General features: G+C 71.6%; 98 protein-coding genes, 1 tRNA gene and 2 pseudogenes (2 of these 101 only partly in view). 63 read left to right on the top strand and 38 right to left on the bottom strand.

Annotated features, from left to right (window positions below; all coding sequences use genetic code 11):
- The 21 genes from mqnC to ABGB16_RS04490 form a co-directional block, all read left to right on the top strand.
- Positions 1 to 480, top strand: partial view of a cyclic dehypoxanthinyl futalosine synthase gene (mqnC, locus tag ABGB16_RS04390; RefSeq protein ID WP_347666647.1) — the 3' portion only. The gene continues 711 nt to the left of window position 1, outside the view; 480 of the gene's 1,191 nt are visible here — the last part of the coding sequence; its start codon lies off the left edge, out of view; it ends in the stop codon at positions 478 to 480.
- A 151-nt stretch (positions 481 to 631) separates the two neighbouring features.
- A complete protein-coding gene (locus ABGB16_RS04395; RefSeq protein ID WP_347666648.1) occupies positions 632 to 1,846 on the top strand; it encodes a hypothetical protein in 1,215 nt (404 codons plus the stop codon).
- 267 nt (positions 1,847 to 2,113) lie between these two features.
- The gene (locus tag ABGB16_RS04400) at positions 2,114 to 3,325 is read left to right on the top strand and encodes a cell wall anchor protein (RefSeq protein ID WP_347666649.1); all 1,212 of its coding nucleotides are present in this window, start codon (positions 2,114 to 2,116) and stop codon (positions 3,323 to 3,325) included.
- A 129-nt stretch (positions 3,326 to 3,454) separates the two neighbouring features.
- The gene (locus tag ABGB16_RS04405) at positions 3,455 to 4,165 is read left to right on the top strand and encodes a demethylmenaquinone methyltransferase (protein ID WP_347666650.1); all 711 of its coding nucleotides are present in this window, start codon (positions 3,455 to 3,457) and stop codon (positions 4,163 to 4,165) included.
- A 131-nt stretch (positions 4,166 to 4,296) separates the two neighbouring features.
- Positions 4,297 to 4,524, top strand: a complete 228-nt coding sequence (locus ABGB16_RS04410; RefSeq protein ID WP_347666651.1) for a hypothetical protein — start codon at positions 4,297 to 4,299, stop codon at positions 4,522 to 4,524.
- A 134-nt stretch (positions 4,525 to 4,658) separates the two neighbouring features.
- A complete protein-coding gene (locus ABGB16_RS04415; protein WP_347666652.1) occupies positions 4,659 to 5,933 on the top strand; it encodes a geranylgeranyl reductase family protein in 1,275 nt (424 codons plus the stop codon).
- Positions 5,934 to 6,068: 135 nt separating this feature from the next.
- Entirely contained in the window at positions 6,069 to 6,434 is a 366-nt protein-coding gene (locus ABGB16_RS04420; protein WP_347666653.1) for an NADH-quinone oxidoreductase subunit A, read from the top strand.
- 14 nt (positions 6,435 to 6,448) lie between these two features.
- The gene (locus ABGB16_RS04425) at positions 6,449 to 7,126 is read left to right on the top strand and encodes an NADH-quinone oxidoreductase subunit B family protein (RefSeq protein ID WP_347666654.1); all 678 of its coding nucleotides are present in this window, start codon (positions 6,449 to 6,451) and stop codon (positions 7,124 to 7,126) included.
- Positions 7,123 to 7,860, top strand: coding sequence for an NADH-quinone oxidoreductase subunit C (locus ABGB16_RS04430; RefSeq protein ID WP_347666655.1), 738 nt, complete (start codon positions 7,123 to 7,125; stop codon positions 7,858 to 7,860). Before ABGB16_RS04425 ends, ABGB16_RS04430 begins: the two co-directional genes overlap by 4 nt.
- Positions 7,857 to 9,185, top strand: a complete 1,329-nt coding sequence (locus ABGB16_RS04435) for an NADH-quinone oxidoreductase subunit D (RefSeq protein WP_347666656.1) — start codon at positions 7,857 to 7,859, stop codon at positions 9,183 to 9,185. The genes ABGB16_RS04430 and ABGB16_RS04435 overlap by 4 nt, the downstream gene beginning before the upstream one ends.
- Complete coding sequence (gene nuoE, locus ABGB16_RS04440) at positions 9,182 to 10,108, top strand: NADH-quinone oxidoreductase subunit NuoE (RefSeq protein WP_347666657.1); 927 nt, start codon at positions 9,182 to 9,184, stop codon at positions 10,106 to 10,108. The genes ABGB16_RS04435 and nuoE overlap by 4 nt, the downstream gene beginning before the upstream one ends.
- Positions 10,105 to 11,421 carry an NADH-quinone oxidoreductase subunit NuoF gene (gene nuoF, locus ABGB16_RS04445; RefSeq protein ID WP_347666658.1) on the top strand — a complete coding sequence of 439 codons (1,317 nt, stop codon included), beginning with the start codon at positions 10,105 to 10,107 and terminating at the stop codon, positions 11,419 to 11,421. Before nuoE ends, nuoF begins: the two co-directional genes overlap by 4 nt.
- The gene (locus ABGB16_RS04450; protein ID WP_347666659.1) at positions 11,421 to 13,916 is read left to right on the top strand and encodes an NADH-quinone oxidoreductase subunit G; all 2,496 of its coding nucleotides are present in this window, start codon (positions 11,421 to 11,423) and stop codon (positions 13,914 to 13,916) included. The genes nuoF and ABGB16_RS04450 overlap by 1 nt, the downstream gene beginning before the upstream one ends.
- A complete protein-coding gene (gene nuoH / locus ABGB16_RS04455; RefSeq protein WP_347666660.1) occupies positions 13,913 to 15,265 on the top strand; it encodes an NADH-quinone oxidoreductase subunit NuoH in 1,353 nt (450 codons plus the stop codon). Before ABGB16_RS04450 ends, nuoH begins: the two co-directional genes overlap by 4 nt.
- 1 nt (position 15,266) lies before the next feature.
- Positions 15,267 to 15,908, top strand: a complete 642-nt coding sequence (nuoI, locus tag ABGB16_RS04460) for an NADH-quinone oxidoreductase subunit NuoI (protein WP_347666661.1) — start codon at positions 15,267 to 15,269, stop codon at positions 15,906 to 15,908.
- Positions 15,905 to 16,675 (top strand): NADH-quinone oxidoreductase subunit J, encoded by a 771-nt coding sequence (locus ABGB16_RS04465; protein ID WP_347666662.1) that lies wholly within the window; start codon positions 15,905 to 15,907, stop codon positions 16,673 to 16,675. The genes nuoI and ABGB16_RS04465 overlap by 4 nt, the downstream gene beginning before the upstream one ends.
- A complete protein-coding gene (gene nuoK / locus ABGB16_RS04470; protein WP_145774797.1) occupies positions 16,672 to 16,971 on the top strand; it encodes an NADH-quinone oxidoreductase subunit NuoK in 300 nt (99 codons plus the stop codon). The genes ABGB16_RS04465 and nuoK overlap by 4 nt, the downstream gene beginning before the upstream one ends.
- A 12-nt stretch (positions 16,972 to 16,983) precedes the next feature.
- Positions 16,984 to 18,909, top strand: a complete 1,926-nt coding sequence (gene nuoL / locus ABGB16_RS04475; protein WP_347666663.1) for an NADH-quinone oxidoreductase subunit L — start codon at positions 16,984 to 16,986, stop codon at positions 18,907 to 18,909.
- A 64-nt stretch (positions 18,910 to 18,973) separates the two neighbouring features.
- A complete protein-coding gene (locus ABGB16_RS04480; protein WP_347666664.1) occupies positions 18,974 to 20,506 on the top strand; it encodes an NADH-quinone oxidoreductase subunit M in 1,533 nt (510 codons plus the stop codon).
- A gap of 118 nt (positions 20,507 to 20,624) precedes the next feature.
- Positions 20,625 to 22,178, top strand: a complete 1,554-nt coding sequence (nuoN, locus tag ABGB16_RS04485) for an NADH-quinone oxidoreductase subunit NuoN (protein ID WP_347666665.1) — start codon at positions 20,625 to 20,627, stop codon at positions 22,176 to 22,178.
- Positions 22,179 to 22,268: 90 nt separating this feature from the next.
- Positions 22,269 to 23,348 carry a polyprenyl synthetase family protein gene (locus tag ABGB16_RS04490; protein ID WP_347666666.1) on the top strand — a complete coding sequence of 360 codons (1,080 nt, stop codon included), beginning with the start codon at positions 22,269 to 22,271 and terminating at the stop codon, positions 23,346 to 23,348.
- Between the two features lie 129 nt (positions 23,349 to 23,477).
- On the opposite strand, the gene ABGB16_RS04495 is transcribed toward ABGB16_RS04490, so the two are convergent.
- A complete protein-coding gene (locus ABGB16_RS04495) occupies positions 23,478 to 24,701 on the bottom strand; it encodes an MFS transporter (RefSeq protein ID WP_347666667.1) in 1,224 nt (407 codons plus the stop codon).
- Positions 24,702 to 24,855: 154 nt separating this feature from the next.
- On the opposite strand from ABGB16_RS04495, the gene ABGB16_RS04500 reads away from it, so the two are divergent.
- Positions 24,856 to 25,641 carry an IclR family transcriptional regulator C-terminal domain-containing protein gene (locus ABGB16_RS04500; protein ID WP_347666668.1) on the top strand — a complete coding sequence of 262 codons (786 nt, stop codon included), beginning with the start codon at positions 24,856 to 24,858 and terminating at the stop codon, positions 25,639 to 25,641.
- Between the two features lie 333 nt (positions 25,642 to 25,974).
- On the opposite strand, the gene ABGB16_RS04505 is transcribed toward ABGB16_RS04500, so the two are convergent.
- Positions 25,975 to 28,101 carry a PhoX family phosphatase gene (locus ABGB16_RS04505; RefSeq protein ID WP_347666669.1) on the bottom strand — a complete coding sequence of 709 codons (2,127 nt, stop codon included), beginning with the start codon at positions 28,099 to 28,101 and terminating at the stop codon, positions 25,975 to 25,977.
- 248 nt (positions 28,102 to 28,349) lie between these two features.
- Here ABGB16_RS04505 and ABGB16_RS04510 point away from each other — a divergent pair, with 248 nt between their 5' ends.
- A complete protein-coding gene (locus tag ABGB16_RS04510; RefSeq protein WP_347666743.1) occupies positions 28,350 to 28,844 on the top strand; it encodes a sigma-70 family RNA polymerase sigma factor in 495 nt (164 codons plus the stop codon).
- Complete coding sequence (locus ABGB16_RS04515; protein ID WP_347666670.1) at positions 28,841 to 29,542, top strand: zf-HC2 domain-containing protein; 702 nt, start codon at positions 28,841 to 28,843, stop codon at positions 29,540 to 29,542. The genes ABGB16_RS04510 and ABGB16_RS04515 overlap by 4 nt, the downstream gene beginning before the upstream one ends.
- A gap of 33 nt (positions 29,543 to 29,575) precedes the next feature.
- Here ABGB16_RS04515 and rarD read toward each other — a convergent pair whose 3' ends face one another.
- The 4 genes from rarD to eccE form a co-directional block, all read right to left on the bottom strand.
- Complete coding sequence (gene rarD, locus ABGB16_RS04520; protein WP_347666671.1) at positions 29,576 to 30,526, bottom strand: EamA family transporter RarD; 951 nt, start codon at positions 30,524 to 30,526, stop codon at positions 29,576 to 29,578.
- Positions 30,523 to 31,011, bottom strand: coding sequence for a GNAT family N-acetyltransferase (locus tag ABGB16_RS04525; protein ID WP_347666672.1), 489 nt, complete (start codon positions 31,009 to 31,011; stop codon positions 30,523 to 30,525). The genes rarD and ABGB16_RS04525 overlap by 4 nt, the downstream gene beginning before the upstream one ends.
- Positions 31,012 to 31,244: 233 nt before the next feature.
- Complete coding sequence (locus tag ABGB16_RS04530) at positions 31,245 to 31,631, bottom strand: phage holin family protein (protein ID WP_347666673.1); 387 nt, start codon at positions 31,629 to 31,631, stop codon at positions 31,245 to 31,247.
- A 208-nt stretch (positions 31,632 to 31,839) separates the two neighbouring features.
- Positions 31,840 to 33,669 carry a type VII secretion protein EccE gene (gene eccE / locus ABGB16_RS04535; RefSeq protein WP_347666674.1) on the bottom strand — a complete coding sequence of 610 codons (1,830 nt, stop codon included), beginning with the start codon at positions 33,667 to 33,669 and terminating at the stop codon, positions 31,840 to 31,842.
- 286 nt (positions 33,670 to 33,955) lie between these two features.
- On the opposite strand from eccE, the gene ABGB16_RS04540 reads away from it, so the two are divergent.
- Together ABGB16_RS04540 and ABGB16_RS04545 are read left to right on the top strand one after the other, a co-directional pair.
- Positions 33,956 to 34,273 (top strand): WXG100 family type VII secretion target, encoded by a 318-nt coding sequence (locus ABGB16_RS04540; protein ID WP_347666744.1) that lies wholly within the window; start codon positions 33,956 to 33,958, stop codon positions 34,271 to 34,273.
- Between the two features lie 27 nt (positions 34,274 to 34,300).
- Entirely contained in the window at positions 34,301 to 34,594 is a 294-nt protein-coding gene (locus ABGB16_RS04545) for a WXG100 family type VII secretion target (protein WP_347666675.1), read from the top strand.
- Positions 34,595 to 34,742: 148 nt separating this feature from the next.
- Here ABGB16_RS04545 and mycP read toward each other — a convergent pair whose 3' ends face one another.
- A complete protein-coding gene (gene mycP, locus ABGB16_RS04550) occupies positions 34,743 to 35,981 on the bottom strand; it encodes a type VII secretion-associated serine protease mycosin (RefSeq protein ID WP_347666676.1) in 1,239 nt (412 codons plus the stop codon).
- A 152-nt stretch (positions 35,982 to 36,133) separates the two neighbouring features.
- Between mycP and ABGB16_RS04555 the strand changes: the two genes are divergently transcribed.
- Both ABGB16_RS04555 and ABGB16_RS04560 read left to right on the top strand, forming a co-directional pair.
- Positions 36,134 to 39,334, top strand: coding sequence for an SseB family protein (locus ABGB16_RS04555; protein ID WP_347666677.1), 3,201 nt, complete (start codon positions 36,134 to 36,136; stop codon positions 39,332 to 39,334).
- A complete protein-coding gene (locus tag ABGB16_RS04560) occupies positions 39,331 to 39,696 on the top strand; it encodes a hypothetical protein (RefSeq protein WP_347666678.1) in 366 nt (121 codons plus the stop codon). The genes ABGB16_RS04555 and ABGB16_RS04560 overlap by 4 nt, the downstream gene beginning before the upstream one ends.
- A gap of 13 nt (positions 39,697 to 39,709) precedes the next feature.
- Here ABGB16_RS04560 and ABGB16_RS04565 read toward each other — a convergent pair whose 3' ends face one another.
- The 5 genes from ABGB16_RS04565 to acs form a co-directional block, all read right to left on the bottom strand.
- Positions 39,710 to 40,642, bottom strand: a complete 933-nt coding sequence (locus ABGB16_RS04565; RefSeq protein ID WP_347666679.1) for an alpha/beta hydrolase — start codon at positions 40,640 to 40,642, stop codon at positions 39,710 to 39,712.
- Between the two features lie 109 nt (positions 40,643 to 40,751).
- On the bottom strand, positions 40,752 to 43,139 hold the full coding sequence (locus ABGB16_RS04570) for an immune inhibitor A domain-containing protein (protein WP_347666745.1): 2,388 nt from the start codon (positions 43,137 to 43,139) through the stop codon (positions 40,752 to 40,754).
- 306 nt (positions 43,140 to 43,445) lie between these two features.
- Positions 43,446 to 45,752: an immune inhibitor A domain-containing protein gene (locus tag ABGB16_RS04575; protein ID WP_347666680.1), complete on the bottom strand. Its 2,307-nt coding sequence runs from the start codon at positions 45,750 to 45,752 to the stop codon at positions 43,446 to 43,448.
- A 377-nt stretch (positions 45,753 to 46,129) separates the two neighbouring features.
- Positions 46,130 to 48,919: an immune inhibitor A domain-containing protein gene (locus ABGB16_RS04580; protein ID WP_347666681.1), complete on the bottom strand. Its 2,790-nt coding sequence runs from the start codon at positions 48,917 to 48,919 to the stop codon at positions 46,130 to 46,132.
- A gap of 262 nt (positions 48,920 to 49,181) precedes the next feature.
- Positions 49,182 to 51,173, bottom strand: coding sequence for an acetate--CoA ligase (acs, locus tag ABGB16_RS04585; protein WP_347666682.1), 1,992 nt, complete (start codon positions 51,171 to 51,173; stop codon positions 49,182 to 49,184).
- A gap of 249 nt (positions 51,174 to 51,422) precedes the next feature.
- On the opposite strand from acs, the gene ABGB16_RS04590 reads away from it, so the two are divergent.
- Positions 51,423 to 52,169: an oxidoreductase gene (locus tag ABGB16_RS04590; protein ID WP_347666683.1), complete on the top strand. Its 747-nt coding sequence runs from the start codon at positions 51,423 to 51,425 to the stop codon at positions 52,167 to 52,169.
- Positions 52,170 to 52,262: 93 nt separating this feature from the next.
- Here ABGB16_RS04590 and ABGB16_RS04595 read toward each other — a convergent pair whose 3' ends face one another.
- The 4 genes from ABGB16_RS04595 to ABGB16_RS04610 all read right to left on the bottom strand — a co-directional run bounded on the left by ABGB16_RS04595 (position 52,263) and on the right by ABGB16_RS04610 (position 54,236).
- A complete protein-coding gene (locus ABGB16_RS04595; RefSeq protein WP_347666684.1) occupies positions 52,263 to 53,075 on the bottom strand; it encodes an HAD-IB family hydrolase in 813 nt (270 codons plus the stop codon).
- A gap of 396 nt (positions 53,076 to 53,471) precedes the next feature.
- The gene (locus ABGB16_RS04600) at positions 53,472 to 53,747 is read right to left on the bottom strand and encodes a hypothetical protein (protein WP_347666685.1); all 276 of its coding nucleotides are present in this window, start codon (positions 53,745 to 53,747) and stop codon (positions 53,472 to 53,474) included.
- Positions 53,744 to 53,986, bottom strand: coding sequence for a hypothetical protein (locus ABGB16_RS04605; RefSeq protein ID WP_347666686.1), 243 nt, complete (start codon positions 53,984 to 53,986; stop codon positions 53,744 to 53,746). The genes ABGB16_RS04600 and ABGB16_RS04605 overlap by 4 nt, the downstream gene beginning before the upstream one ends.
- On the bottom strand, positions 53,979 to 54,236 hold the full coding sequence (locus ABGB16_RS04610) for a hypothetical protein (protein ID WP_347666687.1): 258 nt from the start codon (positions 54,234 to 54,236) through the stop codon (positions 53,979 to 53,981). Before ABGB16_RS04610 ends, ABGB16_RS04605 begins: the two co-directional genes overlap by 8 nt.
- A 383-nt stretch (positions 54,237 to 54,619) precedes the next feature.
- On the opposite strand from ABGB16_RS04610, the gene ABGB16_RS04615 reads away from it, so the two are divergent.
- Positions 54,620 to 55,843 carry a helix-turn-helix domain-containing protein gene (locus ABGB16_RS04615; protein WP_347666688.1) on the top strand — a complete coding sequence of 408 codons (1,224 nt, stop codon included), beginning with the start codon at positions 54,620 to 54,622 and terminating at the stop codon, positions 55,841 to 55,843.
- A 24-nt stretch (positions 55,844 to 55,867) separates the two neighbouring features.
- Complete coding sequence (locus ABGB16_RS04620) at positions 55,868 to 56,335, top strand: NUDIX hydrolase (protein WP_347666689.1); 468 nt, start codon at positions 55,868 to 55,870, stop codon at positions 56,333 to 56,335.
- Positions 56,336 to 57,464: 1,129 nt separating this feature from the next.
- Here the strand turns inward: ABGB16_RS04620 and ABGB16_RS04625 are convergent.
- From ABGB16_RS04625 to ABGB16_RS04640, 4 genes are all read right to left on the bottom strand, one after another.
- Complete coding sequence (locus ABGB16_RS04625) at positions 57,465 to 57,719, bottom strand: DUF3883 domain-containing protein (protein ID WP_347666690.1); 255 nt, start codon at positions 57,717 to 57,719, stop codon at positions 57,465 to 57,467.
- Between the two features lie 920 nt (positions 57,720 to 58,639).
- On the bottom strand, positions 58,640 to 58,972 hold the full coding sequence (locus tag ABGB16_RS04630) for a hypothetical protein (protein ID WP_347666691.1): 333 nt from the start codon (positions 58,970 to 58,972) through the stop codon (positions 58,640 to 58,642).
- A 115-nt stretch (positions 58,973 to 59,087) separates the two neighbouring features.
- Entirely contained in the window at positions 59,088 to 59,294 is a 207-nt protein-coding gene (locus ABGB16_RS04635) for a PIN domain-containing protein (protein WP_347666692.1), read from the bottom strand.
- Between the two features lie 189 nt (positions 59,295 to 59,483).
- Positions 59,484 to 59,684 carry a hypothetical protein gene (locus tag ABGB16_RS04640; RefSeq protein ID WP_170286310.1) on the bottom strand — a complete coding sequence of 67 codons (201 nt, stop codon included), beginning with the start codon at positions 59,682 to 59,684 and terminating at the stop codon, positions 59,484 to 59,486.
- Positions 59,685 to 60,080: 396 nt separating this feature from the next.
- On the opposite strand from ABGB16_RS04640, the gene ABGB16_RS04645 reads away from it, so the two are divergent.
- The 10 genes from ABGB16_RS04645 (at position 60,081) to ABGB16_RS04690 (ending at position 68,106) form a co-directional block, all read left to right on the top strand.
- On the top strand, positions 60,081 to 61,007 hold the full coding sequence (locus ABGB16_RS04645; protein ID WP_347666693.1) for an aminoglycoside phosphotransferase family protein: 927 nt from the start codon (positions 60,081 to 60,083) through the stop codon (positions 61,005 to 61,007).
- Positions 61,008 to 61,274: 267 nt separating this feature from the next.
- Positions 61,275 to 62,378: a septum site-determining protein Ssd gene (gene ssd / locus ABGB16_RS04650; protein ID WP_347666694.1), complete on the top strand. Its 1,104-nt coding sequence runs from the start codon at positions 61,275 to 61,277 to the stop codon at positions 62,376 to 62,378.
- Positions 62,375 to 63,655, top strand: coding sequence for a TadA family conjugal transfer-associated ATPase (locus tag ABGB16_RS04655; RefSeq protein ID WP_347666695.1), 1,281 nt, complete (start codon positions 62,375 to 62,377; stop codon positions 63,653 to 63,655). Before ssd ends, ABGB16_RS04655 begins: the two co-directional genes overlap by 4 nt.
- A gap of 473 nt (positions 63,656 to 64,128) precedes the next feature.
- Positions 64,129 to 65,061, top strand: coding sequence for a hypothetical protein (locus ABGB16_RS04660; protein ID WP_347666696.1), 933 nt, complete (start codon positions 64,129 to 64,131; stop codon positions 65,059 to 65,061).
- Entirely contained in the window at positions 65,061 to 65,798 is a 738-nt protein-coding gene (locus ABGB16_RS04665) for a type II secretion system F family protein (protein WP_347666697.1), read from the top strand. Before ABGB16_RS04660 ends, ABGB16_RS04665 begins: the two co-directional genes overlap by 1 nt.
- Before the next feature lie 22 nt (positions 65,799 to 65,820).
- Positions 65,821 to 65,988, top strand: a complete 168-nt coding sequence (locus ABGB16_RS04670) for a DUF4244 domain-containing protein (RefSeq protein WP_013283643.1) — start codon at positions 65,821 to 65,823, stop codon at positions 65,986 to 65,988.
- Positions 65,985 to 66,353 carry a TadE family type IV pilus minor pilin gene (locus tag ABGB16_RS04675; protein ID WP_347666698.1) on the top strand — a complete coding sequence of 123 codons (369 nt, stop codon included), beginning with the start codon at positions 65,985 to 65,987 and terminating at the stop codon, positions 66,351 to 66,353. Before ABGB16_RS04670 ends, ABGB16_RS04675 begins: the two co-directional genes overlap by 4 nt.
- A 77-nt stretch (positions 66,354 to 66,430) precedes the next feature.
- Positions 66,431 to 66,886, top strand: coding sequence for an Rv3654c family TadE-like protein (locus ABGB16_RS04680; protein WP_347666699.1), 456 nt, complete (start codon positions 66,431 to 66,433; stop codon positions 66,884 to 66,886).
- A 160-nt stretch (positions 66,887 to 67,046) separates the two neighbouring features.
- Entirely contained in the window at positions 67,047 to 67,358 is a 312-nt protein-coding gene (locus ABGB16_RS04685; protein ID WP_347666700.1) for a hypothetical protein, read from the top strand.
- Positions 67,359 to 67,374: 16 nt separating this feature from the next.
- Positions 67,375 to 68,106, top strand: a complete 732-nt coding sequence (locus tag ABGB16_RS04690) for a hypothetical protein (protein ID WP_347666701.1) — start codon at positions 67,375 to 67,377, stop codon at positions 68,104 to 68,106.
- Positions 68,107 to 68,234: 128 nt separating this feature from the next.
- Here ABGB16_RS04690 and ABGB16_RS04695 read toward each other — a convergent pair whose 3' ends face one another.
- Positions 68,235 to 68,660 (bottom strand): YbaB/EbfC family nucleoid-associated protein, encoded by a 426-nt coding sequence (locus ABGB16_RS04695; RefSeq protein ID WP_347666702.1) that lies wholly within the window; start codon positions 68,658 to 68,660, stop codon positions 68,235 to 68,237.
- A 302-nt stretch (positions 68,661 to 68,962) separates the two neighbouring features.
- Between ABGB16_RS04695 and ABGB16_RS04700 the strand changes: the two genes are divergently transcribed.
- Positions 68,963 to 69,571, top strand: a complete 609-nt coding sequence (locus tag ABGB16_RS04700; RefSeq protein WP_347666703.1) for a hypothetical protein — start codon at positions 68,963 to 68,965, stop codon at positions 69,569 to 69,571.
- 46 nt (positions 69,572 to 69,617) lie between these two features.
- On the opposite strand, the gene ABGB16_RS04705 is transcribed toward ABGB16_RS04700, so the two are convergent.
- Both ABGB16_RS04705 and ABGB16_RS04710 read right to left on the bottom strand, forming a co-directional pair.
- A complete protein-coding gene (locus ABGB16_RS04705) occupies positions 69,618 to 70,196 on the bottom strand; it encodes a hypothetical protein (RefSeq protein ID WP_347666704.1) in 579 nt (192 codons plus the stop codon).
- Positions 70,197 to 70,243: 47 nt separating this feature from the next.
- Positions 70,244 to 72,832: a DEAD/DEAH box helicase gene (locus tag ABGB16_RS04710; RefSeq protein WP_347666705.1), complete on the bottom strand. Its 2,589-nt coding sequence runs from the start codon at positions 72,830 to 72,832 to the stop codon at positions 70,244 to 70,246.
- 141 nt (positions 72,833 to 72,973) lie between these two features.
- Here ABGB16_RS04710 and ABGB16_RS04715 point away from each other — a divergent pair, with 141 nt between their 5' ends.
- The 6 genes from ABGB16_RS04715 (at position 72,974) to topA (ending at position 81,341) form a co-directional block, all read left to right on the top strand.
- Positions 72,974 to 73,330, top strand: a complete 357-nt coding sequence (locus ABGB16_RS04715) for an STAS domain-containing protein (RefSeq protein WP_347666706.1) — start codon at positions 72,974 to 72,976, stop codon at positions 73,328 to 73,330.
- Positions 73,330 to 73,764 (top strand): ATP-binding protein, encoded by a 435-nt coding sequence (locus ABGB16_RS04720; RefSeq protein ID WP_145774847.1) that lies wholly within the window; start codon positions 73,330 to 73,332, stop codon positions 73,762 to 73,764. The genes ABGB16_RS04715 and ABGB16_RS04720 overlap by 1 nt, the downstream gene beginning before the upstream one ends.
- A 370-nt stretch (positions 73,765 to 74,134) precedes the next feature.
- Positions 74,135 to 76,483, top strand: coding sequence for a sodium-translocating pyrophosphatase (locus ABGB16_RS04725; RefSeq protein WP_347666707.1), 2,349 nt, complete (start codon positions 74,135 to 74,137; stop codon positions 76,481 to 76,483).
- Positions 76,484 to 76,668: 185 nt separating this feature from the next.
- Positions 76,669 to 77,211 carry a hypothetical protein gene (locus ABGB16_RS04730; RefSeq protein ID WP_347666708.1) on the top strand — a complete coding sequence of 181 codons (543 nt, stop codon included), beginning with the start codon at positions 76,669 to 76,671 and terminating at the stop codon, positions 77,209 to 77,211.
- On the top strand, positions 77,202 to 78,023 hold the full coding sequence (locus ABGB16_RS04735) for a hypothetical protein (protein WP_347666709.1): 822 nt from the start codon (positions 77,202 to 77,204) through the stop codon (positions 78,021 to 78,023). Before ABGB16_RS04730 ends, ABGB16_RS04735 begins: the two co-directional genes overlap by 10 nt.
- Before the next feature lie 504 nt (positions 78,024 to 78,527).
- On the top strand, positions 78,528 to 81,341 hold the full coding sequence (gene topA / locus ABGB16_RS04740) for a type I DNA topoisomerase (protein ID WP_347666710.1): 2,814 nt from the start codon (positions 78,528 to 78,530) through the stop codon (positions 81,339 to 81,341).
- A gap of 93 nt (positions 81,342 to 81,434) precedes the next feature.
- Here the strand turns inward: topA and ABGB16_RS04745 are convergent.
- Both ABGB16_RS04745 and ABGB16_RS04750 read right to left on the bottom strand, forming a co-directional pair.
- Positions 81,435 to 81,671, bottom strand: a pseudogene (locus ABGB16_RS04745) (hypothetical protein); the annotation flags it as partial.
- A 143-nt stretch (positions 81,672 to 81,814) separates the two neighbouring features.
- A complete protein-coding gene (locus ABGB16_RS04750; protein ID WP_347666711.1) occupies positions 81,815 to 83,128 on the bottom strand; it encodes a D-arabinono-1,4-lactone oxidase in 1,314 nt (437 codons plus the stop codon).
- Between the two features lie 225 nt (positions 83,129 to 83,353).
- Between ABGB16_RS04750 and ABGB16_RS04755 the strand changes: the two genes are divergently transcribed.
- Positions 83,354 to 83,923, top strand: a complete 570-nt coding sequence (locus tag ABGB16_RS04755) for a TetR family transcriptional regulator (protein WP_347666746.1) — start codon at positions 83,354 to 83,356, stop codon at positions 83,921 to 83,923.
- A 228-nt stretch (positions 83,924 to 84,151) separates the two neighbouring features.
- Here the strand turns inward: ABGB16_RS04755 and ABGB16_RS04760 are convergent, their stop codons facing one another.
- A complete protein-coding gene (locus ABGB16_RS04760; RefSeq protein WP_347666712.1) occupies positions 84,152 to 85,360 on the bottom strand; it encodes an alanine racemase in 1,209 nt (402 codons plus the stop codon).
- 294 nt (positions 85,361 to 85,654) lie between these two features.
- On the opposite strand from ABGB16_RS04760, the gene tmk reads away from it, so the two are divergent.
- From tmk to ricT, 6 genes are all read left to right on the top strand, one after another.
- Entirely contained in the window at positions 85,655 to 87,754 is a 2,100-nt protein-coding gene (tmk, locus tag ABGB16_RS04765) for a dTMP kinase (RefSeq protein WP_347666747.1), read from the top strand.
- Positions 87,754 to 89,037: a DNA polymerase III subunit delta' gene (locus ABGB16_RS04770; protein ID WP_347666713.1), complete on the top strand. Its 1,284-nt coding sequence runs from the start codon at positions 87,754 to 87,756 to the stop codon at positions 89,035 to 89,037. Before tmk ends, ABGB16_RS04770 begins: the two co-directional genes overlap by 1 nt.
- A gap of 120 nt (positions 89,038 to 89,157) precedes the next feature.
- Positions 89,158 to 89,484: a YbaB/EbfC family nucleoid-associated protein gene (locus tag ABGB16_RS04775; RefSeq protein WP_347666714.1), complete on the top strand. Its 327-nt coding sequence runs from the start codon at positions 89,158 to 89,160 to the stop codon at positions 89,482 to 89,484.
- Position 89,485: 1 nt separating this feature from the next.
- On the top strand, positions 89,486 to 89,827 hold the full coding sequence (locus ABGB16_RS04780) for a hypothetical protein (RefSeq protein ID WP_347666715.1): 342 nt from the start codon (positions 89,486 to 89,488) through the stop codon (positions 89,825 to 89,827).
- Positions 89,827 to 90,495 carry a hypothetical protein gene (locus tag ABGB16_RS04785; RefSeq protein WP_347666716.1) on the top strand — a complete coding sequence of 223 codons (669 nt, stop codon included), beginning with the start codon at positions 89,827 to 89,829 and terminating at the stop codon, positions 90,493 to 90,495. Before ABGB16_RS04780 ends, ABGB16_RS04785 begins: the two co-directional genes overlap by 1 nt.
- A gap of 323 nt (positions 90,496 to 90,818) precedes the next feature.
- Positions 90,819 to 91,658, top strand: a complete 840-nt coding sequence (gene ricT / locus ABGB16_RS04790; protein WP_347666717.1) for a regulatory iron-sulfur-containing complex subunit RicT — start codon at positions 90,819 to 90,821, stop codon at positions 91,656 to 91,658.
- Positions 91,659 to 91,797: 139 nt separating this feature from the next.
- Here the strand turns inward: ricT and ABGB16_RS04795 are convergent, their stop codons facing one another.
- The gene (locus ABGB16_RS04795) at positions 91,798 to 93,480 is read right to left on the bottom strand and encodes a metallophosphoesterase (protein ID WP_347666748.1); all 1,683 of its coding nucleotides are present in this window, start codon (positions 93,478 to 93,480) and stop codon (positions 91,798 to 91,800) included.
- Between the two features lie 196 nt (positions 93,481 to 93,676).
- Here ABGB16_RS04795 and ABGB16_RS04800 point away from each other — a divergent pair.
- Positions 93,677 to 93,749 (top strand) — tRNA-Thr (locus ABGB16_RS04800).
- 484 nt (positions 93,750 to 94,233) lie between these two features.
- Here the strand turns inward: ABGB16_RS04800 and ABGB16_RS04805 are convergent.
- From ABGB16_RS04805 to ABGB16_RS04840, 8 genes are all read right to left on the bottom strand, one after another.
- Positions 94,234 to 94,653 (bottom strand): helix-turn-helix transcriptional regulator, encoded by a 420-nt coding sequence (locus ABGB16_RS04805; protein WP_347666718.1) that lies wholly within the window; start codon positions 94,651 to 94,653, stop codon positions 94,234 to 94,236.
- The gene (locus tag ABGB16_RS04810; RefSeq protein ID WP_347666719.1) at positions 94,653 to 95,147 is read right to left on the bottom strand and encodes a hypothetical protein; all 495 of its coding nucleotides are present in this window, start codon (positions 95,145 to 95,147) and stop codon (positions 94,653 to 94,655) included. Before ABGB16_RS04810 ends, ABGB16_RS04805 begins: the two co-directional genes overlap by 1 nt.
- Positions 95,148 to 95,443: 296 nt before the next feature.
- Positions 95,444 to 96,538 carry a hypothetical protein gene (locus tag ABGB16_RS04815; RefSeq protein WP_347666720.1) on the bottom strand — a complete coding sequence of 365 codons (1,095 nt, stop codon included), beginning with the start codon at positions 96,536 to 96,538 and terminating at the stop codon, positions 95,444 to 95,446.
- 130 nt (positions 96,539 to 96,668) lie between these two features.
- Positions 96,669 to 98,753, bottom strand: coding sequence for a methyltransferase, FxLD system (gene fxlM / locus ABGB16_RS04820; RefSeq protein ID WP_347666721.1), 2,085 nt, complete (start codon positions 98,751 to 98,753; stop codon positions 96,669 to 96,671).
- Positions 98,754 to 98,767: 14 nt separating this feature from the next.
- On the bottom strand, positions 98,768 to 100,030 hold the full coding sequence (locus ABGB16_RS04825; RefSeq protein ID WP_347666722.1) for a lanthionine synthetase C family protein: 1,263 nt from the start codon (positions 100,028 to 100,030) through the stop codon (positions 98,768 to 98,770).
- Positions 100,027 to 103,056 (bottom strand): lantibiotic dehydratase, encoded by a 3,030-nt coding sequence (locus ABGB16_RS04830; protein ID WP_347666723.1) that lies wholly within the window; start codon positions 103,054 to 103,056, stop codon positions 100,027 to 100,029. Before ABGB16_RS04830 ends, ABGB16_RS04825 begins: the two co-directional genes overlap by 4 nt.
- Before the next feature lie 112 nt (positions 103,057 to 103,168).
- Positions 103,169 to 103,303, bottom strand: coding sequence for an FxLD family lanthipeptide (locus ABGB16_RS04835; RefSeq protein WP_016815038.1), 135 nt, complete (start codon positions 103,301 to 103,303; stop codon positions 103,169 to 103,171).
- A gap of 170 nt (positions 103,304 to 103,473) precedes the next feature.
- Positions 103,474 to 104,049, bottom strand: a complete 576-nt coding sequence (locus ABGB16_RS04840) for a hypothetical protein (RefSeq protein WP_347666724.1) — start codon at positions 104,047 to 104,049, stop codon at positions 103,474 to 103,476.
- A gap of 308 nt (positions 104,050 to 104,357) precedes the next feature.
- On the opposite strand from ABGB16_RS04840, the gene ABGB16_RS04845 reads away from it, so the two are divergent.
- Both ABGB16_RS04845 and ABGB16_RS04850 read left to right on the top strand, forming a co-directional pair.
- The gene (locus ABGB16_RS04845) at positions 104,358 to 105,233 is read left to right on the top strand and encodes a helix-turn-helix transcriptional regulator (RefSeq protein WP_347666725.1); all 876 of its coding nucleotides are present in this window, start codon (positions 104,358 to 104,360) and stop codon (positions 105,231 to 105,233) included.
- Positions 105,230 to 105,439, top strand: coding sequence for a DUF397 domain-containing protein (locus ABGB16_RS04850; RefSeq protein WP_347666726.1), 210 nt, complete (start codon positions 105,230 to 105,232; stop codon positions 105,437 to 105,439). The genes ABGB16_RS04845 and ABGB16_RS04850 overlap by 4 nt, the downstream gene beginning before the upstream one ends.
- Before the next feature lie 199 nt (positions 105,440 to 105,638).
- Here the strand turns inward: ABGB16_RS04850 and ABGB16_RS04855 are convergent, their stop codons facing one another.
- Both ABGB16_RS04855 and ABGB16_RS04860 read right to left on the bottom strand, forming a co-directional pair.
- Complete coding sequence (locus ABGB16_RS04855) at positions 105,639 to 106,013, bottom strand: hypothetical protein (RefSeq protein ID WP_347666727.1); 375 nt, start codon at positions 106,011 to 106,013, stop codon at positions 105,639 to 105,641.
- Positions 106,014 to 106,035: 22 nt separating this feature from the next.
- Positions 106,036 to 107,370 (bottom strand): transcriptional regulator, encoded by a 1,335-nt coding sequence (locus ABGB16_RS04860; RefSeq protein WP_347666728.1) that lies wholly within the window; start codon positions 107,368 to 107,370, stop codon positions 106,036 to 106,038.
- 420 nt (positions 107,371 to 107,790) lie between these two features.
- Here ABGB16_RS04860 and ABGB16_RS04865 point away from each other — a divergent pair.
- The 5 genes and pseudogenes from ABGB16_RS04865 to ABGB16_RS04885 all read left to right on the top strand — a co-directional run.
- Positions 107,791 to 108,068, top strand: a pseudogene (locus tag ABGB16_RS04865) (transposase); the annotation flags it as partial.
- Positions 108,069 to 108,418: 350 nt separating this feature from the next.
- Positions 108,419 to 110,428 (top strand): DNA methyltransferase, encoded by a 2,010-nt coding sequence (locus ABGB16_RS04870; protein WP_347666729.1) that lies wholly within the window; start codon positions 108,419 to 108,421, stop codon positions 110,426 to 110,428.
- On the top strand, positions 110,425 to 112,935 hold the full coding sequence (locus ABGB16_RS04875) for a DEAD/DEAH box helicase family protein (protein ID WP_347666730.1): 2,511 nt from the start codon (positions 110,425 to 110,427) through the stop codon (positions 112,933 to 112,935). Before ABGB16_RS04870 ends, ABGB16_RS04875 begins: the two co-directional genes overlap by 4 nt.
- 138 nt (positions 112,936 to 113,073) lie before the next feature.
- A complete protein-coding gene (locus ABGB16_RS04880; protein ID WP_347666731.1) occupies positions 113,074 to 113,556 on the top strand; it encodes a hypothetical protein in 483 nt (160 codons plus the stop codon).
- Entirely contained in the window at positions 113,547 to 114,209 is a 663-nt protein-coding gene (locus tag ABGB16_RS04885; protein WP_347666732.1) for a hypothetical protein, read from the top strand. The genes ABGB16_RS04880 and ABGB16_RS04885 overlap by 10 nt, the downstream gene beginning before the upstream one ends.
- 693 nt (positions 114,210 to 114,902) lie before the next feature.
- Here the strand turns inward: ABGB16_RS04885 and ABGB16_RS04890 are convergent.
- A protein-coding gene (locus ABGB16_RS04890) for an SRPBCC family protein (protein WP_347666733.1) crosses the window boundary here: on the bottom strand, positions 114,903 to 115,343 show its 3' portion. It continues 84 nt past the right edge of the window; only the last 441 of its 525 coding nucleotides appear in the window; its start codon lies off the right edge, out of view; it ends in the stop codon at positions 114,903 to 114,905.

Consider the following 115,343-nt stretch of genomic DNA (forward strand, 5'->3'; position numbering starts at 1 on the left):
GACGTGCAGGACCGCACCGGGGGCTTCCGGGCGTTCATCCCATGGACGTACCAGCCGGAGAACAACCACCTCAAGGGCCGGACCCAGGCCACCACCCTGGAGTACCTGCGGCTGGTCGCGGTGGCCCGGCTCTTCTTCGAGACCGTGCCGCACCTGCAGGCGTCCTGGCTCACCACCGGCAAGGACGTGGGCCAGCTCGCCCTGCACATGGGTGTGGACGACCTCGGCTCGATCATGCTGGAGGAGAACGTCATCTCCTCGGCCGGCGCCCGGCACCGTTCCAACCTCCACGAGCTGATCGGCATGATCCGCACCGCCGACCGCGTCCCCGCCCAGCGGGACACCCTGTACAACCGGCTCGCGGTGCACTGGACGCCGGCCGACGACCCGAGCGACGACCGCGTGGTCTCGCACTTCTCCTCGATCGCCCTGCCCGGTGGCGGGGTCGGGAAGTCGCTGCCGCTCGTCGACGTCAACTGAGCGGGCGGGGCGACACCCGGGCCGTCCGGGGGAGGCCCGGGACGTACGTTCAGTGGGTATCCGCCGGCGCACAGTGGTCAGGGACGGTACGTCCCGGCGTGGGCGGTTAGGGTCCGGTGGGCCTGCCAACAACGCCTCACGGGAGTGGCCCATGAAACGGCTCCGTCGATCCGTGGCCCGACTCGGCGCCGCCGCCCTGCTGGTCTCCGCCGGTCTCGTTCTGTCAGCGGCCCCCGCGCACGCGGAGGACCCGGTCGTCGACGTGGGAGTCGATGTCGTCGGCACCCGGCTCGCCGCCGGCACCAACGACAAGATCGCGGTGGTGAAGGTCAGCAACCACGGCACCTTCACCCCGGATCTCATCGCCGTCAACTACAGCGCGATGGACTTCGACTACCGGAAGGTGCGGATCGACCCGCTGCTGGAGGACTGCGACGTCGACGGCGACGAGAAGAACGACCGGTGGGACTGCCCCCTGCGCGGGGACCAGATCCCCGGGCCGGGCGAGACCGTCGAGCTGCCGCTCCTGGTCTTCAAGACCACGGACGAGCTGACCGAGCCGTACCGGACCACGCTGCGCGTCTCCGTCGTCCCCTGGCACGAGGGCAGGACGCTGACCGACGCCAACCCGGCGGACAACGGCGACGAGTACGAGGTGGAGTTGACCACCGAGAACGGCGGCGACCTGACCGTGGTGGCGCCGGACATCGAACGGGAGATCGCCGTCTCCGACGCGCGGGAGGGCGACCTGTCGGGCGCGCCGCTGAACCCCGGCGACAAGACGGTGGCCGTCGCGTACCTGGCGAACCAGGGCGACCAGGTGATCAGCACGATCACCCTGCGGATGACGGTGCCGAAGGGCGTGACCTTCGACGGTCTGCGCACCGAGGAGTGCGGGTTCAGCGACGACAGGCGGACCTTCCACTGCCCGGTGGACGTCCATCTGGTGCCGCACGACCCGGTGGCCGTCATCCTCCCGGTGACGGTCTCGGCGGGGGTGAAGGCCCCGGCCACCCTGACCGGCGGCGCGGTGTCGGTCTCGGTGACGGGCCTGGGTGGCCCGCCCACCGAGGGGGACCGCAGCACCCTGCCGGGGTTCCTGGGCACGGTGTGGAACGGCCCGGCCACCCTCTCGGACGTCGACGAGAGCGACAACTCCGACGACTTCGCGGTCGTCGTCACCCGGGCCGCCGGCGGCGGGGGCGGGGGAGACGAGGACGGCGGCCTGCCCGTGACCGGCCCGCAGGCCGGTCTCCTCGGTGGCGTCGGCGCCGTCGTGGTGGCTGCGGGAGCCGTGCTGTTCCTGGCGGCACGGCGGCGTCGGGTGGTCCTCGTGAACCCGGGCGACGAGAAGCCGACCGATTGACCTGGTCCTGACCCGGCCGGTCGGGTGGTGACCGGATCGGCGCTCCGGACAATTCTGTTCGGCCTGTCGGACGTGGTGTGCGTCTCGTCCCGTCGGAGGGTCGCGCGGATCATCCTCGGTCGCTAACGTCCCGGGCGTCATGGTCTTGAGCACCAGTCCTCCATCGGCCCGGGTGGGCCGTCCACATAACGCACCACGGCGGGGGCGGGACGGGCGACCGTCCCGCCCCCGCGACCTTTTCCGGCTTCCCTAGCACCCGGGGTATCGATGATCAGCTTCCACCGTTCGGCCCTGGTCCGCGCGGGCGCCGCGGCGCTGCTCGCCGCCGGCGGCCTCGCCACCGCGGCGGCCCCGGCGCAGGCGGCCGACCAGGCCGACCTGGCGCTCGTCCCGATCAGTCAGACGCTGGCCAAGGGCGTCACCGCGGCCAAGGCCAAGCCGTTCAAGTTCACCGTCGACAACACCCGCGCCTCGGTCACCGCCCGGGACGTCCGCGTCACGGTGGAGACCGCGGGCCTGACCGACCGGGTCGGCGTCGTCGTGCCCGAGGGCTGCGACGTGTCCGGCACCGCCTTCACCTGCCTGCTGGGCGACCTGGCCGGCGGCACCAGCGAGGACTTCGGCGTCCCGCTGTACAGCACCGGCAAGCGGGGCGACGGCGGCACGCTGAGCGTGACGATCGCCTCGGCCACCGCCGACCCGGAGACCGGGGACAACTCGGTCGACGTGGACGTGACCGTCGCCCGCGCCGGCTACGACCTCACCTCCTGGGTGCAGGACGTGTACGCCAACGTCGTGGTCGACGGCGCGCAGACCAGCGAGCCGGACCTGAAGCCGGTCGCGCCGGGCGGCACCGCCCCGCTCGACTGGGCGGTCTACAACGACGGCAGCCGCAAGGCGACCGGCCTGTTCTACGTCATCACCCTGCCGGCCAAGGTGAGCTTCGTGGAGCTGCCCGAGGGCTGCGAGGAGCAGGAGATCGGCGGCCTGGCCCAGGCGCTCTGCGAGGACGCCGGCGCGGTCGTCCGGCCGGGCCAGTACTACACCGCCGACGTGCGGGTGAAGGTCGGCGAGGACGCGACCGAGCCCGTGCTGCGCGTCGGCGAGCTGTTCGCGTACGGGCTGGACGCGGCGGTCGGCGCGCCGGCCGAACTGCCGGCGGTGGCCTCCGCGACGCAGCGGCGCACCTTCACCGAGACGGACAGGGGCGACAACCAGGCCGTCTTCGACGTCTTCGTCGACCTGGGCACCCAGCCGAGCCCGAGCCCGACCGGGCAGCCGAGCCCGAGCCCGACGGCCGGCCCGAGCGAGAGCCCCGCCCCGGGCGAGGGTGGCGGGCTGCCGGTGACCGGCGTGCAGGTCGGCCTGATCGGCGGCGTCGGCGCCGCCGTGCTGGTGGCCGGCGGGGTGCTGCTGGCGTTGTCCCGCCGGCGGCGGGTGGTGCTGGTGACGCCGCAGGACGAGAAGTCGGGCGACTGACCCGTAGGGCGTTGTGAGGCGGGCGGGATGGGCGACCATCCCACCCGTTCGCGTACCCGGGCGGCGCGGCGCCGGCGGGGCGGGGCACCCGACGCCGGCCGGCGTGCGGTCGGCTGGCAGAGTGGAGGCGTGAGCCGTACCCCGCAGGGCCAGCGCGCCAGCCTGGACAAGCAGCCGCACGAGGTCGCCGCGATGTTCGACGGCGTGGCGGAGCGCTACGACCTGACGAACACGGTGCTCTCGTTCGGCCAGGACCGGTTCTGGCGGCGGGCCACCCGGGCCGCCCTCGGGCTGCGCCCCGGCGAGCGGGTGCTGGACGTCGGCGCGGGCACCGGCGTGTCGACGGAGGAGCTGGCGCAGTCCGGCGCGTACGCGGTGGGCGCCGACCTCTCCCTCGGCATGCTGGCGGCGGGCAAGCGGACCCGCCCGGCGGTGCCGCTGCTGGCCGGGGACGCGCTGCGGCTGCCGTTCGCCGACGGCGTCTTCGACGCGGTGACCATCTCGTTCGCCCTGCGCAACGTGGCCGACCCGGACGCGGCGCTGCGCGAGCTGGCCCGGGTCACCCGGCCCGGCGGCCGGCTGGTCGTCTGCGAGTTCAGCACGCCGGTCAACCCCGCGTTCCGGACGGTCTACCTGTCGTACCTGATGCGGTCGCTGCCGGCGGTGGCCCGCGCCGTGTCCAGCAACCCGGAGGCGTACGTCTACCTCGCGGAGTCGATCCGTGCGTGGCCCGACCAGCCGGCCCTGGCGACGCGGGTCGGTGCGGCCGGCTGGAGCCGGGTGGCCTGGCGCAACCTGACCGGCGGCGTCGTCGCCCTGCACCGCGCCGTCCGCGACTGAGGCACCGGGGCCCGGGGGAACCGCGGCACCCTGACCGAGGCGACGGACCTCGGGAAGACCGTAATGGCACCCTTTTGCCGCATTTTTGCGAATTGCGGAAATTTCGTCCACTTTGCCCCTAGGCTCGGGTCATGACGGGAGCAGACCGAGTGCCCGGTGCGGCGCCGGACGACGACGCCGCGGAACTCGTCGCACAGTTGAAGGAGTTGGCCGGCGCCGATCCCGCCGACGTCCGTCAGGTCGTCGCGGAGGTGCTCGCGGCGCTGGACCGGGTGGCCGGCGGGGCGCTGCGGGAGCACCTGCCGGAGGCGATCCGCGTCGATGCTGGGCTCGGCGGGCCTGCACACGCGCCACGCTGACGCCCAATGTGGACCTTGGCGGCTCTCACCTCGGCAAGTTAGGGTCGCCTAACCCTGCGGGGGTGTAACGCCGGTCATAGACTCCACCCGACTGGCTTGTGAAGCATTTCACGAGCGTACGGGAGGAGGCGCAGATGACCGCGGTGGAGAACGACGCCGACGTGATCGTCGTCGGCGCCGGTCCCGGTGGCTCGGCGACGGCGTACCACCTGGCTCGGCACGGCGTACGGGTACTGCTGCTGGAGAAGACCGAGTTCCCCCGGGAGAAGGTCTGCGGCGACGGGCTGACCCCGCGCGCCGTCCGGCAGTTGATCCGGATGGGCGTGGACACCTCGCCCGAGGCGGGTTGGCTGCACAACAAGGGCCTGCGGGTGATCGGCGGTGGTGTCCGCCTCGAACTGGACTGGCCCGACCTCGCCAGCTTCCCCAACTACGGGCTGGTCCGCACCCGGCTCGACTTCGACGACCTGCTCGCCCAGCGTGCCGTCGCGGCCGGGGCGAAGCTGCGCACCAGCGTCAACGTGATCGGCCCGGTGCTCGACGCCGACGGCCGGGTGGTCGGCGTGGAGGCCGAGGTGGGCCCGGACGGGGAGCCCGGCACCTTCCGCGCCCCGCTGGTGGTCGCCGCCGACGGCGTCTCCGGCCGCTTCCCGCTCGCCCTCGGGCTGGCCAAGCGCGAGGACCGGCCGATCGGGGTGGCCGTCCGGCGCTACTACCGCTCGCCCGCCAAGCACGACGACGACTACCTGGAGTCCTGGCTGGAGCTCCGGGCCAAGGGCAGCGACGCGCTGCTCCCCGGGTACGGCTGGATCTTCGGCCTGGGCGACGGCCGGGTCAACGTGGGCCTGGGCGTGCTCAACTCGTCCTCGGCCTTCGGCAAGACCAACTACCGGCGGCTGCTGACCGACTGGCTGGCCAACACCCCCGAGGACTGGGGCATGACCGACGAGGCGAACGCCGAGGGCCCGATCCTCGGCGCCGCGCTGCCGATGGGCTTCAACCGGGTGCCGCACTACACCCGTGGCGTGCTGCTGGTCGGCGACTCCGGCGGCATGGTCAACCCATTCAACGGCGAGGGCATCGCGTACGCGATGGAGTCGGGCGAGCTGGCCGCGGAGGTCGCGGTGCAGGCCCTCGCCCGGCCGGCCGGCGCCGAGCGGGAGCGGGCGCTGATGGCGTACCCGACGGAGCTGAAGGCGCGGTTCGGCGGGTACTACCGGCTCGGCGGGATCTTCGTGAAGCTGATCGGCCGGCCGGAGATCATGCGGATGGCCACCAGGCACGGCATGCCGCACCCGACGCTGATGCGTTTCGTCCTCAAGCTGCTGGCCAACCTGACCGACCCGCGCGGCGGGGACGCGATGGACCGGGTCATCAACGCGATGACGAGGGCGGCGCCAGCGGTCTGACAGCACCACGGCCGCAGTCGACGACGACCGTGGCCAGCGAGATCGACCCCCGCCGCCGGTGGTCGTAAGGGACGTGAATAGTGTGATTTTGGCCAACCACCGTCGCCGGCAGGGAAGGACGAGCAGGAGACAACGATGACGCTCTCGCCTTACGCACCCATCATCGGGCTGTTCGCCCTCGCCGCGGCGTTCGCGCTGTTCTCCGTGGCCGCCGCCCGCCTCGCCGGCCCGCGCCGGTACAACAAGGCCAAGCTCGAGGCCTACGAGTGCGGCATCGAGCCCAGCCCGCAGCCGGTCGGGGGCGGCCGGTTCCCGGTGAAGTTCTACCTGACGGCGATGCTCTTCATCGTCTTCGACATCGAGATCATCTTCCTGTACCCCTGGGCGGTCTCCTTCGACGCCCTGCCGATCTTCGGCTTCGTGGAGATGGTCCTGTTCATCGTCGCGGTCTTCGTCGCGTACGCCTACGTCTGGCGGCGCGGCGGCCTGGACTGGGACTGAGGGAGGTACGTCAGATGGGCATCGAGGAGAAGCTCCCGGCCGGCGTCCTGCTCACCAGCGTGGAGAAGCTGGTCAACTGGTCGCGGAAGACGTCCTTCTGGGGCGCCACCTTCGGCCTGGCCTGCTGCGCCATCGAGATGATGGCCGCCGGCGGCCCCCACTACGACCTGGGCCGCTGGGGCATGGAGGTGTTCCGCGCCTCGCCCCGGCAGGCGGACCTGATGATCGTGGCCGGCCGGGTCAGCCAGAAGATGGCCCCGGTCCTGCGGCAGATCTACGACCAGATGGCCGAGCCCCGCTGGGTGCTCTCGATGGGCGTCTGCGCCAGCAGCGGCGGCATGTTCAACAACTACGCCATCGTGCAGGGCGTCGACCACATCGTGCCCGTCGACATGTACCTCCCGGGCTGCCCGCCCCGGCCGGAGATGCTCATCGACGCGATCCTCAAGCTCCGCGAGAAGGTCATGCACGAGCCGCTGGGCCCGAACGGCCGCAAGATGCTGGAGGCCCGCCAGGCCCGCGGCGACGTCCCGGTCGTCCCGTACGGCTCGATGCCGTCGTCGTACCGCAGTGACAAGGCCCGCCGCGCCGAGTGGACCAAGGCCGTCCGCGAGGGGCGCGAGGAGCAGCTGCGGATCGAGAACTGGATGAAGGCCCAGAACCACCTCCACCCGCACGGGGGCATCAAGTGACCGCACCTTCCGACAAGCCGAACACCGGCGGCGTGCCGGTGCCGGTGACGCCGGCCGGCGCCAGCAGCGGCGCGCCGGCCGAGTACCCGCCGTCCAGCCCGGCCGGGCGCGGCATGTTCGGCATCCAGGGCACCGGCGACGTCTCCGGCTTCGGCGGCCTGGTCCGCCCGCGCAAGCCGGTCGAGGGTAGCCCCCGGCCGTACGGGGGCTACTTCGACGACGTCCGCGACGCGCTGGAGGAGGCGTACCCGGAGTTCGACGAGGCGATCGAGAAGGTCGTCGTCGACCGGGGCGAGCTGACCCTGCACGTCCGGCCGGAGCGGATCGCCGAGGTCTGCCAGGTGATGCGGGACGACCTCGCGCTGCGCTTCGAGCTGTGCTCCTCGGTGTCGGGCGTGGACTACCTGGGCGCCGACGAGCGGCGGCTGCACGTGGTCTACCAGCTCACCTCGATGACGTACCGCCGCCGGGTCCGGCTGGAGGCCGCGGTCTCCGTGGAGGACCCGCACCTGCCGAGCGTCACCGGCATCTACCCGACCGCCGACTGGCAGGAGCGGGAGACGTACGACATGTTCGGCATCGTCTTCGACGGCCACCCCAACCTGACCCGGATCCTCATGCCGGACGACTGGGAGGGCCACCCCCAGCGCAAGGACTACCCGCTCGGCGGCGTCCCTGTCGAGTACAAGGGTGCGGAGATCCCCCCGCCGGACCGGAGGAGGTCATACCAGTGACCACGTCCAACTACGCGACCGAGCGTGAGACCGACGAGGGGAAGGTCTTCACCGTCACGGGTGGGGACTGGGACTCCGTCGTCTCCGGCACCGACCCGATCAACGACGAGCGCATCGTCGTCAACATGGGTCCGCAGCACCCGTCGACCCACGGCGTGCTTCGGCTGATCCTGGAGCTGGAGGGCGAGACCGTCCGGGAGGCCCGGTCGGTCATCGGGTACCTGCACACCGGCATCGAGAAGAACCTCGAGTACCGCAACTGGGTGCAGGGCTCGACGTTCGTGACCCGGATGGACTACCTCTCGCCGCTGTTCAACGAGACGGCGTACGCGCTCGCGGTGGAGAAGCTGCTCGGCATCACCGACGACATCACCGAGCGGGCCACCACGATCCGGGTCCTGATGATGGAGCTGAACCGGATCTCCTCGCACCTGGTCTGGGTGGCGACCACCGCCATGGAGCTGGGCGCGGTCAACATGATGCTGTACGGCTTCCGCGAGCGGGAGTACATCCTCGAGATCTTCGAGCTCGTCACCGGCCTGCGGATGAACCACGTGTACGTCCGGCCGGGCGGCGTGGCGCAGGACGTGCCGGACGACGCGGTCGTCAAGATCCGCAAGTTCCTCCAGGTGATGCCGAAGCGGCTCAAGGAGTACGAGAACCTCCTCTCCGGTCAGCCGATCTGGATCGAGCGCACCAAGAACGTCGCCGTGCTCGACGTGACCGGCTGCGTGGCGCTCGGCGTCACCGGCCCGGTCCTCCGCTCGGCCGGCCTCGCCTGGGACCTGCGCAAGACCATGCCGTACTGCGGCTACGAGACGTACGAGTTCGACGTGCCGACGCACACCGACGGCGACGTCTGGGGCCGCTACCTGGTCCGGCTCGCCGAGATCCGGGAGTCGTTGAAGCTGGTCGAGCAGGCGCTGGACCGGCTCGGCAAGCCCGGCCCGGTGATGGTGGCCGACAAGAAGATCGCGTGGCCGGCGCAGCTCGCCATCGGCGTCGACGGCATGGGCAACTCGCTGGAGCACGTCGCCAAGATCATGGGCCAGTCGATGGAGTCCCTGATCCACCACTTCAAGCTCGTCACCGAGGGCTTCCGCGTCCCGCCGGGCCAGGTGTACGCCGCCGTCGAGTCGCCCCGCGGCGAGTTGGGCGTGCACGCGGTCTCCGACGGCGGCACCCGGCCGTACCGGGTGCACTACCGGGAGCCGAGCTTCGTCAACCTCCAGGCGCTCCCGGCGATGGCCGAGGGCGGCCTCATCGCCGACGTGATCGCCGGTGGCGCCTCGCTGGACCCCGTGATGGGTGGTTGTGACCGATGAGCGTTTTCACGGAAGAGACCCGGGTACGGGCGCGCGAGATCATCGCGCGGTACCCGGCCGACCGGTCCCGGTCGGCGCTGCTGCCGCTGCTGCACCTGGTGCAGAACGAGGAGGGGTACGTCTCCCCGGCCGGCGTCGAGTTCTGCGCCGAGGTGCTCGGCCTGAACAAGGCCCAGGTCGGCGCGGTCGCCACCTTCTACACGATGTACAAGCGGCGGCCGACCGGCGACTACCTGGTCAGCGTCTGCACCAACACCATGTGCAACGTGCTCGGCGGGCAGGAGGTCTACGACACCCTGACCGAGCACCTGGGCGTCGGGCACGACGAGACCACCGCCGACGGGAAGATCACCCTGGAGCATGCCGAGTGCCTCGCGGCCTGCGACTACGGCCCGGTGCTGACGGTCAACTACGAGTTCTTCGACGGGATCGACCCGCAGACCGCGGTCGGGGTGGTCGACGAGCTGCGCGCCGGCGGCCGGCCGATGCCGACCCGGGGCGCCCGGCTCTGCACGCTGAAGGAGATGGCGGTCCAGCTCGCCGGCTTCGCCGACGAGCGCGACGGCGCGGTCGCCGACAGCGGTCCGGGCGAGCCCACGCTGCGGGGCCTGCGCCTGGCCCAGCAGCACGGCATCTCGGTGCCGGGCTTCGACCCGAACACGCCGATCCGCAGCAAGGCCGAGGCCGAGCAGGCCGCGGCGGCGGCGAAGGCCGCCGCCGCCCGGCCGGAGCCGGCGAAGGCCGACGCGCCCCCGGCCCCGCGCGACGCCAAGGAGGCCGAGGCCGCCGGCGCCGCCGCGAACCCGCCGGCCAGCGACGCCAAGCCGGCCGGCGACGAGGCCGGCCCGCAGGAGCGCTCCCTCAAGGAAGCATCGGCGAACGCGAGCCCCGCAGTCGCGAGCGAAGGGGGGACCCAGAAGTGACGACGCCCCGGCCGGAGACCCTGGCCAAGCTGACGCCGGTGCTGACCAAGCGCTGGCTGTCGCCGGACGCCTGGCAAATCGACACGTACGAGAAGCTGGACGGCTACGCGGCGCTGCGCAAGGCGCTCAAGGCCCACCCGGACGACCTGATCCAGCTCGTCAAGGACTCCGGCCTGCGCGGGCGCGGCGGCGCCGGCTTCCCGACCGGCCTCAAGTGGGGCTTCATCCCGCAGGGCGACGGCAAGCCGCACTACCTGGTGGTCAACGCCGACGAGGGCGAGCCGGGCACCTGCAAGGACCTGCCGCTGATGACCCACGACCCGCACTCGCTGGTCGAGGGTGTGATCATCGCCTCGTACGCGATCCGCGCCAACCGGGCGTACATCTACATCCGCGGCGAGGCGGTGTACGCCGCGCGGCGGCTGCGCAACGCCGTGCAGGAGGCGTACGCGAAGGGCTACCTCGGGCGGAACATCCTCGGCTCCGGGTTCGACCTGGACCTGGTGGTGCACTCCGGCGCCGGGGCGTACATCTGCGGCGAGGAGACCGCGCTGCTGGACTCGCTGGAGGGCTTCCGGGGCCAGCCCCGGCTGCGCCCGCCGTTCCCGGCGACCCACGGCCTGTACGCCAGCCCGACCGTGGTCAACAACGTCGGCACCATCGCGAGCGTGCCGTACATCGTGCTCGGCGGGGCCGAGTGGTGGAAGACCATGGGCACGGAGAAGTCCTCCGGGCCGATGATCTACTCGCTCTCCGGCCGGGTCGCCAACCCCGGCCAGTACGAGTGCTCGATGGGCGTCACGCTGCGCGAGCTGCTGGAGCTGGCCGGGGGGATGCAGCCGGGGCACAACCTGAAGTTCTGGACCCCGGGCGGCTCGTCCACCCCGCTGCTCACCGCCGAGCACCTGGACGTGCCGCTGGACTTCGAGTCGGTGGCGGCGGCGGGCTCGATCCTGGGCACCACGGCCACCCAGATCTTCTCGGACCAGGACTGCCCGGTGTACGCGGTGTACCGCTGGCTGGAGTTCTACCACCACGAGTCCTGCGGCAAGTGCACCCCGTGCCGCGAGGGCAACTACTGGATGGTCCGGGTCTACCGGCGGATCCTCGCCGGCCAGGGCACCCACGAGGACCTGGACACCCTGCTCGACACCTGCGACAACATCCTCGGCCGCTCGTTCTGCGGTCTCGGTGACGGTGCCACCAGCTCGGTGACCTCCTCCCTCAAGTACTTCAAGCAGGACTACCTCGACTACATCGAGGGACGTACCGCGCCGAAGCTGTCGGACAAGCAGCTGGTGGGAGCGCACTAATGACCGACGTAGCCAAGCAGACCGAGACCGTCACGCTCACCATCGACGGCGTCGAGGTCACCGCCCCCAAGGGCGCCCTGCTGATCCGGGTCGCCGAGCAGTTGGGCACCGAGATCCCGCGCTTCTGCGACCACCCGCTGCTGGCCCCGGCCGGCGCCTGCCGGCAGTGCCTGGTGGAGGTGGAGGGCCAGCGCAAGCCGGTCGCCTCCTGCACCCAGACGGTCGCCGAGGGCATGGTGGTCCGCACGCAGCTCACCTCCCCGGTCGCCAAGAAGGCGCAGGAGGGGGTCATGGAGCTGCTGCTGCTCAACCACCCGCTCGACTGCCCGATGTGCGACAAGGGCGGCGAGTGCCCGCTGCAGAACCAGGCGATGTCCACCGGCCGGTCGGACTCGCGGTTCCATGAGCACAAGCGGGAGTACCCGAAGCCGCTGCCGATCAGCACCCAGGTGCTGCTCGACCGCGAGCGCTGCGTGCTCTGCCAGCGCTGCACCCGGTTCTCGGAGGAGATCGCCGGCGACAAGTTCATCGACCTGATGAACCGGTCGTCCGCCGAGGAGATCAACATCTACCGGGACGACGCGTACGGCGAAGACGGTGACGCCGGTGACGTCCCGTTCAACTCGTACTTCTCCGGCAACACCGTGCAGATCTGCCCGGTGGGCGCCCTGACCGGCACGCAGTACCGGTTCCGGGCCCGCCCGTTCGACCTGGTCTCCAGCCCCAGCGTCTGCGAGCACTGCTCGGCCGGCTGTGCCCAGCGCACCGACTGGCGGCGCGGCAAGGTGCTGCGCCGGCTGGCCGGCGACGACCCGGCGGTGAACGAGGAGTGGAACTGCGACAAGGGCCGCTGGGGCTTCCAGTACACCCGGGCCTTCGACCGGCTCACCACCCCGCTCGTCCGCGACGGCAAGCACGGTGAGCTGCGCGAGGCGTCGTGGAGCGAGGCGCTGGCCGTCGCCGCCGAGGGGCTGCGCGCCGCCCGGGACGGGGGCCAGGGCACGGCGGTGCTGACCGGCGGCCGGCTGACCGTCGAGGACGCCTACGCGTACGCGAAGTTCGCCCGCGTCGCCCTGAACACCAACGACATCGACTTCCGGGCCAGGCCGGTCTCCCGCGAGGAGGCCGAGTTCCTGGCCAGCAGCGTCGCCGGGGTCACCGACGTGACCTACGCGGACGTGGAGAAGGCGCCGGCGGTGGTGCTGGTCGGCCTGGAGCCGGAGGAGGAGTGCCCGATCCTCTTCCTGCGGCTGCGCAAGGCGTACCTGAAGAAGAAGCTCACGGTGTACGCGATCGCGCCGTTCGCGACCCGCGGCCTGGAGAAGCTCGGGGCCAAGCTGGCCCGGGTCGTGCCGGGCGAGGAGGCGAGCGTGCTCGCCGAGCACGCCACGGTGGCCGAGGCGCTCAGCGCCGAGGGCGCGATCCTGTTCGTGGGCGAGCGGCTGGCCGAGGTGCCCGGCGGCCTGTCGGCGGCGGCGGACGTCGCCCGGCGTACCGGCGCGAAGCTGGCCTGGGTGCCGCGGCGCGCGGGCGACCGCGGTGCGGTCGACACGGGCTGCCTGCCGAACCTGCTCCCCGGCGGCCGGCTGGTCACCGAGCCGGCCGCGCGGGCCGAGCTGGGCGAGGCGTGGGACATCCCCGCCGGGGTGATCCCGAGCCAGGCCGGCCGGGACACCGGCGGCATCCTCGCCGCCGCCGCGAACGGCCAGCTCGGCGCGCTCGTGGTGGCCGGCGTCGACCCGGCCGACCTGGCCGACCCGCGGCTGGCCGAGCAGGCCCTCGACGAGGTGCCGTTCCTGGTCAGCCTGGAGCAGCGGCTCAGCGCGGTGTCCCGCCGCGCCGACGTGGTGTTCCCGGTCGCCCCGGTGGTCGAGAAGGCCGGCAGCTTCCTGGACTGGGAGGGCCGGCTGCGCACCTTCGAGGCGGTGCTGCACACCGCCGCGATGACCGACGGCCGGGTGCTGGACGCGCTCGCCGCGCAGCTCGACGTGCGGCTCGGCACCGGCGACGTGCTCAGCGTCCGCCGCGAGCTGGCCTCGCTCCCGCCGTCCCGGGCGGACCGGCCGTCCGCGCCGTCCGTCGAGCCGGCGGCGGTGCCGCAGCCCGGCGCAGGCGAGGCGGTGCTGTCGACGTGGCACCAGCTCGTCGACCTGGGCAGCCTCACCGACGGCGACGAGCACCTCGCCGGCACCGCCCGCCCGCCGGTGGTCCGGCTGGGCAAGGGCACCGCGGAGGCGCTGGGCGTCGCCGACGGCGAGCCGGTGACGGTGGGCACCGACCGGGGGGCCGTGACCCTGCCGGCGGCGATCACCGAGATGCCGGACGGCGTCGTCTGGCTGCCGACCAACTCGCCCGGTTCCACCGTCCGGCGCAGCCTCGGGGCGACGTCCGGCACGGTGGTGCGGATCTCCACGCCGGTCTCGACCGGCCCGGCCGCCGCCGACGCGGCCGGTCGCCCGGGCCCGCTCCTCAACTCCGGGGGTGTAACCCAGTGAACGCGGTCTATCTGGCGCAGGACCCGACGCTGGCCGACTTCGGCAAGGACCCGTGGTGGCTGGTCCTGATCAAGGTCCTCTTCGCCTTCGTCGTCGCCGTGCTGGCCACGCTGCTCGGCGTCTGGTTCGAGCGGCGGGTCGTCGGCCGCATGGCGGTGCGGCCCGGCCCCAACCAGGCCGGCCCGTTCGGCCTGCTCCAGACCCTCGCCGACGGCCTGAAGATGGCCTTCAAGGAGGACATCCTCCCGCGGACGGCGGACAAGGTCGTCTTCTTCTTCGCGCCGACCATCTCGGTGATCTGCGCGGTCACCGCCCTGTCGGTGGTGCCGTTCGGCCCGATGGTGAGCGTCTTCGGTCACCGGACGCCGCTGCAGGTCACCGACGTGCCGGTGGCGGTGCTGGTGCTGCTGGCCTGCTCGTCGCTGGGCATCTACGGCATCGTGCTCGGCGGATGGGCGTCGGGCTCGACGTACCCGCTGCTGGGCGGCCTGCGCTCCAGTGCCCAGATGATCTCGTACGAGGTCGCGATGGGGCTGAGCATCGTGGCGGTGTTCATGACCGCCGGCACGATGTCCACCAGCGGCATCGTCGCCAAGCAGGCCCACGGCACGCAGCTCAGCATCGGCAACTTCGACCTGCCCGCCCCCGGCTGGTACGCGATCCTGCTGCTGCCGAGTTTCATCATCTTCTTCATCTCCACCGTCGGTGAGACGAACCGTGCCCCGTTCGACCTGCCCGAGGCGGAGTCCGAGCTGGTCGCCGGCTTCATGACCGAGTACAGCTCGCTGAAGTTCGCGCTGTTCATGCTCAGCGAGTACGTGTCGATGGTGACGATGTCCGCGGTCACCACGACGCTGTTCCTCGGCGGCTGGCGGGCCCCCTGGCCGATCACCCTCTGGGAGGGGGCCAACTCCGGCTGGTGGCCCCTGCTGTGGTTCTTCGGCAAGGTGCTGATCCTGGTCTTCGTCTTCATCTGGCTGCGGGGCACCCTGCCCCGGCTGCGGTACGACCAGTTCATGCGCTTCGGCTGGAAGGTGCTGCTGCCGATCAACCTGGTCTGGATCCTGGTCCTGTCCGGCCTGCGCTCGATCGAGGACTGGCAGACCCAGGACCGGCTGCTCGCCACCGGCATCGGCGCGGGCGTGCTGCTGCTGGCCACGCTCTTCTGGCCGAGCAAGAAGAAGGAGCCGAAGCGGACGCTCCAGGAGCAGGTCAACAGCCGTCCGCACGGCAGCTTCCCGCTGCCGCCGATGGACCTCGTGGTACCACCGAGCCCGCGCACCAAGCGCGTGGTCGCCGAGCGGGAGCCGGCCAACGTCACCGCCGGCTCCGACCCCAGGGAGGTGTGACGTGGGCGCGATCACCGGAACGTTCAAGGGCTTCGGGGTCACCTTCTCGCACATGTTCAAGAAGGTCGTCACCACCGACTACCCGTTCAAGCCGCCGGTCTCGGCGCCGCGCTACCACGGGCGGCACATCCTCAACCGGCACCCGGACGGCCTGGAGAAGTGCATCGGCTGCGAGCTGTGCGCCTGGGCCTGCCCGGCCGACGCGATCTACGTCGAGGGTGGGGACAACACCGAGGAGCAGCGCTTCTCCCCGGGTGAGCGGTACGCCAGCACCTACCAGATCAACTACGCCCGCTGCATCTTCTGCGGGCTGTGCATCGAGGCGTGCCCGACCCGCTCGCTCACCATGAGCAACGAGTACGAGCTGGCCCGGGACAACCGGCAGGACCTGATCTTCACCAAGGAGCAGCTGCTCGCGCCGCTGCTCGAGGGGATGGAGCAGCCGCCGCACCCGATGCGGCTCGGGGACAGCGAGAAGGACTACTACGTCGGCGCGCTGAGCAATCCGGGCACCTCGGCCGGCGCCGAGCACTCGGCCAACAATCCGGGCCGGTACCAGGTGAGCCAGACCCCGGGGGTGACCTTCCCCGGCGCCGAGCAGCACGCCCAGCGGGCGGCGGCGGGCAAGGGAGACGAGGCATGACCACGCAGACGGTGCTCGCCGCGGCGGGTGAGGTCTCCGGCGGCGAGGAGGTCACCTTCTGGATCCTCGCGCCGCTGGCGCTGATCGGCGCGATCGGCATGATCGTGGCGCGTAACGCCGTGCACTCGGCGCTCTGGCTGGTGCTGACCATGCTCTGCCTGGGCGTGTTCTACGTGCTCCAGGCGGGGCCGTTCATCGGCATGGTGCAGATCATCGTCTACACCGGCGCGATCATGATGCTGTTCCTGTTCGTGCTGATGCTGGTCGGCCGGGACGCCTCGGACTCGCTGATCGAGACGCTGCGCGGCCAGCGGGTCGCCGCCGTGCTGCTCGGCCTCGGCTTCGCCGGCCTCGTCGGCACCGGCATCTACCGGGCGCTCGACGGCGTTTCGGCGGTCGGCCTGGACCAGGCCAACGCCGAGGGGAACGTGCAGGGCATCGCCCGCCTGCTGTTCACCAAGTACGTCTTCGCGTTCGAGCTGACCTCGGCCCTGCTGATCACGGCGGCGGTCGGCGCGATGGTGCTGGCGCACGTCGAGCGGCGCAAGCAGGACAAGCTCGACCAGCCGAGGACCATGCGGGCCCGCTTCGCCCCGGGCAACTACCCCGGCCCGAAGCCCGGCCCGGGTGTCTTCGCCACCTCCTCCTCGGTGGCCACCCCGGCCCGCCTGCCCGACGGCCGGCTGACCGAGCGCAGCATCCCGGAGATCCTGCCGGCCCGGGAGTTGGCCCCGGAGGAGACCTCGCTGAAGGGGACGGACAAATGACGCCCGACTACTACCTCGTCCTCGCCGCGGTGCTGTTCACCATCGGCGCGGTGGGGGTGCTCATCCGGCGCAACGCGATCGTGCTGTTCATGTGCGTCGAGCTGATGTTGAACGCCGCCAACCTGACCCTGGTCACGTTCAGCCGGATCAACGGTGACCTGAACGGCCAGATCATGGCGTTCTTCGTGATGGTGGTGGCCGCGGCCGAGGTCGTGGTCGGCCTCGCGATCATCATGTCCATCTTCCGGACCCGGCGCTCCGCGAGCGTCGACGACGCCAACCTGCTCAAGTACTAGAGGGGCCCTCCGGTGGAAGAGACTGTGGAATACGCCCAGGCCACGGGGTTGCTCGGCAGCGTCTGGCTGCTCGTGGCGATCCCGCTGGCCAGCGCGGCGATCCTGCTGCTGCTGGGCCGGCGGGCCGACCGCTGGGGGCACTGGCTCGGGGTGGCCGCCGTGGCGGCCTCCTTCGTGCTCGGCCTGACCTACTTCTTCCAGCTGCGCGGCCTGGAGAACAAGTCGGTCGAGCTGAGCCTGTTCGACTTCATCGCCGTCGGCGACCTCAAGGTGGACTTCGGCCTGCTGTTCGACCCGCTGGCCGCGGTGTTCGTCCTGCTGATCACCGGCGTGGGCTCCCTGATCCACCTGTACGCGGTCGAGTACATGGCGCACGACGAGGGCCGGCGACGGTTCTTCGGGTACTTCAACCTGTTCGTCGCCGCGATGCTCCTGCTGGTGCTCGGCAACAACTACGTGATGCTCTACTTCGGCTGGGAGGGCGTCGGCCTGGCGTCGTACCTGCTGATCTCCTTCTGGTACGGCCGGCCCAGCGCGGCCACCGCCGGCAAGAAGGCGTTCCTGATGAACCGGGTCGGCGACGCCGGCCTGGCCATCGGCATCTTCATCATGTTCGCCACCCTCGGCACCACCCAGTACGACGAGGTCTTCAACGGGGTCGGCTCGCTGACCGCGACGACCGTGCTGGTCCTCGGCCTGCTGCTGCTGCTCGGGGCGACCGGTAAGTCCGGCCAGTTCCCGCTCCAGGCGTGGTTGCCGGACGCGATGGAGGGCCCGACCCCGGTGTCGGCGCTCATCCACGCCGCCACCATGGTCACCGCGGGCGTCTACCTCATCGCCCGGTCCAACCCGATCTTCTCGGCCAACTCGACGCTCCAGCTCGTGGTGGTGAGCGTCGGCGCGCTGACGCTGCTGATCGGCTGTGTCATCGGCGCGGCCAAGGACGACATCAAGCGGGTGCTGGCCTGGTCGACGGTGAGCCAGATCGGCTACATGTTCCTCGGCGTCGGCCTGGGCGGCGCGGCGTACGCGCTGGCCATCGTGCACCTGCTGGCGCACGGCTTCTTCAAGGCCAACATGTTCCTCGGGGCCGGCTCGGTCATGCACGGGATGAACGACCAGGTCGACATCCGCCGCTTCGGCGGGCTGTCGAAGCACATGAAGATCACCTGGATCACGTTCATGACGGGCTGGCTGGCCATCATCGGCATGTGGCCGTTCTCCGGCTTCTTCTCCAAGGAGCCGATCATCGTGGCCGCCTTCGGGCGCGACGACTGGACGGCCTGGCTGTTCGGCGGGGCCGCGCTGCTCGGCGCCGGTCTCACCGCCTTCTACATGACCCGCCTGTTCGTGCTCACCTTCCACGGGCCGGCCCGCTGGACCGAGGACATCGAGCACCCGCACGAGTCGCCGAAGCTGATGACCATTCCGCTGATCCTGCTCGCGGTCGGCTCGGTCGCCGCGGGTGCGCTGATGGCCAGTTCCGTGCCGGACTGGCTGGAGGCGACCGCCGGGCTGGGCCACCAGGAGGAGGGTCACCACGCGGTGTTGTCGCACGGGGTGATCACCGCGCTCTCGCTGCTGGTCACCGCGGCCGGGGTCGGGCTGGCCTGGTTCCTGTTCCGGGGCGGCACGGCCACCGAGCCGCAGCCGGCGGGCGTGCTGGTCACCGCCGCCCGGCGCAACCTGTACGCCGACGCCTTCAACGAGGCGGTCTTCGAAAAGCCGGGGATCTTCCTCACCCGGGCGCTGGTCTTCCTCGACAACCGGGGCGTCGACGGGCTGGTCAACGGCCTGGCCGCCGCGGTGGGCGGGGGCTCGGGCCGGCTCCGGCGGCTGCAGACCGGCTTCGTCCGGTCGTACGCGACGTCCATCCTGACCGGCGCGCTGCTGGTGGTGGCGGCGTTCCTGGCGGTGCAGGCGGGGTGGCTGGCGTGATCGACCTCTACCCGGCCGCCCCCGCCGGCGGACCACGCAGTGACGACGGAGGTAAGGCCGCATAATGTCCAACTTCCCGTTCCTCTCGGTGCTGACCGTGGCGCCGCTGGTCGGCGCGCTGGTCGTGGCCGTCCTGCCGCGCCGCCGGCCCGACCTGGCCAAGCTGGTCGCCCTCGGGTGGTCGCTGCTGGTGCTGGCCCTGTCGGTGGTCATGTGGATCGCGTTCGAGACCGGCGGCGACCGGCTCCAGTTCCGCGAGTCGTACACCTGGATCCCGCAGTGGGACGCCCGGTTCACCTTCGCCGCGGACGGCATCGCGCTGGTGATGCTGATGCTGATCGCGGTGCTGGTGCCGCTGGTGATCCTGGCGTCCTGGCACGACGCCGAGTCGTCGAAGCGCTCGGTGCCGGTCTACTTCGCGCTGCTGCTCGTCCTCGAGTCCACGATGATCGGCGTCTTCGCGGCCGCCGACGTCTTCCTGTTCTACGTGTTCTTCGAGGTCATGCTGGTGCCGATGTACTTCCTCATCGGCAGCTACGGCGGCCACCAGCGGCAGTACGCGGCCGTGAAGTTCTTCCTCTACTCGCTGGTCGGCGGCCTGTTCATGCTCGCCGCGGTGATCGGCCTGTGGGTGGTCGGCGGGCACACCTTCGACTGGCAGGCGCTGACCCAGGCGGACATCTCCACCGGGACGGCGCGCTGGCTGTTCCTCGGCTTCTTCGTCGCGTTCGCGATCAAGGCGCCATTCTTCCCGTTCCACACCTGGCTGCCGGACGCCGGTGGCGCGGCCCCGGCCGGGGCAGCCGCGCTGCTGGTCGGCGTGCTGGACAAGGTCGGCACCTTCGGCCTCCTGCGGTACTGCCTGCCGCTGTTCCCTGAGGCGTCGAGGTGGTTCGCCCCGTGGGCGCTCGCGCTCGGCCTGATCGGCATCATCTACGCCGCCCTGCTGGCCGTCGGCCAGAACGACCTCAAGCGGCTGGTGTCGTACACGTCGATCGCCCACTTCGGCTTCATCGGGGTCGGCATCTTCGCCTTCACCACCCAGGCCGGGACCGGCGCGGTGCTGTACATGCTCAACCACGGCCTCGCCACCGGCCTGCTCTTCCTGGTGGTGGGGATGCTGGTGGCCCGCCGCGGCTCGGCGCTGATCAGCGACTTCGGCGGCGCGGGCAAGCTGGTGCCGCTGCTGGCCGGGGTGCTGTTCTTCGCCGGTCTGGCCTCGCTGGCGCTGCCCGGCACCGCGCCGTTCGTCTCCGAGTTCCTGGTGCTGATCGGCACCTTCACGGTGAACAAGCCGGTCGCGGTGATCTCGACCCTCGGCATCATCCTCGCCGCCGCGTACGTGCTGTGGATGGTGCAGCGCACCACGCAGGGGACGCTCAATCCGGCGCTGGCCGAGGTCGAGCCGATGCGCCGTGACCTGAACCTGCGCGAGAAGATCGTGGTCGCCCCGCTGATCGCGCTGATCGTGCTGCTCGGCTTCTACCCCAAGCCGGTCACCGATGTCATCAACCCCGCCGTCCAGGCGACCATGCAGGACGTCGGCAGGACCGACCCCGCCCCCACGGCGGGCACCGTCCAGGAGGCTAGCCGGTGAGCGCGAGGAGTGAACGAGCGGCTGCGGGTGAGGCCCAGCGCGAGCGCGAGGAGCGAGCGGAGCGAGCCCCGCAGTCGCGAGCAGAGCAAGCGGTTGTCGCGAACGAAAGGTCAGTGCAGTGACCGAGCTCAAGTTGCCGTCGATCGACTACGCGGCGCTCGCTCCGATCCTGATCATGCTGGGGGCCGCCCTGCTCGGCGTGCTGGTCGAGGCCTTCGTGCCCCGGCGGCACCGGCACTGGGCGCAGCTGTCCCTGGCGCTGCTGGCGGTGCTCGCCGCGCTGGTGATGGTGATCCGTAACGCCGACGACCGGCTGCTCACCGCCGGCGGGGCGATCGCCGTGGACGGGCCCACGCTGTTCCTCCAGGGCGCGATCCTGCTGCTGGCCGCGGTAGCGCTGCTGCTGATCGGCGAGCGCGCGGTGGAGCGGGGTGGCGCGTTCGTGGCCCACGCCGCCGTCACCGCCGAGTCGGCCGAGGACCGGCGGCAGGCCGAGGAGGCCAGTGGCGCCACCGAGGTGTACCCGCTGACCACCTTCGCGATCGGCGGCATGCTGATCTTCGTGGCGGCGAACGACCTGCTGACCATGTTCATCGCCCTGGAGGTCTTCTCGCTGCCGCTGTACCTGCTCTGCGCGCTGGCCCGCCGCCGGCGGCTGCTGAGCCAGGAGGCGGCGATGAAGTACTTCATGCTCGGCGCGTACGCCTCGGCCTTCTTCCTCTTCGGCGTGGCCCTGGTGTACGGCTTCACCTCGGGCATGCCGGGCCGGGCGGCCGGGGTGGACTTCGCCACCGTGCACGCGGCGGTGACCGAGTCCCCGTCCAGCGAGGTGCTGCTCTTCGCCGGCATGGCGCTGCTCGCCATCGGCCTGCTGTTCAAGGCCGCCGCCGCGCCGTTCCACGTCTGGACCCCGGACGTCTACCAGGGCGCCCCGACGCCGGTCACCGGCTTCATGGCGGCCGTCACGAAGGTCGCCGCGTTCGGGGCCCTGCTGCGGGTCTTCCACGTGGCGTTCTCCGGTGCGGCGTGGGACTTCACCCCGGTCCTCGGCGCGGTGGCGGTGCTGACCATGCTGGTCGGCGCGGTGCTCGCGGTGACCCAGACCGACATCAAGCGGCTGCTGGCGTACTCGTCGATCGCGAACGCCGGGTACCTGCTGGTCGGCGTGCTCGCGCCGAGCAAGGGCGGGCTCTCCGGCACGATGTTCTACCTGGTCGCGTACGGCTTCTCGGTGCTCGCCGCGTTCGCGGTGGTGACCCTGGTCCGCGACGCGGACGGGGAGGCCACCCACCTGTCCCGCTGGGCCGGGCTGGGCCGGCGCTCGCCGTTCTTCGCCGGGATCTTCACCTTCATCCTGCTGGCCTTCGCCGGTATCCCGCTGACCAGCGGGTTCACCAGCAAGTTCGCCGTCTTCGCCCCGGCCCTGGAGGCCGACCAGGTGTGGCTGGTGGTGGCCGGCGTGCTGACCAGCATGGTGCTGGCGTTCCCGTACCTGCGGGTCGTGGTGATGATGTGGCTCTCCGAGCCGGGCGAGTCCACCCCGACGGTCACCGTGCCCGGCGGGCTCACCTCGGCGGCCCTCATGATCGGCGTGCTGGCCACACTGGTTCTGGGCGTCGCCCCGGCCCCGTTGCTCGATCTGGCCAACGGTGCGGCCGAATTCGTCCGATGACAGACCTTTCCCGACGACGGGGCCGGTGCGCGGCAGCGCGCCGGCCCCGTCGCCGTATCCCCCAGCAGGAGCAGGTCGAACGGGTGTGGCATGGTGGATAGCGTGGTGATTCCGGCTGGCGAGCGTTCAGGTGCCACCGGCTCCGGTCGGCGGAGTCCGGTCAGCGCCGGTCAGTTCGGCGCGCTCGGCCTCTACCTGGCCGATCCCCGCGTCGAGGCGTCCGTGCTGGGCCTGCTGGAGGCCATAGAGGCGGAACTGCGGGCCGGCGTGGCGAGCGCCGACCCGTTGGTGGCCGAGGCCGCCCGGCACCTGGTGGACGCCGGCGGCAAGCGGTTCCGTCCGCTGCTGGTCGCGCTCGGTGCCCAGTTCGGCGATCCGACGGACCCGCAGGTCGTCCCGGCCGCTGTGGTGATGGAACTCACCCACCTGGCGACGCTCTACCACGACGACGTCATGGACGAGGCGGCCGTGCGGCGGGGCGCCCCGAGCGCCAACTCCCGCTGGACGAACTCGGTGGCGATCCTGGTCGGCGACTACCTCTTCGCCCGCGCCGCGGACATCGCGGCCGGCCTCGGCCCTGAGGCCGTCCGGCTGCAGGCACGCACGTTCGCCCGGCTGGTGCACGGCCAGATCGCCGAGACTGTCGGCCCGCGCGACGAGGACCCGGTCGCCCACTACCTGAACGTGATCGCCGAGAAGACCGGCTCGCTGATCGCCACCTCGGCCCGCTTCGGCGGCATGTTCGGCGGGGCGACCGCCGAGCACACCGAGGCCCTGGCCCGGTACGGCGAGACCATCGGCATCGCCTTCCAGCTCTCCGACGACCTGCTGGATATCGCCAGCGAGTCGGTGCAGTCGGGCAAGACCCCGGGCACGGACCTGCGCGAGGGGGTGCCCACCCTGCCGGTGCTCTACGCGCTCGCCTCGGACGACTCGGACGCCGCCTCGGTGCGGCTGCGGGAGATCCTGGCGACCGGCCCACTGGTCGACGACGCCCTGCACGCCGAGGCGTTGGGACTGCTCCGCGAATCCCCGGCGCTGAAGCGGGCGCGGGAGACGGTCCGCAGCTACGCCGAGGACGCGCGGGAACAGCTCGCCCCGCTGCCCGACGGGCCGGCCCGCCGCGCCCTCGAATCGCTCTGCGACTACATCGCCGACCGCACGAGCTGACCCACCCCTGCCCGGCGCCCTCCGTAGCGTGCGGCCGCCGCGGTTCTGCCTGGTGATCAAGAGCTTTGCGTCGTGAACGGGCTTCCAGGCGACGCAAAGCTCTTGATCACCGGAGTCGGTCAGCCGGAACTAGTCGGCCAGCCGTGGCCGGGAGGCGGGGGCCGGGGCCGAGGTGGGGCCCGCGAGGAGGCGGGTGGCCGTCAGCATGAGGGCGGCGGCCAGGAGCATGGCCACCGCCGCCGCCAGCCACATCGTCGGGTAGCCGAAGCCGGCGGCGGTCGCGCCGAGCGCGAGCGGGCCGAGGCAGCCGCCGGCGTACACCCCGGTCTGGGTGATCGAGGTGGCGGCGGCCGGCGCGGCCGGGTGCAGCCGGACCACCGCGAAGTTCATCAGGCCGGGCCACGCCCAGCCCAGGCCGAAGCCGAGCAGCACGCCCGCCACCAGCGGCGCCGTGCCGGACACGGCGAGCAGGGTGAGCCCGGCCGCGCCGACCACGAGCATGCCGGCGATGACCGCGACGTGCCCGCCGTCGCGCCGGTCCGCGAGCCAGCCGGCGCCGACCCGGGCGATCACGCAGACCGCGCTGCCGAGGGTCAGGGTCAGCCCGGCGAGGCCGGGCGACAGCCCCCGGTCGGCCGCCGAGTCGACCAGGAAGGTGCCCAGGGCGTTCGCGGCGGCGGCCGCGAGGGTGGCGGCGACCCCCACCACGACCAGGCCCCACGCGGCCCCTCCGGTCCGCCTCCCGCCCGTGGCCCGCGGGGGGCGGGCCTCCCCGCGCGGTACGGCCGGCAGCGCGGCCAGGGCGGCCAGGGCGCCCGCCACGAAGGCCCACCGCCACCCGGCGGTCACCGCGACCGTCGGCACGGCCAGGCCGGCCAGGAGCGTGGAGACGGGGATCGCCGCCTGCTTCACGCCGAACGACAGCCCCTGCCGGCGGGCCGGCACGTGCCGCACCAGCGCGGCGTTGCTGGCCAGTTGGCCCAGCGCGTTGGCGGCGGCGCCGAGCGCCAGGAGGGCCAGCAGCATCGGGTACGACCGGGCCAGCGCCGCCACGGCCAGCATCGACCCGGCGGAGAGCAGGATGCCGGCGCGGGCGGCGAGGGCGGGACCGAGCCGCTCCACGAGGGCGCCGGACGGCACCGAGGCGAGCGCGCCGACGCCGAAGTAGACGGAGACCAGCAGACCCAGCCCGGCCGGAGACAGGCCCAGGTCCGCGCCGATCTGGACGGCGAGGCCGCCGACGAGGAACACGGGCAGGACGCAGGCGACGGTGGTGGCGACGGCTCCCGCGCCGGCGCGGACCGGCCGGCGGGTGACGGCGTGGGGCGGGGGGTGCAGGGCAAGGTGGGTCATGGTGCCGCAAATCTACGTGAGGCCGACTCGCGCAACTCATCGTGTCGCTCGACGCACGGAACGTTTACGATGATCTGGCATTGTCGATCCGATCAGGCATTTCGCCGGACGCCTGGATTTCATATGGTGTAAGTCCCCGGCGGCGGAGGTGGTTGTGCGCGACCCCTTGGCGGAACCTTCGGATCTCATCCGGAGCGTGTCCCGCGCGCTACGCGTGCTCGAGGCGGTCGGTCGTGCCCCGAAGGGCCTGACCGTCAAGCAGATCGCGCGGCGCTGCGAGTTGACCGTGGCCACGACGTACCATCTGGTCCGCACCCTCGCATACGAGGGCTACGTGATCCGGCGCGAGGACGGCACGTACATCGTGGGGCTGGAGATCGCAGACCGCTACCGCGAGCTGGTCACGGCGTTCCGCGGGCCGGCCGCGGTCGGCGAGATCCTGCGGCGGGCGGCCCTGGACACCGGCTACAGCCACTACCTGGGCCGGTTCGTGGGCGGCCAGGTGGCGGTCACGGCGGTCGCCGAGGGGCACCGCTCGCCGTACGTGGAGGAGTTGGTCCCGGGCTTCGACGAGGGCGCCCACGCCACCGCGCTCGGCAAGGCCCTGCTGTCCACCCTCACCCCGGACCAGCGGCTGCGCTACCTGCGGGAGTACGGCATGCGGCCCTTCACCAGCGCCACCCTGACCAGCCCTGAGGCGTTCGAGGCGGACATCGCGGCCGGCGACCGGCGGGGGATGCACCTCGAACTCGGGCAGTTCCGTCAGGGCGTGGCCTGCGCCGCGGTCGTGGTCACCCCGGACAAGGACATCGAGCGCCGGATGGTGCTGGCGTGCGCGCTGCCGGCCGGCGAGATGATGACCTCCGCCCGGGTGGTCCGGGCGAAGCTGCTCACCGTGGCCCGGGCCCTCGCCGACAGCATCGCCGCCGCCGAGAGCTGAGCGATGCCGGAGCGGGACCTGGCCGTGCTCGCGCTGGGTGCTGGACGTCGCGGCGCTGGTGACCCGGGGCCGGGGCCGGCGAGGGCCGCAAGCGGCCCCCGAGGCTGAGCGGCAACGGCCCGAGGTCGAGCGGTGGCAGCCCGAGGCTGAGCGGCAATGGCCTGAGGTTGAGCGGCAATGGCCTGAGGTTGAGCGGCAGTGGCCTGAGGCCGGGCGGTGGCGGCCCGAGGCCGGGCGGGCAACGCCCTGAGGCCGAGCGGCGGTGGCACACGGGCCGGACGACGCGGGCCCCCTCCCCGGGTGGGGAGGGGGCCCGTCGGGCGGCGTGCCGGGTCAGCTGCCGATCGGGCCGCCGTCCAGCCGCCAGGCGACCACCACGCCAGGCTTGGCGTAGTCGCCGTCCGGCCAGGTCGAGGCCGGGTTCTCCACCGAGGCGCCGGTGATCTCACCCGGGTGCTGCACCGCCACGAACACCGAGCGGTTGTCGCCGGTGATGAACGGCCCGCAGGTCTCCGCGCCCACCGGCACGGTGAGGAACTGCTTCAGGTGCCCCCGCTCCGGGCCCTCCACGGCGGTGGCGAACAGGCCGTCGTTGCTGCCCAGCGCGTTGCCGTCGGTGGAGATCCAGAGGTTGCCGGTGGCGTCGAAGGCGACGTTGTCCGGGCAGGAGATCGGGGAGACCGTCGTCTTGTCGTACCCCGCGAAGTGCGTCGACGAATCGGCCGGGTCGCCGCAGACGATCGGCAGCGACCAGGCGAACGACTCGGCGGCGTTGTCGGCCCGGTCCTCCACCAGCTCCAGGATCTGACCGTGCTTGTTCAGGTTGCGCGGGTTGGCCTCGTCCGCGGCGGGCTTGCCCGCCTTGCCGCGGTCGGTGTTGTTGGTCAGCGCCACGTACACCTTGCCGGTGAGTTGGCTCGGCTCGACGTCCTCCGGGCGGTCCATCTTCGTCGCGCCGACCTTGTCCGCCGCCAGCCGGGTGAAGGTGAGCACGTCCGCCGCCGTCATCCCGTCCACGTACGACCGGTTGCCGCTGACCAGCTTGATCCAGCGGCCCCGGCCGTCGAACGCCCCGTCGGCGGGGAGCGTGCCGGACCCGTCGATCTCGGCGGCCGAGTTGCCCTCCAACTGCGCGACGTACAGGGTGCCGGACTCCAGCAGGGTCAGGTTGTGCTTGCGGGCCACCCACGAGTCGCCCGGCAGGAACTTCTTGTCCGAGACGAACTTGTACAGGTAGTCGAACCGCTCGTCGTCGCCCATGTACGCCACCGCGTGGCCGTTCCTGGCGATGATGACGTTCGCGCCCTCGTGCTTGAACCGGCCCAGCGCGGTGTGCTTGCGCGGCCGGCTCTCCGGGTCGAACGGGTCGATCTCCACGACCCAGCCGAACCGGTGCGCCTCGTTCGGGTGCTTCGCCAGGTCGAACCGCTCGTCGGCGCGCTCCCACCGCCGGCTGCCGCTCGGGTACCGCGCGGTGGTGCTGATGCCGTACCGGGCGAGCTTCGGCTTCAACTCCTCCGGCGCGCCGTCGCCGCCGACGAAGTACTGGTTGAAGTTCTCCTCGCCGGAGAGCACCGTGCCCCACGGGGTGACGCCGCCGGCGCAGTTGTTCAGGGTGCCGATCACCGTCCGGCCCTTCGGGTCGGCGGCCGTCTTCAGCCACGCCGACCCGGCGGCCGGGCCGGTCAGGTCGAACTTGGTGGCCAGCGCGGTGACCCGCCGGTTGTACGGCCGCCGCCCGTTGCCGGCCACCCGCCACCGCCCGGTGCCGTCGACCCGCTCCAGCTCCACCACCGACATGCCGTGCGCGGCCATGGCGACCTGCAACTGCTCGACCGAGAGCGCCTCCAGGCCGGTGAAGCCGGGGAACATCAGGTCCTCGTTGGTGTACTCGTGGTTGACCACGAGCAGCGCCCGGCGGCCCTGCTTGTCCAGCGGCAGCACGCCGACGAAGTCGTTGTTGTAGCCGAACTGCCTGGCCTGCTTCGCGGCGGTCTGCCCGTGCAGGTCGAACTCCGGCGCGCCCGGCACGACCGGGTCGCCCCAGCGGATCACCACCGCGTGGTCGTAGCCGTCCGGCACCACCAGGCTGTCGAGTCGGTTCGGCGGGATCGGCGTGAAGGTCAGGGCGCCGCTGCCCACGCCGCCCCGCGGGCGGGCGAGTGCGGTGGCCCCGGGGACGACCGGGGCGGCGGGCTCGGCGGCGGCCGGGGCGGCGCCGGCCAGCGCGCCGGCGGCGGCGCCGCCGAAGCCGAGCACGAGCGCGCCGACGGCCCCGGCCCGGACGACGCCGCGGCGGGACACCTCGGCGTCCACGATGTCGCCGAGGTACGGGTTGTCGGAGGGGTTCGGCACCGGATGGTCGCAGGCGTTGCCGCACCGGTACAGACAGGTCATGGCGTCGCGGCTGCCGTGGCGCTTGCCGCCCAGCAGGGGGAGCAGCCGGGGACGGTCGCTCATCGGGGGTGCCTCCTGGAGGTTCGGTGCACGCCGGCCCAGCCGGTCGGCGCGCGTACGTGGCGGACGCTAGGAGGAGACGGTGAGCACGGGTCGGCCCGCACGTGAACCGCGCCTGAACACCTGTCCGTCGGGCCGCCGCCGACCTGCGGTGAACCGATCGGCGCGACCGCGCGTGTTTCCGGCCGGATGCAACGCTGGACCCGTCGGGTGAGAGGGAGGAGGCCGTCATCGGCGACGACGACGCCCAACTGCTGCGCGCGCTGCACTCCGAACACGCCGACGCGCTGTTCGCACACGCCCTGCGGCTGGTCCACGGCGACCGGTCGCGGGCCGAGGACCTGGTGCAGGAGACGCTGCTGCGGGCCTGGCGGCACCCGGAGGCGCTGGACCCGGCGCGGGGCTCCGTGCGGGCATGGCTCTTCACCACCGCCCGGAACCTGGCCATCGACGCCTGGCGGCGCCGCTCCACCCGGGTCGGCGAGATCTACACCGACGAGCTGCCGGAGCCCTCGGAGGCGGTCGACGAGGCGGAGCGGGCGGTGGAGGCGTGGACCGTCGCCGAGGCACTCAACCGGCTCAGCCAGCCCCACCGGGAGGTGCTGATCGAGTGCTTCTACCAGGGACGGTCGGTCGCCGAGGCGGCGGCCCGGCTGGGCGTGCCGCCGGGGACGGTCAAGTCCCGCACCCACTACGCGCTGCGCTCACTACGGTTGGTGCTGGCCGAGATGGGAGTGACCGAATGAGCCGCTGCGAGTTCGCGTACGACGACGGCGCGTACGTGCTCGGCGCGCTCGCCCCCGCCGAACGCGCCGCCTACGAGCGGCACCTGGCCGGCTGCGCCTCCTGCCGCGAGTCCGTCGCCGAGGTCGCCGTACTGCCCGGTTTGCTTGGCCGGCTCGACCCGGCGGACCTGGGGCAGATCCTGCCGCCGGCGCGGGAGGAGACCCGGGTGCCCGCGCTGCTCGCCGCCGCCCGGGACCGCCGCCGCCGCGAGCGGTGGGCCACCCGCCGCCGGTACGCCCTGACCGCGCTCGCCGCGGCCGCCGTGGCCCTGTTCGCCGGGTTCGGCTCGGCCACCGCGCTCCGGCCCGCCCCCCAGGTCACCGGTACGCCCGCCCCGCAGGTGCCCATGGCCGCCATGCGGCCGGTCGCCGCCACCGTGCCGGTGCACGCGGAGGTGGGGCTCACCGGCACGGCGTGGGGCACCGAGGTCACCATGCGCTGCGGGTACGACTGGCGGCCCGGCCACCGGGAGGCGTACACGTTCCGGCTGGTGGCGCACGGCCCGGACGGCGCGACGGAGCAGATCGGCTCGTGGCTGGCCGCCCCGGGCGACGACGTCCGGCTGACCGGTGCCACCCGCTTCACGGGATCGGAGTTGGTCCGGCTGGAACTCCTCCGCGCCGACGGCACCCCGGTCCTCACCTACGACGCCCGCTGACCCCGTTCCGCGCTGCTGCCCCGGCGTCTCGGACTAGTGCCGCGTACCGGGGGCCGCAACTGCAAGATCGCGGCCGGTGCGGGTGGGGGTGCGGCGGGTGCGACGGGTATGGGCGAGGGCGTCGGCGAGGGCGTCGGTCGTGAAGACCAGCAGCGCCGCCCAGACCAGCGCGAAGCCGGCGAGGCGGGCCGGCGGCATCGGCTCGTGGAAGATCAGCACGCCGCAGGCGAACTGGAGGACCGGTGTGAGGTACTGGAGCATCCCCAGCGCGGTCAGCGGCAGCCGGTTGGCCGCACCGGCGAACAGCAGCAGCGGGATCGCGGTCACCGCCCCGGCCAGCACCAGCAGCACGGTGTGCCCGGCGGAGACGTGGCCGAAGGTGGCGTCGTCGGCGGCGGCGAGCCAGCCCAGGTACCCGAGGGCGGGCAGTGCCAGCACCGCCGACTCCACGAACAGGCCCTCCGCGGCGGGCAGCGCGAGCCGCTTCTTGACCAGCCCGTACGCCGCGAAGGTCGCCGCGAGGGTGAGCGCCAGCCAGGGCAGCCGGCCGTAGTCGACCGTGAGCACGGCCACCGCCGCCCCGCCGACGCCCAGCGCCAGCCACTGCGCGGGGCGCAGCCGCTCGCGCAGCACCCCCACGCCGAGCAGCACCGACACCAGCGGGTTGATGAAGTAGCCCAGAGCCGTCTCCACCACCCGCCCCGAGTTCACCCCGTAGATGTACGCGGCCCAGTTCACCGCGATCAACGCGGCGGCGGCGGAGATCCCGAGCAGCGCCCGGGGCCGGCGAACCAGCGCCCGCAGGAAGCCGACGTTGCGCAGCGCCGCGAGCAGCAGCGCGACGAAGGCCAACGACCAGACGACCCGGTGTGCCAGGATCTCCAGCGCGCCGGCCGGCCGCAGCAGCTTGAAGTACAGCGGGAAGAAGCCCCAGAGCAGGTACGCGCCGAGGCCGTAGAGGTATCCGAGGCGGAGCGGGCTCACGCCTCCACCGTAAGGTGCCCCGACCCGTTGGACTCCTTTCCGGTGAGCGGGGTCACCCGGGCGTCGTACTCCATCCAGCTGGCCGGGTTCACCGGGGTGAAGCCGACCTTCCCGTACACGCCGTGCGCGTCGTTGGTGGCCAGCACGATCCGCCGTACGCCGAGCTCGGCCAGGTGGTCGCGGACCGCGCCGGCCAGCCAGGTGCCGAGCCCGCGACCGCGGACGGACCGGTCCACGTAGACGTCGCAGAGCCAGGCGAAGGTGGCCCGGTCGGTGACGACCCTGGCCACGGCCACCTGGCCGCCGTCGCCGGGCCGGTAGACGCCGAATGCCAGCGAGCCGTCGAACGCCCGCTCGACCGTCGCCCGGTCCCGCCCGATCGCCCAGTACGCGTCGGTGGAGAGCCAGTGGTGCACGAGGTCGAGGTCGAGCCGGGCCGGGTCGGTGCTGAGCTGGTAGCCGTCGTCGCGGGTCAGGATGAACACGCCCCGACGTTAGCCCTGCTCATTGATGTGCTCGCCAGTCAATTCCCGCTTCCTGGCCCGCCCCGCCACCAAGGGCCCCGCGCGGCCCGGCCGGCACGGCGCGCGCCGCACGGCCTGCCCCCGCGCGGCCCGGCGCGCGGCCGGGCCCCGCACGGTGCGCGCCGCGCCATCGAGATCTTGGACAGTTGCCGTCTCGCGCTGACGGCAACTGTCCAAGATCTCCCTCCGGAACGTCAGTCCCGGTCGAGGACGGCGCCGAGGAGCCAGGTGACGATGCCGACCAGAAGCGCGCCGAGCACCGCCTCCGGCCAGAAGCCGGCCACGTGGAACGGCAGCCCCGCCTCGCCGGCGATCCAGCTCGTGAGCAGGAACAGCAGGCCGTTGACCACCAGCGCGATCAGGCCGAGGGTCAGCAGGTAGAAGCCGCAGCCGACGGTCTTGATGATCGGCTGGAGTACGGCGTTGACGACACCGAAGATGGCCGCGACGAGGATCAGCGCGGTGACGGCCTCGGTTGCCGAGTCCGTGTCGAGCGTGATGCCCGGAATGAGCAGCGTGGCCAGCCAGAAGGCCAGCGCCGTGCTGCCCAGCCGGATCAGAAGACCCTTCAGGAATTCCATGGCCCCGGATCGTGCCATGGACCCGCCAACCGCGGAACCCGCCGCGGCCCTGCCCCTGACGCCTGAAGGCGGCCCGATCGCAGGCTGGGGGACCCGTGGCCTCGTCCCGGCTCCGGGGCCGCGTCCGGCTTTGCGGCCTCGTTCCGGGTGCGCAGGCCCGTCCCCGGCTCGTCCCCGGGTCTGTGCCTCGTCCCGGAGCTCCGGGGCCTCATCCCCGGCGGGGATGGCCGATCAGCTGCGACTCGATCGGCGTCGGCGAGAGCAGCGCCCAGCGCAGCGCCCGCCGGTTCACCACCGCGACCATGTCCTCCCGGATCCGGGTCAGCCAGTCCGCCGAGCCGCCCAGCCCCAGCGCGGCCCCGGCCAGCGCCGCCTCGCCGGGGCGCAACGGTTGCAGCACCGCCAGGTCGGCGCGGGCCAGCGAGTCGGCGTCGGCCGGGGTGAGATCGTCCCGGACCACCAGGGTGGACTGCCACGCCGGCACCGGTACGTCGTCCGCCGGCACCGGACCCATGTCCAGCACGAGCAGCAGCGGCCGCAGCGGCGAGCCGGGCGCACCGCCCGGCGGCCGGCCGGGCGGCAGCACCGAGATCGGACCGCCGGGCGCGTTCACCCCTCGGACGAAGGGCTCCCAGGCGCGCGGCCGGGTCGTCCGCACCGCCACCCGAGCGCCCAGCGCCATCGCCCGCAGGGCCACCAACTGGGCGACGCGAACCCCGCCGACCAGCATCAGCCGCGTACCCTGCGGCCGGAACAGCCTGATCGTCACCGCGCCGCCGTGCCGGTTGGCGCCCACCATCAGCCCGGCGTCGCCGACCGGCAGCTCCAGCCCGTCCAGCGCCGCGGGGCCGACCGCCGCGCCCGGGGCCGCCAGGGCGAGCGGCAACGTGCCGGCCAGCGCGGGAAGCTGCTCGCCGTCGAGCCGGTCGACCTCGCCGCCCGCGCCGCCGACCAGCCGCCGCAGCGCCTGCGCGGCCACCGACAGCTCGGCGGGGGTCCAGGCGGCCAGCCGTACGGCCAGCTCGGCCGGCGCCGCGCCGCCGTCGCGCCCGGTGTGCGGGCCGACGCACAGCGAAACCGTGGTCGCGGCCGCCGGCAGGGTGAGCAGCCGGGGCACCAGGCGGCGCCCGGCCTCGCTCCGCGCGTCCGGCCCGCGCCGCAGCCGGAACGTGGTCTGCAGCAGCTCTCCGGTGCGCACGGTCGGCCAGGACTCCCGCACCGGGCCCGCGCCGTCGTGGTGGGCCAGTTCCCCGAGTACGCGCAGCGCGGCGTGCTCGCCGAGCGGTCGGGCGGCCACCGGCCGGAGCCGGCGGACGATCCGCCGGACCACGCCGGAGAGCGCCGCCCGCAGGTCCTCGTCGGTCCAGCCGTCCACCCGCAGCGCCCGGACCGCGAGCAGCGCCCGATCCCGGCCGGCCAGCCGCCCGTCGGTCAGCTGCCGGTAGGAGGTGGCCACCGTGCTCCCGCCCTCGGCGCCGACGGGGGCGGGGCTGCCGCAGAGCAGCAGTTGGAGGCGGACCGGGGGCAGCTCCGACGATGCGGGCGGCAGCAGCGTCGACGGCGCCGGAAGCACCCGGGGGCCGTCGCCGAGCAGGTCGCCGGGATCGCCCAGTTCCAGGATCGCGATCAGCCCGCCGGCGTCGTCGACCACGGCGGCGGGGCCGCCGGCCAGTTCGGTCGCGCGTACCGCCGCGCCCGGGGCGAGCAGGTCGAGCAGCGCGTCCGGGCCGGCGGGCGGAGCCAGGGCGCGGCGGCGGGCGAGGTGACCCACGGCGACGGCTAGCCAGGCGGAGAGCCAGCGGCCCCGCACCCGTACCCACGCCGTGGCCAGCAGCGGCACGGCCACCAGCAGGGCGGCGGCCGTCCAGCCGACGCCCCGCCCGGCCGCGGCGGCGACCAGCGCCACCGCCACCTGCGCGGCGACCACCTGGCCGGCACGCACCCCGGTGGCCGGCCGGGCCGCGGCGGGGATGCACTGTGCCGGCAGCGGCTGCCGGTGCGCCGGCTGAACCGGTGCCGTGGTGGTGCTGGCCGTCACCGCGCCTCCTCAGCGCTCACCCGGTGACGTCGCGCGGGCGGAGACACGACGCCGTGCGGTCGGTGCCGCTGCGTCATGGTATGACTTCGCACCGACGCGGCGGGAACCGGTTCGTCCACAGGGGAGCGGGGCGGGGTAGCACGACGGCCACGGGGCGGCTACCGTCAGCGACGAGTTTGGCCGCCCCGACCCGATCCGGCGCCGTTCGCCGGGCGGGGCGGAGGGTGCGTCCGCCGCGGGCGCGTCGACGGCCAGCCACGACAGAGGAGGCGAGGTGACGTCCGGGGTGTCCCAGACCCAGGCAGAAGCCGCGGTGATGCAGCAGACCGCCGCGAAGTTCGAGCAGGTGGACCAGTCCCTGCAGAGCATGCTGTCCGGCCTGCTGGCCGAGCTGGAGGTGTTGCAGCAGGCCTGGCGGGGCGCCGGTGGGCGCTCGTTCGAGCAGGTCAAGCAGCAGTGGGCGCAGGACCAGGCAGCGTTGCAGCGGGCGCTGCGGGAGACGGCCACCGCGATCCGTACCGCCGGCCAGCAGTACGACGTCTCCGACAACGAGGCCGCCAGCCGGATCGCCGGCACCAACCGCGGCATCCAGTTGCCGCTGTAGCAACCGTCCCGGAAAGGGGAACATCCGATGGACCATGGTGTGCTGGTCGTCAATTTCGCCGCGTTGCAGCAGGCCAGCGCGGACATCCAGCGGGCGCTGAACACGCTGGACACCCAGCTCGGGCAGCTCGAGCGGGACGCCGCCCCGCTGGTGGCGAGCTGGGACGGCGAGGCCCGCCAGGCGTACGAGCAGCGCCAGGCCCGGTGGCGCTCCGCCTCGCAGGACCTCCAAACAATGCTGCGCGACATCAAGGTCGCGGTCGACGACTCCGCGTCCGACTACCTCGACACCGAGAAGCGCAACGTCAACCTGTTCCAGTGAGCCCCCGGCGGCGGCGCCCGTCCGACCGGTCGTCGCCGCCGGAGGCGTGCCGCCCACGGTCGGCGGGTGTGGCTTGGGCGCTCAGGCCGCCGGGCGACGCCGCAGCTGGAGGCGTGTCGGCCGCCGTCGGCGGGTGTGGCTTGGGCGGTCAGGCCGCGGGGCGCCACCGGCGACGGATGCCGCGGGGTAGCAGCACGGCCAGCAGTACCGCGCCCGCGACCACCGCTCCGGCGACGGCGGCGACAGCCAACGCGCGCTCGCGGGCCGCGGCCCGTCGGGCGCGCCAGGCCAGCTCCGCCGGGTCGGCGCGGTCCACCGGCAGCCCGGCGGCCTGGCTGACCCGGCCGGTAGGCTCCGCCCCGGTCTCGGTGACCGCCCGGTACGGGTTGAGCACCCCCGCGCCGTACCCGCCGCCGGAGCCGTCGCCGGGCGCCGGGTCGGCCGTGGCGAGGATCCGCTGCGCCACCTGCGCGGCGGTCAGCCCGGGCCGGTACTGCCGGACGAGGGCCGCGGTCGCGGCCACGAAGGGGGCGGCGTAGCTGGTCCCATCGGCCTGGCGGTGGCCCTGCCCCGGGGCGGCCATCAGCACCTCCCCGCCGGGGGCCACCAGGTCGACGTACGGGCCGGTCTGGGAGAACTGGGCGCGTCGGCCGTCGGAGCCGATCGCGCCCACCCCGAGCACCCCGTCGTACGCGGCCGGGTAGGGGCGCGGATCGCCGCTGTCGTGGAGGTTGCCCGCGGCGGCGACCACGACCACGTCCCGCGCGAGGGCATAGCCGACCGCCGCGCGGACGGCGGAGTTGTCGGCGTACAGCACGACGGAGAGGTTGAGCACGTCGGCGCCGTGGTCGACGGCCCAGCGGATGGCGCGGGCGAAGCCGGCGGCGCTGACCGTACGCCCCGACTGCCGCCCGTCGACCACCTGCTGCTCGCTGACCCGCACCGGCAGTACGCGGACCCGGGGCGCCAGGCCCTGGAACGCGACGCCCGGGTGCGGGACGGCCGCGATGATGCTCGCCACCCCCGTTCCGTGTCCCGCGCAGTCCCGGCTCCCGTCGCCACCCGCGTCGAGGAAGTCGGCGCCGTCGAGGACCCGCCCGGACAGTTGCGGGTGTTCGCGGTCCACTCCGGAGTCGATCACGGCCACGGTCACCCCGGCCCCGGTGGCCAGGGCGGACAGCCGCTCAGGGGCGTATCGCCGCTGGGGCCACGGGACGGACACGACCGGCCGGGCCGGGGCGAGCGGTGCGGAGCAGCCCGGCACGGCCCGCGCGGCGGCACCCGGAGCGACCGCGCGCGTCGCGGCGGCGGGTGATGCGGTGGCCGGCGCGGCGAGCAGGGTCGCCGCCAGCGCGGCGAGGGCCGGGCGCGCGGTGGACCAGGGCATCGACGCCCTCCGTATCGTGTCGAGTCCGGAACGGGATGTTATCTCCATCTGCGCCGTCCGGTGGGCCGCCGCACGCCAGCCATTGTGATCTTGAAACTACCTTGTAGGTTGTACGCGATGCCTATGGCCTGTTCGCGGGAGGAGAGGTGGCCGTGACCGACTGGGAGCCGGCTACCGAGGCCGAAGCGGCGATGCGGGACGCGCTCCGCGCCAACGACCAGGAGCTCTACTTCCGGATCCTGGCCCGTATCGAACTGCTGCTGCCGGTCCCCGCGGAGGCGCTGGCCGGGCAGGCGTCGACCGGGTGGGGCACGTGGACCACCGGCGGGCGGACGCACGTGCTGGCGTTCACCTCACCTGCCGCGCTGCGCGCCTGCCTGGGCGAGAACTCCACCCCCAGCCGTCGCAGCGCGTACGCCGACCTCGCCGGCGACTGGCCGAACCACGAGTGGTGGCTGGCGGTGAACCCGGGCCTTCCCATCGAGGGGTACCTGCCCGCCTGGTTCGTCTCCCAGTTGTCCCGGGGCGACGTGCGGTTGCCCGGGCGCACCATAGGTGCCCGGGCGCGCCTGGAGCGCGCCGAGACGGCGGCCAGGGCCCGGGCCAGCGCCGCGGTTCCCGGGTGGGACGCGCGGGAGCCCGGTGCGCCCGAGTCGTCGCCTGCCGAGGCGGCGCAACACGACCTGGCGCAGCACGACCTGGCGCAACGCAATCCGGCGCAACACGACCCGGCGCAACGCAATCCGGCGCAGCCACCGCCGACGGGCCCCGCGCCCGGCCCGACCGTCGCGTCGGCGGCGCCCGTCTCGCCGGGGGCGGCCGGGGCGAGGACCGTGTCCCGGCCGGTCAACCCGCCGTACCGCCGGCCCGCCGAGGCGGGCCCGGGGTCGCCGGTCCCGCCGTACGGGGACGGGCAGGGCGCCGCGCCGGGGCCCCGACCCGGTCCGGCCGAGGTCGGCCCGGGCCGACCTGCCGACGGCCGCGGCGTGTCACCTCCGGCCGAACCGGCCGCCAGCGGATCGGCGTGGCTTAGCGTGCCGCGACGGCGGCCGTTGGCGGAACTCTCGCCGAGCGGGCCGACGGCCGAGCCGGCCGATCGGCCCGCCAACCCGCCCGCGTCCTTCTTCGAGCCGGCGTCGAGCCGGAACCGAGCCGCCCGTCCGGTCGGCGAACCACATCGACCCGCCGACCGGGCCGTTCCGCCGGCCCGGTTCGCCGGCGTCAGCCAGTCGTTCCCCCGGCGTACCGCGCCGGACCAGGTCGGCGAGCAGGCGACGCCCACCGTCCGCCCCGCCGGGCCGGAGGTGGAACCGCCGACCGTGGCGTTCCCGCCCGCCGCCGTCGAGTCGCGGACCGTCGCGTTTCCGGCTGGCCCGGCCGAGTCGCCGACGGTGGCGTTCTCGCCTGGCCTGGCCGAGTCGTCGACCGTCGCGTTCTCGCCTGGCCCGGCCGAATCGCCGACGGTGGCGTTCTCGCCTGGCCTGGCCGAGTCGCCGACCGTCGCGTTCTCGCCTGGCCTGGCCGAGCCGTCGCAGGCGACTCCCGGCCCTGCCGACGGGGCCGCCCGAAGCCCGCGGCCCGGCGCGGCCGCCGAGCCGCCTCGGCCCGCTTTCGACGAGGAGGCGACGCGGGCGTTCCGGCCGGTCACGCCCGCCCGCCCCGTCGTACCCTCAGGTGGCACGGCGGGGGAGGAGGCCGGCCGGCCGACCGGGACCCGCGACGAGTTGCCCCGCCGCCGTCCGGTGTCCGGTCTCGCTCAGGCGTTCCCGAGCTCTCGGTCCGCACCGGGCGACGCGAGGGCCACGGAGCCGCGCCCGGCGAGCGGCGAGCGGCGGGAGGAGTTGGCTCCGTCGGCCGCCGAGCCGGTCTCCGGGCCGCCCGCCTCGCGTCGCTCCTTCTCGCCCATCGTCATCGAGGGCACCGTCATCGAGTCGCGGGAGCTGCCCGCCGTCGACCCGGTGCCTGAGGGGGCCGTTCCGCCTGCGTCGTCCGCCGCCGGGCCCAGCGCCCAGGCAGCCGCCGGGCCCGGCACCTCGGCAGCCGCCGGGCCCAGCGGCCCAGCCGCCCCCGGGCGTACGACTCTCCCGGCGGACGCCGTGGCCAGGCCCGCCCCGGAGCAGCCGGCGAGTACGGCACCCGCCGAATCGGGGCCCGGCGGGCGGACGCCGCCTGCCGCGCCGGCCGAGGACCTCTTCCGTCCGGCCCCCCGGTCGTCCGCCGCGCCGGCCGACGAACTGTTCCGCCCGGCCACCTCCGCCGCCGACGTGCCCCCGGCCATAGTGGACCCGGCGCCCGAACGGGTCGCGCCACCTGCGGCGCCGCCTGCGCCTGAACGGGTGGCGCCGCCTGCGCCCGAGCCCGTGGCGCCGCCTGCGCCCGAGTTCCGGCCGGCCAACGAGGTCGAGGAGAACCTGCTGGTCGCCGCCGGGGCGGGCAGCACCGACAGCTTCCTCAGCACCCTGCTGCTGGCCCGGGTGCTGCTGCCGGTCGCGTGGGACTCGGCGCCGGACAGCGGCCCGGGCGACCCGGGCTTCGTGTGGCGCACCGAGCAGTTGGACGGCGACACGTACGTGGTGGTCTACACCTCCCCGGAGCGGATGGCCGACCACCTCGACGACCCGGTCGAGACGGTACGGGTCAGGTTCGTGCAGCTCATCCGGCGCTGGCCCGACGCCGCCTGGTCGTTCGCGGTGAACCCGAACACTCCGGTCGGCGCGAAGCTGCCCGGCGAGCAGATCGTCGCGTTGGCCAACTGGGCCGCCGAGGTGGGGCTCGGCGACGACGCGGGCAGCGAGCCGGAGCCGGTGCCGACGGCCGGCGGACGGCCGGCGAACGCCCCGCGGCCGGCCCCGCCGCCCGCCGACCCGAACCGCCCGGTCGTGATGCAGAAGGTGATCTCCCCGAGCCAGCTCTCGTACTACCTCGAGCGCGGCTACGACCGGGTCTCCGGCTTCGTGCACCGCGCCAGCGAGCTGGCCCACCTGAACACCCCGGCCCAGCTGTACGGCGCACTCGGGCTCGGGTATCCGGGCTCGCCGTTCTCCCGTGACGCGGAGGAGATCCACGTGCTCCGCTGGCCGGCCTACCGGCCGAGCCTCTACCGCATCCCCTACGGCGGGCAGAACGAGGCTGCCATGCGGGCCATGGAGGGCTGGGTCATCGAGCGTCCCCCGTTCCGGGGCAACGGCTTCGCCCCGGGCGAGAGCAGCGACATCGTGGCCGAGTTCAAGGTGGACAGCGCCCGGCTGCCGCACGGCGCGCAGCTGTGCCGGATCGGCGCGGACGGCACCGAGCGGACGATCGCCGTCCTGGACACCGACGCGCTGCACTGGCGACGGGTCGAGGAGGCGTGATGCGCGACGGCTACGTGGCCCGCTGGCGCGGGCGGGAGTACCAGGCCAGCCCGGACGGCGACGACGTGCGGCTGTACCAGCCGGAGCCCGGCGACGGGTTCGAGGAGGTCCGCCCCGGCCGCCACGTCCGGGTGGTGCCGGCCACGGAGCTCGACGACCTGGCGTACGTCCGGACCACCTGCACCTGGCAGGGGCAGCCGTTCATCGTCCTCGGCGAGCACGACGGCTGGCTGCGGGTGGAGTACACCGGCGGGCGCTGGCCGGTCGCCCAGGCGATGGGGCTGGAGGTCTTCGACTTCGGGGTCTACCAGGGCTGGGCCCCGGCCGCCGAGGTCGCCGACCTGCGCGAGAAGCGCCTCTGAACCCGGCCGACCGTCAGGACTTCGCCCAGCGCAGGATCTCGCCGAGCACGACCTCCCGGGCCTCGACGTGCGGGAAGTGTCCCACCCCGTCCAGCAGCCGCCACTCGTACGGGGCGACGACGTACCGGCCGGACCCCTGGGCGGTACGCGGCAGCGAGGCCTCGTCCAGCGCGCCGTGCAGTTGCAGCGTCGGAGTGACCAGGGGCTTCTGCATCAGCTTGACGAACCGGTAGCCGTGCAGCCGCAGCACCGACCGGAACGCCCAGCGGTAGCCCTCCAGCGCGCAGAACGCCGCCTGCGGGATGCGCATCGCCTCCCGGCAGCGCCGGGCGTACGCCTCGAAGTCGGGCCCGTGCACCCAGCGCGGCCCGCCCCAGCGGCGCAGCATCTCCTCGACCGCCGCCGCGCCGTCGCGGGTGAGCACGTGCTCGTACCGGGGAAGCTGGAACTTCAGGGTCGGCGTGGAGGCGGCGAACTGCCCGCGCGGGTCGGCGAAGATCGCCGCCCGTAGCCGCAGCGGGTGCGGGGCGCCGAGCACCACGAGCCGGCGCACGAGCTTCGGGTGGAACGAGGCGGCGGTCCAGGCGATCAGGCCGCCGGCCCCGGAGCCGACCAGGGTGGCGGAGCGCTCGCCGAGGGCCCGGATCAGGCCGGCGACGTCGGCGGCGAGGGTGTAGCCGTCGTACCCCCGGGGTGGCTTGTCGCTGGCGCCGTAGCCGCGCAGGTCGACCGCGACCGCCCGGAACCCGGCGTCGGCCACCGCCGGCAGGATGTCGTGCCACGCCCACCAGTGTTCGGGGAAGCCGTGCAGGAAGAGCACCATGGGGCCCGTGCCCGCCTCGACGACGTGGAAGCGGCTGCCGTTCGCGCCGACGAACCGGTGCGTCCACGGCCCCTCGGTCAGGACGCAGGACTCGTCGACGGCGCCGCCGCGCTGCTGGCTCATGGCCCCAGCCTAGGTCCCCGGTGCCGGTGGCCGCCCCGCCGGCCGCAAAGGGCGATGCCCGGGCAGGTCACCTGCCCGGGCATCGCGGTGGTACGGGTTGTCGCGTGGATCAGGAGAAACGGACCTTGATCGAGGTGCCGTCCTGCTCCAGCACCCTGATCTTCGTGCCGGTGGCCGGGACCTTGACGCCGTGGTTCGGCAGCTCCGGGTACCAGTACTGCTTGGTGTCGTCGAACAGCGGCTGCGCGGCCTGGCCCCGGATGTACTGGGGCTGGATGTTGATGTGCAGCGTGAACGAGTCCGCCTTCGTCAGGCTGAACGGCGCGTCGTAGACCTGGACGCGGGCCCGCCAGGGGTTGCCGGTCAGGTTGTAGATCGGCCGCGGGTGGGCGTCGATGATGAGGTTGCGGCCCTCACCCGGGTGCACGAACGTGTCGTTGTCCGCGTACCGGAGGTTCCAGTACGAGATCAGCAGGCCCTCCTGGTACGCGTAGTGGTCCACGTAGTCGGGGCGGGTGTTCGCGTAGCCGAAGTAGTACGGGCCGGTCTTCAGGTACTTGTCGTACGAGACGTACGACCGGTGGCCGGCGATGTAGTAGTTGTCGAAGAGCCGGGTGTACGTCTCCTCGACGATGCTCCAGCCGTTGAGGGCCCAGCCGTTGGCGCCGGCCTCGGCACCGTCGCTGAGCAGGGCCTGCCCGTCGGCGGTGACGGTGACGGCGTCACCGTAGAAGCCGCCTTCGGAGACGCCGCCGTCGGTCTGGTAGCGCAGCCGGAACTGCACCGTCTGGCCGGCGAAGGAGTTCAGCGGGACGTTGACGTCGACCCACTGGCCGCCGCTGGAGCCGTCCAGGGCGAAGCGCCCGGGCGAGATCTCCTTGAAGGCCGTGCCGCCGGCCGTGCCGGGCTGCGGGTTCCAGGTCTGGCCACCGTCGGTGGAGACCTCGAAGAAGAGGTAGTCGTAGTCCGCCTCGATGGCGTAACGGCCCTTCATCGTGACCGCGGCGCTGGTCTTTCCGGTGAGGTCGATCGTCCGCGACATCGACGTGTTCAGGTCGTCGTCGTTGCCCGAGAAGAACTGCTTGGTGCCCTCGAACGGCGCGCCGTTGTCGAACGTGTACTCCCGCTGCGGGAGCACCACCACCGCGGCCTGCGCCTTGGCGGAGTTGTACTCCTGCGGGCCGAGCTCCAGGGTGCGCTTCTGGCCGGCCTTGACGACCTCGTAGTCGAGCCAGCCGAGCTGGAGCTTGTTCCAGGCGCCCAGGTCGCCGCCGCGCTCGCCGATGCCGGCGTCGTCCTTGGCGCCGAGCCGGCTCTGGGCCATCAGGGTCCAGTGCTCGTTGTTGTTGTCCCCACCACTGGTGACGTTGTAGTCGTCCGGCAGACCGAGGTCGTGGCCGTACTCGTGGTAGAAGACGCTCCGGCCGCCGTTCTCCGGCTGGATGGTGTAGTCGCCGATCCAGATGCCGGTGTTGCCGATCTGGGTGCCGCCGAGCGGGTTGCCGGCCGGGCCGGTCCGGCCCTGGTCGGAGGCGAAGGCGTACCAGCGGTGGCTCCAGATGGCGTCCTCACCCTGGTGCGGGTCGCCGTCGGCCTCGTCGCCACCCGCGTGGACGATCTGGAAGTGGTCGATGTAGCCGTCCGGCTCGTTGAAGTCGCCGTCGCCGTCGTGGTCGTAGCGGTCCCACTTGTCCATCGCCTGGAGCTCGGCGGCGATCTGGGCGTCGGTGCGTCCGGCGGCCTTCTGCCCGGCGACCCACTGGTTGGCGGCGTCGCGGACCAGCGCCCAGGTGTTGGTGCAGACGTTCGAGCCGCAGGGGTAGCCGCCGGAGCGGCCGTACCGGGCCTCGTTGTACTGGACCTTGACCCAGTCGGTGACGACGCCGTCGACGCTGTACCGGCCCGAGGACTGGGCCTCGTAGTACTGCTTCAGCGACTCGTCGCCCTGCCCGGTGCCGAAGTACAGGTTGCGGAAGTGGTCGGCGCTGAAGTCCGGCTGCCAGACGGTGGAGTTGTCCACCGCCCGGTTGGGCTGGGGGATCTGGTTGCGCTGCGGACCGTCGAACGTGGTCGGGCCCGGGGTGTCCGGGTCGGTGTCCTGGTCCGGGTAGTTCGGGTGCCGCTCGTTGCCGAACTCGGCGAGGATCACGAAGATGTGGTCGGTCTGCTGGCGGGACAGCTCGACGTACTGGTCCTTCGTCTGTGCGGTGGCCCTGGCCGAGCGGGCGCCCGCCCCCTGGACCTGGGTCTTGCCGACCTTGACGACGGTGCTGCCGTTGATCTTTTCCGCCTTGGCCCGGCCGGAGAGGACCTCGCTCAGGCCCTCCTGGCGCAGCGCCCGCCGCTTGTCCTCGAGCGGGTTGGGCAGATCATGATCAGTCTGTGCGGGCTCGCCGACCGACGGGGCGGTCGCCGGGAGCTTCGGCGTCGGCGCGGCGCTGGCGGCCGTGCCCGCCACCAGTCCCGTCGCCGTCAACGAAAGCCCGATCAGACCCACTGCGACTTTGCGCACGTGGTACCTCCGGTGTGAAGGAACCGGCCCAACGGGGGTACGGACCGGTAGACGTCCACTGATGGGACTCATGGTGAACATAGAGTCTTCTGGGACGGGTGGGAAGACGCGTCCGTCGATTTGTAGCAAGTTTTTGAAGGAAATGCTTCGCGGCGTCACACTCACACCCGTCGTTCGGTCAATGGAGGCGAGCCGAACGACCGCCGGAGCATCCCGATCCGTGGTCGGTGGACGCGGACGCGAAAGGGGCCGGTGGCGTGACGCCACCGGCCCCTTCAGCTGATCCTCAGATCAGTTGCTGACCCTCACGACCATGTCGTCGGTCGGGTTGGTGCCCTGCTGCACGATCTCGATCCGGGTGCCGGTGCCGGCCACCTTGACCGAGTTCCAGGCGTTGCCGCTCGTCCAGTACTTCGACGCGCCGCTGTCGTTGAACACCGGGTTCGGAGCCAGCTCCGGAACGGTGACCGCCACCCCGTTGAGGTGGAAGGTCTGCGCCGGCTTGGTGTACAGGCTGAACGTCGCGTCGTAGCCGTTACGACGGTTGGTGATGTTGTTCTGGCCGGGAACCTTGATCTTGTCCGGGCGGACGTCGACCGGCAGGTTCAGGCCGTAGCCCGGGTGCTGCGAGGTGTTGTTGTCGCCGTAGGCGTAGTTCACGTACCAGACCAGCAGACCGGGCTGGACCGAGAACCGCTCCACCCAGTTCGGGCGGGTGTTGTTGAAACCGTAGTTGTACCCACCGGTGCGGAGCGTGTCGTCGTACCCGAAGTACGTCCGGTTCTCCGCGATGTAGAAGCGCGGGTACGTGTCGGTCACCGTGCCACCCATCCGGGTGAAGCCCTTGGCGGTCCACGCCGCGTCCAGGGTCTCCGCGTCGTCGGTCCAGGCGGCGGCGCCGTTCTTGACGAGGGAGATGTTGTCCAGGAACGCGCCCGCGAGGTGCACGCCGCCGTCGGTGGCGTAGCGGTAGCGGAACTGCACGGTCTGCCCGGCGTACGCGGACAGGTCGTAGGTCAGGTCGACCCAGTTGCCGCTGGTGGAGCCGTCGACACCGGTCTCGCCGGCGTCGATGAGCGAGTTGCTCAGCTGGGCCCAGCTGGTGCCGCCGTTGGTGGACACCTCGGCGTAGAGGTAGTCGTAGTCCTCTTCGATGTCGTACCAGGCCTTCGCGGTGATCGACGCGGAGGTCGCACCGGTCAGGTCCAGGCTGCGGGTCAGCGTGGTGTTCAGGTCGTCCGCGCTGCCGCCCCACCACTCGTTCGCGCCGGCGAACGGGGTGTTGTACGAGGTGCTCTGGGTCGTCGGCGGCAGGTTCACCACGACGGCCTGAGCCTTCGGGCCGTCGCTGTCACCGGCCGGGCCGAGGGTCACCTGGGTGGTGCCCTTGCCGTACTCGACCGTCGAGTAGTTCAGCCAGCCCAGGAACAGCTTCGAGTACGGGTCCATGTAGCCCGGGGTCGAACCGATGTCGTCGGTGCCGTGGCTCAGCCACGAACCCGAGGCCATCAGGCTCCAGAAGCCCACCCCGTTGTCGCCACCCGCGGTGTCGTAGTAGTCCGGCAGACCGAGGTCGTGGCCGTACTCGTGGGCGAACACGCCGAGGCCACCGTTCTCGGGCTCCGTGGTGTAGTCACGGATCCACATCCCGGTGTCGCCGATCTGCACGCCGCCGGCCAGGTTGCCCGCCGGACCGGCGACGCCGGCCAGGTTCGGGAACGCGGCCCACCGGTGCGACCAGATGGCGTCCTCGCCCTCGGCGCCGCCGCCGGCCTCCTCGCCCTCACCCGCGTGCACCGCCTGGAAGTGGTCGATGTAGCCGTCGGGCTCGTTGAAGTTGCCGTCGCCGTCGAAGTCGTACCGGTCCCAGGCGTCGAACTGCGCGAGGTAGTCCTTGATCTGCTGCGGCGTCTTGCCGGCGGCGACCTGCGACTGGTACCAGGACGTCGCGGTGTCCTTGACGAAGTTCCAGTAGCCGTCGGCCTCGGAGATGGCGTTGCTGCCGTACCGGGCCTCGTTGAAGGGCACGGTGACCCAGTCGCTCACGTCGCCGCCGACGGTGTACCGGCCGCCGGACTGCTTGAGGTAGAAGTCCCGCATCGACTCACCCTGGCCGTAGAACATCTCCAGGTAGTGGGCCCGGTCGAAGTTGGACCGCCACAGGGTGCTGTTGTCGTCGGTGGCGCTGCCGTCCCAGTTGCGGTCCGGCTGGGGGATCTGGTTGACCTTCGGGCCGGGGGTTCCGCCGGTCCGCGGGTCGGTCTGGTTGCCGAACTGGACCAGCATCGTGAAGATCGGGTCGGTCTTCGGGGCCTGCTGGTACTCGACGAAGAGGTCGTCCTTGACCTGGATGACCTTCGAGCCGTTGCGCGTCTGAAGCTTGGCCTTGCCCTTCAGCAGGTCGGCGATCGCCTGCTTACGGACCTCCCGCCGCTGATCCGCCATCGGATCGGGGAGGTTGTCCTTGCCGTGCTTCGCCTTGTCGGCGCCGGAAGCCGGCTCCGCCGTCGGAGCAGCGGACGCCGGGGCCGTGACGACACCGGCCGCCAGCAGCGCGGCCGCGGCCGAGGCCAGGCCCGCCGTGACTCGTCTCCTCAAAGGTCCTCCTCCTTTGTGGATGTGTTACATGACGGGCGCGGCCGAGGCCGGCCCTGTCACGCGATGCGTTCCTCACCCTGGCAGAGCCAACGACGGTTGTCACGAGGCAATACGGTCAGGAAAACGTTGAACGGACGTGCGGAAAGCTTTCAAATCAGGTGCAATCGGCGCAGCAATCCGACTCTGGTTCGCGTTACGTTTTGGCCACGATCACGGGGGCCGGGCGAAGTTGTGGAGCCCCCGGCAGGGAGCGCCGGCGACTTCGAAAACGTCGCACGGGTCGATGGGAAGAGGGCCGAGACGACGAACGGCGGGACCCGCCCGGAGCAGTGTGCTCCGGGCAGGCCCCGCCGGGTGTTCGACGCGCCGGTGCGGGGTCAGGGCGTCGCGGCCGTGACCTTCACCGTGGCGTACGAGTTGTCCTTCGCGGCCTTCGTGATCGTCAGCGTGACGCCGTAGTTCACGCCCTGGTCACCGGGGTTGCCGGTGCCCAGCACGATTGCGCCGCCACCGAGGACGGCCCCGTAGAAGGACGGCGCCGGGGTGCCGTCCGGGTTGGTCACCCGGGTCGTGTACGGGGCGTTGCCCCGCGACGGCAGCACCACCGAGGCGTCGCTGTCCCGGGCGAACGCCGAACCGTTGCGGATCTCGATGCCCGGGTACCAGGTCTTGGCGTCGCTGAACGCCGACACCGGAGCCTGCGCACCGAAGTCCGTGCAGTACTCGCTGTACGGCTCGTTCGCCGCCTCCAGGCACTCACGGAACGGGTACGTCGGGTTGAGACCGAACGCGGCATTGGCCGACTGCGGACGGCTGGGCAGGTTGTCCAGCGTCGACGGGTCCTTCACCGCCGCCTCGCCCTGCCGCCGGTACGGGTCGAAGTGCGAGTCCACGATCAGCAGGCCGCCCTTGGCGCCGTAGCTCGGCAGCGCGGTCAGCTGCGCGGTCACGTGGTTCACGTCGCCCAGCGCCGTGTCCCGGTACCAGACCAGCATGCCCGGGGCGTTGTACGAGACCCGGTCGACCTTCCACGCGTCGCGCGAGTACACCGTGTCGTAGGTGTACTTCAGGCCGGCGTCGAAGCCGTCGAAGTTGCGCCACTCGGCCAGGTAGTAGTGCGCCCGCACCTCGGTGCCCGAGTTCGTCCGCCAGCCCGCGCCCGTGGTGTCGGTGAAGGTGCCGACGGTGGCGGTCCAGCCGTTCGCGCCGCCCTCGACGTCGTCGCTCCAGGTGGTGGCGCCGCCGCCGGTGACCGAGAAGTCGTCGGCGAACCAGCCGCGCTCCACGAACGCCTCGTCCGTGGCGTAGCGGAGCCGCACCTGCACCGTCTGGCCCGCGTACGCCGACAGGTCGACGTAGTCGTGCCGCCAGCCGTGCGTGTCACCGGTCAGGCCGTACTTCTTGTTGCCGAAGTCGACCATCCGGCCGTTCGGGTCGGCGTAGTTGTCCGGCGTGGTGACCACGGCGCCGGTGGAGTCGTAGACCTTCTGCTCGGACCAGGTCGCCCCGCCGTCGGTCGACACCTCGACGAAGCCGTAGTCCCAGTCCGCCTCGATGACGTAGTTGTTCCACATCCAGAACTTCGCGTCGGCCGCCGCCGGCACCGCCACCTGGCGGGTCAGCCGGACGTCCGCCCAGTTCTGGTCGGCACCGCTGTGCCACATGTTCCCGCCGCTGTGCGGCGTGGCCAGGGTGATCACCTTGTTCGGCAGGTCGACCTTGATGCCGTCCGCGGTGCCGACCGGGGTACGCGAGGTCTGGCCGAGCTGCACGGTGCGCGGGTCGGAGCCGGGGGCGATCGTGACGGGGTCGGCCCAGCCGAGCACCCACTTGTCCCACAGGCCCATGTGCGTCGGCAGCGCCTGGAAGATCTCGCCGCTGTGCGACCCGGAGGCCATCAGGTCCCAGAAGTCGACGTCCGAGTCGGCGTTGCCGGAGGTGTCGTACAGGTCCGGCAGGCCCAGGTCGTGGCCGTACTCGTGGGCGAAGACGCCGACGCCGGCGTCCTCCGGCTGCACGATGTAGTTCGCCACCTGGAGGTTGGTCCCGGGGATGGTGTAGCCGCCGGCAACCGTCGAGGAGTGCGCCCAGACGGCGTAGACGCCCTCGGCGCCGCCGCCGCGGGACTTGCCCTGGCCGGCGTGCACCAGCACCAGGTGGTCGATCACGCCGTCCGGCTCGAAGAGGTTGCCGTCACCGTCGCGGTCGCCCTGGTCCTCGATGTCGTAGTCGGCCCACGGGAAGTCCGGGTCCGTCTGCGCGAGGGCCTCGATGGCGTCCGTGGCGAGCCGGCTCGCGCCGGCGGGGTTGTCCGGGTGGCCGTTCATCGCCTGCTGCCGGCCGGCGACCCAGTTGCCGTTCTCGTCCTGGAAGCAGCGGGAGGCCGCGTACCAGCCCTCCGAGTGCGGCACGGTGATCCACGGGCTGGCCTGCCCGTCGACCGTGTACGCGCCCTTGGACATCTCCAGGTACATGTTGTGCATGGTCCGGCCGGCGAGGCTGATGCCCGGCTTGCCGTCCGGCCCGGTCAGGTCCGTGCGGACCCGCTCGGTGATGCCCTCCTTGGTGTAGAGCATCTTGTCGTAGTGGGCCGGGGAGAAGTCCGGCACCCACATGCTGTTGTTGTCCTCGTGCGGCAGGGTCGCCGGGTCCGGGATGTTGTTGTGCCGCGGCCCGTTCTGCACCGTGCCGGGGACGCAGGTGCGGTCCTCGAACACCGTCTTCGGGACCATCACGTTGGTGAAGTCGTCGTTGGCCTGGTCGTTGAACTCCACCAGCAGGGTCAGCAGCTTCGCGCGCTGCGTGGCCGGCGCCTGCTTGATCTGCCGGGGGCTCTTGCCCGTCTTGATCGACTGGGCCTCGAGCTTCGCCAGCTGCCTCGCCGTCACCGGGTTGCCGCCGGCGAACTTGCGGTCGTACGCCCGCGCCTCGTCGGCGGCCGCGGTGTAGACGCCGTCGGCGCCCTTCACCTCCTTACCCGCGGTGTCCGGCTGCACCTCGGGCTCGGCGTAGTTGATGTAGTGCTCGTCCGCACCGATGATCGCCCGGGGACTGGACGTCTCGGCCGACGCGGTGCCGGTCACGGTCAGTGACGTGGCCGCGAGGGCGATGGCGGGCAGCGCGACGAGTAGGCGTCGGCGTGACCCGTTTCGGGGATTGATGTGCATGCCGCTCCGTTCTCGGGCATGGGAGAGGAAACCGTCCGGCTGTACGCCGCAACGACGACTGTCAACCGGCCGATGCGGCTGAACCTAGAACAGAACGATTCCAACCAACAGGGGCGAGCGTCCCCTGTGTCCGTTCAGGCCGGTCCGCCTCCACCGACCGTCTGACGGGCCGTGGTCACCGTCCGTCGTCGTACCTAGGAGAAAAAGAACGGTGGGTGACGGTCCGCGCGGACCGTCACCCACCGAGGGGGTACGCCTGGCGTCAGTCCTCGTCGGACTTCCCGCCGGACATGCCGGAGGAGATCAGGTCCATGACCGAGGAGTCCTGGAGCGTGGTGACGTCGCCCAGCGACCGGTTCTCCGCCACGTCCCGCAGCAGCCGGCGCATGATCTTGCCGGAGCGGGTCTTCGGCAGCTCCGGCACCAGCATGATCTGCCGGGGCTTGGCGATCGGGCCGAGCGTCTTCGCGACGTGGTTACGCAGGTCGGCGATGAGCTTCTCGCCCGCCTCGCCGGCGGTGTCAACGTTTCCGCGCGGGATGGTGAACGCCACGATCGCCTGCCCGGTGGTCGGGTCGGTGGCGCCCACCACCGCCGCCTCCGCCACCGACGGGTGGCTGACGAGCGCCGACTCCACCTCCGTCGTGGAGATGTTGTGCCCGGACACCAGCATCACGTCGTCGACCCGGCCGAGCAGCCAGACGTGCCCGTCGTCGTCCTTCTTGGCCCCGTCCCCGGCGAAGTAGACCCACTCGCCGCCGCCGTTTCCGGCGCCCGCCCCGAACCGGGACCAGTACGTCTCGAGGAACCGGTTGTCGTCGCCCCAGATGGTGCGCAGCATCGACGGCCACGGCTCGCCCAGCACCAGGTAACCGCCGCCGCCGTTGGGCACCGACTGCCCCTGGTCGTCCACCACGTCGGCGACGATGCCCGGCAGCGGCGTCATCGCCGAGCCCGGCTTGGCCTCGGTGACACCGGGCAGCGGCGAGATCATGACCGCCCCGGTCTCGGTCTGCCACCAGGTGTCGACGATCGGCAGCCGGCCCCGGCCGACGTGCTGGCGGTACCACATCCACGCCTCCGGGTTGATCGGCTCGCCGACGCTGCCCAGCAGGCGCAGCGAGGACAGGTCGTACCCGGCGGGGATGTCCTCGCCCCACTTCATCATCGTGCGGATCAGCGTCGGCGCGGTGTACAGGATGCTCACCTTGTACTTGTCGACGATCTCCCAGAACCGGCCCTTGTGCGGCGTGTCCGGGGTGCCCTCGTACATCACCTGCGTGGCGCCGTTGGAGAGCGGGCCGTACACGATGTAGGAGTGGCCGGTCACCCAGCCGATGTCGGCCGTGCACCAGTAGACGTCGGTCTCCGGCTTCAGGTCGAACACCGCGTGCGTCGTGTACGACGTCTGGGTCAGGTAGCCGCCGGTGGTGTGCAGGATGCCCTTCGGCCGGGCCGTGGTGCCGCTGGTGTAGAGGATGAACAGCGGGTGCTCGGCGTCGAACGGCTGCGCGTCGTGCTCCGGCGACGCCTGCTCCACCGTCTCGTGCCACCAGCGGTCCCTGCCCGACCAGGCGACTTCCTCGCCGGTGCGGCGGACGACCAGCACGTGCTCCACCGACGGGCAGTTCGCCACCGCCTCGTCCACGGTCGGCTTCAGCGCGGACGGCTTGCCCCGCCGGTACCCACCGTCGGCGGTGATGACCACCTTGGCGGTGGCGTCCTGGATCCGGTTGGTCAGCGCGTCGACGGAGAAGCCGCCGAACACCACGCTGTGGGTGGCGCCGATCCGGGCGCAGGCCAGCATGGCCACCGCCGCCTCCGGGATCATCGGCATGTAGATCGCCACCCGGTCGCCGGCCGTCACACCCAGCTCCGTGAGCGCGTTCGCGGCCTGGCAGGTCAGCTTGTGCAGGTCGGCGTAGGTGAGGGTGCGGGTGTCGCCCGGCTCGCCCTCCCAGTGGATGGCCACCCGGTCGCCCCGACCGGCCTCGACGTGCCGGTCCAGGCAGTTGTACGCCACGTTGAGCTGCCCGCCGACGAACCACTTCGCGAACGGCGGGTTCGACCAGTCGAGCACCTCGTCCCACTGCCGGGCCCAGGTCAGCCGGCCGGCCTGCTTAGCCCAGAAGCCGAGCCGGTCCGCGGCGGCCTCCGCGTACGCGTCGGCGGTGACGTTGGCGTTCGCGGCGAGTTCGGCCGGGGGCGGGAACTGCCGGGTCTCGTTCAGCAGATTGGCCAGTGCCTCGCTCATGCCGTGACTCCTCGTCGCTTTCGTGACCTGCGTCTCCTACCCTCGCAGAGGTTAGCCCTGCCGGCTGCGCCCCCGCGACACCTCCCGGACTCCGTCCGCGCCGAGCGGCCCCCGCCGCGCGCCGAGCTGCAAGAAAGTGCCCTGCCGTGGGGCAGGGGAACCCTCCGCACCGCGACGACCTGGGGCGGCGGGATGGTCGGCGCACCGATCCGGGCGGCTGGCGGCCGGGCGGGCCGTTAGCGTGGCCGGGTGACCAACGATCCGCTCGCCCCGCTGCTCGCGCTCGCCGACATCGCCCCCGCCGTCGAGCGGGCCCGCGACCGGGTCGACCAGGCGATGCGGCACCGCGCGCTGCGCCGGCACGGCGGCCAGGTCGCGGCCGAGGTCAGCCTCCGGTCCGCGGTGGCCAGCGCCGCCCTGGAGGGGTACGCCCACGAGCGCGAGGCCGTACGGGCCGGCACGGTCACCGACCCGGTGCTCCAGGGGACGCTGCGGGTGGCCGGGGCGCTGCCCGGGCTGGCCGACCGCTGGCAGCAGGCGCCCCGGCAGGTCCTCGCCCGGCTGCACGTGCTCGCCGCGCGCGACGTCGTACCCGGGGAGGAGCTGGGGCGGCCGGTGGCCGACCCGGCGGTCGGCGCGCGGCTGGACGGGCTGGCCGGCCTGGTCGCCGGCGGCACGAAGGTCTCCCCGCTGGTGCTGGCCGCGGTCGTGCACGGCGAGCTGCTGGCGCTGCGGCCGTTCGCCGGGCCGTCGGGCGTGGTGGCCCGGGGCGCCGCCCGGCTCGTGCTGATCGCCACCGGTTTCGACCCGCGCGGCCTGATCGGCGTCGACGTCGGCCACCACGAGCGGGAACCCGAGTACGTCGGCTCGGCCGGCGCGTTCGCCACCGGCACCCCGGACGGCCTGCGCTCCTGGCTGCGCCACTACATGGCGTCCGTGGAACTCGCCGCCGACCAGCTCACCGCCGTCGGCGACGAGATCCTCGCTGCCGCCTGACCGGCTGCCCCTGCCTGATCGGGTTGAGCGGCTGCCCCCGGCCTGCCGCGGCGGATCAGCCTGCCCGCCGCGGGGCGTCCCCGAGGTCGGTGATCAGGAGGAGGCGGTGTTGGCGCGGCTGCGGGTGCGACGGTGCCGGCCGTACCAGGCGATGCCGATGGCCACCCCCACGCCCACGCCCAGGGCCGCGGCGGCGACCGGGACGGCGGGACGCTCCCGCAGCCGGCGGCCCAGCGGGATCGGGTGCCGGAACTCCAGGACCGGCCACGAGTTCTCGCTCGCCAGCTTGCGCAGCGCCCGGTCCGGGTTGACGACGGTCGGATGGCCCACGCACTCCAGCAGGGGCCGGTCGCTGACCGAGTCCGAGTACGCGTACGAGTCGGCGAGGTCGTAGTCGCGGAGCTTGGCCAGCTCGCTGACCGCCTCGACCTTGCTCGGGCCGGCGGCGTAGAACTCCACCCGACCGCTGTAGCGGCCGTCCTCCACCGCCATCCGGGTGGCGATCACGTCGGTCACCCCGAGCAGCTCGCCGATCGGCCGGACCATCTCCTCGCCGGAGGCGGAGACCAGCACGACGTCCCGGCCGGCGGCCTGGTGCTCCTCGATCAGGGCGGCCGCCTCGGCGTACACGTAGGGGTTGATCAGCTCGTGCAGCGTCTCCGAGACGATCTGGCGGACCTGCTCCACCTTCCAGCCCTTGCAGAGCGTGGCGAGATAGTCCCTGGTCTTGGCCATGGTCTGCTCGTCCGTGCCGCCCAGCCGGAACATCAGCTGCGCGTACGCGGACTTCACCACGTCCCGCCGGGTGATCAGCCCATCCCGGTAGAACGGCCGCCCGAACGCCAAGGCGCTGGACTTGGCGATGACGGTCTTGTCCAGATCGAAGAAAGCGGCACTTCGGCCCACGGCGCGAAAGTCTAGCTCGATGGTCTATCGTCGGCGGGTGCCTGGGGTACGGAGTGCGGAGTACCCCCTACCACCCCTGCCCTGAGTGACGGTGGTCACACTCTCCGAACGCGATTTCGCGGGGAGTGGGGGCTGCGGTACTCGACGTATAGCGGTCCGCTCAGGCATGCTTGGCTTACGACGAGTATTCATGTGCAGGCCCTCGGCGGTTGCACCCCCCGTGACCGCTGAGTGGGTTCGGCTCAACCCCCCCGGAGCCGAACCACCCGACGACCCCCGTCTCCCCCCGACGGGGGTCGTCCTTTTTCCGGGCGCCGTCCGGCCCAGGTGAAGGCACCTGACCCGGGTCGGCCGGGCGGGACGCCGGGCCGAAAGTCAGCGGATCGTCAGCGAACGTCAGCCGCACCCGGCCGCGCGCTCCACCGCTGCGGCCAGCCACCCCGACCAGTACGAAGGAACGCGTACCAGCTCCGGCCGAGTCGCGCCCGGCCATCGGCGCGGCAGACAGCCGTACCGGCCGAACACCCGCAGGGCCGCCCGCCGCTGCGGACACGGGCCAGGCACACCGCACTTGGTGCAGCGCCCGTCCGCGCTCGACGGCGTGTGCTGGTCGAGCTGCGCTTGCGCCGCGCAGAGCTGGTCGCGCGCGGCGACGGACAGGTAGACGGTCACCGGGCTGGTCCCAGCGAAGACAGCAGGGTCGCGCGTACCAGGATCTGCGTCTGTGGTCCCCGGCAGCCGTCCGGACTCAGCTTGTTCCCCTCCACCCAGACCCACTGCTCGCGCTCCGGCCTGTTGAGCACCATCCGGACCCCGGTCACCCACAACGCCACAGGCCCGTCAGAGGGCCGGTAACGGTCGGCTGCGTCGATCCGCAGCACCGCGCCGAGCCGTACCCGAACGTCAAACACCGCGTCTCCTCGTCACCGGCGCCACGTTGCGAGACGGCGCGCTGTCGGTCTTGCGTTGTTGGATCTGGAGGCCGGTGATCTGCACGAAGATCTCCCGCCGGGCCAACGCCTTGCCGGTGCCGGGCTCGATGCAATAGCCGGTGAGCCACACCCAGCCGTGGTACGTCGGCTTGTCGCAGACTGAGGTCACCCGCAGCCACAGGGCTCGGTCACCGCCGAACTGCACCGACGCCCGGCCGTCGATCAGCACCAGGTCGCCAGGCTCGGGAACGCCAGGCCGGCGGGGTCCCGGTTTGCGAGGCGCCGGGGTGGGCGGGCCATTCACGGGCCGTCGTTCGGGTCGCGGCCCCACGCCAGCACCCACCCCGGGCCAGCCTCAGCAGGTCGCCGAGCGACCGGAGCCCGCGCAGTCCAGGCACGACCGCCGAGCCAGGGAACGAGTCCGCTCCGACCCCCGCCCCGCCGCCCGGATGGCGGTCCGCGCAAGGGTGTATTTCCAGCCCGCGCCCGAGCAGGATTGGCAGCTGGTCGATACGTTGAGCTCCGTCATGGACACAGGTTGTGGCACAAACCGCCCAGTGACCCGGAAAATCCTTCCGGGGTCGCAGCCGACCGAGGGGAGACAGTGAACCGATGCGCGGGACCACCAACACCCTGACCATCGGCGAGCGCGTCTGCTGGTATCGCAGACGGCGCGGCCTGTCCCAGGAAGTCCTGGCTGGGCTCATCGGCCGCACCGCCGACTGGCTGGGCAAAGTCGAAAACAACCGAATCGAGCTGGACCGGCTGTCCGTTATCAAGTCCCTCGCCGAAGTTCTGGACGTGCCGCTCGGCGACCTGCTCGGCGAACCCTCGCTGCTTGACTGGACCGGCGACAGCGGCACCCAGACAGTTCCCGCGCTGCGTGCCGCCCTCATGAACTACCGGGCTATTGCCCCGTTCGGCGGCACCACCAACGCGCAGCCGCCGACGGTCGCCGTGCTCAGGAAGGAGGTGAGCGCGCTTTGGGACGCCTACCAGGACTCCCGATTCGGATACGTCACCGGTCGACTGCCCGACCTGCTGCACCGCGCCCAGGCCGCCGTCGACCACCACGACGGTGAGGACCAGGACCAGGCCCGCCGGCTGCTTGGCCTGGCGTACCAGCTCGCGGCGACCCAGCTCACCAAGCTTGGGCAAGCCGACCTCGCGTGGATCGCCGCCGACCGCGGCCTGGCCGCCGTCCGGCCCACCGGCGACCCGCTCATCATCGGTTCCCTGTTCCGCTCGGTCGGCCACGCCCTGCACGCCGCCGGCCGCTACGCCGACGCGGTACGCCTCACCGAGGACGCCGCCGGCTACCTTGAGCCCCACCTGAAGCACGCCACGCCCGCGATGCTCTCCGTCTACGGAACCCTGTTCCTGTCCGGCTCGATGGCCGCCGCCCGCTCCAACGACGCCGCCACCACCCGCGCCTTCCTCGCCGCTGCCGACCAGGCCGCCGGCCGGCTCGGAGCCGACGCCAACCATCTCTGGACCGCGTTCGGGCCGACCAACGTCGCCATTCATCGCGTCGCCACCGCCGCCGAGCTGGGCGACCTCCAGGTCGCCGTCGATCTCGGACCGCGCGTCGACGCCGCCGGCCTACCGATGGAACGCCGCGTACGGCACGCCCTCGAAGTCGCCCGCGCCTACAGCTCGTGGAACCGGGTCGACGACGCCCAGGCGACCCTGCTCGACGCCGAACAGATGGCACCCGAGCAGGTCCGCCACCACTTCCTCAGCCGCCAACTCGCCCTGACCTGGATACGCCGTCACCGCCGCAAGCCGTCGGCCGAACTCGTCGGCCTGGCCCGCAGGCTCAAGGTGCTCGACTGATCCCAGCCCATCTAGGCTGCCCTGGTGACGGCCAACGAGATGCCACCGATGGCAACCCCACGCGTCGCCGCCGGCGCTCTCTTCTTCGATGACGCGGGGCGGGTGCTCCTCGTGCGGCCCAGCTACAAGAAGCACTGGGACATCCCCGGCGGCTACGTCGAGCCAGGCGAGTCGCCCCGCGCGGCATGCTTGCGTGAGATCGAAGAGGAGCTTGGCCTAACCACCGAGCTCGGCCCGATGCTGGTCGTCGACTGGGCGCCCGCCGAACACGAGGGCGACAAGCTCCTCTTCGTCTTCGACGCTGGAACTCTCACCACAGAGCAGGAACGTGCGATCCGCTTCGTGGACGGGGAACTCACCGAATGGCGCTACGTGCCCGCCGATGCCTTGGAGCACCACGGGCCACCCCGGCTCGCTCGTCGACTCCGCACCGCGATCATGGCACGCAGCACCGGCACGCCCGCCTACGCCGAGCACGGCAACGCCGTATAGCTCATACTTTCGACACACGTTCAAGGCGGCCCTGGGCGGGCCGTACGCGCCGCCGCCTGGGCGCGTGTCGGCCGCTGCCGCTGTCGCTCTGCGGCCGTCATGCCGGATGCCCGGCGGCTGGCGCGGACAGCGGGAAGCCCGGAGGGCCGCCGCAGAACGACAGGACGTTGACCGGGTTGGTGGCAAGTCGGCAGCCGACGCGGCCGGCGTAGGGGAGCGCACGCCAGCCGCGTCGGCGAGCTGGCGGCGGTGGCGGGGTTGCGGCTACTGCGCCTGCGGCGGGGGCGCTCCGGCTCCAGGATGGCCGGGGCACCGTCGGCGCGTCGCGGTCCGTGGGGTCGTTGCAGAAGAAGCATCCCGCCCACCGTCGACCCGGGCAAGCCGAGCAGACCACCACCCGGCCCGCCACGTCAAGGTCCGCTTGACGTGGCGGGCCGGGCGGCGACCCGATCCCCAGGAGGGCGGGTCGACGGCACGGGATGGCACATCCAGTCAGCGTTGTGATGCGAACCCCGATCAGAACGCAATCGCATCAAGTGCTGGTCGATGCCCTTGCTTGGGCAGCACAGCTAAGGAGGTACTCACTAAAACGCTGGGCCTTTGCAGCTCTCTCGAGAATCACGTTCTCTCTTGACAGGTATGCGCTCGCCCAACGCTTAAGTTCTTCAAAAAGAGCGGCTAGCTCCTCATCACTGATGGTCGCCTGGCGGAGAGCGAGAGGTGTCAACTGTTGCGGCCGTTTGACAGGTCCGCCGGCTAACCTCTCGGCAACGAGCATCGATAGGTGGTATTTGAGGTTGCTCTTCTCTTCAACCGTCGCGGCTGCAGCCTCAGACTGCACAAACATATCGACCCTGCGCTGCAAGGTCGCAGTCCAGTAATAGACCTCTAGGTTGATGTCCGTGTTGAATACCCCTCGGTAGTCGTCGCCGGGCAGGGGCCGTAGGGAAGTTGAGACGTTCAGGCCGTGATCTCGTGTGGGCGCGGTAGTTGGTCGGTGTGGGCGGGTGGACGGTACCAGTAGCGGGCGGGCGTCAAGTGCTCCTCCGCGGGGGCCCACGCGGTCCAGCGGCGGGCTCGTCCTCCGCTGGTCTCAACGGTTCCGTCGGGGAGCCTGCGCCACTGGATCTCATCCACGATGACGAGGTGAGTGTCGATGCCGCGCGTGGGTGACCTCGTTGGAGGTCAGCTCGACCTTGTCCGCTAGGCCTGACGAGCCCTTGACCTCGATGTGCAGTTCCTCGGTCCCGCGTCTTGCCCGGACGTCGTAGCTCTCCCGGTTGCCGACGTCCTCAACCTCGTATCCCTCGACAACGCGATAGTGGTCCATGACGGTCCGCACGGCGTGCTGCTCAAGCGCGACCTTGAGTACTTGGTCTGTCATATACCCGGATCCGCCGGATCGACCGCTCCTGCTGGGACGTGCGACCTCATCGCCGGGAGTTGGTTGACGTACCGGGAGCGGGAGACTGTCGGGTTCGCCGTCTGTCACGGACGATGGTCCTGCTGCGAGATCGGCCGCTAGGCGGCCGGCGTCGGAAGCGTCGTAGCCTGGGACACTGAGACGTAGCCGTATCCGCTTGGTGCTGTTGCCGGGGCGTCGGGCGTCGGGTGCCTGGCCGATCGTCGTCTGAGTGTTCGTCAGCCGCCGTCGCAACGAATGAAGGTTCGAAACCTCAACCAGACGGACGGGCTCCCGGATCAGGTTACGCCTCGACTCAGGGAGTGGCTGCGTTCGCCGCGAATCGACCACCGCTGCTTCGATGACAGCGCGGCGTTCCTTGAGACGCCTCAGGATCAACTCCAGTGCCGGTCGGTAGTCCGTGTTGCGGGGCGGTCTGCCGTCGGCCCGGCCGCTCATGCTTTCGAGCGACGTGGTCGCCGTCGGGCTCCACGGAGTATTCAGCGTCGAGCACCCGGCCGCGTTCGTCGGTCATTCGCACGTTGGTCACTCTGGCACAGACGGGCGACGGACGGCTTCAGGCGGCGGCACCTGACATCGGACGGTGTAGGTGGAACTGTCGACAGCAACCGGGATGGACGAGGGCGCCCGTCGACGTAAGCGTGCGGACAGTCGCCCGAGGTCGCGATCGCGGACAGCCGACGCCGGACGATCCGCACAGAGCTTGGAAGCATGTCACCGCCCTCGCAGCGCACCGAGCAGGCATGAGGCAGTCGCACTGCCGAAATGCTCTCTTTTCAATCAAGGGGCCGCGCAAGCGCGGCCCGCCCGCCGCGCTCGGCCTGCTGGCGGCCTCCGGCCGGCATCGGCCGGTGCGGCGGGCAACTTGCCGGCTCGGATCGTCACGCCCGAGATTCGATGATCGCGGCCTCGATGCGTAGCCCGAGCCCTGTGGCGACGAGGAAGCCCGCGAGGATGTGCGGCTCTGTGACCCCGGTGTTGGTCGACAGGGTGATGGCCGAGACCAGGAGGCCGGCGACAAGGACCACGTTTCCGAGCGTGCGATTCTTGGATGCGCGCCTCGAAGCAGGGTTCACCTGGCGGACGGTACCGAAGATCCGGTGTCGGTGCTGTCGGGACTTGTGCCCGATCAGCACGCCGTGACGATCGCGAGGGCGGTTGGCCGCCGCCGAGGTTGGGGCGATCGGCTGCCGCGCCGCTTCGCGGCTTGCCACCGGGTACGGAGACCAGGCCGCGTAATGCCGGCGCCACGCGACGCCGCCCCCGGCCAGAGGGCCGGGGGCGGAAAGCCGTACGACGCCGGACAGCCGCGACCAGGGTTGCCGGAAGCTAGGAGACGTCGAAGAGGCGAAGGCCGTCGTACTCGGCGAAGTCGGCGTAGTCCTTGCCGTTGAACGTCGCCAGCGGTAGCCGGTCGACCAGGCAGCACGCCGCAATCCAGGAGTCATTCGTCGGCCGGGGCCGCCCGCGATTCTGCGCCCGTGCCTGGAGTTGCCCCCAGGTTGTCGCCACCGCCTCGTCGAAGGGCAGCAACACCGGACCGCCACTGGGCGAGATCAGCCAGCTTGCGTGGCCCCCAGCTCCGCAGCGCGGTCCACTTGGTCAGCTCCCCGAGCGTCACGAAGGTGATGCAGAGGGTCTTACCGGCCAGACGGGCACGGAGACGGTCATGCAGCCGCCCCCGGAGGATCGCCGACGCTACGTCGGTGTCCAGGACGACCAGGCTCACGCGGCGCCAGCCCGCCGGGAGGCGTAAAGGTCGGCGAGGAAGTCATCCAATTCCTCGTCCGACTCGAACAGGTCCGGCCGGGCCAGGTCGTCGACGGAGGTGACTGGCCGGATGCCCTGACGACGCGCCAGCTCCTCAGCCGGTACGTGCTCAGCGGTCGGCCACTCGGGCATCTGCTCAGCGCTACTCGACGTCACAGCTCACCTCCTGCGTCTCGAATCATCGTTTATTGTCGCACCTCCGGCGTCATGACGGCGCACGTCGTGAGCGCCTCCGGCCGTTTCCGGCGCGCGCAGCCCGTTGGACGGGAGTCAGCGAATCGTCAGCGAACGCCGTACCGCGTGGTCCCACTCGATCATGCTCGACAGCACGACCCATGCACCTGACCACGCGGTACGGCACTTGATCACACTCGCCGCTACGTCAGGTCACTTTCCCCCCGACGGGGGTCGTCCTTATTTCCGCCGAGCAGCCCACCGCACCACCCCTACCCGTAAGAGCCCGTCACGCTCCACTCGTCGTGGCGCCGTAGCGTCAGTGGGCACACAGTGGGGCACAGGACACCGTCGAACGTCGGCAATGGGGAGGTGCACGTGGACGCCGTCGTGCTTGCCGAGGTTCTGGCCCTGGCCGGACGCGACGTGCCGGGCCTGGAGGCGGACGGGTGGACGCCTCCGGTGCAGGGCGCCGTCGGACACGCCGTCGGCGTACGGGACGCGTCGGGGTCCCCATTGGTGTTGAAGATCTACCCGGTCGCCGGGCCGGATCGGCGCGACACCGAGGTGCTCGCGCAGCGCCTCCTCGCGGATGTGCCCGGCCCGCGGGTCCCGCGCCCTGTCACCTACGGGGACGTGGACCGCTTTCCGGGCGTCAGCTTCCTCGTGATGACGCGCCTCGACGGGACGCGGTGGGCGGATCGGCGCGCGAGCATGGACGCGGCGGGGACGACCCGGCTCACCCGCGAGGTCGGCCGTGCGCTGCAGGGCCTGCACGCGGTGCGCGGCCGGTGGTACGGCGACCTGGTCGACGGCGGGACCCGCTGGCCGTCCGCGTGGGCGAGGGCGGCGGCGCGCAGCGACGAACTGCTTGACCGGTACGTGCGGACGGGCGGCCCATCGGGGCTGACCGGACGGATCCGGCGTTTCGTGGCCGGCTGCCAGGCGGCGCTGGCCCTCTGCCCGGGCCCCGTGCTGTGCCACAACGACGTCAACGACGGCAACCTGCTGATCTCCGCCACGCCGGACCCCCGGCTGTCCGGCGTGGACCTCGAACGTGCCAGCTGGGACGACCCGCTCAACGACCTGGCCAAGACCCGGCTGCACATCCGCCACCACCGGCCGGCCGACACCGCCGCCCTCATTGAGGCGTACGGCGTCGACGGCACCGACGCCCACCGGCGCCTGGACGCGTACGAGGTGTTGCATGCGCTGGAGGAGCGGCTGTGGGTCGCGCAGGACCGCCCCGCCGGATGGCGTCACTCGGTCGACGCTCTCGACGCCTTCCTCGCCGCTCGCACCTGACGGTCAGGCGTTCGTACGTGCTGGTCGGGCGCTCGCACGTGACGGTCAGGCGCTCGCACGTGACGGTCAGAGCAGCGGGTTCGCGGGCCGAACAGGCGGAGTTCGCGGCGCTTCGTACCTAGCCGCACATAGCAGATCGACAGCGGTTTCGGGCGTTGTCCACAGGGCCTCCCGTTGTCCACAGGCGGGCGTGAACGGGCGGCGAACGACGGGCGGATGAGACCACGCTCTCCGGCAGCACCCCGAGCCCGACTGCTGGAGGCCGCGATGCCACCCCGTACCTCCGTCCCACCGCACCGGCGGCTACCCCTGCTGGTGACCTCGGACGACGAACTGCTCGACGACCTGCTCCGGCTCGCCGCCGCAGGCGGCACCGAGGTGGAGCTGGCGCGGGACCCGGCGGCTGCCCGGTCCCGCTGGACCCCGGCGCCGCTGGTGCTGCTCGGCAGCGACCAGGCGCAGGCGTGCCTACGGGCGCGGCTGCCCCGCCGGCCGCGGATGGTCCTGGTCGGCCGCACCGGGCAGCTCGATCCCGGCTGGGAGATCGCCGAGCTGATCGGGGCGGAGCACGTCGCCACCCTGCCCGCCGCCGAGCCGTGGCTGGTGGACCGGTTCGCCGAGTGCGCTCCTGGCGGGGCCGGGGACGTGACGGCGCGGGTGGTCGCGGTGCTGGGCGGCAGGGGCGGCGCGGGAGCGAGCGTGTTCGCCGGCGGGCTGGCGGTGACCGCCGCCCGGGCCCGGCTGCGGACCCTCCTCGTCGACGCCGACCCGCTCGGCGGCGGACTGGACCTGGTGCTCGGGTGGGAGCAGTTGGAGGGCCTGCGTTGGCCGGCCTTGACCGACGCCGACGGACGGGTCGACCCGCCGGCGCTGGTCAGAGCTTTGCCCAGCCGAGGTGACCTGGTGGTCCTCTCCTGGGACCGGGGCGACCTGCTCACCCTGCCCGCCCCGGCGATGGCGGCCACCCTGGAGGCGGCCCGGCGGGGGCGGGACTTCGTGGTGGTCGACGTGCCCCGGCAGCTCGACGACCCCGCCGTCCTCGCGTTGCAGGCCGCCGACCAGGCGTACGTCGTGGTGCCGGCCGAGCTGCGGGCCGCCGCTGCGGCTGCCCGGGTGGTCGCCGCGGCGGCACCGCACTGCGCGCAGCTCTCCGTGATCGTGCGGGGTCCGGCCCCGGGCCGCCTCAAGGCCGTCGAGGTGGCCCGCGCCCTGGGCCTGCCGCTGGCCGGCACCCTCCGCCCCGAGCCGGGGCTGTGCCGGGGGCTCGAACGCGGCGAGGCGCCGACCGCCGACGGGCGCGGCCCGCTGGCCGCCCTCTGCCAACGGATCGTCGGCGAGCTGACCGGCCTGCCCGTGCCGGGTGCCGCATGACCGGCCCCGCCGACGCCGGGCACCTGTCCAGCCGGGTACGCCAGCGTTTCGCCGCCGCGGCCACCCCCGTCACCCCGGCCGCCGTGGTCTCCGCCGTACGCGCCGAGCCCACCGCGGCCGTCCTCGGGGACACCGCCCTGCTGCGGATCGCCGGCCGGGTGCACGACGACCTGGTCGGCGCGGGCCCGCTGGCCCCTCTGCTCGCAGATCCGGAGGTGACCGACGTTCTGGTGAACGGCACCCGGGTGTGGGTGGACCGGGGGCAGGGCCTGCACCAGGTCGCGGTGCCGGTCGGATCCGTCGACGACGTACGGCGCCTGGCCCAGCGCCTCGCTGGCGGGGCCGGCCGCCGCCTCGACGACGGCTCCCCGTACGTGGACGCCCGGCTGCCCGACGGGACCCGGCTGCACGCGGTGCTGCCTCCGGTGGCCACCGACGGCCCGTACCTGTCACTGCGCACGTTCCGCCAGCGCCCGTTCACGCTCGACGATCTCGTGCGGCAGGGCACCGTGCCGCGGCCGGTTGCCCCGCTGCTGGCCGCCGTGGTGGCCGCCCGGCTCGCGTACCTGGTCGTGGGCGGCACCGGCTCGGGCAAGACGACGCTGCTCAACACGCTGCTGGGGCTGGTTCCGGCGACCGAACGGATCGTCCTGGTCGAGGACGCCGCCGAGCTGCGCCCCATGCACCCGCACGTGGTCGGGCTGCAGGCGCGCACCTCCAACGTGGAGGGCTCCGGGGCGGTCGGGCTCAGCGACCTGGTCCGGCAGGCCCTGCGGATGCGGCCGGACCGGCTGGTGGTCGGGGAGTGCCGGGGCGCCGAGGTGGTCGACCTGCTCGCCGCGCTGAACACCGGCCACGACGGTGGGGCCGGGACGCTGCACGCCAACGCCCCCTCGGATGTACCGGCCCGGCTGGAGGCGCTCGGAATGCTGGGCGGGCTGCCCCGGCCGGCGCTGCACGCCCAGGTCGCCGCCGCGCTCCAGGTTCTGCTGCAGGTCCGGCGCGGCGCCCGTGGGCGGGTGCTGGAGTCGGTCTGCCTGCTGCTCCCGTACGGCCCGGACCGCCTGGTCACCGTTGTGCCCGCCTGGGTACGCGGTCAGGGTCCGGGTCCCGCCGCGCGGGCCCTCGGCGAGCTGCTGCGCGAGCGGGACGTTCCCGTACCGCCGGTCCTGTCCGAGACGTACCCCGAGGGCGGCCGGCGCGCGGCGCCGGAGGCATCGACTCCGGGGCGGGAGAGTCCCGTACGACCGGCACCGCGGCACGGGGAGGCCCGGTGAGTCAGACGGGCCTCCTGGTGGCGGTGTTCCTCGTCGCCGCGGCGGCGGCCGTGGCATGGCCGCTGCGCCGTAGCCGGGCCCGGCGGCGGGCGGTTCTCGGGGCGCGGCCGGCTCGGCCGCCGTCGGCCGGCGGCAGGCCCGGCGCGGACGATGATCAGCGGCCCTTATCCTCCGCCGCCCCGTCGGCTTCCGTCCGGACGGAAACGACCGCAGTCGAACGGCGGTCCGGTACCGGAACGGACGCCCACGTCCCGCCGCATGCGGGGGGCCGGCCGCGGCAACGCCCGCACGACCGCCCGCCGGGCCTCGGGAGGCAACCCGGTCCACCCGGCCGCCGTGATCCGCGCCGTCCCGCCGGTGCCCTCGACCGGCCCGGGGCGGCGCCGGGCGACTCCTATCAGGGCGGTGCGGGGGCCGGGAGGAACGACACCGGAAGCGGCTCGCGCTGGCCCCGCCTGCCGGACTGGTCGGCGGTGTCGCCGCGGCGCGCGCTGTTGCTCGCCGCGGTGGCGAGCGCGGGGTTCGGCGGTCTCCTGGGCGGGCCGGTGGCCGCCGTGGTGGTCGGCGCGTACGGCGCGCTGGCTGCCCGGGCGGTCGTCCGGCGGCACCGCAACCGCCGAATCCGGCTCGCCCGGCGGCACAGCCTGGACCAGCTCTGCGCCCTCGCCGCGGACCTGCGCGCCGGTGTGCCGGTGCTGACCGCCGCGGCCACGATCGGCGTTGGCTCCGAGCCGGGCACCTGGACCGGAGCCCAACCGAACGGCGGCGCCGGCCGGCACGTGGGAGCCCTTTCGGCCAGCGGCGTCGGCCTGCTCACGGGTGCGCTTCCGACCGGTGGCGCCAGTCCACTCGCGGGTGCCCTTGCGACCGGTGGCGCCAGTCCACTCGCGGGTGCCCTTGCGACCGGTGGCGCCAGTCCACTCGCGGGTGCCCTTGCGACCGGTGGCGCCAGTCCACTCGCGGGTGTCCTTACGGCCGGTGGCACCGGCCCGCTCCCGGCAGCGGGCGACGATGCACCCGCGTCCGGCGATCCTGACACGGGAGCCGACACGGGAGCGGACGTGGATCGGCTCGGGCGGCTGGCCTGGGCGGCCGTCCGGCTCGCCGACCGGACCGGCGCGCCCCTGGCCGACCTGGTGGAGCGGATCGAGGCCGACGCCAGGGCCACCGACCGGGGACTGGCCGCGGCAGCCGCGCAGGCGGCCGGCGCCCGGGCCACCGCGTGGCTGCTCGCGGCACTGCCACTCGGCGGCATCGGTCTCGGGTACGGCGTCGGCGTCGATCCGGTCGCGGTGCTGCTGCACACCACCGTCGGCGGAGCCTGCGCCGTCGCGGCGGTCGTCCTGCAGATCGTCGGGCTGTTCTGGGCTGAACGGCTCGGCGCGACGCCGGGCGGGAGCCCCTGATGTCCCGCCAGGTGTTGGCGGCCTGTTGCCTGGTCGTCGCGGCGGTGCTCGCCGTGTCGACCGGCGCGCGGTCAGGCCCCACCCGCCGGCTGCGCGCGCTGCGACGGCGGGGTGGCCCAGCAGGCCGGCCGCGGCCGGCGTGGTGGCCCGATCGGGTACGGCTCGGCTCCGGGCTGGCCGGGGTGGCGGTCCTGGTGGTGGCGGACAGTTGGCTCGGCGCTCTCGGTGGCGTCGTCGTCGCGGTCGTGGCCGACCGGGGCCTGCGCCGGATCGAGCCCCGAGCCGTCCGGGAACGGCGGCTCCGGGAATCCGCTGACCTGCCCCTCGCCGCCGACCTGCTGGCGGCCGCGATGCGGGCCGGAGCGCCGGTGGACCGTTCCGTGCTGGCGGTCGCCGAGGCGCTGGGCGGTCCGCTGGCCGAGCGGCTCGGTCGGGTCGGCCGGACCCTGCTGCTCGGTGGTGGCCCGGAGGAGGCCTGGGCACACCTGGGTCCGGTGCCCGGTGCCGACCGGCTGGCCGGGGCCGCCGTCCGCTCCGCCAACAGCGGCGCCGCGCTGGCCGGCGCCCTGACCAGGCTTGCCGACGACCTGCGCGCCGACCGGTCGACGGCCGCCGAGGCGTCCGCCCGCCGCGCGGGTGTGCTCATCGTGCTGCCGCTGGGGCTCTGCTTCCTGCCGGCCTTCATTCTCGCCGGCCTGGTGCCGGTGATCGTCGCCGTCCTCGGCGACGTGCTGTGACGACCATCGAGAAGGGAACGAGATGCGTAAACTCCTCACCCGCCTGCGCGGCGACGCCGGGATGAACACGGCCGAGTACGCGGTCGGCACGCTCGCCGCCGTCGCGTTCGCCGGCATCCTGCTCAAGGTGCTGACGTCGGGGAACGTGCAGTCGGCGTTGACCGCGGTCATCGACCGGGCGTTGAAGTGAGTTCGCGCCGGCCGGCCGGCCGCGACCGGGGTTCGTTCACCGCCGAGCTGGCGGCCGGCCTGCCGGCGTTGCTCCTGCTCCTGCTGGCCGGCCTGACCGCGGTGAACGCGCTCACCACGAAGGCAGCCTGCCTGGACGCGGCCCGGGAGGCGGCGCTCGCCGCCTCCCGGGGCGAGGCGGGTACGGCGGCGGGGTCCCGGATCGCGCCCCCGGACGCCGTCGTCACGGTGTCGGTCGGCGGTGACCGGGTCACCGCCACGGTGCGAGCTCCCGTCCGCGCCGTCGGCGCCCGGCTGCCCGGGATCAGCGTGACCGCCACCACGGTCGCCGCAGTCGAACCCGGTGCCCCGGCGGCGCAGCCGTGACCGCCGCGCCTGTCCTATCGGGGGGACAGGTCGCCCGTCCGACGGGCGGCGGCCGGGGAGGGGCCGCCTGTCCGGCGATGGGCGGAGACCGGGGAGGGTTCGCCCGTCCGGCGACGGGCGGAGACCGGGGAGGGTTCGCCCGTCCGGCGACGGGCTGTGACCGGGGAGGGTTCGCCCGTCCGGCGACGGGCGGTGACCGGGGCGGGGCGACGGTCTGCCTGCTCGCCGCCGGGCTGGTCCTCGTGCTGGTCGGTGCCTTCGGGGCGGCCGTCGGGGCCGCCAGGGTCGCCCGCCACCAGGCCCGCGTCGGTGCCGACTTCGCCGCCCTCGCCGGGGCGGGTCAAGCGCTGGGCGGCGACGGGCCGGCCTGCGCGGCGGCGGACGAGCTGGCCCGCGCCAACCACGGCCGGCTGACCAGCTGCCGGCTCGACGGACTCGACGTGTTGGTGACGGTCGAGGTGGGAGTCGATCCGCTCCCGGGGCTGAGGCGGTCCGCCACCGCCACCGCGCGGGCCGGTCCGCCGCGGGGGTGAGGGGTCGGTCGGGCCGGTCCGCCGTGGGCCTGAGGGGTCGGTCGGGCCGGTCCACCGCGGGGCTGAGCGGTCAGTCAGGACGTGCCCCCTGCCCGAACAGCCCGGTCGATAGGCTCAGCTGCGGCACGGACAGCGGATCGACGGAAAGGTTTGACAGCGCGTGGGCATCCAACGACATGTGACGTCGGAGGCGATAACCGGACTGGCCGGCGATCTGGACAAGGACGTCAAGAGTCAGGTCACTCTGGCCAAGCAAAAGATCGAGACGACCCGGATCGATGCCTTCCCCGGGTTCGGCCTGGTGGGACTGCCCCTTCAGTTCGCCTACAACGGGATGGTCGACGACTTCCAGCAGTTCCTCGACAAGTACTCCGAGACGATGTCGGAGATCGCCGTGACGCTGCGTACGAAGATCGCGCCAGCCTGGCAGGACGCCGAGGACCACAACAAGGTCCTCTACGGCGACAAGTGACGAACGGGGAAGACAGATGACTGCACCGAATCCCGCGGCGATCGCCGCCATGAGTTTCGCCGTCGCCGAGGCGAGGGCCTCCTCCCTGACCCTGATCAATGGGCTCCGGCTCTCCCTGGTGCTCGGCGTGGCGGTCGCCAACGTGCCCGCCATGTGGGAGGCGGGCGTCACCTGGTCGACCGAGGTGGGCACCGAGCTGTCGGAGATCCAGGCCAAGCTGGACGACGCGATGGACAAGGCGAAGGAGGGCTGGACGGCCGACGACTTCGACGCCCTGGAGAACAAGCTCAAGGAGATCGGCAAGGAACTGGCGAACGTGCAGAGCAGCGCCGGCCTGATCGGCGGCGGCATGTTCGCCGTCGCCGGCGCGTACACCCTGTTCTGGGCGTACGCGGCGGTGGTGGCCGCGCTGACCCTGGCGCTCGCCATCATGGTCCTCGCCGCGCAGTTCACCCCGGCCGGCCCCGCCATGCGGATCTCCGCGGAGTCCATCGTCGGCACGCTGGTCTCCGTGCTCGACCTCTGGCTGGTCAAGCTGACCGCCGTCGGCGCGGCCTTCGGTGCCTTCGCGGGCGCCGCCGTGGTCGGCGCGCTGAGCGGGCCGGCGCTGCTCAACATCGACGACCGGACCGCGAAGCTGGAGCAGGTCAAGATCGAGTGGGCCCCGCCGAACAAGTTCATCTCCCCGAAGAAGGAGGAGCCGGTGCCCTACAACGAGGCCAACGGGGAGGACAAGCCCACGAAGTGACCGGGGCTGGTCGCCGGGGCGCCCGGGCCCCGGCGACCGGTGACCTCGTTCCGTCGTCGAGGTCGACCCAATGAGGCCGGACGGCAGTCAGCCGCACCGGGCCGGCGGCATGGGACGGGCCGACGAGGTCAGCTGAGCCGGCGGCGCAGCCGCTCGATCTCGTCCAACGAGGCGTCGAGGCCAACCTCGGCGGTCCGCCGCATGTCCCCGAACACCTCGTCCGGCGAGCGGCTACCGTCCAGGATTCCGCTGAGCAGCTCGTCGCCGAACGCCTCGCGCTGGGCGTCCGCCATCCGGGCCTGCATGTCCTGCGTCGCCGCCGCGTGCGCCTGCTTGAACGCGTCCGCCAGGTCGTGCGAGGCGAACCGCATCGCCCGCGCGTCGACGTGCACGTCCGAGACGCTGCCGCCGAGACCGACCGACACCTGCACCAAGCCGCTGTCGTCGGACCCGTGGCCGGTGACCTCGGCCAGCCGGGACTGGAACGCCTCGGCCTTGCGCTGAAGATCCTGGGAGATCCGCAAAGCGCGGTCGATCTCCTGGCTGTTGTCCATGAACAAGGGGTACCCCCGTCGGTTCGGACGGTCGGCCCGGACCGCCTGCCTTCGATTCCGCGCCAATCTACCGGTCGGCTCAACCGCCGGAACCACCCGCTCCACCGCTGGGCGCGGAGCCGATCGCCCGGTTTCCGCCCCGACCCTGGAGGTCCGAGCCGACCGGCACCCGCCCCGCCGCCTGGCCGGAGCCGACCGACACCCGCCCCACCGCCGACCGAAGCCGGCCCGTGCCCCACCGCCGGGCGCCCGCCGGTGTGCGCGGATCGGCTAACGTCGGTCGTCGGACCGGAGGTGGGGACATGCACGAGTGTGACGGGTCGATCAGACTGCGCGAGTACCACGAGCCCGGACTGGGCCGATGGCTGGTGAAACTGCTGATCCCCGTGGCCATCGTGGCCGCCTTCTGGGTGGGCACCCTGTGGGCCTTCTCGAAGCGGCTCGACGGGTCGGAGATGCTGTGGCTCACCGTCGGGCTCGTCGTCATCTGCGCGGTGCCTGTGGCGCTGGCGGTGATCGGCGGTATGCTGCGCGGCCGGCTCGCCCAGGGGTCGCTGCGGCTGAGGCGCCCCGACGGTCCTGCCGCGCATCGCCCGACCGGTTACGCCACCCAGCTGTGCCCACACGGCATCGCCCTGCAGCACGCCGACGAGGTGGGCCGGCTGCTGCCCTGGTCCGACGTCGCCGACATCCGGGTCTTCCCCGCGAGGTCCGGCCGCGGCGGGGTCGTCGCCGCGCGGCTGCGCTCGTTCACCGAGCCGACCGGGCTGCCCGCCGTCGCGCGCCTCGTGGAGGACGGTTCCGTGCCGGACGACCCGGCCTGGCTCTGGCTGGGCGGGGTCCGGGACGCCGCCGAGGCCGACCGGGTCGCGGCCCAGACCGGCCGTTGGCGGGAGACGGCCTCCCGGTAACCGGGGGACGCGACGCCCGCCGGGGACGCCCCGGCGGGCGACCGCCTCAGCGGCTCTGGAGCGCGTCCAGGCCGACCGCCATGGCGATCACCAGTCGCCGGTCGATCTGCGGGTTCGGCACCTCGACGACGTACCGGTCGCGCAGCCCCCACTTCTTGACCACCGAGAACACCGGCTGCCCGCCGGCGGTGAAGTCGAAGTGGTACGGCAGCCAGGACAGCGAGTCGACGAACCGGCGCAGCAGCGCCACGGGCAGGCTCCGCTCCTGCCCGGTGATCTGGGGCAGTCCGGCCTGCTCGACGTGCCAGGTGGAGCGGAGCAGCGACTGGGCGAAGTCCTTGCGGAACAGCCCGATCGCATTGCCCGCGTGGTCGGTGACGTCGTACGTGGCGCCGAGGTCGAGCCGCTGGCGGGCCTTGAAGCCGAGCAGCGGCTGCTGCCGGCTGTCGTCGGTGTAGATGGTCACCTGCTCCTTGAAGGCGAGCCGCTTCTGCTGCGCGAACGCCAGCAGCTCACCCTCCGACCCGTCGGGGGCGACGGCGTGGACCTCGTACTGGTTGACCATCATCCGGATCCGCTGCCGGATGTGGAACTGCTGCAGGTGCTGCAGGCGGTCGAGCTGCATGGGAGAACTCCTTCGGGTGTGCGCCGGAGTCTCGCACAGCCGTGCCCTCAGCGCCCGCCTTCCAGCCTCGCGTCGGGGGCGTCGGCGGGACCGGGCTGCTGGGGTGGCCGGTCGGACGGCAGGTTCGCCAGCACCACGTCCAGCACCCGGACCGCGTCCGGCTTGGAGAGCGGGTTGTTGCCGTTGCCGCACTTCGGGGACTGGACGCAGGACGGGCACCCCGCCTCGCAGCCGCACTCGGCGATCGCGTCCCGGGTGGCCCGCAGCCACTCGGCCGCCGTCCGGTACGCCCGCTCCGCGAACCCCGCCCCGCCCGGGTGGCCGTCGTAGACGAAGACCGTGGGGGCCTCGGTGTCCGGGTGCAGCGCCGTGGACAGTCCGCCGATGTCCCACCGGTCGCAGGTGGCCATCAGCGGCAGCAGGCCGATCGCGGCGTGCTCGGCGGCGTGCAGCGCGCCCGGGACGTCGGCGGGCTCCACGCCGGCGAGGGCCAGCGACTGCGGTGAGAGGGTGAACCAGACCGCGACGGTGCGCAGCTCCCGCGCCGGCAGGTCGAGCGGGCGGGTGTCGATCACCTCGCCGGACGCGATCCGTCGCCGCTGGTACGACACGACCTGGCTGGTCACGTCGACCTCGCCGAGGAACAGCCCGACCGGCCCGGCGTCGACGTACGAGCGCACGGAGACCACGGACAGCGAGGTGACGTCCCGCGCGTGGGTGGACCAGTCGGGCTCCTCGGCGTGCACCAGCGCGCAGCCGTCCGCCAGGTCGAGCTGGTCCACCACGTACGAGACGCCCTGGTGCAGGTACACGGCGCCGGGGTGGATGAGGAAGTGCGCCGAGCCGCCGTCGACGGTGCCGAGCAGCCGCCCGGTGGACGCCTCCACCACGCAGACCGGCGCACCGCCCTCGCCGCGCAGGTCGACCTCGGGGCGTTCCCGGTGCCGCCAGTACCAGCCGGTCGGCCGCTGCCGCAGCGCCCCCGCCGCCACCAGTTCGTCGACCGCCTCCTTCGCGCCCTCCCCGAAGAGTTCCAGGTCGGGCGGGGTGAGCGGGGCCTCGGCGGCGGCGCAGGCGAGCTGCGGGGCGAGCACGTACGGGTTGGCCGGGTCGAGCACGGTGGCCTCGACGGGCCGGCCGAACAGCGCCTCCGGGTGGTGCACGAGGTAGGTGTCCAGGGGGTCGTCCCGGGCCACCAGCACGGCGAGCGCCTCGTCGCCGGAGCGCCCGGCCCGGCCGGCCTGCTGCCACAGCGAGGCGCGGGTGCCGGGCCAGCCGCAGATCAGCACCGCGTCCAGCCCGACGAGGTCGACGCCCAGCTCCAGCGCGTTGGTGGAGGCGAGCCCGAGCAGGTCGCCGTGCAGCAGCGCCCGCTCCAACTCGCGCCGCTCCTCGCGCAGGTAGCCGGCCCGGTACGCGGCGACCCGCCCGCCGAGCCCGGGGACCGCCTCGTCCAGCGCCCGTCGGGCGGCGGTGGCCACCACCTCCGCCCCCTTGCGGGACCGGACGAAGGCGAGGGTGCGCACCCCGGCGGCGACCGTGTCGGCCAGCAGGTCGGCGGTCTCGCGCAGCGCCGACCGGCGGACCTGGGTGAGGTCGGCGCCCCCCGGCGGCAGGGCGGAAGGCGAGGCGGGGACCGAGACCGAGGACGACGCCGGGACTGAGGTCGAGGACGACGCCGGGGCTGAGGTCGAGGACGACGCCGGGGCTGAGGTCGAGGACGACACCGCGGACGGGGCCGAGGACGGCGGCGGGACCGACGACGGGCCCGCGGACGTGGTCGGCTCGGCGGGCAGCAGGGGCGGCTCCCAGAGGGCGAAAGTCACCCCGCCGCGCGGCGACGCGTCCTCGGTGACGGCGGTCACCGGCAGGCCGGTGAGCCGCCCGGCCGCCGTGGCCGGGTCGCCCGAGGTGGCGGAGGCCAGCACGAACGTCGGCCCACCGGGCGTACGCCCGTACTTCGCGCACTGGCGGCGCAGCCGGCGCAGCACGTGTGCGACGTGGGAGCCGAACACCCCGCGGTAGGTGTGGCACTCGTCCACGATCACGTACGCCAGCCGGCGCAGGAAGCCGGACCAGTGCGCGTGGCCGGGCAGGATGCCGTGGTGCAGCATGTCCGGGTTGGTCAGCACGAACCGGGAGTGTTGGCGGATCCAGTCCCGCTCGGCGCGCGGGGTGTCGCCGTCGTGGCAGGCGGGGCGTACCCCGTCGAGCTCCAGGCCCGCGACGGCGCGGAGCTGGTCGGCGGCGAGCGCCTTGGTCGGCGCCAGGTAGAGCACGGTGGCCCGGGGGTCGGCGAGCAGGGTGGCCAGCGCCGGCAACTGGTACGCCAGCGACTTGCCGGACGCCGTCCCGGTGGCGACGACGACGTGCCGGCCGGCGTACGCCAGCTCGGCGGCCTCGGCCTGGTGCCGCCACGGCGCGACCACGCCGCGCCGGCCGAGCGCGGCCCGCAGCTCCTCGGGAACCCACTCCGGCCACGACGCCGGTGTGCCGGCCCGGGCGGGCACCCGCTCGACGTGGGTGACCGGGTCGACGGCGTGGCGCGTGCGCAGCCGGCGCAGCAGCTCCGCCGGCGCCGCCGCGGGCGCGCGGCCGGGGCCGTGGCCTGCGGGTACGGCGGCTGCGGGGGTCACGTCCTGCACTTTCGCACGGGTGTCGGAGTTGACGGAGGGGGGTCTGGGTAAGGGGGAGCCGCCGCGGGTGACCGGTACGGGTGGTTCCGGCGGGGATGGTTAGATGCCCAGGAGAGTTTACGACTCTTGCGAGGAGGACCGATGGAGCTGTCGCTGGCGACGCGCACCGTGGGGGAGCACACGGTGCTCGAGGTCGGCGGTGAGGTGGACGTCTACACCGCCCCCCGGCTGCGGGAACGGCTCCTCGAACTGATCGACGGCGGGGCCCGCCACGTCGTGGTGGACCTGGGCCGGGTCGACTTCCTCGACTCGACCGGCCTCGGCGTGCTCGTCGGGGCGCTCAAGCGGCTGCGCTCGTCCGGCGGCACGTTCGCGCTGGTCTGCGCCAAGGAGCCGCTGCTGAAGATCTTCCGGATCACGGCGCTCGATCAGGTCTTTCCCCTGTATCCGACGGTCGACGCGGCGATCGGTGCCGACCCGACCGGCACCCGCGCCTGATGGCCACGGTCAAGCTCTCGTTCTCGCCCGCCCCGGTGCACGTCCGCACCGCCCGGCTGGTCGGCGTGGCGGTGGCCCGCCGCGCCGGCGTACGCGAGGATCTGCTCGACGAGGTGCGCCTGGCCATCGGCGAGGCGTGCACCCGGGCGGTCGCGCTGCACCGGCAGTACCATCTGTCCGATCCGGTGCTCGTGGAGATGTCCGACACCGGGGCGTACGCCGTGCGGGTGGTGGACCGGGCGCCGATCGAGGCCGGCATCGGCCTGGCCGCGCTGGACGCCGACCAGCTCGCCAACGAGTCGCTCAACGAGGACGACCTCACCACGGGCGTCGGCTTCGCCCTGCTCGCCGGCTTCGTCGAGGACCTCCAGGTGCGCCCCGTCGACGAGGGCGTCGGCACCGAGGTCCGGATGGTGTGGCCGGTGGGCCGCTGACCCTCCGCTCAGGCAACTGACCCACCACTCAGCCAACTGACCCACCACTCAGCCAACTGATCCGCCACTCAGGCCGCGTCCGTCGCTCGGGACGCGGCCTGTTCGTCTTGGTCGGGCCCTTATATCAGATTCTTTCGCGTAACACAGCGACGAAGATCATTAAGACACGGCAGCCCCTCCGTGTGACCTCTGACACTGCCGAGGGCTACAGTACCCGGGTTGTCAGCAAGTGACCTTTCCCGCACCCAGCGGGTATGGGTGTTCATCGCTGGTCCGCTGGGGTGGGTTGGCGCGCTTGCTCGTCCGCATCCAGGCGCCGGTCGGTGCGTCTCCACCGGCCGGCGCGAGTGTTCGGTACAGGAGGACACAGATGTCCGGGACCTTGGCCGCTGACGGCGGCGCACTGTCCCTTTCCGGAGCCAACGTGACGTACGTCGTCATCGCCGCGGTCCTCGCGCTGGTGGCGCTCGTCTTCGCCGCCGCCTTGACCAAGGCGGTGCTGGCAGCCGGTAAGGGCACCACCAACATGCAGGAGATCTCCGGAGCGGTACAGGAGGGGGCCTCGGCCTACCTGCTCCGGCAGTTCAGGACCCTCGCGATCTTCGTCGTGATCGCCGTGGTGCTGCTGTTCCTGCTGCCGGTGCACGACACCGACGGCAGCGAGACCGCGGTGAAGATCGGTCGGTCCGCCTTCTTCGTGGTGGGCGCCCTGTTCAGCGCGTTCATCGGCGGTGCCGGCATGTGGCTGGCCACCCGCGCGAACCTGCGGGTCGCCGCCGCCGCGCGGGAGCGGGAAGGCGGGCGCGAGGCCGCGATGCGGATCGCCTTCCGCACCGGTGGCGTGGTCGGCTTCCTCACCGTCGGTCTCGGCCTGTTCGGCGCGGCGCTGGTCGTCCTGCTCTTCAAGGGCGACGCCCCGACCGTGCTGGAGGGCTTCGGCTTCGGCGCCGCCCTGCTGGCCATGTTCATGCGGGTCGGCGGCGGCATCTTCACCAAGGCCGCCGACGTCGGCGCCGACCTGGTCGGCAAGGTCGAGCAGGGCATCCCGGAGGACGACCCGCGTAACGCCGCCACCATCGCCGACAACGTGGGTGACAACGTCGGCGACTGCGCCGGCATGGCCGCCGACCTCTTCGAGTCGTACGCGGTCACCCTGGTCGCCGCGCTGATCCTCGGCCGGGCCGCGTTCGGCGAGGAGGGCCTGGTCTTCCCGCTGATCGTCTCCGGCATCGGTGCGGTCATCGCGATCATCGGCGTCTTCATCACCCGGCTGCGCGCCTCGGACCGCTCCGGCCTGACCGCCATCAACCGGGCGTTCTACGCCTCCGCCATCATCTCGGCGGTGCTGGTGGCCGTCGCCACGTACGCGTACCTGCCGGCGACCTTCGCCGAGCTGGAGGGCGGGCTGACCGACGTCAGCGAGAACCCGCGGGTGGTGGCCATCGGCGCGGTGATCATCGGTATCGTGCTGGCCGCCGCGATCCAGGCGCTGACCGGGTACTTCACCGAGACCAACCGGCGCCCGGTGCAGGACATCGGCAAGAGCTCGCAGACCGGCCCCGCGACCGTCATCCTCGCCGGCATCAGCGTCGGCCTGGAGTCGGCCGTCTACTCGGCGCTGCTGATCGGCGCGGGCGTCTTCGGCGCCTTCCTGCTCGGCGGCAGCTCCATCACGCTGTCGCTGTTCGCCGTGGCGCTGGCCGGCACCGGCCTGCTGACCACCGTCGGCGTGATCGTCGCCATGGACACCTTCGGCCCGATCTCGGACAACGCCCAGGGCGTGGCCGAGATGTCCGGCGACATCGACGAGCACGGCGCCCGGACGCTCACCGAGCTGGACGCGGTCGGCAACACCACCAAGGCGATCACCAAGGGCATCGCCATCGCCACCGCCGTCCTCGCGGCGACCGCGCTGTTCGGCTCGTACACCGACACGCTGCAGGCGGCGTACGCCGACGCGGGCGTCGCCGACGTGGGTCGGGAGATCCTCAACTCGCTCAACGTGGCAAACCCGCGCAACCTGGTCGGCCTGATCATCGGCGCGGCCGTGGTCTTCCTCTTCTCCGGCCTGGCCATCAACGCGGTCTCCCGCTCGGCCGGCGCCGTCGTGATGGAGGTCCGCCGGCAGTTCCGCGAGCTGCCCGGGATCATGGACCGCACCCAGCGCCCCGAGTACGGCAAGGTCGTCGACATCTGCACCCGGGACGCGCAGCGCGAGCTGATGACCCCCGGCCTGCTGGCCATCCTCGCCCCGATCGCGGTCGGCTTCGGCCTCGGTCCGGGCGCGCTGGCGGCGTACCTGGCCGGCGCGATCGGGGCGGGCACCCTGATGGCGGTGTTCCTGGCCAACTCCGGTGGCGCCTGGGACAACGGCAAGAAGCTCGTCGAGGACGGCGCGTACGGCGGCAAGGGCTCCGACTCGCACGCCGCCACGGTCATCGGCGACACCGTCGGCGACCCGTTCAAGGACACCGCCGGCCCGGCGATCAACCCGCTGATCAAGGTGATGAACCTGGTCTCGCTGCTGATCGCGCCGGCCGTCGTGGCCTGGAGCGTGGGCGACGACAAGAACACCGGCCTGCGGGTGACGATCGCGGTGGTGGCCGCGCTGGTCATCGTCGCGGCGGTGGTGTTCAGCAAGCGCAAGGAGGTCGCGATGGGCGACTCCGACGGCACCGGCACCAGCGCCGACAAGCCGGCGGAGACGGTCAGCGCCTGAGTGGTGGAACAGCGGGCTCCCGGTCGGCGCGACGCCGGCCGGGAGCCCGCCGCGCGCCTGGCCCCCGCCGGTGCCGGCGGAACCCCAGCTCATGGGCCGGCGGCCCGCCGTCGTGGTGGCCGGCGGACCGGGAGCCGGCAAACCGACCGGTGGCGCATCCGCGCGAAGGCCGTACGCTGCATCGCATGCGCACGTGCCGGGCGGCGACCGCCGGAAGACTCACGGTGGTTCTCGCGACGCTCGTCCTCACGCTGGCCGGCTGCGGCGGCGGCCCCAGCCCGCGGGCCTGGGCGGCGTCGGTCTGCGAGGCGCTCACCCCCTGGCGGGCCGAGATCAACAAGCTGACCAGCAGCACCCAGCAGCAGATGACCGCGCAGACCACGCCCGCGCAGGCGAAGGAGAACCTGGTGCGGCTCTTCGCCGGGGCGGAGCAGGCCAGCGAGACGGCCCGGCGCAAGGTCGACGAGGCGGGGATCCCCGAGACCGACCGCGGCGAGGAGATCTCCCAGGGCTTCCAGACGTCGCTCGGCAAGGTCCGCGACGCGTACGGGCGGGCGCGGGCCACCATCAGCGGGCTGAGCATCCGCGAGCCCGGCGCCTTCTACGACGGCGTGCGCGCCGCCGTGGAGACCCTCAACAAGGAGTACGACGCCAGCGCCCTGGACACCAGCCGGCTCAGCTCCGAAGAACTCAAGCAGGCCTTCGACGAGGTCCCGGAGTGCCGCTGACGCCCCCCGACAGGCTTCCCGACCCGGTCCGGCAGTTGTCGCTGTTCGGGGCCGAGGCGGCGGACCCGTCCGTCGCCGACCTGGCCGGCCTGCTCGCCGGCCCCGGGGAGGTGGTCCGGATGGGCGGCACCGCGCGGCTGACGGTCGCGGTGGACGCCGGGTGGCGGGTGCACGTGCTCGTCGCCGAGCTGGCCCGGCGTGGCCTGGCCGCGACGTGGGAGGCCACGGCGGACCAGCGGCACGTGGTCCGCACCTCGTACGCCAGCACCCTGGCCCCACTGGCGCTGGCCTGGCTGAACCAGCACGCCGCCAGCACCGAACCGGCCGTCGCCAAACCGGCTGGCGCCGAACCGCCCGTCGTCGAATCGGCCGGCACCGAACCGTCCGGCACCGAACCGGCTGTCGCCGAACCGGACGGCACCGAACCGGGTGGCGGGTCGCCTGTCGCCGAACCGGGCGGCGGCGGGCCGGGTGGCGGGCCGGCTGTCGCCGAACCGGGCGGCGGCGGGCCGGTGAAGCGGCCACCCGCCGGGTTCCACCTCAACGGGCGGCGGCTGCGGCTCTGGCTGGCCGCCGCCGGGGCGGCCGACCCGCCCGGGTTCCTGCTCCGCCTCGGCGCGGCCGACGAGGCCTGCTGGGAGCCGGTCGGCGTCGCGCTGGCCGCCGTCGGCCTGCCGGCGGTCCTGCTCGACTCCGACGAGCGCGGCCCCGCGTACCGGATCACCGGCCGCCGGCGGCTGGCCCGCCTCGCCGACCTCATCGGCGACCGCCCACCCGCCGCGCCCCCGGCGGACTGGCCCACCCGGGCCTGACCGGTTCGGCTCCGGCCCGCCGCGCCGCAAACAGCGCAGTCCCGGGCCCACCCGGGCCTGACCGGTTCGGCTCCCCGACGCGCCGGACCGGCCTGCCTCCCCGGCGTGCCTGACCGATGCGCCCGACCGGCGCGGCGCTGGCCGCACGCCCTCGTCGGCGGCGGGCCGCTCGGCGGCCGACCTGGCTCCGGCTGTCCGATGCGGGACACTCGGGCGGTCGGTTTCCGCCGAGAATCGGGCCGGTTGACCATCGGTCGAGGGGACGGCATCGTCACGGTGGCCTGCTTGAGACCCTACCCACGGTGTACGGTGGCGCCGTCCGGCAAGAGCATCACCGGTGCGGCGTGGGGTGGGCGTCGCACTTGGGCGGTTTGCCGCCCGCGAAACCCGAAACGCGGGCGGCGCGTTACGTTGGACATCCGGACCGCCGGCGGTTCCGGCGGACCGAGGGTGGTCCGCGCCCGGAACCGGCCGGCCACGAGCAGGAGTGAGGTCGCAGGAGACGTGCCGAGCAACCCCAGGACCACCCGTCTGGTCATCGTCGAGTCACCGGCGAAGGCCAAGACGATCTCGGGCTACCTCGGCCCGGGATACGTCGTGGAGGCCAGCTTCGGGCACGTCCGCGACCTGCCGCGCAACGCCGCCGACGTGCCCGCCAAGTACAAGGGCGAGCCGTGGGCCCGGCTCGGGGTGGACGTCGACAACGGCTTCCACGCCCTCTACGTGGTCTCGCCCGACCGTAAGCAGCAGATCAGCAAGCTGACGAAGCTGGCCAAGGAGGTCGACGAGATCCTCCTCGCCACGGACGAGGACCGCGAGGGCGAGGCGATCGCCTGGCACCTGGTCGAGACGTTGAAGCCCAAGGTGCCGGTCAGGCGGATGGTCTTCCACGAGATCACCAAGCCGGCGATCCAGGCGGCGGTGGCCAACCCGCGGGAGATCGACCGGGATCTGGTCGACGCCCAGGAGGCCCGGCGCATCCTCGACCGGCTCTACGGCTACGAGGTCTCCCCGGTGCTGTGGAAGAAGGTCATGCCGAAGCTGTCGGCGGGCCGGGTGCAGTCCGTGGCGACCCGGATCGTGGTCGAGCGGGAGCGCCAGCGGATGGCGTTCCGCACCGCCGAGTACTGGGACATCCTGGCCACGCTGTCCGTGCGGAACCCGGGCGAGGGGCCGCGCAGCTTCAACGCCACCCTGGTGGCCCTGAACGGCGACCGGATCGCCACCGGCAAGGACTTCGAGCCGACCACGGGCCGGGTGAAGGCCGGCGCCGGGGTGGTGCACCTCGACGAGGGCGGGGCGCGTGGCCTCGCCGCCCGGCTGCAGGGGCGGCCGTTCGCCGTCACCCGGGTCGAGGAGAAGCCCTACCGCCGGCGCCCGTACGCGCCGTTCATCACCTCCACCCTCCAGCAGGAGGCGGCCCGCAAGCTGCGGTTGTCGTCGCAGCAGACGATGCGCACCGCGCAGCGGCTGTACGAGAACGGCTACATCACCTACATGCGTACCGACTCGGTGAACCTGTCGGAGACCGCCATCGCGGCGGCCCGCCGGCAGATCGTCGAGCTGTACGGCGAGCGCAGCGTGCCGCCGGAGCCGCGCCGCTATACCGGCAAGGTGAAGAACGCCCAGGAGGCGCACGAGGCGATCCGGCCGGCGGGGGACAACTTCCGCACCCCGGGCGAGGTGGCCAAGGAGCTGTCCGAGGAGGAGTACCGGCTCTACGAGCTGATCTGGCGGCGGACCATCGCCTCACAGATGACCGACGCGGTCGGCTCCAGCGTCTCGGTGCGCATCCGCGCGGTCTCCTCCTCGGGCGAGGAGGCCGACTTCGGCGCGACCGGCAAGACGATCACCGACCCGGGCTTCCTGCGCGCGTACGTCGAGTCCAGCGACGACGAGAACGCCGAGGCCGAGGACGCCGAGCGCCGGCTGCCCAACCTGGTCAAGGACCAGCCGCTGACCGCCGACGAGCTGGCCGCGCAGGGCCACCACACCCAGCCGCCGTCGCGGTACACGGAGGCGTCGCTGGTCAAGGCCCTGGAGGAGCTGGGCATCGGCCGCCCGTCCACGTACGCGTCGATCATGCAGACCATCCAGGACCGCGGGTACGTCTCCAAGCGCGGCCAGGCGCTGATCCCGTCCTTCCTGGCGTTCGCGGTGATCGGCCTGCTGGAGCGGCACTACCCGCGACTGGTCGACTACAACTTCACGGCCAGCATGGAGAACGAGCTGGACGAGATCGCCGGGGGTGACCACGCCGCCGTCGACTTCCTCACCGCGTTCTACTTCGGTAGCGCCAACGGCGCCGGCGACCAGGACATCGCCCGCTCCGGTGGGCTGAAGAAGCTGGTCACCGAGAACGTCAGCGAGATCGACGCGCGCAGCGTCAACTCGATCCCGCTGTTCACCGACGACGACGGGCGTGAGGTCGTCGTCCGGGTCGGGCGCTACGGGCCGTACCTCCAGCGGAGCGTGCCCGGCGAGGAGCCGGCGGCGCACGCCGAGGGTGAGGAGGGTGGCACCCCCGGCGACCGGGCGCCGATCCCCGAGGGGCTGGCCCCGGACGAGCTGACCCCGGAGAAGGTGCACGAGCTGTTCCTCGGCGGGGGCGGCGAGCGCAAGCTCGGCGACGACCCGGCGACGGGGGAGCCGATCGTGCTCAAGTCCGGCCGGTTCGGCCCGTACGTGGCCAGCGGCGAGCGGAAGTCCTCGCTGCTGCGCTCGCAGTCGCCGGACACGCTCACCCTGGACCAGGCGCTGCGGCTGCTCAGCCTGCCCCGGCTGGTCGGGGTGGCCCCGGACGGCGTCGAGATCTTCGCGAACAACGGCCGGTACGGCCCGTACGTCAAGCGCGGTGACGAGTTCCGGTCGCTGGACTCGGAAGAGAAGATGTTCACCGTCACGCTGGACGAGGCGCTGGCCCTGCTGGCCGCCCCGAAGACCCGCCAGCGGCGGGCCGCCGCGCCGCCGCTGCGGGAGCTGGGGGTCGACCCGCTGACCGAGAAGCCCTTGGTGATCAAGGACGGCCGGTTCGGCCCGTACGTGACCGACGGGGAGACCAACGCGTCGCTGCGCCGGGGGCAGACGCCGGAGGCGCTGAGCATCGAGGAGGCCTCCGAGATGCTCGCCGAGAAGCGCGCGAAGGGGCCCGCCCCGCGGAAGAAGGCGACGGCGAAGAAGGCGACGCCGGCGAAGACCACGGCGGCGAAGAAGACGACCGCCACGAAGTCCACGGCCGCGAAGTCCACTGCGACGAAGGCGGCCGCGACGAAGGCGACCAAATCGGCGCCGAAGAAGGCTGCCCGGGCCAGCGAGTAGCGGCGCTACAGCGAATCTTGGTACGGATCGGTCCCTCCGGGGGCGGAACCGTACCAAGATTGGATACCCGGCCAGCCGGACGTCGACGTACGCGTCTGGGTACGCCGAGACCTGCACGGTCTGCGCGGCCTGGGTCAGGGGCATGTCCTGCCACCCGTCGACCTGCTTGAGGCCCTTGAGGAATGCGGTGGTGGAGTACTCGGGGTCGGTGATCTGCTCCGGGGTGCCCCAACCCGAGGACGGCCGCTGCTGGAACAGACCCAGCGAGTCATGGTCGTTGGCGTCGCCCAGGTGGCCCAGGTTCTCCAGCTTCGACTCCTGCAGGCTGGTGGTCATACCCGGTCACGCCACCGAACCGGACATCCGAGGCGAATCAGTGCACCTGGGGCAGTTGATCCACTCCATGCCGCCGACATGGCGGCATCCCGCACGCTGGACACCCCAATGTCACCGACATGGCGGGATCATCCAAGTCAGGGGCCGAGGATCTTGTTCAGGTGGTCCGTCGCGAAGACCCGGTTCGGGTCCAGGCGGTCGCGGATCGCCTGGAAGTCGGCGAACCTCGGGTACACCGGCGCCAGCGACTCCGCGTCGCGCCAGTGGACCTTGCCCCAGTGGGGCCGGCCGCCGAGGCCCGCCGCCACCCGTTCGAACGCCCGGAAGTACGGCTCGTACGGCATGCCCGCGTACTGGTGCAGGGCGACGTACGCGGACTCGCGCCCGTACCCGTGGGACAGCCAGATGTCGTCGGGGGCGGTGAAGCGCACCTCGACCGGGAACACGACCTTGACCGGGAGCCCGTCGACGATCCGGCGCAGCGCGTCCAGCGCCTCGGGCAGGGCTTCGCGCGGCAGCGCGTACTCCATCTCCACGAAGCGGACCCGGCGCGGGGTGCAGAAGACCCGGTCGGACCGTGCGGTGTAGATGCGCTCGGTGAGCACCCGGGAGGCGACGCCGCTGATCGTCGGCACCAGGGCGGGTACGGCCCGGCCGACCCGGCAGACGCCGCCGAAGAAGGTGTTGGCCAGGAACTCGTCGTCGAGCCAGCCGCGCCACCGCGGCAGCGGCCGCTCGTCGGCCGGCGCCCGGTCGTTGGTCTTGACCTGGACCCGGGGCGTGTACGGGAACCAGAAGAACTCGAAGTGCTCGTGGGCGGCGACCAGGTCCGGCAGGTCGGCGAGGACGGCGTCCAGCAGGGCGGGGCGCTCGTGCGCGCGCAGCCCGAACGCGTCCACGCACCGCAGGGTCACGTCGGTCAGCACCCCGAGGGCGCCGAGCGAGACCCGGGCGGCGGCGAAGACGTCCGGGTGCTCGTCGGCGGAGCACCGCAGCACCTCACCGGTGCCGGTGACCAGGGTCAGCGCCGCGACGAACGTGGACAGGCAGCCCAGCGTGGCCCCGGTGCCGTGGGTGCCCGTGGAGATCGCCCCGGCGACGGTCTGCGCGTCGATGTCCCCGAGGTTGGGCATGGCCAGGCCGTTCGCGGCGAGCAGGTCGTTGAGCCGATGCAGGGGCATCCCGGCCGGTACGGTGACCAGGCGCCGCTCGCGGTCGACCCGGACGCCGACGTCCAGCCCGGCGAGTTCCATGCGCCGGCCCTGGCTGCGGGCGACGGGGCTGAAGGAGTGGCCGCTGCCGACCGGCCGGATCCGTTCCCCGGCCGCGGCGGCTGCCTGGACGGCGTCGGCGACGTCGGCGGTGGTACGCGGGCGGAGGACCTCGGTTGCGGTGCTGCGCTGGTTGCCGGCCCAGTTGGTCCAGGCGGCGAGGGGTCGGGTGCTGGCCATGCGCGCTCCTCGACATCAACGTGAATTGACTTCCTATCAGGAACGTTGTGCCTGGTAAATACCGCAATCGAGGTCCGCTCGTTGTACCGGTAGTCACGCACTCGTGACGTGCAGATATGTTCATCCGTCGAAGGGGGGTGGCGCCGAGTGTCCACACCAGCCGCCACGACCGGGCCGCTGCGCCGGGTACCGGTCCAGGGTCGAAGCGTCGCACGGGTCCAGCGGATGCTGGACGCCTGCGCCGAACTCGTCGACGAGGTGGGGTACGAGGGGCTGACCACGACCCTGCTCGCCGAGCGTGCCGGGGTGGCGATCGGGTCGGTCTACCAGTTCTTTCCGGACAAGCGGGCGATCGTGCAGGCCCTGACCCTGCGCACCATGGAGTCCTACCTCCAGCGGCTCGACGAGCGCTTCTCCTCGAACGACCTGACCCACTGGTGGGACGGGGTCGACGCGGGAATCGACGAGTACATCACCATGCACCGCACCGTCCCGGGCTTCCGCACCCTGCACTTCGGCGACGTGGTCGACCTGCACCTGCTGGACGAGCAGCGGGACAACAACGGCGTGATCGCCGACCAGTTGGCCCGGGTGCTCACCGAGCGGTTCGGCATGATCGACGAGCCGCGCCTACGGTTCTGCCTGGAGGTCGCCGTCGAGGCGGCCGACGCGCTGATCAAGCTGGCCTTCCGTCGCAAGCCCGAGGGCGACGAGGAGGTGCTCGCCGAGGCCAAGGCGCTCATCCGTGAGTACCTGCACCGGTACGTCGAAGCCCAGGCCGACAGCGCCTCCTGAGCCGGGCGAGGGCGGCCCGCCTTCGCGAACCGACCGGGCCGCCACGCGCGCCGCGACCGGGCGACCCGGCGAACCGACCGGGCCGCCACGCGCGCCGCGACCGGGCGACCCGGCGAACCGACCGGGCCGCCACGCGCGCCGCGACGGCCCGCCCCCGCGACCCGACCAAGCCGCCACGCGCGCCGCGCCGGGGCGGCCCGCATCGAGTGACGCGACGGTGGGTGACGCCTACAGGAAGGCGTGCCCCTCGCCCCGGTAGGTCGGGACGCTGGCCACCACCCGGTCCTCCTCGACCAGGTGCAGCTCGTTGACGTGTTCGCACAGCTCGCCGGCCTTCGCGTGCCGGAACCAGACCCGGTCGCCGACCCGCAGGCCGGCCGCCGCCGCGCCGGCCAGCGGGGTCTGCACCTCGCCCGCCCCCTCCGCGCCGAGCAGCCGCAGCCCGGCGGGCAGCCAGGGCACGGGCAGCCGGGTCCCGCCGGCCTGACCGGAGGCGATCCAGCCGCCGCCGAGCACCGTGGCCAGCCCGCGCGCCGGGCGGCGGACCACCGCGCAGGCGAAGAACGCCGCCGGGGTGGGGCGCCAGGCGCGGTACGCGTCGAACAGCTTCGGCCCGTGCAGGCCCGATCCCGCGGTGACCTCGGTGACCGCGGGATCGGCGCTGGTCGCCGCCACGCTGCCGGTCCCGCCGCCGTTGACGAACTCGAGGTCGGCGTGCTCGCGTACCGCCGCTGCCGCCGCGCCCCGACGGGCCAGCAGTTCGCGGTACGAACCGCGCTGGGTGAGCCGGATCGCGGTCGCCAGCGCCGCCCGGCCGGGTGGCGCGTCGCCCAGCCCGGCGATCTGCGCCTCGTACGACATGAGGCCTACCAGCCGGAAGCCGGGCCGGGCCGCGACGGCGGCGGCGAACGCGCCCGCCGCCCGGGCGCTGTGCACCGGCGAGCGGCGGACCCCGACGTGCACCCGCCCGCCCAGCGGTCGCCACGAGGCGTCCAGGTCGAGGCAGACCCGCAGCTCGGGCCGGCGGTCCGGCGGGCGCACCGCGTCGACCAGGTCGAGCTGCTCGGTGTCGTCGACCATCAGGGTGACGGCGCGGGCGAGCGCCTCGTCGGCGGCCAGCTCGGCGAGCGCCCGCCGGTCGGCCGTCGGGTACGCCACCAGCACGTCGTCGCTGACGCCGGAGCGGGCCAGCCAGATCGCCTCGGGCAGGGTGAACGCCATCACCCCCCGCCAGCCGGGCCGGCCCAGCACCCGGCGGAGCAGCTCGCGAACCCGGACGGACTTGCTGGCCACCCGCAGCGGCTTGCCGCCGGCGCGCGCGGGCAGCGCCGCCGCGTTGGCGTCGAACGCCGTCAGGTCGACCACCGCGTACGGCGGGTCGAGGTGGGCGGTCGCCCGATCCAGGCGTTCGCGCAGTCGGTCGCGTTCCGTGGTCACATGTGCACGCTAACTGCCGGACGATTGATGCGAAACACCCTCGCGTACGCCGGCTGCCGGCGGGGGTGCCGGCGGCCTAGGCTCGGCGAGCAGGCAATGTCGCGGACGGGGCGTTCCCCGCCCGGGGACTAGAGTGTTGCACCGGGACTGCCCAACGTTGGGCCGGCACGTGGAGGTACGGCCATCGAAAGCCAGAACAACGGCGAGTCGCCCGGCGTGTCGTCGTCCGCGAGTCAGCCGGCCGCCCCGGCCGCCGCCGCGGCCGACCGCTCCGGGGCCGCCGCGATCCGTTCCGTGCTGCGCATCCGGCCGTTCCGCCGGCTGTGGATCGTGCTCGGCGCCGCCTCCTTCGGCGACTGGCTGGGGCTGCTCGCCACGTCGGTCTTCGCCGCGTCCCAGGTGCAGGGCAACACCGCCAAGGGCGCCGCCTTCGGCACGCTGATCGCCATCCGGCTGCTGCCCGCGCTGCTGCTCGGCCCGGTGGCCGGCGTCCTCGCCGACCGGTTCGACCGGCGCTGGACGATGGTCATCTGCGACGTGCTGCGCTTCGTGCTCTTCGCCTCGATCCCGCTGTTCGCCCTCACCAGCGCCGGCGGCGGGCTGGTGGTCGGCTGGGCCGCGATCGCCACCTTCCTGATCGAGACGATCACCCTGCTGTGGATCCCGGCCAAGGAGGCCGCGGTTCCGAACCTGATCCCGCGCGCACGCCTGGAGGCGGCCAACCAGCTCACCCTCATCACCACGTACGGCCTCACCCCCATCGCCGCCGCGGTCGGCCTCGCGGTCCTCGACCGCAGCATCCGGGCGGCCACCGGCGGCGAGATCCCGGCCTGGGCCGAGCCGGCCCAGCTCGCGCTCTGGTTCAACGCGTTCTCCCGGCTGGCCACCGCGCTGGTGGTCGCCCTCGGCATCAAGGAGATCAGCCGGACGGGGCGCGGCGCGGGGGAACGCGCCGAGCAGGGGATGACGCGCCAGTTCACCGAGGGCTGGAAGTACATCAGCCACACCCCGCTGGTCCGCGGCCTGGTGCTCGGCATCTTCGGCGCCTTCGCCGGCGGCGGCATCGTGATCGGCACGGCGAAGTTCTTCGCCGCCTCGCTCGGCGCCGGCGACGCCGCGTTCTACCTGCTCTTCGGCGCGATCTTCGTCGGCCTTGCGCTCGGCATCGGGCTCGGCCCGATGATCGTCCGGGACATGTCCCGGCGGCGCTGGTTCGGCGCGAGCATCGTGCTGGCCAGCGCGTCCGTGCTGGTGCTCGCGTTCGCCATCCACCTGTCGATGGCGATGCTCGGCGCGGTCCTGGTCGGCGCGGGCGCCGGGATGGCCTTCCTCGCCGGCACCACCCTGCTCGGCGGCGAGGTCGCCGACGAGGTGCGCGGCCGGGTCTTCGCCGTGGTGCAGATCGGCACGCGGCTCGTGCTGATCCTGGCCATCGCGCTGAGCAGCCTGCTGGTCGGTGTCGGCGGCTCGCGCCGGCTGACCGTCGCCGACCTGGGCATCTCCGTCTCCTCCACCCGGCTGCTGCTGCTCGCCGCGGGCGTCGCCGGCATCTTCGCCGGGATCAGCGCCTTCGGCCAGATGGACGACAAGAAGGGCGTGCCGGTCCTGGCCGACCTGTGGGGGTCGGTCCGGGGCCGCCCGCTGATGCCGGCCGAGCAGTTCGTCCCCAACGGGCTTTTCGTGGTCTTCGAGGGCGGCGAGGGCGCCGGCAAGTCCACCCAGCTCGCCCTGCTCGCCGAGCGGCTGCGCGGGCAGGGCCGGGAGGTGGTGGTGACCCGCGAGCCGGGGGCCACCCCGATCGGCGAGCGGATCCGCTCCCTCCTGCTCGACAGGTCCGGCGCCGAGTCCCCCTCCCCGCGCGCCGAGGCGCTGCTCTACGCGGCCGACCGGGCGCACCACGTCGCCACCGTGGTCCGGCCCGCGCTGGTCCGCGGCGCGGTGGTGATCAGCGACCGGTACGTCGACTCCTCGCTGGCGTACCAGGGGGCCGGGCGGACCCTGCCGGTCGACGAGGTCTCCTGGCTCTCCTCCTGGGCCACGGGCGGGCTCAAGCCCGACCTGGTCGTGCTGCTGGACGTCGACCCGCGCACCGGCCTGTCCCGGGTCGCCGCCCGCAGCGCGGACGCCGACCGGCTGGAGGCCGAGTCCGTCGCCTTCCACGAGCGGGTCCGGTACGCCTTCCTCGACCTCGCGGCCAACGACCCGAAGCGCTACCTGGTGCTCGACGCGGCCAAGCCGGTCGACGAGATCGCCGGGCTGGTCGCCCGCCGGGTGGAGGCGTTCCTGGTCGACCCCGCCAAGATCGTGCATCCCCGGCCCGCGCAGGGGCCGGACACCTCGGTGCAGCCGGAGTTATCCGACGCGGAGCTGGTGACGATGGAGCGCCCGACCTGATGCCGGACGTCTTCGCCGACCTGGTCGGGCAGGACGACGCGGTCGACACGCTGCGCCGGGCCGCCGCGTCGGCCGCGGCCGTGCTGCGCCACGCCGCCGCCGTCCACGCGGCGGCCACGGCCGGCCCGGTCGACGACGACCTCGACGCCCTCGCCGCCGAGGCCGAGGCCGAGGACGCCGGGAACCCCGTCGACCCGGGCGCCGGGATGACCCACGCCTGGATCTTCACCGGGCCGCCCGGCTCGGGCCGGTCGGTCGCCGCCCGCGCGTTCGCCGCCGCCCTGCAGTGCGTACGCGGCACCGGCTGCGGTGAGTGCCCGGGCTGCCACACCACGTTGGCCGGCACCCACGCCGACGTCCGGCTGGTGGTGCCCGAGGGGCTGTCCATCGGGGTCGGGGAGATGCGCGCCCTGGTGCTCCGGGCGGCCAGCACCCCGTCCGGCGGCCGCTGGCAGGTGGTGATCATCGAGGACGCCGACCGGCTCACCGAGGCGGCCGGCAACGCGCTGCTCAAGGCGGTCGAGGAGCCGCCGCCGCGGACGGTCTTCCTGCTCTGCGCCCCGTCCACCCATCCCGACGACATCTCGGTGACCATCCGGTCGCGGTGCCGGGTCGTACCGCTGCGGCAGCCCTCGGCCGCCGCCGTGGCCGAGGTGCTGGCGCGCCGCGACGGCGTCGCCCCCGACGTGGCGGCGTGGGCGGCGGCGGCCGCGCAGGGCCACGTGGGCCGGGCCCGGCGGCTCGCCCGCGACCCGGAGGCCCGCCAGCGCCGGGACGCGGTGCTCGCGGTGCCGCGCCGGCTGACCGGGGTGGGCGCGGCCTTCGACGCGGCGTCCGCGCTGATCGAGGCGGCCGAGGCGGAGGCCGCGGCGTCCGTGGCGGAGATCGACGAGGCCGAGCGGGCCGCGTTGCAGACCGCGCTCGGCGCGGGCGGCACCGGCCGGGGGGCGGCCGGCGCGATGCGCGGGGCCGCCGGCCAGCTCAAGGACCTGGAGAAGCGGCAGAAGTCGCGGGCCACCCGGGCCCAGCGCGACGCCCTCGACCGGGCCCTGGTCGACCTGGCCGGCTTCTACCGGGACGCCGTCACCGCTGCGCTGGGCGCGCCGGTCTCCCCGGTGCACGCCGACACCGCCGCGCTGGCCGAGGCGGGGGCGCGGAAGTGGCACGCCGAGGGGGCGCTGCGCCGGCTGGAGGCCGTGCTGGAGTGCCGGGCCGCCATCGAGGCGAACGTCAAGCCGCGGATCGCGGTGGAGGCGATGATGCTCGCCCTCTGGAAGGGTTGACAGCCTCTCGCGTCGTCCACAGGGCATCGACACGCGCGATTGGTGTGCGGTACGGTCCCGGGGGTGCCACGGTGATCGTGGCTGCACGGACGGTGAGCGCACTGCCGGGAGGAGTCCACGATGCCTCGGGAGATCGACGAGGCCTGGATCGAGGAGGCGGTGCGGCGCTACCGCCACATCGAGTCCTTGCAGGCCGAGTTCGACCAGGCGGTGGCGACCGTCGAGGTCACGGTGCGCTCCCCGGACGGGCTGGTCGAGGTCGTGGTCACCGCCGAGGGGCGGATCACCGACGTGCGCTTCCTCGGCCCCCTGCACACCCGTCACCCGCGGGACGTCGCCGGGTCCGTGCGGGCCGCGGTGACCGCCGCCGCCGACGCGGCCGAGTGGGCCCGGGAGAAGCTGCACAACGAGACGTTCGCGGCGTACCGGCCGCTGGCGGGGGCCTGACATGGACGAGATGCGCGCCCTGGCCGCCCGGCTGGACGAGGCGAGCGAGACCCTCGACGGCCTGGCCCGCGCCGTGACCGCCACCGACCCGCCGCACCCGGCGTTCGGCGTCCACGCCCCCGGCCGCCCCGGCGAGATCGGCCGGGCGCTGCACCGGTGCTGGACGGCCGCCACCGGCGACCGGGCCCGGGAGGCGAGCGCCGCCGCGGCCCGGCTGACCGCGGCCGCGTCCGCCGTCCGCAGCGCCGCCGACCGGTACGCGGGCGTCGACGACTCCGCCCGGCTGCGGCTGGGCCGGGCCGAGCGGTTCCGGTCCGGCGGCTTCGGGGCACGGGACCTGTGATGGACCCCCTCGACCGCCTCGCCGAGCCGGGGCTGGACCTGCTCGACCGGGTCGACACGCTGCTCGCCTCCGGGGCCCCGGAGGGGCACCCGCTCTGGCCGCTGCTGCGCCGCATGCAGGCGCTCCCCGGAGAGGCCGTGCGGGCCTTCCTAGACCTGCACCCGGCGCCGCTGGCCGAGGCCGGCCACGCGGTGCGCGCGCTCGTCGGGGCGTACGACGAGGTGAGCCGCACCCTCGCCGACCCGGTCGCCTGGTCCGGGGCCGCCGCCTCCGCGTACGACGGGTCGCGCGCCGCGCTGCTGCGCCACCTCGACGAGGGCCCGGACAGCCTGGTCGGCCGGCTGGAGTCCACCGCCGGGTACGCGGACGCGCTCGCCGACTGGGTGGAGGGCAGCCGCCTGGCGTTGGCCCGGGCGCTGGCCCACGTGCTCTGCTCCGCCGAGGCGGTGCGGGTGCGGGCCGCCACCGCCCCGGGCGCCGAGCCGCGGGCCACCGGCCTGGTCGCGGCGGCCGACGTCGCGTACCGGGTGCTCTCGGTCCTCGGCGTGGCGTACGACGGGGCGGAGACGCTGCTGCGCCAGTGGTCGCCGAGCCTGACGGAGTCCGTGTGGCGCGCTCCCGTGGGCGGTCCGGCCCACTACGACACCGCCACCCGCATCGGCCGCTGACCCGGCCGCCCTTTCCCCGCGCCGGGGGATCCGGCCGACGGCAGGGCCACGGCGCCGCGCGCCTGAGCCGGTCCGTGGACGCGCGCTCCGGCGGCGACGCCGTGGCCTTCCCCTGCACCCCCCGCAGGTCTGCCTCCACTCAACGCCCTCGCCGCCGGTTTGTCCTCCGGCTCGCCTCGGAATCAGCCGTCCGGGCGAGGAGCATCGAGACGACGGGGCAGCCGGGGATCGTATGAAATGATGTTCGTAAATCACTGCGCGGGGTGACCGCGTGGCGACTCCCGGGTAGGTGGCGGGGGTCACCGCGTCGTAGGGTGAGAGGCATGGGCATGCTCTGCGCGGTCAGCTTCAACCGGTATGGGCGCCTCTACTACCTCGACCCGGGGGAGTTCCACCCGCAGGTGGGCGACCGGGTGCTGGTGCCCACCGACGAGGGGCCCGAGGTGGCGGAGTGCGTGTGGGCCGCGCAGTGGGTCGGCGAGGACACCGACGGCTTCCCCAAGCTGGCCGGCCTCGCCGGTGACGAGGATCTGCGTCGTGACGAGCTGCTGCGGCGGCGCAAGGCCGAGGCGAAGGTGGCCGCGAAGCGGCTGATCCGGGAGCACGGTCTGCCGATGAAGGTGGTCGCCGTCGACCACGTCCTCGGCAACGCCGAGGGCGGCGGCGACCGGACCACGGTCTACTTCACCGCGCCGCACCGGGTCGACTTCCGCTCCCTCGTCCGGGACCTCGGCGCGACCCTGCACTGCCGGGTCGAGCTGCGCCAGCTCTCCGCCCGGGACTCCGCCCGCGTGCAGGGCGGCATCGGCTCCTGCGGCCGGGACCTGTGCTGCGCGACGTTCCTGACCGACTTCGAGCCGGTGACCATCCGGATGGCCAAGGAACAGGACCTGCCGCTGAACCCGCTGCGCATCTCCGGCGCGTGCGGCCGGCTGATGTGCTGCCTCAAGTACGAGCACCCGCTCTACCAGAGGTTCCACGAGTCCGCCCCGCCCGTCGGCAGCCGGGTCACCACGGATCAGGGCCCCGGCCGGGTGATCGGCCACAGCGTCCCCCGGGACTCGGTGACCGTGCGGCTGGACGCCGACGGCTCCCGCTGCGCCTGCTCCCGCGCCTCGGTCTGCGGCCCACGCCAGGCCCACGACCAGCACTACAACGCCTGACGCCGCCGCACCCTCCCCGGCCGCGCCAGCGCACGCGCCCCGGCATGCCGGCCGCTGCTGGGTGATCAAGAGATTTGCGTCATCCGCCGGCCGGATCCCGACGCAAATCTCTTGATCACCGAATTCGGGGGGCCAGTCCTCAGCGGATCGTGATCGGGGGTTCCGCCAGGCGGGGGGTCAGCGGGGTGCCGGGGACCAGCCAGGACGACTCCGGCGACTGGTCGGGGTTCAGCTTCCAGTCGCGGGCCACGCGGTCGACCGCGACCGGGTAGACGGTGAGGGTGCCGTCGGGGTCGATGCGCAGCCGCAGGAACGCCTTGGCATCCTCGATGCCCTGCCCGGCGAACAGTTCGTTGAGGTTGACCCCGAACGCCCCCGCCACCAGCAGGTACGCCGCCACCAGCTCGCTGGCCAGGAAGCCGATCACCGGCCCGTAGAGCACGACGGCGGCGACCACCGGCAGCGGCCAGGACCAGTGGTAGAACGGCAGCGACAGCCAGGCCCAGGTGCCGGTGGCGGCCAGCCCGACGTGGGCCAGCCCGTGCCCGACGCCGAGGATCCAGTGCCGGGCGTGCCGCTTCCCGCTCGCGCTGGGCGGCTTCGCGAAGAGGGTCGCCCCGAGCATCGTCACCGCCAGCATCGCCACCAGTGGCACGCTGAACAGTCGCTGCTCGGTGCCGCCGGCCCGGTTCGCCGCCACCCCGGCCATCGCGAGCATGAGCAGGGTGTGCACGATGCCCAGCAGGGTGCCGAAGCCCGGGTTGCGCCACGGCAGCCGGGCGAAGACCCCCCAGCCGTACCGCCGGGAGCGGGCCCTGTCGGGAAAGCGGGCCGCCAGGTCGTACGGGCGGCTGGGGCTGGCCCGCCGGGCCAGGGTGTCCCGCGGCGGCACCTCGATCCGCTCGGGCAGGTGGTGGGTGGGATACAGGTACGCCCCGCCGCTGCCGCAGGTGATGAGCTGCCGGTCCGGGCCGGCGTACCGGGCGTAGTGGTGCAGGTCGCCGGAGATCAGCAGGCGTACCCGCGCCCCGGTGGGCGCGACGATCGTACGGATGAAGTAGTCGATCGAGTCGTACGCCGTGGGGTCGTCGACGGCCTTGACCCAGGTCGGCGCCGGCACGGCCAGGATCACCCGGCTCTGCGGCCCCAGCCGGCGGGCCACCGCGTCGAAGTAGGTGAGCTGCGGGTCGTCCAGGTACGAGCCGGACTGGTCGTCGAGGCCGAGCAGCCACCATTCGGCGGGCAGTTCGACGGCGAAGTACGAGCGGGACTGGCCGGTGCCCCAGCCGCCGAAGTGCCGGTCCCGGGACCGCACGAACAGCCGCAGGAACGCGGTGAGGCCGTCGTACCAGTCGTGGTTGCCGGGGACGGCGAACAGGGTGGGCCGCTCGGGCGGCGTGGCCGGCAGCGCGGCCTGGTACGGCCCCTTGCACCGGTCCTCGTACGCCCCGTAGGACGCCGTCGGGTACACCTGGTCGCCACCCATCACCAGGGTCTGTGCCCGGGGCAGCCGGTGCCCGTCGACCGTCAGCTCCGGCTGCGCGAGCAGGTACGCGACCGAGTACGTGGCGTTGAAGCCGTCGCCCAGGTCGGCGACGTAGTCCAGCCACAGCCCGCCGTCCGGCCCGACCTGGCGCTCGATGCGGGCCTCCAGCGAGTTCTGCAGCTCCCGCTTGTCCAGGTACGCCCCGAACAGCAGCGCCAGCAGCGTACGCAGGCCGGTGCTGATCAACAGGAGGGGCGCGAGCCACGGGACCGGCTTGCGCGGGGTGAAGCCCAGCTCCAGCGGATCGGTGCTGCGCGGCCGGCGGGCCGGCCCGATGCCGTCTTCCGGAGCGTCGCCCTGCGGGCCATCGACGGGGGTGCGGTCGTCGGTCACCCACCGCAGCGTAGTCCCGACCGGTCCGCCGCGCTGTCGGGTACGGGCGCCGGAAGCGCGGGATGTCCGGGTCCCGACGGTCGACGGAGGTATCCGGTTGGGCCGACGGGCGGGGTGTGCCGTACACTTGACGATCGTTGCCGCCTTAGCTCAGTCGGCAGAGCGACGCACTCGTAATGCGTAGGTCGACGGTTCGATTCCGTCAGGCGGCTCAAGAAGAGGCCCTGACCAGCATCAGCGCTGGTCAGGGCCCCATTTTCATCGATGCAGTTTTGAATCGCCCCCCGAAAACCCCCCACAAACGCCTACCGGCGATCAGGTTCCGCGCACCTGCCAGCGGGGGTGCAGGGGTCACTTGGCCCGGCGCTTCCCACGATCTTGAAGCGCAGGGCCAGTTATCTCCGGACCTGCCCCAAGCTGTTCGAGAATGTCGGAGCTGTCCGGGGCGAGGGCGCCATCGCGTTCAACCTCGGCTGGCTGGGCTGGCACACAGCGATGCTCGGCCTTCTTGCTGGGCTTCTCCTGCACGGCACCATCGCTTCCGCCGTCAGCCTCCGACGGACGAACGACGCGAAGAACCCGCCGACCCCTATGGGGCCAGCCCTCGCGGCTGGTTGGCTTCTGGCCGTGGGGCTTGCCGCATAGCGATATACGATCAGGCGGCGCGGGCGGGACCCGGGACGGTATCCATTTCGATCATCTGCCCTGTCCGCCGTGAAGTGCGTACAAACGAGACCGGCCGCCGCTGTTCACGAGGGGAGCGGCGTTGGAGTCGACTGGTCCGACAGGCAGGATCTCCATGATCACCATGAACCGTGTCGGCACCGTCGCCGAGGCATCCGTTCGTGGCTGCGCTGCCGTTTGGTGGTCCACGAATCGCCGCAAGCGGGCCAGCGCTCCGCCCGTCTCCAACACCTCGTCACAGCGACTCATGACATCCAGGCTGGCCGTACGGTCGGCCTTTTCGATCTTGCCGAGCAGGTCCGGGCTCACGTACACCAGCGCCGCGAGCCGTGCCAGCGACAGCCCGCGCTGCTGCCGCCAACAGCGCAGCTCCGCGCCGAGGAAGTGTCGGGCAGACGCGTGGGGCCTCAACTCGGCCGGCTGTTGCCCCATCAGGCTCGCCTGCGCCGGGCGGCGAGTGAGTACACCCGTGCCCCACCGCTGGCGGTCAGCGGTAGCGCCGAGAGTTCGGAACGGCCGTTGGGCACCGTGGTCAGTACGACGCGGACCGGCCCGGCAGGCCCACTGTCGACCGTGACCATGACCGCCGTGCCCGCCGCGACGCCGAGATGAACAGTGGGCGTCACATCCGGATGGTCGATCCGCGACGTGAGCGGTGTGGGCTCCGGCTCCCTCTCCCATGCCGGAGCTGGCACTGTCTTCGCGGCCTCGGCCGGCCGTCCGGAGCCGTAGATGACGTGCAGCCCGATTGAGGCATCGTTGTCCACGCCGAAGACCCCGCGTAGCCCCGCCCGGATGTGCGATCCCGGCCAGCGGGACTCACCGCGCTCCAACTTGCCGACGTACCTGCTGTCAAGGCACGTACGTCGTCTCTGGTGCTCCCAGATCCATGCGTTGACCGCCTCGGCAACCTCCTGCCGCGACATCGCTCGACCCGACCCCGTCGGCGACCGCCTCGCCAGCCGTGCGCGCCGCAGCAAGTCGTTCGGACTGCGTGGAGCCCTCGTTCGAGCGCCCGGTACGCCGTTCACTTTCAATGCCCTCTCAAATCAGGCCACCGCGAAGGATAAAGGTTTGCTGGCGGACGTCAGCTTCCGTAATCGCGGAACGCCGTCACCCCTGCCTCAACGGCGACTCCTGTGCTAGCTACAGCTTCCGACGATTAGGTCGGCCCGATTTATCGCAGGATCGACCGGGGCTGTCGTGCCGTGAATCGGTGCCGCTAGCAGGGGCGGATGTTGTGATCTATTGCGGTTCCAGCCATATCAAGCGCTGAGGAAAGCTGATCACCCGCTGCTGCTGGCAGGTGGCCCTGGCCTAAACCGCTTGCTTTCATCAAAGGCCGCAGCGTCCCTTGGTTTTCGGATGTGACGGCCGGATGATTGATGAGGTCGCGCGCCGCGTTGGCGTCCTCGTCGTGGATAGCATCTGCCACCAGGGATTTGATCAGACTGTCTACGACATCGGTTGGCAAGCTCACCGCGAGGTCCAGGGCCGTCAGTCCGAGGCGAACGCGGAACACGGTGAGCCCGGGGGTTCGTGGTATGGCTGCCACCCGATCGATGAGGCCAGCATGGTCGACGGGGGCGCTACCCACAGCCAGTTTCAGCCAGGTCATGAGGAGTCCCTGCACCGCTTGCTCCCACGGCGTTTCGATCTTGGTGGCCGCGAGGAGAGCCGCTGCTGACGGCCCTTCGTCCTGCAGTAGATGGGCAACGACCGCGACCTGTCGTCCATCCAGGAGGGTAGGTCCGATCCCGTCGTATCGGCGCACATGGGTCACAGCGTCCTCCCACCGTCCGGCAAGGGTGAGGGCGCGGGTTCCGTCGGAGAGCAGTGTGCCGCGCAGCCAACTGATGATGTGATTGAGTTCTTCGGGATCAGCGGGAAGTTGTCGAGGATGTATCTCCAGGTCGTCCAGAAGAGCGGGAGTGCCGCCGACGATGGCCGCGTACAGGTGGGTGAGTAGGCGGTACGCGCCGTCGCCGTCGCCTTCACGAATGCGGAGGCGAGCGAGGTTGACGACTGGTTCGAGAGCGAAGCGGGCCGCGTAGCCGTTCAGCGGGGCTTGGCTGAGGTAGAGGCTCGCGTGGCGGCGGCACCAGGCGCGGGCAAGATTGGGGTCCCCGCAGTCGGAGGCGATGAGGGCGGCCCCGTTGAACACCATGGACGCCTTCTCCGGATCGCATTCGCGGTGTGCGGTTTCGGCGAGCCTGACGAGCCGGTCTACCCGAGCATCCAGTGGTTTGGCGGGCGGTCGTTTGCGGGGGACGAGAGGGAAGCGGGCGGCGATGGTGGCGGCAAGCGACGGAGTCATGGTGTCCTCATCTGCTGCGGAAGGGCCGCATGGTGGCAACGAGGTGCGTCCAGGTCGTGCGTGAGGTCTCAGCCGCGCTCGTCCCTGGGGCGCCGGGGCGGGACAGGGCACCGCCCCGGCGTGGATGCGGTCAGAAGGAGATCGTGAGGATGGTGTCGGATCGGCTGATGTCGTCGTGCCCGGCGGGCCGGGTTCCTGCGCGGTGGGCGGTGACGGTGGGCTGATTGGGGCGGTTCGCGGCGTCCCATTGGTCGAGCAGGTTGGTCAGGTCGGTGGCGAGCGTGTTGGCGTCCGGGCCGTGTGCGATCGCGCCGAGTTCGTGGTGGCCGTTGCCCGCGTCCTGGAAGGCGAGGTAGGCGATGGTGCCGCCGTGGTAGATGGCGGCACCGGCCCAGCGGTAGGCGGGGGTGACCAATCCGCTGGTGCGGGCGGTGTCGCCGACGCCGAGGCGGCCGAACGGCCTGTTGGCGTGTACGAGGAGCCACAGGTCGAGGTGGCCGATGGGGTCTGCGTCGCTGACCTGGATGCCGGTCCAGCGTTCGAGCCGGGGGTGGCTCAGGGCGCTGGCGAGGGCGGCGCGGTCGGGCTGGTCGGTGGCGTCGAGTTTGAGGACCACGTCGGTGTCGAGGCGTACGTGGTGATCGGTGTGTTCGGTGCTGCCGCGCATGGGGACGAATCCGCAGACCAGCGGTGTCGTGGTGCTGACGAGCTGGTGGGGGTCGGTGCGGTCGAAGGCGAAGCATCGGGTCAGGCCGCTCTCGTGCACGCGCAGGGGCACGACGATGCGGCCGTGGTCGGCGAGTTGTTCCCACCAGGCGGCGGAGATGTCCCAGGCTCCTGCGGTGACGATGATCCGGTCGTAGGGCGCGTGATCGGGGGCGCCGATGGCTCCGTCGCCGCAGATCACCTCGACGGTGTCGTAGCTGGCGCAGTCGAGGCCGGCGCGGGCGCCGTCGGCGAGATCCTGGTCGAGTTCGATGGTGACGACCGTGCCGCCGGGGCTGGTCAGCTCGGCGAGCAGGGCGGCGTTGATGCCGGTGGCCGCGCCGATCTCCAGGACGCGGTGGCCGGGTTGTGGGGCGAGTTGTTCGAGCATGTCCGCGACGAGGCTGGGACTCGACGCTGACGACAACGCGGCACCGTTGGGGTCTCGTTTGGTGACGATTTGGCGGCGAGTGTAGGCAGTCTCCAGGTCGACGCCGGGAAGGAACTGCTCGCGGGGGACCGTACGGAATGCGTGCGCGACGGCGGCGGAGCGGATGTGGCCACGCTGTTCGAGAGTGCTGACGAGTTGTTCGCGCAGCGTCGCGGCACTCGACGTTCCCGGTTCGGTTTGGGGAGTGTTCACTGCGTTGACCCTACTGTCGATCTTGGCGGCGGGTTGATAGCCGGATGGGGTGTCGAACGGGTGGTGGAAGGCGACGGACACGGCCGCCGTCGCGAGCAGCCAGGTGTCAGCGGCGGAGATGCCGAGCCGGTTGAACAGGAACAGAAGGTGGTGGGTCAGCACCTCGCGTAGGTCGCGGGTCAGCGCCCCGTGCCGGTCGAGGAAGCCGAGGTCCGCGCCCGCCTGCTCGTGGGCTCTCGGCCATCGCGGGGTGATGACCAGCGGGCTTCCGGCCGTGTCGTCGGCTGCGGTGAGCAGGCGCTGCACCGCCGCGATGAGCCGTGGGGTCGGCGCGGAAGCGTTCGGCTGGTGCCGGCGCGAGGCGAGAAGCCGCCAGACGTCGCCCTGCTCGGAGAACTCCAGTCCGGCGGCGCGCATGAGGCGAGTGGCGAGCAGGACGCCGAGTTCACGCCGATGGGTGCCGCCAGTGGTGGCGAGATGGCCGAGGATATGGCGGCTGTCAGCGTGGAAGAGGGTGTGGGCGATCGTCATTGCCTGGTCCCCGCCGAAGGCGTACGCCTCGGGCCGGTAGACGGGCTCGGTGACACCGCGGATGCGGTCGTCGTCGGTGATGGAGGCGAGGAGGGCGTAGACCTGGGCGAGCCGATCGCCGGGCAGTAGCCGCAGCCGCCACGTCTCGTTCTTACGGATGAACCAGAAGGCGGTGATCGCCCGGTGGTCTTCCGCAGCGGTGAGTTCAGGGGCGAGCCGCGTTGCGGCGAAATCCTCAGCGCTCTGCCAGTCCGAGAACGTCAGGTTGATCTGGCGCCATCGGCTCACCGGCGCCACGCCTGGTGGCTCGGTGTCGAGTTCGGAATCGAGATCCACGACGCTCTCCTCGTCTAGTTGATCAGCAGGCTGGTGGCCCAGCGGACGTCGGTGCCGGTCGCGAAGGTGTGCAGAGTGACGGCGACTCCGGCGGGGCCTGCGATCAAGCCGGATCGTGCCGGGGTGGTGTCCGTGGCGTGCTGGATCAGCAGGCGCATGATGTGGGGCAGCTGTTTCTGGAGGCTGGTTGTGCGGGCGTCGGCGGCGGCGTACCAGGCCGTAGCGGCAAGCCCTGCCCAGCCGTGGCACAGCGACGGATCGATGATCCGGCTGAGTCGGAGGGGGTCGGCAAGGCAGCGGGTCAGGGCCTCTTCTGCCGCCTCTTGCCGGGCGGAGTCGTCGAGAGCGATCCCCGCTAGCTGCTGGGCGCGGGCGACTCCAGGGGTGCCGTAGCACCAGGACGGCCGCGTCGGTCCGCTCATGGAGGGCTTCCCGGTGCGCAACTCCGCGACGGTGATCTTCTCCGGCCACCACGGTCCCGCAGGGCTTGCCTGCTGCCAGCAGTCGAGCCACGTGCAGATCCGGCGGATCGCCTCCGCGTGCCCCGGCACCCGAATGTCCTGCCGCAGGGCCAGGGCCAGTAGAGCTAAAGGGCCGGCGATGCCGTGCGCCATGCCGAAGTTGGCATGTCCGCCCTGCTCCGAACCTTCGCGGTCGGCGGGGTCTGCGCTCCACCAACCCGGTGCGAGTCGGCCCGCCTCGTCGTCGGTGTGCACCGGCTCGGTGAGCCGCACCAGGTACGCCAGCACCCGCCGGAGCAGATGTCCGTGCGGGGCGCGGCGCAGCAGGTGGGCTCCCAGGCCGGTCAGCCCGCGTACGAGGTCGAACTCCGACAGCGAGGGCCGGGTACGCGCCGCGAGGCGTGCCGTGGCACCGGCCAGACGGCGTTCCACCAGGTCATCGAGGGCATGATCAAGCGCGTCCAGGGCTGCTGGGTGGGCGTGTGGCATGGCCATGGTCAGCGCGTGGGTGACAGCGGGTGCGCCGAACCAGAGTCCGGCTCCGCTGCCGTTGTTCAGCGTGTCAGCGGTCGCGCATCGCAGCCATGCATGGACCGGTTCCCATGCACCGTGTTCTGTCTGCGCTCGCACCCCGTGCAGGAGTGCCACCCCGGCGGCACCTCGGGACAGCGACTGGGCGTACCAGCGGGTACTGCGTGGCCCGTAGTCGTCCGCTGCGAAATCCGGGGGCTGCGGCTCGGTCAGGGTGTTGGTGATGCATACGGCCATCGCCTCGGCCGCCCGTAGCAACGGTGTCCTCAGCGGTGTTTCGGTCACCGGGATGCTCCTTCGGCGCGAACCCGGCGGCGCACCGCCGCCAGCGCGACATGGCGTGCCAACCGATACGTGAGGTGTTCGGCGTCTTCGTCGGGGCCGAGAGCGCGAACGAAGTGCAGGTGTATCAGCGACGCGAGCACCGAGGCTGGGGTGAGCGGGCCGGCGACGGCGGACAGTTCGGCTGCGTACCGGGTTGCGGCCCTGGAGCGTTCCTGCCATGCATGCTGGATGGGCTCGGGAAGTTCGCTCGGGTCGAGGGTGACCGCTTGACGCAGCACATCTCGCTGGACCGGTGCCTGCCCAGTCTGCTCTGGGCGCGCCACCAGCCACTCGTATCCGTCGGTGCGGCTGCCGAGCATCGAGGCGGCCAGGTCGACCATGCTCAGGGCGGTCATTGCCTGCCGATCGATCCCAGACTCGGGCTGCGTTACCAGCTGTGCCAGGGCTGCGGTGGAGTCAGCGGCGAACAACTTCTCGGCCGCTGCCAGCGCGGTGCCGCAGCCGTACCGACCGGACTCGGGATGGTACGTGTCCAGGCTCCAATCGCCGGCAAGGCGCTGCTGTCGGAGCCCGGCGACCCACCGCCCGACCCGCACCGCCGCGTCGCCGTAGTCATCGGTGTGCAGCCGTAGTCGAAGATGCGGGGAGGGGCGTTGCATGCGCACGAACCACCACAGCGGCGGTTCGGGCCAGTCGGCGAACAGCGCGGGCAGCCCTCGCATCACCACCAGCTCCATCGTCGAAGGCTCGACAGCCACTGAAGCGGACAACAGGCCACCGGCACCCGGTATGACCGGCTCGGGAGGAGCGAGTGGCGGCCATGCGCCTCGCGCGGTTACCGCAGCCGGCGCGGCAGCGGGCGCAGCCGTCGAGGCGACTGGCACGACGATCTCGTGGGCGCGGCCGGAGAGCCAACCGAAGTCCTCCGGGCTCGCCGCGTCCACCACGGTTACCGGGCCGGGGTTGGCGTCCAGGTGGGCACGCAGCAGGGCACGATCCATGGACTGATCGAGGTGAAGCCGAAGCCGCTGGTCACCGTTGCCGACCTGCACCCATGCCGGCAGCCGCAGCCTCGTCCGCAGCGCCTCCCAGGCGGTCAACCATTCGTCATCGCCTGCGTTCGCATCGGGCAGGGCGGTCGGATCGACGCGCCACCGGGCCGCTGCCAGGAGGACGCGGCCGTACCTCAGCGCGGGTCGAAACGGCAAGCAGGAAGCCGCACCCCAGTCGAACGGTTTCAGTCGAGCGTCCGTGGCCCGCAGCAGCTCCAGGAGAAACCGGCCGAGCAGCGGCATCGTGTGGACGGCGGCGGCATGCGCCACTGTCGGCTCCACCACCCGCCGCCGCGACATCGACACCAGCACCAGCCGATCGCGTCCGGCGGTCACACCGAGGTCGTCGAGGCCAATCACATTCTCGGCCACGGGCCGGTGCTCGGCCAGGCTGACCAGCCACGGAAGTACCTGCCGGGAGTTGAGCACGTTCTGGGTGTGTAGCTTGCGCGGCGGGAAGCTCAGCTGCGCCCGCATGGCCCCGGCCACCGCGACAGGAAGGCGTGCGAACTCCCGGCACATCAACTCCCGGTCGGCGTAGGGCAGCCCGTCGAGGAAGCGCCCGCTCGTCGCCATCGCCGAGCGGCCCATGCCGGTCAGCGCGACAGTGAACCGTCCTTGTGCCAGTGCCTCCAGCGAGACCGCGCGGACCTCTGCCGAGATGTCGACGTGAGGGCTGGCAGGTCCGGTGGCTCTGCCAGTGCCGGCGAGCCATTCGACGGCCGTGTCATCGAGAACCACCTCACGAGCACCGTCGACCAACGCCTCCTGAGCCATCGCGAGCAGGCGCTCGTCACGGCCGGACAGCAGAGCCGCAGGCGCGTCGGCCACGGTGCCGAAGTGTTCTGGGTAGCCCATCCCGACGAGCGGATCTACCAGCTGAGCGAGCGGCACCACTGCCGTCATCCCGTAGCGGTCGACGAACCGGGCACGGTACGCACGCCACTCGGGACGCCCCGCCGGATCTGGCGTCAGCCGTCGAAGCACCTCCACTGATGCCGCGATCTCGGCGGCGACCTGCTCCGGCAGGGCGATCTGATCCGCGAGCTGAAGATCCACCGCGAGCGGCTGGGTGGCCGTTGCCACGCTGCGCATGTGGTCGGCGAGCCCACGAAGGTACGTCGCGCTCCCCGCGCTGGTACCACCTAGACGACAATGCAGCGAGCGCAGCTCGACCCGAAGGGCTCGCTGTCCCTCAGGATCACCGTCGAACACCGCATCGAGGGTGTCCAGGACATGCCTGATCGAGTCTGTGCACGTCGATGGTGGTCGGAGAGCGGAGATCAATACGCCGTGGTCCACCAGGCCGGCAACCATCGCGTCAGCGGACGCGCGTGGGAAGCTTGGAAACGCAGCAGCGACCGTCTCGACCAGCTCATCCCACGGCAATGGGGCACGGGCGAGTGACACCGCCAGCCGTACCGCTTCGGTGCTTCTCACCGACGTCGACTCCGCACTTGCAGAAGCGTGCGGCCGGCGCGCCACGACGATCCGAGGCCCGTTCACCAGCGCCAGGTTGTTCGCCTGCACAGGCAGACGGCGGCGCACGTCGGGCTCAGCTTCAAGGCGCGCAATCAGGGACGTGAGCCAACTCGCGTCCGGCCGTACCCGGATCGCCGGCTGCCCTGCCGGCACCACCGCAGCCACCGTGTCGAACCGCAGGGTCGCCACCCCCGAGAACAACCCGAAGGGCGTCGCACGCCGCTGCGCACGGACCAGGTACCGCGCCAGCGCCAGCGCCATCCGCCACCCTCGGTCCAAAGCAGCGCCTTCTGTGGCGAGGACCGCTTCTACGCGAGCAGCGAACTCAGGGCTGGCGGCCCAAACAGCCTCGGCCAGGCCGACCTTCCGCCACGTCGCTTGCAACCAGTCCGCGATACCGGAGGCGTCTCTCCGGTCCGGCCAAGGCGCTGGGCCGTCGGGCCATGAGTGAGCGGCAATGCGGATCGTCGCGGCATCGACCGAGCGAAACATGAATCCTCCTCCTTCCGTCACGAGGCGCTCCTCCGGGGACATGGCTGGATGTGGGGTGCCGGTTCCGGCAGGCATCGGGGGATCGCCTGCCGGAACCAGCGGGGGTGTTCGGTCAGCAGTCGCTGCCCTTCACGGTGTCGCAGCCGTCGTCCGTGTCGGCCAGCAGGGCGGCGGCGACCGGACCCTCCGTGACGATCTGCACGTCGAGCTCGAACGGGTCGTTGCTGACGGCGAGCAGGCTGTTCATTGCAACCTCCAATGGGACTGGGATGATGGGTGGGCAGGTAGCCCCCGCAGCTACCGGCACGTTGGCTGGCGGATCGATCCGCCTTTTCTGGAACGGCGTCCAAGGAGAACTCGCTACGTTCGGCCTGCCCGCCGCCACGCCCTCCCCGGCAGTGACAGCGGGCAGGAGCCTCAGGTACGCCGGACGAGCATCAGATCTTCCGGCGCAGCGCCGACACGGACGTAGGCCAACTCTCGGGCGAAGAGTGCACCCCACGCGGACTCGGGAACCCCATCGGCGGGAGCGAGACCGCGACTGTCGAGGGCCTCATAGGTCAGCCGCTCAGCGGTAGCTGCCTCGACCAGATTCATCCGGCATCCGCACGGTGAGCGGTAGCGGCGCCGTCCATCGGCGGATTCGAGCGGGCAGAGCGGCAGGCCGCACCCCTTACAGACCAGCAATCCCCACAATGGGTAGAGATGGTCGGGTAGATTCGTGCCCCCCACCATCGCGGCGAAGATCTTCATGGCGTGTAGCCGAGATCGACATTCCGGTCGGCCGCACCCGCACCCTTGCGGCACCGCCGGATGCGTCCGGTAGACGTCGATAGCAAGGTTGACCAGGCGCGAGCTATGCAGACTCGACACGAGCACGCCCGCCGTGGCACCTGCGCTTTGACCACTGCCTGGAGCCGGCCGCACCCCTTCGATGCCGCCGCAGGCCCCGGTAGCGTTGATGGCGATCAGCGTTGCGCTCGTGGCGTCCATGCCGCTCCTCCCGCACCTCGGACGTGGGAGTCCGCCGCGAACCTGTCGCCGCGTGACCCCACTCAAGCCGTAGACACATCGCTTGTGGTGATTCCACGATCGCGGTTCTTGCGTAGCCCCGGGAACACCGGCCAATGGGGAAAGTTAGGGGGAGACTTACCGGTCGCCGCGCGCTTGACCAGTGGTTTCCTTGCGGAAAGCATGATCGGCGCTGGCGGTGATCGGCAAAATAGGCGTTACGCTCTCGTCGCCGGCGTCCAGGCGGGATGGATCGCCGGGGCTATTCGCGTCTCTCGCCGGGGGTGTCGTTGATCAGTCCATATGTGCGTCGTCGCCGGCTCGCTACCGAACTCGTGCGGCTACGGGAGGAACACGGCTACTCCGCTGAGCGGCTTTGCAAAGAGACAAAGATCGCCAAGCAGAAGCTGAGCCGTTTGGAAAACGCGAGAGTCCGACCAGATCAAGACGAGATCATGCGAATCCTCGACCACTTTCGGGTTGACGAGCAGCGGTGGGAAGAGATCATGGCCATCGCTCGCGAGTCCCAGGAGAACGGCTGGTGGGAGAAGTTCCGCGTCGAGATGGGACCACGCCAGGCCCTCTACGCGGACCTGGAAGCCGGTGCAGAGCACATCGCCGAGTACCACATCACCCTGCTGCCGGGCTTGTTGCAGATCGCGGCGTACACCGAGGTACGCGCGGTGGCAGATCGCGCTGCCTACCCCCGCAGGTTCACAGTTGCGCGAGCGCTGGAAGCTCGAGCTGCCCGGCAACGGGTCCTTGACAGACCCGGCGGACCCACCTACGAAGTGATCATTGATGAGCTCGCAATCCGTCGGCACGCCGCACCGCCGGAGATCGTCCGCGCGCAGCTTGACCACCTGATCAACGTCGGTCACGAGAAGCAGAAGACCACGATCCGGGTATTGCGGCTGACCGCGCGAATCGCCGGCAACGCGGTACCCCGATCGTCGTACTTCAGCTACCGATACCCCGACCCGAGCGATCCGGTGGTCGTCGCGGTCGACACCATCACCAGCGACCTCGTCCTCACCGACCCGGACGAGGTTGCCAACTACGCCTCCTTGTACGAGCGCCTGCGTTCCGCGGCCCTCAGCCCCGCCGACAGCCTCGACTTCCTCGCCAGCGTGGCGGAGGAACTGCCCGACTACACCAGGAGATGACCATGCACCCCGAGAAGTTCACCAACTGGCGGAAGTCCAGCCGCTCCGGCGGTGGCGACAACTGCATCGAGGTCGCCTTCGCGCTCGACGGCACCGTGGGCATGCGGGACTCGAAGGACCGGACGGGACCAGTGCTGGGGTTCACCCGGGGTGAGTGGACGGCGTTCACCGACGGCATCCGTGACGGTGAGTTTGACGCATACTGAGCTGCTGCCTCGTCGGCGCGCCCGGCCTCCCGGGCGCGCCGCGACGACCTCAGCCGACATGAGTGTCACCGCTTGCACGCGCAGATCATGCTGGTCGGCGTAGTGCCCTGCCCGCCAATCTCGCGCCGGCTCAGAAGGGGGCCGGACGGCGATGCGAGCATGAGTGGGAGCTGCACGCTACTGTCGACTTGTCCTCCGTTCAGCGGATCGAGGCGAGTGTCTGCTCGATGTGTTCGAAGATGTCCGCGTCCGTCTCTTGCTGCCACTCCGGCATGTCTGACCAGTCGGCCACGTAGGAAGCCTTCGGGTTCGGAAAGTGTTTGAATATCTGCGCAACCCAGCACAGGGCAACGAAGCGTCCTTTCTGTTCACGGGTCAGCTTTGCCGTTGCGCCGTCGGCTGCCTCGATGAACTGGCGGACCTGCTCATACACTGCGGCGGCACTTTCCCTTTCCCATCCGGGCGTATCGTCCCAGGGGGTGACATAGCCCGGTTTGGGTTCGCCAGGGTAGTGCTTACGGACTCCCGCGATCCATGCCTCGCGGAATACGCGCCCCGATTCTTCGATCTGCACGCTGGTCCTCCCTCTGATCGTGTCAGCTCCCTGCCCTTATCAGGGCATTGATCTGGCTGTTGAGATGCCGCACGTGAGTGTCAGCAAGGAACGGCTGCAACTGGTGGTGTAGTCGGTTGAGTTTGGAGCTGACCACGCCCGAGCTACTTTGGCGGGCTGTATCGAGAGCGGCGCTGCCGTAGAGCACGATCTGGTGTACGTCGCTACGGTGAACTCCGACCAAGGCGAGGTCCGTCAGAACGGTTCCGCGTCGTCGCGTGGAGAGGCTTTGCGACAGAGCACCGGACAGCACCGGTTCGGCCAGGTCTGGGCGCCTCAACTCGACGTAGCAGGCTCCACGTTCCTCGGCGAGCCGGGAGCCGTTGAAGCGCAACCATCCGCCGTTGTGTACCTGGCCGTGCAGGTGGTTGACCTCTTCGGCTTGGTCGAGCGCCCGCCGGCATCCGCTGAGGTCGCCGAGGCCCGCGAGAGCCTGTGCCCGCACAGTGTGTGCCCAGTGCCGGGTCGACAGCGCGCTGTTGCCGTTCTGAGCCAGGCCGGCGGCAACGTCCAGCATCGGTGCGGCGTGCCGAAAGTCGCGCTCGTAGACGCTGATGAAGGCGTGACGGATCATCGCGCACGCCCAGAGGTCGTAGGCAGCGGCTTCTCGGGCCGCGGTCGCTGCCAGGGTGTAGCAGTGCGCGGCCTCGCTGTACGCGTTCGCGTCGAAGGCGACCTCGCCGGCGAGCTGGAGCAGGTCGGCGGTGACCCCGCAGAGCCTGCGGTGCACGAGTGTCGTGTGGGAGCGACGTAGGTTGGCCGTGAGTGTGGTCAGCTGACGGTTGACCAGCGGTGATACTGCTGCCTTGGACTCGGCCGAGCCGAAGGCCGCCCACAGCTGGGCGTTCAGCCCCTCGTACTCGTCGAGGGTCGCTGGGTCTAGTCGCCTCTTCCCGTCACTGGAGGATTCGATGCGCGCCAAGTCGAGCTGGCTGCCCGGGACGGGCGCGGCCAACAGCGCACCTGTCAGGCTCAGCAGGCGTAGCAACTCCCGGCGGTTCATGTCGCCAGTGTCCGTGATCTGCCTGCCGGTCGGCGACTCGCCAGGGTGATCATCCTTGGCAGCGAGCGGCTCACCCGGGAGCACCCGGTGGGCAACGGGGTCAGTATGGCGTTGGCCACGGGTGATGTAGAAGCCCAGGTCGGCGTCCCGCGATGCCTTCAGCACCGCCCGAAATGCCTCCCGGGTTGTGGGCTTGGGCCAGCGATGTTCTCCTCGCTCAAGCTTTCCAACGTGGTTGGCGTCCATGCTGGTTCTCGTGCCGTAGGTGCCCCACAGGTAGTTGTTGACCGCCTCGGCGACCTCCTGCCGGGACATCCGTCGGCCTGAACCGCTCGGGGACAAAAGTCGGCGGCGGGCGTCGCTGAGCAGGGTGTTCGGGCCATCTGGCGCACCCGACTTCGGTGCCAACCGATCACCGCCCGTCGAAACTCGCTGGTATTCCTGTCGGGCGGCCCTGCAAGATTGCTGCCACCCTCATCCCTGGTCTGCTGGACCTCGGCCTCCGTTCTGCCAAACGAGGCGGCCCGACGGTCCGGTTTGCCGGAATGCCACGCCAGCATGCCAGCGTAACTACCTGATCACAAGACGGACTACCAACGGAACGTCAGGCTGGTCTCGAACGGTGGCTGGTGGGGCGGAAGATCGTTCCACAAGACCTGTGCAAGCGGGTCTTCCGAAGTGCCTGCTGCGCATTGGGGCGCACCCTGCCGCTCGCGGTCGCTCGGGCCTGTCGTTATGGGGGCATGCCTGCCCGGACTGGCGATGCGACGCATCGCTGACCTGCACCCCGGGCGCGGCGAAAGACCGACGCCTGGGACACCAATGTCATCGTCGACGGGGCCCCCACGTTGCCGCACATGCTACGGCGGGTCGACACCGGGGACGACACGTTGGCTGAGCTAGAAGTCCTCGTCGGCTTCGACGACGACCTCGCCGGCGAACCCACCCGCGTGTCCAACCGCGTCCGGGGCCTGCTCACCCAGGTCCAGGTCCACCCCGCCCTGGAGCGACTTGACGCGGATTCTTGCGGCGACACACTGCCCGGCTCGCCGAGCGACTGATGGGTTACTCCGCCCGGCTCGACCTCGACACCGGTCAGTAACGACAGCCCTGACCGGTTTATGGGACTGCACTGTCGGGGTTGGGCGTGGAGCCTTCCTGGACTATCTTAAGCACGGCGTGCCGTCCCAAACCGGGGTGTCAACGCCGGTCCTGATCGGAACGACGCAGAGGCCGAGATCACCCTTAGGACGGCGCGCCGCTTGAGGACCAGGCTCAACGACCCACCACAGGTTCAGATCATCGCTCCTGTTCGGGCAAGCTTGGTGCCAGGAGATTAGAAACGTAACAGACGGGACTTTGCATGGCGGCGGGGTACACCGGGGGGCTCGAACTTACCTGGACGAATAAGGACAAGGCGCTCCTATCCACGGGGGACGGCAAGTACGACTACACGTTTGTCGATCGCGCCGACTACCGCGTTTCAGAGGTTCGGCTTTTGCATGAAGTGGAGCGCATCGAAGCGCAGCCCCGCGAGGGTCGGCCCGATGGGCTACCCGAGCCCACCACCGAAAATCTGCTCATTTCGGGCGACGCCATGCATGCTCTGGACATTCTCAACAAAGTCCCCGAGTACGCGGAGCGCTACCTTGGCAAGGTGAAGTTGGTGTACATCGATCCTCCGTTCAATACGAGGCAGGCGTTCGCCAACTACGACGACAACATCGAGCATTCCGTCTGGCTCACGATGCTTCGGGACCGGTTGAGGCAGATCAAGCCGCTCCTGTCTGACGATGGTTCGGTGTGGGTACATCTTGACGACGCCGAGGTACACCGCTGCCGTTCGGTGCTGGACGAAGAACTCGGTGCTGAGAACTTCCTTGCAGAGGTCGTGTGGCAGAAGGCCACATCGCCGCGGAACGACACCACGGGCTTTTCGGTCTCGCATGACAGCCTGTTGGTGTACCGCAAGACCGATCGCTGGGTCCCGAACCGATTGAAGCGGCTCGCATCCTCGAATACATCGCGCTACCGTTCCCGAGATGGTGACCCGGTGCCGTGGCGCGACGGCGACGCAACGGCAGGGAAGGCTGCTACCAACCACCCGATGGTTTATGGCATCCAGCACCCAGTCACCGGCGGGCTGATGTACCCGACCCCCGGTCGTTGCTGGGGGAAGGCGCAGTCTTGGTTCCTTGAGCAGATGAACGAGTACGCCAAGTACGAGCTGCGCGACATCGGTGACGAGGCTCGCCGAGCCACCATTTGCGGCACCACCCCGGATCGAGTAAAACCAGGTGTCCCGGCCATCATGCTTGCGGAGCCCTTGGAGGCCGCAGCAAAAGCAGCACGCGCCAGGCACGAGGCGGGAAACTGGCCCGAGTTGGTCTTCCTTGATCTCGACAAGGAGCGCATCCAGCGCAAGAAGCACCTGGCCGACGAGGGCCGCGTCCCGGAAACACTATGGTTCGCATCGGACGTCGGTGGCTCGCTGCGCGGCAAGAACCAAGTACGCGACTTGTTCCCGGACCTCCACGCCTTCGCCACGCCGAAGCCAGAGGAATTGCTCCAGCGGGTCATCCACATCGGCTCGAATCCGGGCGACATCGTGCTCGACTGTTACGGCGGCTCCGGAACAACCGCGGCAGTCGCACACAAGATGGGGCGCCGTTGGGTGACCGTCGAGCTTCTCTCAGCCACGGTCGCTACTTACACGAAACCACGGCTAGCACGGGTCGTGAGAGGCGAGGAGCCAGGCGGGATCACGACGTTGACCGAGCGTGTGGCAGACGCAGACCTACCGGCAGATATGACGCCAGATGAGGCGCAGGAGTTCAACCGCCTCCTGAGCAAGGTCGTGAAAGGTGTCGACCTCGATAGGGAAGCGATCAAAGCCCTTCGGGGCGCCACAAAGACCAAGAACCAGACCGCAACCATCTGGCACGGTGGTGGAGGATTTTCGCATCACGAAATCGGCCCATCGATGTTCGAGAGCATTGCCGACATCGTCGTTCTCGCTGAGTGGGCCACCCAAGGCGACCTCGCGCAGGCAATGTGCGCCCAGCTCGGCGTTCGTTACCGACCTGACGGGATCTTCGCCGGCAAGCGCGGTCGGGTTCGCTACGTAATCCTGGACGGCCTGGTAGGGCACGGCACGGTGGAGGCGATTCTTGACCAACTCCCCGAGAAAGAGATCGTTGAAGTCTGGGCGACGCAAATCGACCTAGACGCCGAAGAGGCGCTCCGCAAGTCGCGGAAGGGGTCACGGCTGACGAAGATCCCAGAGGCCGTGCTCGATACCTACCGGCGACGGGCTGCCAACACCTCTCCCTTCAACCGCCGCACTCAGGAACCGGAGGGAGCCGACTCATGAGCGGCATTAACATCAACAACGATCTCCTCGCCGAGATTGCCCACCGACTCGAATTGCGCGAGCCCAACCGGGCAGCGGTCGAGAGTGTCGCGGCGATGACTTCAATGCACTTTGATGTCGATGCGAAGGCCGCACCATTCGATTGCGTCGTCGACTCCGCCACCGGGGTTGGCAAGACCTATGTCATGGCCGGCCTCATCGAGTACTTTGCCGGGATTGAGACACCCGCTCGTAACTTCCTGCTCCTCGCCCCAGGCCGCACGATCCGCGACAAGAGCATTAAAAACTTCAGCCCGGGCCACCGCAAGTCCCTGGCTGGCGCGATGGAATCTGAGCCCTTTGTCATCACGGCCGACAACTTCCAGAGCCCGGCAACGCGCAAGGTGATGGAGGACAGCAGCCGCACGAAACTGTTTATTTTTACTGTCCAAGCCCTCACTTCGAAGACCGGTGAAGGGCGCGCCACTCACGAGTACCAAGAGTGGCTCGGTGGCTCCCTATTCAACTGGCTCAGTAGCATCGACGACCTGGTTATCCTCGCCGACGAGCACCATTGCTACCGCGGCCCAGCGTTCTCGAAGACCATCACCGACCTGCGACCCGAGCTCGTCGTCGGCCTGACGGCAACCCCTGCGAAGGCGGATGAGAACCTTGTTATCTACCGCTACCCCTTGGCTCGCGCGATCAAAGACCAACTAGTCAAGACGCCCGTCCTCGTTGCACGCAAGGACGACCGGAAGGACGACCACACCAAACTCCTCGACGGAGTTACTCTGCTCCGCTACAAGGAGCGGCTCGCCCACGCGCGGTGCGACGAAGAAGGCATTCCGCGCATCAACCCGGTCATGCTTGTCATCGCTCAAGACACCGCCGAAGCCGACCGTTACCAGGAGTTGTTTGACAGTGAGTCGTTCGACAACGGCGCCTGGATCGGCCGCACGCTGCTCGTCCACTCGAACCTGAAGGGTGACGACAAGGAAGAGGCCCTGGCCGCGCTGGAGGATGTAGAAGCCCCGAATTCACCCGTGCGGATCATCATCAGCGTTGGCATGCTTAAGGAAGGCTGGGACGTCAAGAACGTCTACGTCATTGCCTCCATGCGCGCCAGCGTGTCCTCGGTGCTGACTGAGCAGACCCTCGGGCGGGGTATGCGCCTCCCGTTCGGGGAGTACACCGGCGTCGAGATGCTCGACACTGTCGAGGTGCTCGCCCATGAGCGGTACGAGGCCCTGCTGGCCAAGCGGCAGGCGCTTAACGAGAAGTTCATTGACCACGCTGTACTCGCCGAGATCCGCCGCACCGCGGACGGCAAGCTTGTCGCTCGCAGGAAGGTCGTCGACGAAGAGGCCGACGTCATTTCCTCTGGCGATACTACTGCCGGCGACGCAGCGTACGCCGACGAGCAGACCGGTGCGCCGACGTCCGGCTCACTCGCGGCCGAGTTTGCGCCAGCGGGTGGAATCGTCGACCTAGAAAACCTGCTCGGCAAGGCCAAGGAGGCGGCAGAGGAGACCGAGTCCAAGGTGCGGAAGCACTACCCGCTCCTGGACCGCGCGGAGATTTCTATTCCGTACACGCAGAAGGTTCCCTCCAAAGCGGTGATCTCCCTCAATCAGATCCATGACGACGCACCCTTCACCGCGCTCGGCAAGGCACTCGCGACCGAGGCTGACACCGAATTGCGCCGGACACTGCTACGGCCTGATGAAGGCGGCACGATCCGCGGCGTACAAGCCGAGGCAAGGGTCGAAGCCCTTGCCCTTGGCATCCCCCTCGAAACCTCTCGTGGTGGTCTCGTGAAAGCCATCATGCGCGCCCCCAGCGTCCGCCCGGAAGCAGGAGAGGCACGCGCTGCACAACGTCTCGCCGATCTGCTCATCGAAGGTATGGGAACTGGCGCCCAAAAATACCTTTCCGCGTTCTGGGAGCGCGCGGCCCGCAGGCTCACCAACCTGGTTACGGACCAACTGAGGAAAGTCGCCAGCCAGGACATCGTGTTCTCTGATGAGGTGAGATTCCAGAGGCTGCAGAAAGAACGCCAGACCACCAAGGAACACCTTGGCGGGCATTCCGAACCGCACTCGAAGTCCGTTGCCTACAACGGTTGGACAAAGTGCCTCTACGAGTACGCCTGGTTCGATACTTCACCTGAGTACAAGGCCGCCCAAGCCCTCGACGAGGCCCCCAGCGTCATTGTATGGGCACGTCTCCACATTAAAGACCTGCCGATCACGTGGACGCAGGAGGGCCGGGAGTACAACCCCGACCTCGTCGCAATCGAGGAGGTCGACGGGCAACGAACGTGCTGGCTCATTGAGACCAAGATGAACAAGGAAGCCCACGCCGAAGACGTCCGTGCCAAGGCGAAGGCCGCCAAGACCTGGGCCAACACAGTCAACAACAGCGGCAAGGTTGACGGCAAGTGGCACTACATCCTCCTGACCGAAGATGACGTCAACGACGCCGGACTTGACTGGAAGCAGATGAAGGCCTTTGGCGCGCGATAAGTAACGCCCAGATGCCAAGCCCACAATTTATGGCCGTGGACCAGAGGGCTCAGCTTATGGCACGCCCCCGAGCAACATGCGATATCGGTAAGGCCGAGCGCCGGCGGAGCCGGACTGACGGGCGGAAGGGAGCAGGTCGTGGTGCAGGGGAGTGCCGAGGTCGTCGACGAGATTTTGAGGACCCTTGACCGAGAGCTACCGGACATCGCAGCGCAGATCCGGGAGGAGATTACCCGGGGGCGCATGGTGAAGGGGTCGAAGCTGCCCGAGAGTATCCGGCAGGATCGGCAAGATGCCCTCACGGCGCAGCGCCTCGGGCGCATCGGCAAGGACGAGCTTGCAGAAGTGCCGTACACCGACGACGAGAGCCTTGCCATACTCTGCGACACACTCCTCACGCTGGCGCACAGCTTGACAGCGAACCGGCGGGCGTTGCTCAGCTTGCTTGTCGATCATGGCATCCAGAGCGGTCACGTTACCTTCGCCCAGCCGGACGAGACGCAAACGGCTGAACCAAGCAGTCTGCAAGTCGAGGGTGAATCCGGACGAGCAGAGGTGATGTTCGGCCGCGTGAAGAGCCTTATCGAGCCGGCTCGTGAGGAGGTCAGTTCATGGCACTGACCAAAGAGGAACTTATCGCCGCAATCGAGGAGGCGATAGGCGCGCTGCGTACGGTATACACGGACGCGGCAAGGGAAGCTGATCTGTACGAGGCAGCCCTGCTCGCCGTCGCAACGGAGGCCGCTGAGGCTGCTGGAGGTGACTGCCTGATCACCAACGACGGCGTCTCGGCGGCCAGCAGCGCCGTCTTCCGCACGCAGCCCGGCAACCTGTACGCCGGAAGTTTCACGTACGTGCTGGCATCGTTCTCGGGAGGACGGCAGGTGGAAATTCACTTGGGCGTCTATGTCGCCGGGAAGTCCGGCGTCCTGCATGAGTGCGACGTGGCGGTTCTGGATCAGGAGGAAGCTGAACGTAGCCGCGTCGGATCTGTGCACCCGCGCAGTCGTAACCTCGTTGCGGCGGTGGAGGCAAAACACTACTCGGCATCGCCGAGGCTACGAGTTGGTAGGGAATTCATCGGCCTTGCCTCCGAGATGGGACCGGGCAAGTGCACACTCGCCTTCCCCGCACCTGGAGGCAGCAACATCATGCCGCTGCTCGCCAAGCACCCGGGCGAATGTTTCGACGAGCTGATTCCAGGTACTCCCCCAGCTGATCTGTTGCGTGGCCATATCACCCAGAAGATCAAAAACTGGATCAATCGTACGTAGGGTGTCGAATTTCCAGAGCTCGTCACCGTAGTCCTCACATCAACGTAGCCGCCGGAGATGAAGATCGACTCCGCGCCGTCGGTCCCATCACAGATCCCGCCCTGGAGCGGCCGGTGAATCTTCGATGGGTGTCAGAGCTGCCCGGCTGGCGAACGTCGTGCCTGCAGGGAAACTGGGATGTCGCCGTAGATGCGGTCGGCCATGGCGGCGTTCTAGGGCACCGGTACGACGCCGCGTCGTCCTCATCCAGTGGCTCGTCGATTGAGATGTTGACGGGGACGGTGTCCACCTGGGCAGCACCACAATCGGGCAGCGACCGGATGTTCGAGTAGGCGCGAACGGCGCCCCGGCATCGTGCCGGGGCGCCGTTCAAATGCTCATACAACGGTAAGCTGGGCTCCACAGTCAGCAGGTTGCCGTTCGTTGTTCCGCGAACCGGCGGAACATGGCCAGATCCTCCTCGACCACCGGCCGCAGCCGGATCGCGGTCTCACCCACGGCGTCGCCCCGTTCGATCGATGGACAGGGCGGGTGGCACCCGCCGCCGGCAACCCTACTGCCGCGCGAGCCCCTGACCGGGGCGCCGCCCGGCTGCCGTGCGAGGGGTGTGCCACAGGCATAGGGCCGTTCCTGGCCCGCGCACGGGGAGGCCCGGACCGCGGAGCGGTCCGGGCCTCCCCGGGTGGACGTAGGTCAGCTCAGGCGACCGCTGTCGCCGACCGTGCCGGCGGCGTACTCGGCACCGGGGGTGCCGAGCCGGCGGCCCTCGTCGATCGAGCCCCGCCAGGCGCCCGTCTCGACGCCCCGGTTCTCGATGTACGACTTGAACTTCTCCAGGTCCCGCTCGGCCTGCTTCTCGACGATGTGCAGCTTGTCACCGGCCTGCTCGACCAGGCCCTCGGGCTCGTACTCGAGGGAGAGCTTCACCATCGTGCGGTCGGTGGCCACGGGGTGGAAGTGGACGGCGCCCGCGTTGGTCGCGCCCTCCGTGGCCGCCCAGGCCACCTTGCGGTCCGGAACCTGCTCGAGGATCTTGGCGTCCCACTCGCGCTTCACGCCACCGATCTCGGCGACCCAGTGCATGCGCCGGTCATCGAGCTGGCGCACCTCCTTGACGCCGCCCATGAACCTCGG

The sequence above is a fragment of the Micromonospora sp. B11E3 genome, assembly GCF_039871625.1.
GTDB lineage: Bacteria > Actinomycetota > Actinomycetes > Mycobacteriales > Micromonosporaceae > Micromonospora.

Bases quoted from the DNA above. Each gene is read 5' to 3' on its own strand.
- ABGB16_RS04395 (WP_347666648.1), top strand. From the start codon at position 632: ATGAAACGGCTCCGTCGATCCGTGGCCCGACTCGGCGCCGCCGCCCTG.
- ABGB16_RS04400 (WP_347666649.1), top strand. From the start codon at position 2,114: ATGATCAGCTTCCACCGTTCGGCCCTGGTCCGCGCGGGCGCCGCGGCG.
- ABGB16_RS04410 (WP_347666651.1), top strand. From the start codon at position 4,297: ATGACGGGAGCAGACCGAGTGCCCGGTGCGGCGCCGGACGACGACGCC.
- ABGB16_RS04415 (WP_347666652.1), top strand. From the start codon at position 4,659: ATGACCGCGGTGGAGAACGACGCCGACGTGATCGTCGTCGGCGCCGGT.
- ABGB16_RS04420 (WP_347666653.1), top strand. From the start codon at position 6,069: ATGACGCTCTCGCCTTACGCACCCATCATCGGGCTGTTCGCCCTCGCC.
- ABGB16_RS04425 (WP_347666654.1), top strand. From the start codon at position 6,449: ATGGGCATCGAGGAGAAGCTCCCGGCCGGCGTCCTGCTCACCAGCGTG.
- nuoE (WP_347666657.1), top strand. From the start codon at position 9,182: ATGAGCGTTTTCACGGAAGAGACCCGGGTACGGGCGCGCGAGATCATC.
- ABGB16_RS04450 (WP_347666659.1), top strand. From the start codon at position 11,421: ATGACCGACGTAGCCAAGCAGACCGAGACCGTCACGCTCACCATCGAC.
- ABGB16_RS04465 (WP_347666662.1), top strand. From the start codon at position 15,905: ATGACCACGCAGACGGTGCTCGCCGCGGCGGGTGAGGTCTCCGGCGGC.
- nuoK (WP_145774797.1), top strand. From the start codon at position 16,672: ATGACGCCCGACTACTACCTCGTCCTCGCCGCGGTGCTGTTCACCATC.
- ABGB16_RS04480 (WP_347666664.1), top strand. From the start codon at position 18,974: ATGTCCAACTTCCCGTTCCTCTCGGTGCTGACCGTGGCGCCGCTGGTC.
- ABGB16_RS04490 (WP_347666666.1), top strand. From the start codon at position 22,269: ATGGTGGATAGCGTGGTGATTCCGGCTGGCGAGCGTTCAGGTGCCACC.
- ABGB16_RS04495 (WP_347666667.1), bottom strand. From the start codon at position 24,701: ATGACCCACCTTGCCCTGCACCCCCCGCCCCACGCCGTCACCCGCCGG.
- ABGB16_RS04505 (WP_347666669.1), bottom strand. From the start codon at position 28,101: ATGAGCGACCGTCCCCGGCTGCTCCCCCTGCTGGGCGGCAAGCGCCAC.
- ABGB16_RS04515 (WP_347666670.1), top strand. From the start codon at position 28,841: ATGAGCCGCTGCGAGTTCGCGTACGACGACGGCGCGTACGTGCTCGGC.
- ABGB16_RS04530 (WP_347666673.1), bottom strand. From the start codon at position 31,631: ATGGAATTCCTGAAGGGTCTTCTGATCCGGCTGGGCAGCACGGCGCTG.
- ABGB16_RS04545 (WP_347666675.1), top strand. From the start codon at position 34,301: ATGGACCATGGTGTGCTGGTCGTCAATTTCGCCGCGTTGCAGCAGGCC.
- mycP (WP_347666676.1), bottom strand. From the start codon at position 35,981: ATGCCCTGGTCCACCGCGCGCCCGGCCCTCGCCGCGCTGGCGGCGACC.
- ABGB16_RS04565 (WP_347666679.1), bottom strand. From the start codon at position 40,642: ATGAGCCAGCAGCGCGGCGGCGCCGTCGACGAGTCCTGCGTCCTGACC.
- ABGB16_RS04580 (WP_347666681.1), bottom strand. From the start codon at position 48,919: ATGCACATCAATCCCCGAAACGGGTCACGCCGACGCCTACTCGTCGCG.
- acs (WP_347666682.1), bottom strand. From the start codon at position 51,173: ATGAGCGAGGCACTGGCCAATCTGCTGAACGAGACCCGGCAGTTCCCG.
- ABGB16_RS04615 (WP_347666688.1), top strand. From the start codon at position 54,620: ATGCGCGGGACCACCAACACCCTGACCATCGGCGAGCGCGTCTGCTGG.
- ABGB16_RS04625 (WP_347666690.1), bottom strand. From the start codon at position 57,719: ATGACAGACCAAGTACTCAAGGTCGCGCTTGAGCAGCACGCCGTGCGG.
- ssd (WP_347666694.1), top strand. From the start codon at position 61,275: ATGCCACCCCGTACCTCCGTCCCACCGCACCGGCGGCTACCCCTGCTG.
- ABGB16_RS04655 (WP_347666695.1), top strand. From the start codon at position 62,375: ATGACCGGCCCCGCCGACGCCGGGCACCTGTCCAGCCGGGTACGCCAG.
- ABGB16_RS04665 (WP_347666697.1), top strand. From the start codon at position 65,061: ATGTCCCGCCAGGTGTTGGCGGCCTGTTGCCTGGTCGTCGCGGCGGTG.
- ABGB16_RS04670 (WP_013283643.1), top strand. From the start codon at position 65,821: ATGCGTAAACTCCTCACCCGCCTGCGCGGCGACGCCGGGATGAACACG.
- ABGB16_RS04680 (WP_347666699.1), top strand. From the start codon at position 66,431: ATGGGCGGAGACCGGGGAGGGTTCGCCCGTCCGGCGACGGGCGGAGAC.
- ABGB16_RS04690 (WP_347666701.1), top strand. From the start codon at position 67,375: ATGACTGCACCGAATCCCGCGGCGATCGCCGCCATGAGTTTCGCCGTC.
- ABGB16_RS04695 (WP_347666702.1), bottom strand. From the start codon at position 68,660: ATGGACAACAGCCAGGAGATCGACCGCGCTTTGCGGATCTCCCAGGAT.
- ABGB16_RS04700 (WP_347666703.1), top strand. From the start codon at position 68,963: ATGCACGAGTGTGACGGGTCGATCAGACTGCGCGAGTACCACGAGCCC.
- ABGB16_RS04705 (WP_347666704.1), bottom strand. From the start codon at position 70,196: ATGCAGCTCGACCGCCTGCAGCACCTGCAGCAGTTCCACATCCGGCAG.
- ABGB16_RS04715 (WP_347666706.1), top strand. From the start codon at position 72,974: ATGGAGCTGTCGCTGGCGACGCGCACCGTGGGGGAGCACACGGTGCTC.
- ABGB16_RS04720 (WP_145774847.1), top strand. From the start codon at position 73,330: ATGGCCACGGTCAAGCTCTCGTTCTCGCCCGCCCCGGTGCACGTCCGC.
- ABGB16_RS04725 (WP_347666707.1), top strand. From the start codon at position 74,135: ATGTCCGGGACCTTGGCCGCTGACGGCGGCGCACTGTCCCTTTCCGGA.
- ABGB16_RS04730 (WP_347666708.1), top strand. From the start codon at position 76,669: ATGCGCACGTGCCGGGCGGCGACCGCCGGAAGACTCACGGTGGTTCTC.
- ABGB16_RS04750 (WP_347666711.1), bottom strand. From the start codon at position 83,128: ATGGCCAGCACCCGACCCCTCGCCGCCTGGACCAACTGGGCCGGCAAC.
- ABGB16_RS04755 (WP_347666746.1), top strand. From the start codon at position 83,354: ATGCTGGACGCCTGCGCCGAACTCGTCGACGAGGTGGGGTACGAGGGG.
- ABGB16_RS04770 (WP_347666713.1), top strand. From the start codon at position 87,754: ATGCCGGACGTCTTCGCCGACCTGGTCGGGCAGGACGACGCGGTCGAC.
- ABGB16_RS04775 (WP_347666714.1), top strand. From the start codon at position 89,158: ATGCCTCGGGAGATCGACGAGGCCTGGATCGAGGAGGCGGTGCGGCGC.
- ABGB16_RS04780 (WP_347666715.1), top strand. From the start codon at position 89,486: ATGGACGAGATGCGCGCCCTGGCCGCCCGGCTGGACGAGGCGAGCGAG.
- ABGB16_RS04785 (WP_347666716.1), top strand. From the start codon at position 89,827: ATGGACCCCCTCGACCGCCTCGCCGAGCCGGGGCTGGACCTGCTCGAC.
- ricT (WP_347666717.1), top strand. From the start codon at position 90,819: ATGGGCATGCTCTGCGCGGTCAGCTTCAACCGGTATGGGCGCCTCTAC.
- ABGB16_RS04805 (WP_347666718.1), bottom strand. From the start codon at position 94,653: ATGGGGCAACAGCCGGCCGAGTTGAGGCCCCACGCGTCTGCCCGACAC.
- ABGB16_RS04810 (WP_347666719.1), bottom strand. From the start codon at position 95,147: ATGTCGCGGCAGGAGGTTGCCGAGGCGGTCAACGCATGGATCTGGGAG.
- ABGB16_RS04815 (WP_347666720.1), bottom strand. From the start codon at position 96,538: ATGACTCCGTCGCTTGCCGCCACCATCGCCGCCCGCTTCCCTCTCGTC.
- ABGB16_RS04830 (WP_347666723.1), bottom strand. From the start codon at position 103,056: ATGTTTCGCTCGGTCGATGCCGCGACGATCCGCATTGCCGCTCACTCA.
- ABGB16_RS04835 (WP_016815038.1), bottom strand. From the start codon at position 103,303: ATGAACAGCCTGCTCGCCGTCAGCAACGACCCGTTCGAGCTCGACGTG.
- ABGB16_RS04840 (WP_347666724.1), bottom strand. From the start codon at position 104,049: ATGGACGCCACGAGCGCAACGCTGATCGCCATCAACGCTACCGGGGCC.
- ABGB16_RS04850 (WP_347666726.1), top strand. From the start codon at position 105,230: ATGACCATGCACCCCGAGAAGTTCACCAACTGGCGGAAGTCCAGCCGC.
- ABGB16_RS04860 (WP_347666728.1), bottom strand. From the start codon at position 107,370: ATGTCCCGGCAGGAGGTCGCCGAGGCGGTCAACAACTACCTGTGGGGC.
- ABGB16_RS04870 (WP_347666729.1), top strand. From the start codon at position 108,419: ATGGCGGCGGGGTACACCGGGGGGCTCGAACTTACCTGGACGAATAAG.
- ABGB16_RS04875 (WP_347666730.1), top strand. From the start codon at position 110,425: ATGAGCGGCATTAACATCAACAACGATCTCCTCGCCGAGATTGCCCAC.
- ABGB16_RS04885 (WP_347666732.1), top strand. From the start codon at position 113,547: ATGGCACTGACCAAAGAGGAACTTATCGCCGCAATCGAGGAGGCGATA.